The following is a 115,343-nucleotide window of genomic DNA, read 5'->3' on the forward strand; positions in this document are numbered from 1 at the left end:
CCGGCGGAACCTTTATACCCAGATTAACGATCTCATAACCATTGTTGGAGAGGATAATCTCCACAAGGTTCTTCCCGATATCATGCACATCGCCCTTGACGGTAGCAAGCATAATTCTCCCTTTAACCGAGGTCTCATCCTTCTTCATGAACTGTTCCAGATGGCTCACAGAAGCCTTCATCACCTCTGCGCTCTGCAGCACCTCTGCAACGATTAATTCGTTGTTATTGAACAGACGCCCGACCTCAGACATCCCCGCCATCAGCGGTCCGTTAATGATCTCCAGCGGAGCAGAGGTCTTCAGCGCTTCATCCAGATCCGGAATCAATCCTTCTTTGGTTCCTTCCACTACATAGGAAGCAAGGCGTTCCTCCAAGGAGAGATTGGAGATCTTCTCTTTCTTCTCGACCTTCTTGCCGCGGAAAGCCGCCACGAATGCAGACAAGGTATCGTCATTGGTGTTATAGATCAGTTGTTCAGCCAGCTTGCGCTCTTCCTCCGGAATCGACGCATAACGCTCCACCTTCTCCGTGTTCACAATCGCATAGTCCAGTCCCGCCTTGGTGCACTCATACAGGAACACGGAGTTCAGCACCTCGCGGCCGGCTTCCGGCAGACCGAAGGAGACATTGCTGATGCCGAGAATTGTATGAACAGCAGGCATCGCTTCCTTGATCAGACGGATGCCGTATATCGTCTCCTTCGCGGAGCCGATATACTGCTCATCCCCTGTCCCTACAGGGAATACCAGTGTGTCGAAGATCAGATCTTCCGGGGCCAGACCATATTTGTTCACCAGCAGATCATAAGAACGTCTGGCAACCTCCAGTTTGTCCTTGGCCAGTATGGCCTGACCCGTCTCGTCAATGGTACCTACTACAATTGCTGCGCCGTATTTATGAATCAATGGTGTGACAAGCTCGAATTTCTCTTCACCATCTTCAAGGTTAATGGAGTTAATAATCGCCTTACCCTGACAATATTGCAGTGCCAGATCAATGACCTTCGGGTCTGTAGTATCGATCATTAACGGTACTTTGACCTTCTTCACCACCAGCTCCAGAAAGCGCATAATATCTTCCGTCTCATCCCGGTCCGGGTCCTGTACACAGACATCAATGACTTGTGCGCCGCTCTTCACCTGGGCACGGGCAATCTCCGAAGCTTCCTCGTACTTCCCTTCAACAATCAGACGTTTGAACTTGCGGGAACCGAGGACATTGGTCCGCTCACCGACCATATAGGGACGGTTCTCACTCTCCACATACACAGGCTCGATTCCGGACAACGCCGGAGGATGCTGGCCTTCAAGCTTACGCGGCGGGTAGGCCGCCATAACTTCAGCCATTGCCCGGATATGATCCGGTGTCGTTCCGCAGCAGCCGCCGGCAATATTCAGCCAGCCCTTTTCGGCGAAGCCGCCCAGCTTACGGGCAAGCGAATCCGGTGATTCGTGATAATTCCCGTTCTCATCCGGAAGCCCGGCATTCGGGTAACAGCTGACAGCAGCAGAAGAGATCGCCGAGAGCGAACGGATATGGTCACGCATGAACTCCGGGCCGGTGGCACAGTTGAGTCCGATGGAGACCGGCTTCAGATGCTCCAGTGAAATATAGAAAGCTTCAATGTTCTGCCCGGCCAGCGTAGTCCCCATCGGTTCAATGGTTCCCGAGATCATCACCGGCAGCGTAATTCCGCTCTTCTCGAACGCATTACGGATACCAATACTGCCGGCCTTCACGTTCAGCGTATCCTGGGATGTCTCCAGCAGCAGCGCATCCACCTTGCCGTCGATCAGGGCAACCGCCTGCTCCTCATAACTATCAATCAGCTCCTGGAACGTTACCCCTCCGGTTACGGAGAGCGTCTTCGTTGTCGGTCCCATAGCTCCTACAACATAACGCGGACGATCCGGTGTATCATATTTATCTGCGGCACTCCTGGCCAGCCTGGCAGCTTCCAGGTTAATTTGGCGGGCAAGCTGCGGAATATCGTATTCGGCAAGCACCACCGAGGTCGCGCCGAAGGTATTGGTCTCGATCAGATCCGCTCCGGCTTCCAGGTATTTCTCATGAATATCCTGAATAACATCCGGCCGGGTCAGCACCAGCATTTCATTACAGCCATCCAGCTCATCTCCGCCGAAATCTTCGCCGGTCAGCGGTACCTGCTGAATCATTGTACCCATGGCTCCATCCAGAATCAGTATGCGTTGCTGCAAGCTCTCAGCAAGTGTGTATTTGGACACTTTCAATCCCCCCAGTAAAACATTAGAGTAAGTTTAGCAGAATAAAGGGATTTCGGAAAGCCTTCCTTTCCACTCTGCATTATTTGTATTACCGACTGCGATAATCCTATTACGGCTTCACCACAAGCTTTTTACTTGGCATAGAATGCTGTGTCCGGGCAGTCACATGAGAAGTAACCGTGAACTCGCCCGCCTGCTCAAACGTATTATCGCCAACATAAGCTCCGTCTCCATCACTTTTACCTTTAATTTCAACCTTCTTGCTCTTATCCGCTGCATCGGCGATTTCAAACATTACTTCTCTCGCGTCATCTACCGGTTCACCGTCCTGTGTAACTACAGCCTTGAAGCTAACCTCGCTGCCTGCGGTTACATCCTCCGGACTCCAGCTTAGCTCTACCTTAATCGGCGTCATTGAAGAATCGCCTGCAGCATACATCTGCATGTCCCCCTCTTTGTCCTCCGAGCATCCGGCAAGTGCCAGCCCCAACATTATGCACATAAGTCCTCTGCGTATCTTTGGCTTCATCATCTGAAGTCCTCCCAATGAAAGTCAGATAGGTTTTATCCCTATTATACACATTATATTGAATTTGTCGGGAAGAAGCTGCAGCAATCCCCCTGTAACATGAGAATAGTCATATACATGAAGAGTACTGATACCATCTATCACTTAATATATATACCAAAAAAGCCAATATCCTCTGACGGGATACCGGCTTCTTCTGATTTCATTATAGGGAGTGTACCAGCGGCAGCAGCTCCGATAGATGGCTAATCTGATAATCAGGAGTGATCTCCGGGTCAGAGGCCTTGGCATTGCGGTTGATCCAGACTGTCGTCAACCCTGCAGCTAGTCCTCCAAGAATATCCGTAGTGAGCTTATCTCCAACCATTACACCTTGTTCCGGAGCAATATCAAGCAATCCGAGCGCATGCTCGAAGATTCCCTTATCCGGTTTGCCTTTGCCGAAGCTACCCGAAATAACAATATGGTCAAAATACGGAACAAGCTCCGGTACACCGTCAAGCTTCTCCTGCTGAAGCGCCGGGCAGCCGTTCGTCAGAAGCAGCAGCTTCACCTTGCCGCGCAGCTCATTCAGTACCTGAAGTGTCTCCTCATATATATAAGGACGGCTACGGCGTTCCGCAGCGAATTTGTCGGCGAGTTGTGCAGCCAGCGCTTCATCCTCCACTCCTAGTGAAGCCAAGCCGCGCCGCCAGGATTCCGTACGGTAGACAGGGGCAAGCTGCTGCAGCTTACGGAATTCCGGCTGTTCCCCGGCTGTGAAGTTGGCCCAGAGTGCTTCATAAGGATTAATACCGATCAGCTTCGTGAACGGAAAAGTCTCATAGGATTCGTATAGCGCACGCGCTTCCCTGCGCACAGCAGCCTCCAGCTCCTGCGGATCAACGGAATCTCCAGCAGCCTCAGCGGCATAGCGGAATGCTTCTTCCACACTCCGGTCATCCCACAGCAGTGTATCGTCAAGGTCAAATAGTACGGCGGTAATCGGCATTTCGTTATTCCACTCCCTATATGCTGGTCTGTCTTACTATTCGTGTACTAACTCAATGTTGTTGTTCTTGGCGAATTGCTCCAGGCGTTCACCCATAGCAGCGGTGTCATAACGGTTAATCAACTTGGAGAAAATCCACTGTTTGCGTTTTCCCTTATACTTAATCGTAACCACACTGCGCGATAACGTGATCTTCTCAATGTCCGCTGCAGGCAAAAAGCGTTCACGGTTGTATTTAATCGTAGAGAGACGGGCACGTTCAACCTTAAGGAACGGACGACGGAAGAATAGCAGGGCGGCAAGCAGGAAGTACAGTACTACACCCAGCCAGTTGGCCAGAATACCGCTTCCTTTCGCTTCGTCAATCGACCCGACGACCCAGAACATAATGCCAAGCAGCATCAGTACAACGGGGAATACAATATTCCGCCCTTTGAAAATGTCGATGCTTTTGGCGGTAGCCTTAGAGCCTGTAGCATAAATCGAATCCTTGCCCTGCTTCTTTCTTTGCTGGTTAATTTGCTTGGTGTTGCGTTGAACCATTCTTTCCCAAGAACGGGCCATGTAAGTTCCCCCTAGTCATCCTGTATTATCTATGAAAAGGCAACAGACTAATGCTTAAGCCCGTTATTGCCTTCTTCATGCTCCGGATTATCCACGATTTCAATCGTATCCAGCTGGGCCCGAAAGTTGCTGCGGATGTTCCCCAGGTAAATCTCACGGAGTTTGGCCCGTTCAGCCACTTCCTCCTGATTCAGGCCGCCATTCTTATGTTTGCGTGCCAATTCATTGATGCGTGCGACCAATTCGTCAATATTCAATACGTTCCCCTCCCTTAACATTCATTTTAACTTTGCCATGAGAAAAAGAGCTTGTCAAGGTCTGCCCCCTGAAAGCTCTTTCGAGTCTGTCAACCGTATGCTGCGTTCTGTCAGTATACAGGTATAATCAGTATATCTCCGGCCTTGATCGCGCTGTTCTCCAGATGATTGGTCTTCATTATTCCTTCTATATATACGGCGGTCTTCATATCCTCCGGCTTATGACTAAGTGCAATGCTCCATAAGGTATCCCCTCGTTCAACGACGATCCGTTTGTCCTGCTTCATTAAAGAGACAGATCCCGCAAAGACATTCCCCACTACTGTGAATCCTGAAATCACAAGTAACAGCACCAGGGCAAGCTTGATGATGCTGACCTGACGGGATAGGGATGCGAACTTAGTCAGCCTTCCAAGGATCTGATCCTTGAGCTTGGTCACCTGAATATGAGTAGTTGGATTACCGGGAGTGGACACCTTGACATCCTCATTGTAGATACTATTGTATGTACTGTACTTTAACATTACTATCATCCTCCAAACACATGTTCTTGCTTTCGAAAATAATATAACACGAACATGTGTTTCAATCAATAGTTTTTTCAGAACATCCGTTCCCTTCATTCCCCATCTTTTTATTTCCTCATTTTAGAACTTATGTTTGTACGAACGGAAGTTCTATGTTATAATTTTCCCAAACATAGTATATGGGGTTGATACCGATGTCAAAGATTTCAAGTCGTCAGCTGGCGATCCTGGAATTTATACGTAACGAAGTCCGCAGCAAGGGTTATCCTCCGTCTGTCCGCGAGATTGGCGAAGCTGTCGGGCTGGCCTCCAGTTCCACAGTGCACGGTCACTTGGACCGGCTTGAGAAGAAAGGCCTGATCCGGCGCGATCCAACGAAACCGCGTGCGATTGAATTGCTTGGCCAGGAAGATTCAGAGAATGTACATCAATTTGTCCAGACGGTTACCCGCATCCCTATAGTGGGCAAGGTTACGGCCGGCGTTCCTATTACTGCTACAGAGAATATTGAGGATTACTTCCCGTTGCCTACTCATTACGTAGGGGATAACAAGGTGTTTATGCTGTCTGTTCTTGGTGACAGTATGGTGGATGCCGGGATTATGAATGGCGATTATGTCATCGTCCGCCAGCAGCAGACTGCCGACAACGGCGATATTGTTGTAGCGATGACCGAAGAAGATGAAGCAACCGTTAAGACCTTCTACAAGGAACGTGATCATATCAGGCTACAGCCGGAGAATCCGGCGTACGAGCCTCTCCGCCTCAACCGTGTTACGATTTTGGGTAGAGTCATTGGATTATTCCGTGATATCCACTAATCCCCTCCCCGCAATATGAACAGGCTGCTCCGCACCAAGCGGAAGCAGCCTGTTTTCTGTTCCATAAGGTATCCTGTGTAACATATCATTCACTTATATGGCAAAAAAGCCGATCGAGAACAAATGTTCGCATTCAGCTTTTTTGCCACTTTTTCTGGGAACCGCTGTACCTCTCCGCACATATCCTGATTACAAAGGAGTGCTGATCATTATGCCTAATTATCGGATCATCGTGGATCTCTCACAGCGAATGCTGTACCTGCTGGACAATAACGTTGTTACCAGAGGATTCCCAGTCGGTATTGGCAAGATGCTAACCGTCTCCCCCGTAGGCGAATACACCATTATCAACAAGCAGCCTAATCCGGGCGGACCCTTCGGTGCATTCTGGATGGGTCTGTCCAAGCCGCATTATGGCATTCACGGAACCAACAACCCTTCTTCCATCGGTCACATGGTCTCGCATGGCTGTATCCGTATGTATAATGCAGATGTTCTGGTTCCGGCCGCCCTCATCCCCATAGGCACCCGTGTCACTATCAGGGAGTAGACCGACGCTGCAAAAGACTGCTCCAGTATTGCATTCCGCTGGTTATGTTCTTCCCCAACCACAAGAACCCCTATGACGCTGTAAACGTCACAAGGGTTCTTGATCCTACGGATAACGGCTACAGCACACTTCGCAACAAGCGGATGGCAGCTGTATTCAGGCGAAGAGCTTCACGGATGGAGGCTCTGGCAGCCAAAAGCTCTCTTCTGGCACGCGAGCCTCTAGGCGTTCTGCGCAGATTCTCGTTGATTTCTTCCAGTCTCTCCAGCAGGACCGCTCTCTGGGTGAGCAGTACATTAATAGCTCTGCGGATTCTGTTTCGTTCTCTTTGGGTCATCATTACACCTCTTTTACCTTTGATAGTATAAGAGATGCAAAGATCTACTCCGAAGATTGTGTGATTCGGCATTAATCTTACAAACTGATGTTACTTGGGCAGCTACTCCATTTACTTCTTGTTCACCCGTACTCTGAACTCAAATTCGTCGCGTCTATAAGTCATTCCGGCCAGCAAAATGTAATCCGCTGTCCATTTCTGTACAGGTCCGGCATAATCGGCAATCACATGCGGTTTACCATCAACCAGCTGAACTACATAGACCTGTACCTGGGCCAGTGCGGCAGCGAATAGATCAGCATCACTGGTCAGAATTTTATAAGCCGTATTCAACTTCGTTCCTCCTCATTCCACACCCAAAATTGATAAGGATTCCTTCACAAATCAATTTAATTATACCGGGTTCTGGAACAATATGTATACCCAATTTACAGTTTGATAAAAATGATTTTGAACAATCCAAGATATTTGCGGTTTGCCGAACGATCCCCGATTAAGCTCTTTCCATTCTGAATATCCGGTATGCTGAACATAGAGAATAGGATGTAATTATCCCTCAGGGTAAAAGATTCGACCAGCGGCTGGGCCACTAATTCGGTAATCCCTCCAGCTAATTCTGTACCTAGGGTCTCCTTCAGATCCTTCACTGCATACTCACTGAATTCTTCCTTCCCCGGATTTAGCACTGCCATCACAACCAGGATCACGATAAGGACAATGGCCCATTTCCATCCTGTTCTCTTGCGGACTCTACGCTCAGGCTGTGGCATGTTAGCACGCGGATGCATTCTTATCCCCCTCATCTACACAATTTCGCGGATTATAAAAACTAACGGATTGACCATAAACCGGCAGACCCTAAGAACAAACTCATCCACCCCGCTGATCCCGACATCTATATTGCCCCAGTCCGCTCCTGCCGGTGCCGGAACATCCAGCCCGTACTGCTCCATGATTCTCTCCTTAGTCTCGTCGGCAGGTACGCCGCCCCTTCCTACCGCACCAGCCTGGGAACAGGCCAGCACCAGGACGAGCACAATTGTGATTATAGCCTTATATCTATTCTTCATCGCACGCTCCTATGATAAATGTTCTCGCAGATACCATAGTTCCCTCCCTCCTGACTCTCTATTATGGTTAAGTATATATGAGATGGAACAAGTTGTAAAAGGGGACCAGGATCAGCCGCCTTATGGAAGTTTTGCACCTTTTAAACAAAAGTCGTAACCTTTTAAAGGAGAATACACTATGTTACAAAAAATCAGAACTATCACTACATGGACTGTTATTTTTGTTTTTTTGTTATTCGTCACAGCCTGTGGTAAGGAAGATACAGTTTTTAAAGGGGTTATCCACACAGTAGATATAGAGCATAAAAGGATTTTAGTAATTTCTCAGTTGCATGAAGAAGATTTGGGTAAGGAGTACAAGGATGTTCTCGAATCTAATAAGTACTCTCAAGCCATTTGGGTAAATAAAATTGATCCTTCTAACTATAATAAAGGCGATGTGGTTGAAGTGTTCTATACCTCAAGCGATGATTCATTTCCAGCACAAGTTACCGCCAAAAAAATTGTGAAATCAACCCTGGAGCAATGAAGTAAACTACTTTCTGCCTCTCCCCCACGCTAACAATTGGGAGAGGTTTTTTGATGCTCCTTGAATAGTGTCTGTTCATACCTTAGTCCGTGTTATATTAATTAAGAGGTGAATTTTATGAACGGAAAGAAAGTTATCATTATTCTCCTTGCCATCTCATTACTGGGTGTAATCCTTTTCTTCGGAATAAGTTATATATTATTATGGTATATCTTTAATAATTAAGACCTGATACCACATACGGATGAAGTGCCCTTCTATTCAACAACTTCAGATCATGCTATAATCCCCAACAAGAGGTGATACCGCTGAAATTTATAATCGTTGTGTTAATAATCTTGTTTGTCTTTGGCTTTTTTAAAAAGAAGAAGTTATGACATAACCCCGTATTTCAATATATTTCTTAGGAGGACGGCCAGTAATGATTCAGTCCATTGTACATATTGCTTTGGTTGTAAAGGATTATGATGAGGCGATCGAATTCTATACGAAAAAATTGCATTTCACGTTAGTTGAAGATATTTATCAACCAGAGCAAGATAAACGATGGGTAGTAATTTCTCCTCCTGGCTCTATTGGTACGACAATTCTACTAGCCAGAGCCTCTAAGCCCGAACAAGAGCAGTTTGTTGGTAACCAGACTGGTGGCCGGGTATTTCTCTTTCTAAACACCGACGACTTTTGGAGAGATTATAATGAAATGGTCTCCAGGGGAATAGAATTTGTTAGAGATCCCCAAGAACAATCTTACGGAATAGTAGCTGTTTTCAAAGATTTATATGGTAATCAGTGGGATCTGCTGCAAATGAATGAAGATCATCCCATTTCTAAACGCATGAAGTGATCCACATGAGTGAGTCTCGAATTAATCTAACGGGTCATGTTTGTTCAATAAATGATTTCTTATACATTCAATGCTATGCTAATGGCTTATCAGCTTCTTTAAAGGAGAGCGTGCGGTTAACCCGCCCCTTTATTGAAGTGTAGTAATTACGTCCACTCCATATTGATTTGAGCAACATATTCTGTTGTATGTCAAATTATAAGGAGGCAGCTACTATGTCGTGCCCACATCATAAAAAAGTAATTGTCGTAAAACTGCGCCCGGGTCAAAAAGCGATTATCGTTTGTAAGCATAAAAAACGCCGGCGCCATTGTTAAGGTGAACTAAAAAGAACGCTCATATGAGCGTTCTTTTTTCATTTCCATTTCACTGATCAATATTTTCTTTCCGGCATTGGGCTGGTAACGAGTTATGGTTGGATGGTTAAGGGAGACGCCCGCCACCGCCCGCCACACAAAAAAACCCCCGGCGCTTAGAGCGCCAAGGGCTGCTGTATCCTAGTAAAGCGTCATGTACTGATCTCTTTCCCATTCGTGAACCTGGGTCCGGTAGATGTCCCATTCAATTTCCTTAAGCTCATAGAAGTGGGCCAGCGCATGTTCGCCGAGAGCTTCGGTGATGACATGGCTGCGGACCATTTCGTTCAGGGCTTCCTTCAGATCGGACGGCAGGCTTGGGATGCCTTCTTCAATCCGCTCTTCTTCGGACATCACATAGATGTTACGGTCGATTGGAGCCGGAAGATCCATCTTACGTTTGATTCCATCGAGACCTGCCTTCAGCATTACAGCCAGTGCAAGGTAAGGGTTAGCCGCCGGGTCCGGATTACGAACCTCAACGCGTGTGCTGAGCCCTCTCGAAGCCGGAATACGGATCATCGGGCTACGGTTACTTGCAGACCAGGCAACGTAGCAAGGTGCTTCATAACCAGGTACCAGACGTTTGTAAGAGTTAACGGTCGGGTTCGTAATTGCAGCAAAAGCACGTGCGTGCTTCAGAATCCCTGCCATGTAATAACGGGCTGTCTTGCTAAGACCGAGTGTGTCGCTCTCATCATAGAACATATTCTCGCTGCCATTGAACAGGGATTGGTGAGCGTGCATACCAGATCCGTTCATGCCGAACAGTGGCTTAGGCATAAAGGTTGCATGCAGGCCGTGATGACGGGCTATCGTCTTCACGACAAGCTTGAAGGTCTGAATCTGATCCGCTGCCTTGATGGCATCGGCGTATTTGAAGTCAATCTCATGCTGGCCGGAAGCCACTTCATGGTGGGAGGCTTCAACCTCAAAGCCCATTTCCTCCAGGGTCAATACGATTTCACGGCGGCAGTTCTCCCCAAGATCCATCGGTGCCAAGTCGAAATATCCGCCCTGGTCGTTCAGTTCTGTGGTCGGGTTGCCCTTCTCGTCGGTTCTGAACAGGAAGAATTCAGGCTCGGGTCCAACGTTCATAGCTGTGAAGCCCATTTCTTCCGCTTCCTGCAGACAACGCTTCAGGATACCGCGCGGGTCTCCGGCAAACGGTGTTCCGTCCGGCATGTACACATCACAAATCAAACGTGCTACACGGCTGTCCGTCACCCAAGGGAAGATTACCCAGGTGCTGAGGTCCGGGTACAGATACATGTCAGATTCTTCAATCCGCACATACCCTTCAATGGAAGAGCCATCGAACATCATTTTATTGTCGAGTGCCTTTTCAAGCTGGCTTACAGGAATTTCTACATTCTTGATCGTTCCTAACAGATCGGTAAATTGCAGGCGAATAAACCGGACGTTTTCGTCCTTGGCGATGCGCAGAATATCCTCTTTAGAAAAGCTCACTTTACCCTCTCCCTTTCAAAATCTCTATATTATTTATTAAAAAACCGGGATAGCTCACCTTGGATTAGAGACACTTGTCCCGGTCTTTTACCGGAAACCAGCTCCTGCTTAAGCAGACGGTGAAGCTGTGAATCAGACAACTCTCTACGTCTCACCTCTGTGTCAGGCGTAATAACCGTAGCTTCTTCAGATTCCTTCGAGACAGGATTCATCACCTGCTTGATGCCGGCAATATTAACACCCTTCTCAATCAACGCCTTGATCTCGAGCAGCCGTTCGACATCATTAAAGGAGAACAAACGCTGGTTGCCGGATGTACGCGCAGGTACGATCAGGCTATGCTGCTCATAATAACGAATTTGTCTGGCGGACAGATCCGTTAACTTCATTACGATTCCGATAGGGAATAATGCCATATTTCTGCGGATTTCATCACCCATGACTCATCCAACCTTCCAATGATCTTTTTCTCATCTCATTGTACATTTCCTTATATGGCGTGTCAATGGTATGTGAGTTTTTCTCACAAGATTTCTTGCGATCCTTGTGATACCCTTGTGAGATTAGCTGATCATTGTGGTGGATTTAGTAGATTTAGTTTCCCGAAGTATATCATATACACTAATCTTCAAGCAAAAATAACGTGGAACCCCGCCATCTTCCACATTCCTCCAGCCATTAATAGCTAGACAGTAGACCTCATGTCATGTCCGCTTCGATGACCCATTCGCCTTCTCCGGCCGGAGTCTCGAATCCATTCAAAAACCGGGTCAGGATCTCCCCGGTAATCGGAAATGCCGCATTGGCGTCCATCCGTACGTTCCTCAGAAGCAGCCTCTGCCGCAACTCATCAGGCTGCACCTTGAGATGAATCAAAGCCCACTCCCCGCCGTGCTGCCCGATCAGCTGCTTGTATTCATCCCGTCTCCGGCGCTGCCAAAAGCTGAAATCAACCACAACATGGCGTCCCGCCTGAATCAGCCGCACAAGCTCACCCCGCAGCTTCACCTCTGCCTGCTCCTTGAAGGATTCATAATCCGCTTCAGGATAATCCACACCAAACCTGCCATGGGTACTCCAGATTTCCTCATCAATGGACAGCCGGGCAAACCCCTCATGCTCAAGTTTGAGTGCAAAGGTAGTTTTGCCCGAGCCTGCCACACCGCACATCAATACGACAAGCGGAGCTTTATCTGTACCTGCCCGCTGCAAGCACTTTTCCACTGCTGCTGATTCACGCAATCGGCCCTGCCTCCTTGTAAGCTTACATCTCTCTTAAGGTTTCTTTGTGCCCAGCTATAACAAGTTGCGCTCCCTCATACTTTGCAGGGCCATCAACACTCCGTATTTCACATGGGAATAGGTTAATCCTCCCTGCATATACCCGATATACGGTGCCCGGATGGGCGCATCCGCTGACAGCTCCAGACTGCCGCCCTGAATGAACGTCCCCGCCGCCATGATAACAGGATGCTCATACCCGGGCATATCCCAAGGCTCCGGCACGACATGACTGTCTACCGCCGCTGCGCGCTGGATCCCCTGAACGAAGGCAATCAGATGCTCGGGTCCATCAAAAGCTACCGCCTGGATCAGATCCGTACGCGGTTCATCCCATGCCGGCTTGGTAGTGAAGCCGCAGCGCTGAAACACGGCAGAAGCAAATATACTGCCCTTTACAGCCTGTCCCACTGTATGCGGGGCCATGAACAGCCCCTGATACAAGCCGCGCGTTGTACCCAGCATGGCTCCGACTTCCCCGCCAATCCCCGGCGCAGTCAGGCGGTAAGCCGCCAGCTCCACCAGGTCTGCACGGCCGCAGATATAACCGCCTGTCTCGGCGATGCCCCCGCCGGGATTCTTGATCAGCGAACCGGCCACAAGATCAGCGCCGACCTGCGGCGGCTCCAGCGTCTCGGTGAACTCTCCGTAACAGTTATCCACGAATACGATGAGATCCGGCTTAATGGCTTTTACCCGGGCTGTCATCTCGCCAATCTCGGCGACAGTGAAGGACGAACGCCAGTCATAGCCGCGCGAACGCTGGATTCCGATCACCTTGGTCTTCTCATTAACCGCTAAAGTGACCGCGTCCCAGTCAATGGTGCCATCCTCTGTCAGCGCAGTCTCACGGTAGCCAATGCCGAAATCTGCCAGGGAGCCTGTCCCGTCGCCCGGCTTGCCGACTACTTTGTGCAGGGTATCGTAGGGGCGGCCTGTAATGTATAATAGCTCATCTCCGGGTCTTAGCACGCCGAAGAGTGCTGTTGAGATTGTATGAGTGCCCGAAGCGAAATGCGGCCGTACCAAGGCGGCTTCCGCACCAAATACCTCGGCATAGACCAGATCCAGCACTTCACGCCCCCGGTCATTATAGGCGTATCCGGTGGAGCCTGCGAAGTGGAAATCACTCACATGCTGACGCTGGAAGGCTTCGATTACCTTCCACTGATTATAATCCACAATTCGGTCCAATGCCTTAACAGCACCTTCGATTTCAAGCTCTGCAGCTTCCGCTGCCTGTAATAGATCCTCTGCAAATACTGCCATTTCCCGTTGATCTCTCCTAACATTGCTATATAATATTGACCCGATTCCGCGAGAAACCCCGCACAGCAAAGTGTGCCTGGATCTCGTCCGGGCACACTAATGTTTGTACGGGGATATGGAATCCTTATTGCGGCTCCACGAATTCGGCCAGCTTGTAGCTCCATTTATCATAGTCTTCCTTGTTCAGCCGGACGTTATAGAGCACATCATTCTCCTCGTAATTCTGCTCAAGGACCTCTCCTACCCGGTAGAGCAGAGATGACAGATCCCCGCGGTCTCCGGGAATGCGGAAGATAAGCGTATCCCCGGCCAGCTGGCCAGCGATCATCTCAGTAATCCTCAGAAGGTCGTCCTCATTAAAAGCACTGATCTTCAAGAAACCCTCGCCTGCGGGTAGCATCTCAAGCTGTTCCGGCTGGCACAGGTCGATTTTGTTGAACAATACGATCTGCGGCTTCCCGGCCGCCCCCAGATCCTGCAGAATCGACTGGACGACGTCCATCTGCTCCTCACGCATCGGAGAAGACGAATCAACTACATGCAGCACCAGATTGGCCTCATTCACTTCCTCCAGCGTAGCGCGGAAAGAGGCTACCAGATCATGCGGCAGATTCTGAATGAACCCGACGGTATCTGTTAGGACAACTTCCTTACCGCCTGGAAGCTGTAGCACCCGTGAGGTCGGGTCAAGGGTCGCAAACAACTGGTTCTCAATATACACGTCGGCATCTGTAAGCTGTTTGAGCAGCGTGGACTTGCCGGCATTGGTATAGCCCACCAGCGCCACCTGAACCGCGCCGCTCTTGCGGCGGCGTTCACGGTGCAGCTCACGTGTCTTCACAACCTCATCCAGCTGGCGCTTCAGCTCGGTAATCCGGTCGCGGATATGCCGGCGGTCGGTCTCCAGCTTGCTCTCCCCCGGACCTCTCGTACCGATCCCGCCGCCGAGCCGGGACAGATTCTTGCCGTGCCCCGACAGGCGCGGCAGAAGATAGGACAGCTGGGCCAGCTCCACCTGGATGATCCCTTCCCGGGTTTTCGCCCGTCCGGCAAAGATGTCCAGAATCAGCTGGGTGCGGTCAATAATCTTAAGATCCAGGGCTTCCTCCAGATTGCGTACCTGTGCCCCGGACAGCTCCTGGTCGAAGATAGCGGTATTCGCGCCAAGCCCGTCAGCAGCCATTCTCAGCTCCTCTACCTTGCCTTTACCGATAAACCATTTGGAATCCGGGGTTTCTTTATTCTGCCGGAGGACATCCAGCACCTCGACCCCGGCAGTCTCTGCCAATTGGACCAGCTCCTGAAGAGACAGCTCCGGATCTATCCCTGTGCGTTTGATTTTGTCTGTCACCAGGCTGACGAGGATTGCCCGGTCCTGTACATCGGTCTCTGTGTCATGTGTTGTCGTTGCCATTCATTCCATGCTCCTTATCTGTTCTTCATCTACAGCAGTCTAATTCTTAGAGCAGCCCTACCACCTGAAATCCTCCGTCCGCAGCGTCATCAGCTCCTGCTTGCCCGGACTTGTGCTCTCATACTGGTTCAGCAGCCTTACAGCCTGAGCCCGTACAGCCTTCTCAATACTGTTGCGTACATATCTTGCATTGCTGAATGCATGCAGGCTCTCTGTTTTTTCTATAAGCAAATGCTGCTTGAGTTTGAGTATGGCCTGCGGCATCAGAATATAATCACGCTCTTTGGACATCAGCTCGGCAATCTGCAGCAGCTGGTCGATGGTATAGTCGGGAAATTCGACCTGAATCGGAAACCGCGAAGGCAGTCCCGGATTGCTCATCAGAAAATAGTCGATCTCGCCGGAATACCCGGCCAGAATCAGCACAAACTGACTGCGGTGGTCCTCCATGGATTTGACCAGTGTGTCGATGGCCTCCTTGCCGAAATCCTTGTCTCCGCCCCGGGCCAGACTATAGGCTTCATCAATGAACAGAATGCCGCCGAGCGCTTTTTTGACCAGATCCCGCGTCTTCTGGGCTGTATGTCCGATGTACTCACCTACCAGATCAGCCCGCTCAACTTCAATTAAATGCCCCTTACTGAGGACACCCATCCGCTGGAACAGCTTCGCTATAATCCGTGCAACGGTTGTTTTGCCTGTGCCCGGATTCCCCTTGAACACCATATGATAGGCCTGGCTTCCGCTGGCAAGTCCGGCTTCACTGCGCATCTGGGCCACCTGCAACAGGGCATATATCTCGAATACCAGCTCTTTGATGTTATCCAGACCTACAAGTGCATCCAGCTCCCTGCTCAGCTCCTGGAACAGTCCGCTATGGCTGCCGGTTTTGGGAGGAACTGAGCCCCCCGTGCTATCAGCCGGCAGACTGGTCACCGGAGCCGGAGCCTGATTATTCAGCACAATGTTAATCTGCCTGGACGGTCTGCGTTCATCCCGTCCGCTGCTTGCCGCCGCTACATGTCCGTTCACCTAGTTCACCTCATTATACAGGTCTGACTTGCTCTAACCAGTCTATTCCAGTGGCTAAGGTGATATTAGCAGTTTCGGAAATTAGCAGATTTACAAAGACAGCTGCTGGAATTTCCATTTGGTATAAGCCAGGATCTCACGGGACTTGTATTTAAGCATCGACATGACCTTAGACTCCGTAACACCCAGCTGCGGGTTCTTATACCCAAGCTCACGCGCGGTCTCCAGAGCACGGCGTCCGTGGAAATCATGTGTAATAATTACTGTAGAGGACAGCCCTTTTTCCTGCAAAACCTTCTTACTGAACAGCAGGTTCTCGTAAGTACTGGTAGACTGGCTCTCCAGGTAGATCACCTTCTCCGGCACGCCATGGGCCACCAGATACCTCTTCATTCCTTCGGCTTCCGTATACTTATAATCCGGCTGATCCAGACCCCCGGAGACGACGAAGTGGCTGAATGATCCCGAGCGATACAGCTCAAGCCCGTAATCCAGCCGTTCCTTCAGCCCGGGACTGGGTTCATCCCCCCACATCGACATGCCCAGAATTACACCCGCATCCGCCTTCACCATAGGTGAGGTGGTTACGGCACTGTTAATTCTGTTGAACACCAGTCCGCACCAGAACAATCCGGCTATAACCAGGACCAGAAGCGTAACCAGCAACACCCGTTTCCGGCGGGGGTGATGGCGCTTCCGTGAGACTTTGCGGATAGGGGATGATCCCCGTTTATAGACATACCATTCCATGATTATTTCCTCCTGAATTCTCCGTGATGAAACAATTCGGCCCGATGCTTGAGTGAAAGGGAGAAATACGGAAAGGCATGAGCGTCTATAGCGCGCAGGATCGAATGGGCTGTCGACCAGGCTAAATTATAATCACTGTCTGTGATATCTTCCCGCTCCAGCGCCTCCTCCAGTTCATCCTCGTCCAGCAAAAACACTTCACCATTCCACAGCACCACAACGTCCAGGTACAAATCATCGAACCAGGGCACCCCCTGATCCGTTACTCCCTGGACCTTGCAGGTGTCAATATACCACTGCACGATATTTTGCCGTTCATCAAACATGGCCGTCACAATATAGTGGCCGTCCTTGGGAAAATACTGCAGCCATGAATATCCCTTGTCCGCTATGCGGTATGTATGCCTGCCATAACTCTTCCATAGCGGCTCTTTCAGCCCGTAAATGGTGTAGAGTGTGATATAACCGCTGAATTCCCGGGTTTCCACATAGCGGCAGGCAAAATGGCGGCGCGTAATTCTGCGCCAGTTGGCCCGGTCTCCGAATTTACGTTTCATATGAATAACCCTCTTCTGATAATGGTGCATACAGCTTAACACATTTCGCATAGACACTCAAAGCAAGCAAATAGAAAAACCCGGCAGCCGGGAATTCTGCCTGTTGCAGAGCTCCCGGAGCTGCCGGGGGAAAAGTTGCTTATTGTGAACATCCGCCTTACAGCACTTCTATTACGGTGTGCCGGTTCCTTCTACGAAGCCGTTGCCCGGATCACCGGCCGGATCTGTCCCGGCATCGGGGATAATTCCCGGATCGACAGTGTTGCTTGTAGCCTCCGGTGTCGGCAAAGGCTCCTCCGTGGCCACAGGAGGCGGAGTAATCTCAGGCGGCGATGTTGCTGCTCCGCTGCCGTTGTCTCCTCCTTCGCCATTCCCGTGATTGCCCGGGCCATTATTGCCAGGTCCAGGATCTAGCGGATTGCCGCCGTTCTCCCCGTTGCCTGGGTTACCTCCGTTGTCCGGGTTGTCCGGATTGTCGGGATTATCCGTAGGCATAGCCGGATCAAGGGTCGGTTCCGGCTCCGGTGTCTGCAGTTCGTCCTGCACAGATACTGTCACCGTCTCCGAAGGCTCACTCTCTACACTAAGCTCCTGATAATACGCAGTAACGTAATACTCATAGGACAGCCCCGGCATGGCGCTGATATCCCCAATATTCGTTGCCATAGTATTCATTAACAGAGTGAAGTCCGCTTCAGAGGTCTCCCGGCGGTAAATACGGTATTCCACCCCGCTAGTCGCCGACGCATTCCAGCTCATGTTGACTGTCATTGTGGCAGCATCGTATGCCGCCTGGAAGCCTGTCACCGCAGATACCGCTTCAGGTGTCGGCGTAGCCTCAACCTCAACCTGATCCGAACCCTTCGGTACAGGGAACTCCTTTGTAGGGACGCCTTCTAGCGCCTTCTCCATGACCTTGCCCCAGAATGCGGCAGCCAGCGGACTGCTGTTCTTCAGCAGACGGGTTTTGCTCGGTTTGTCATACCCCATCCATACGGCGGCCGTCCATTCCGGGGTGTAGCCGACGAACCAGACGTCACGGTTAGAACTAATGCCCTTATACCCGCTCTGGGTGGTTCCGGTCTTACCGGCTACCGGACGGTTGATTTTGGCTTTTTTACCCGTACCGTCCTGTACGACCTTCTGCATCATCTCCGTCATCTGATAAGCAGTGTCTTCACTCATCACACGGTCTGCCTTAGTGTTGGCCTTGTAGACGGTCTTCCCGTCGCTGTCAGCAATCGACTTCACGGAGTACGCCTTCCGCAGCTCTCCGCCATTGGCAAAAGCGCTGTAGGCCTGAGCCATCTCCATAGTATTCGTACCTTCACTCATCCCGCCGAGAGCGAGCGACAGGTTCTTGTCTTCATCCTTCAGATTAATGCCGAGCTTCTTGGCGAACTGGAAGCCGGTATTCACACCGATCTCATTCAGCAGCCATACCGCCGGAATATTCTCTGATTTGGTCAGCGCAACGCTCATGCTGATGGACTTCGAGTATCCGTGCAGGTTATTCGGACAATAATTGCCGAAGCACTGCTTCTCATTACTGAGCATGGAATCATTCGTGAATTTGCCGGATTCCAGGGCCGGTGCATAAGCAACCAGCGGTTTGAAGGCTGAACCCGGTGAGCGGCGGCTGCCGTCGATCCGGCTATAGCCTTTTTTCTCATAATTGCGTCCGCCCATCAGAGCGACTACGCTGCCGTTCTCCTGATTGATGATGGTCATCGAGCCTTGCACCAGCTCATCGTCCACACTTTTCTCAAAGTTATCACTGTCGGCAAAAGCATCCTCAATCGTCTCCTGGGCGTGCTTATCCATGGTGGTGTAGATTTTGTATCCGCCGATGTTCAGGTCATCTTCGGTCAGCCCGAATCTGTCCTCGGCTTCGCCAATCGCATAATCAATGAACGCCTGGTAACGCTGCTTGCCTTTCTCTGGTGGCGTATAGTTATAATCAACAGCCTTGGCCTCGTCCATCTGCTCCTTGGTAATCTTTTTCTGATCATACATAAGCTGAAGAACAACCCCACGGCGTTCTTTGGACAGCTCCGGATTACGCAGCGGATTATAACGGGAAGGCCCCTTAGGCATTGCAGCCAGCGTAGCCATTTCCCAGAGCTCTAGATCGTTCAGATTCTCCTTACCGAAGTATCGGATAGAAGCAGCCTTGATCCCGTAGATGGTCCCGCCGAACGGAATCCGGTTCAGGTACATGGTGATAATATCTTCTTTGGTTTCTGTTTTCTCCAGTGCGACGGCAATCGATACCTCTGTCGCTTTGCGGAAGAAGGTCTTATCCCGATTCAGGAAGATATTCTTGGCAAGCTGCTGGGTAATGGTGCTGCCGCCCTCAACCATACTGCGTGCCGCAATATCCTTGACTGCCGCGCGTCCGATGGACCAGAGATCCACACCGTTGTGATCGAAGAAACGTTTATCCTCGGTGGCTACGAAGGCGGTAATCAGCATCTTGGGAAGATCCTCATAATCTACCGGATCGCTTTTCTCCAGAGACAGCTCTCCGATCAGATTCGCATTCCGGTCAAAAATCTGCGTAGGCGGATACAAGGTTAGCTTATCCCTATTCGCATCCAGCAGCTTCTGGCCGTTCAGCATAATGAACAAATATCCGCCCAGCGCACAAAAAATAGCTAAGGCAATTGAAAAAAACAAACTCCACAGCACACGCTTTTTAGTTAAAAATTTCTTTTTCTTCTTCGGCTTTCCTTTGGAACTCGGCGGCTGGCTTCCTCTGTTTCTATTCCCGCCGTTCCTGGTTAGTTGGTCTCTGGACATATTGCCTCCTGACTCCCTTAACGGAAAAAACAAAAATGATGTTCACGAATGAAAAGAACAACCTTCACAGGTTGCTCTCTGCACTCTCTATTCAAACGATTTATAAACAAAAAGGTTTCGCTTCAAGGCTGTAAAATCTTAAACTTCGCTATTATTGTCCTGCATGAGCGATACGCTGCGCTGTGGTGTAAAGGTGGAAATCGCATGCTTGTACACCATCTGCTGGCGCCCGTCACTGTCGATGACAATGGTGAAGTTGTCGAAGGCTTTGATAATTCCCCGGATTTGAAAGCCGTTGGTCAAATATACTGTAGCAGGGATATTCTCTTTGCGCAGCTGGTTCAAGAACGTATCTTGAATGTTAATGGACTTGTTCATATGACGTACCCCCAATGGTTCAATTAGATTGTTCAGAAGTATATTCAAGACCTGTGAGAAACTTTCCTGCTATTATACCATTTATTTTTGAAAAATTCTCAGAAAAGTTTTGACTCTCCAGGGTGTCGACCCACTGAATCTCCTTCATGTGGCGAAACCATGACAACTGCCGCTTGGCGAACCGGCGGGTATCGCGCTTCAGCAGCACCACAGCTTCCTCCAGCGTCGTCTCGCCCTCCAGATAAGCGGCAATCTCTTTGTAGCCCAGGCCCTGCATAGATACAAGGCTCCTGCCGTAGCCATGTTCGAGCAGCCTCTGCACCTCGGCAACAAGCCCCTCCGCCAGCATCTGATCAATTCGGTCTTCAATACGTTTATATAGTATTTTCCGGTCCATTGTCAAACCGATGAGGCATAAATCGTACGGAGACTCTTTGTTCTGGGCGGCTAGCGAGGCCGACAGCGGAACGTTCGTCTGGTGCTGAATCTCCAGCGCACGGATGATCCGCCGGCGGTCATTGGGATGCAGCCGCTCTGCGCTGGCCGGATCTACCGCCGCCAGACGGGCGTGCAGAGCCTCAGCCCCGTGCTCTTCCGCGTAGGCTTCCTGCTCACTGCGGAAGGCCTCGTCGGCCACCGCTTCAGAGAAGCGGAAGCCGTAACACAGCGCTTCAATATAGAGGCCTGTTCCGCCTACGATAAAAGGCAGCTTGCCTCTGCTGCTGATCTCTTCGATCAGTCGGGCTCCCTGCTCCTGAAATTCAGCGGTGGAATACGCATCCTGCGGATCATGAATGTCAATCAGATGATGGGGAATACCCTTCATCTCGGCAGGGGTAATCTTCGCTGTTCCGATATCCATGCCACGGTAGACCTGCATCGAATCCCCGGAGATGATCTCTGCCCCGTGTGCCTCCGCCAGCTCCAGACTCAGCCGGGTCTTCCCGACTGCCGTCGGCCCCAGCAGCACAAGCACCTTACGTTTAGTCTCAGTTGTCAATGGTAATCACCCCGTACGATGTTTTGGCATTAGCCCTCAGCAGCTCCGTGAAGCCCAGCCGGGCGAATTCGCCGCTCAGCGCCTTCTCCTTCAGAAGCACCGTCTTACGCGCAACTCTCAGCGCCTCGGCTACGCTTGCAGCCGACAATGCAGCAGGATTGGCAAATTGCCGCAGCGGTGAGATCGCGGCCGAATCGGTCAGCGGCACCCGGAACATCGGATCGAAATAGATGATATCAATACTGTTGTCCGGCTGGGCCTTCAGATACTCCAGATGATCGCCGAGCTGCACATTGATGCGGCGCAGCGCTTCATTCACCTTAATCTGGCCGGAAACATACTGGCTCATCCCCTCCAGCAGCAGCGCATACAGCGGCAGCGAGCTCTCCAATGCCGTGACCTTGGAGTGTTCACCTCCGGTGACGGCAAACAGCAGCGAGTCCGCTCCGAGTCCCGCCGTACAGTCCAGCACACTGTCGCCGGGTACCATGCCTGCGGCATCAATCATGGGATCGGGCTCTCCCCGCAGCATCCGCTTGGCGCGGACGAAGCCCATGCTGGGATGGAACTCCATAGGCGGCATTCCCGGCGTGATCAGCCGGACGGCCTCCTGCAGAACAACCAGAATCTGCTCGTCCCCGTAGTGCTCCATAAGCCTCGGCATGGAGAATTTGTCCCGGGGAGCATAGGCACAGCCCGTGCGGTCCGCGAGCTTCCGGGCCCGTGTAACCACTTCCGGTATCGGGTCAAAGCCCGTAGTTATAATCATGTTACCTCCGTTCCGCACTCTTCAAATGTACAATATAGCCGTTACATAACGCGCTTAAACAGTTTTTCCAGATCATAGGCCGAGAAAGATACAACGATCGGGCGTCCATGCGGGCAGGTATAAGGCTGACGGCAGGCAGCGAGTCTTGTCAGCAGCGACTCCACTTCCAGCTCTGTAAGCTTCTGGTTAGCCTTAATTGAAGCCTTGCAGGAGCATAGAATGGAAGATTTCTCGCGCAGCTTAGCGAGGTCAATCGACCGTTCGCTCAGCACCCACTCCGCCATCTCCTCGATCACCGCCTTCTCATCGCCTTCCGGGAACCAGTACGGCAAGGAACGGACCAGGAAGGTCTGCCCGCCGAAGTGCTCAAGGATAACCCCGGCCTGCTCGAACCAGTGCAGCCGTTCGCTGAGCTGCCTGCTCTCCGAAGGTGTAAACTCCAGCGTGATCGGCAAAAGCAGCTCCTGCGAGGCATCCTCGGGCTTGCCGAACTTCTCGTAATAAAATTCATAATTCACCCGCTCATGAGCAGCATGCTGGTCAATCAGGTACAGGCCGCTGTCATTCTGGGCGATAATATACGTTCCGTGATGCTGGCCGATATAATTCAGCTCCGGGAACTGCGGAAGGCCGGAGCTGTCCGGGTCCACAGGAGCGTACAGCTCCCCGGCTGACGGCTGCTGCCCGCGCCCGGCCATCGCCGCCTGGGGGCGGTAGCTATTGTCACGCGGACCGGAGGACGGCTGTGCAGCACCACTCCGGTAAGGAGCAGGCGCCGGAGCCCCTCCGCTATAAGCCGCTGCCGTTTCCCTGGCCTGAAGCTGCTGCGGATTCCCGGATGCCGGGGCAGCATAGGGGCTGACGGCAGGTGAGGAGGCAGATCCCATTAGCGGACCTCCGCTGTCAGCGGATGGAGACCCGCTCCGTCCGCCGGAAGACAGCGGATGGCTGCCTCCTCCGTCAGGAATTCCCTGGACGGAACTATACTGGCCGGAAGCATTCTCTGTACCGGCTGCTCCGGCACCTTGTTGCACAGCCCCCGGGGCATTCCCTTTGGAGAAGGCGAATTGTTCCTGAATGAACGAGCTGCTGTTCTTCCCGCCGATGATCTCTTTTGTTGGACGCGGAATCAGGCTCTGCCCCATGAGCAGCGAGCGGAGCTGCTGTTCCACGAATCCGTACAGCTCAGGTTCTTTGCTGAAGCGGACCTCCAGCTTGGCCGGATGCACATTGACGTCAACAAGGGACGGGTGCATCTCCAGCTTCAGCACCAGCAGCGGATAACGGTTAATTGGCAATAGCGTATGGTAAGCGCGCATGATTGCAGCGTTCAGTCCATTGCTGCGGACGTACCGTCCGCCGACCAGCGTCGTAACTGCATTACGGTTCGAGCGTGTCCACTCCGGGCGGCTGATATAGCCGGAGATCCGGAAGTCCGGGTCTTCCGCCGATACCGGCAGCATGGCTTTGGCGGCAGAGGTGCCGTATACGGCGGCAATCACCTGCAGCAGGTCGCCGTTGCCCAGCGTATGCAGCAATTGGTTACTATTATGCTGCAAGGTGAAGGAGATATCAGGATGAGCCAGTGCCATCCGGTACATCGCATCCGAAATATGGCCCAGCTCAGTCTGGATACTCTTCATATACTTGAGCCGTGCCGGAGTATTGTAGAATAGCTCCCGTACGCTGAGATCACTGCCCTTGCCGCAAGCAGCATCTTCATTGCGGATCAATCTGCCGCCTTCTATGTCCAGCACCCGTCCCTTACCGTCATCTTCGCTTGCGGTCAGCAGCGTCAGCTTCGAGACCGCCGCGATACTTGCCAGCGCTTCCCCACGGAAGCCGAGGCTGGTGATCAGGAACAGATCACGGCCGCTCGCAATTTTGCTGGTGGCGTGGCGGTAGAAGGCAGTCTCGCAATCCTCCGGCTCAATCCCGGACCCATTATCCTTAACCCGGATGCTCTGCAGTCCGCCCTCTTCCACCGAGACTTCAATACGGGTGCTGCCAGCATCAATCGCATTCTCCACAAGCTCCTTCACTACGGAGGCCGGGCGCTCCACTACCTCCCCGGCAGCAATCTGGTTGGCAATATGCTCGTCCAGCACATGAATTTTAGCCATATTCGTTCACCTCGCATTGGTTTATTTTATAGACAGTGTTGAACATTAACGGACTGTAAAAGCCTTATTTGGATCAAAACAGCCCCTCACGGGGACCGAACGGACTAGAGTGCGCTTATTTCCTCTCCAGCAACTAACATGGGGTGAAATAACCTGACATAAGCGCCACTGTGTCCGCAAGCTTGCAAAAAGCATACTTCTATAAGGAATAAGGGCACCTCAGTCCGCACCGTGCTATACGTTAAACAGATTGCTGTCAGCAATTCCGCTGAATTACAGCTCCCGGGCCTTCATCTTCAAATCATTCAGCAGGCCCATCGCCTGCAGCGGGGTCATGTTCATCAGATCCGCACCCTGAACGGCCGAGATCAGCTCTTTCAGCAGCGGATTTTCTTTGACTGCCGGTGCTGCTGCTCCGCCTTTGCGGTTCTTACGCGGCTCTTCCCCGCCAAAAATAGACAGCTGCACAACCTCATTGTCCTCTTCTTCCACAGGAGTAGCAAGTGAAACGGCTGCTTCCCGCTGACCGGCAGCCACTTGAGCGGCTGCTTCAGATGTAGGTGCTGAATGGACTGGGGCAGCCTGTTGTTCCTGAATCCCCGGACCGCTCCGGTCTTTGTAGTCTGTACCATAATTCAGCGGAGCGCTGCCCGGCGGAGATGCCTGCTCGATGCTCTGGAGCAATCCGTAGGCACGGTCAATAATCCCCTCCGGCAGTCCCGCCAGCCGCGCGCAGTAGATCCCGTAGCTGCTGTCCGCCGCTCCCGGCACAAGCTTGCGCAGGAAGTTGACCTTGTCTCCGCTCTCCTGCACCGCCATCGAATAGTTCCGCAGACCGCTGAGGCTCTGCTCCAGATGGGCCAGCTCATGGAAATGCGTGGAGACCAGTGCTTTGCAGGCAATGGTGTCATGCACATATTCGATAACAGCCTGGGCAATTGCCATCCCCTCGCTGGTTGAGGTCCCCCGGCCCAGCTCATCTATGATGATCAGACTGCGGGCTGTGGCTTTTTCGGTCATGACCTGAATGTCGGCCATCTCCACCATGAAGGTGCTCTGGCCGCCGATCAGGTCATCCGCTGCACCGATCCGCGTGAAGATGCGGTCGATCAGTGCTACCTCGGCGCTGCCCGCAGGCACGAAGCAGCCGATCTGGGCCATGATGCAGATGAGCGCAACCTGGCGCATATACGTGCTTTTGCCGGCCATGTTCGGCCCTGTTATCAGGAGGATATTGCCCTGGTCCTTGCTGAGGGTGCTGCCGTTCGCAATAAAAGCCGAATCCTTCAGCACCGCCTCGACCACGGGATGGCGTCCCCCTTCGATCCGTAGATCATAGCTGTCGGACAGCTTCGGCTTCACGAACCGGTGCTCGGCACTGACCGCTGCGAGGCACTGATATACATCAATCTCGGCCACCTTCTCGGCAAGCGCCTGCAGGCGCGGAACCTGACTGCTGATCCGCTCGCGCAGTTCGGTGAACAGGCTGTATTCCAGATCTGTCATCTTATCCTGGGCTTCCAGGATCAGCGCTTCCTTCTCCTTCAGTTCCGGGGTCACATAACGCTCGGCATTCGCCAGCGTCTGCTTGCGCTCATAGCGGCCTTCCGGCAGCGAAGAGAGGTTGGAGCGGGTAATTTCTATATAGTAACCGAAAATTTTGTTATAGCCGATCTTGAGGGATTTGATCCCGGTCACCTGGCGTTCCTTCGCTTCAAGCTCTGCAATCCAGCGCTTGCCGCTGCTGCTGGCTTCCCGCAGCTCGTCCAGCCGTTCATGGTAACCCCCGCGGATGATTCCTCCGTCACGGACAGATACCGGTGCATCCTCAACAATCGCCCGTTCGATATCCTCTCGAAGCTCCGCGCATTCATCCATAGCTGCGCCAATCTCCCTTAGGGTAGCCGAGCCGGAGGTCAGGCACATCTCTTTGAGCGCCGGAATCTGTGCCAGAGACAGCTTCAAGGCATTCATATCCCGGCCGTTCGCGCTGCCGAAGGCAATACGCCCCACCAGCCGCTCCAGGTCGTAGATTTCCTTCAGCGCCCCGCGCAGATCCTCGCGGACAATGAACTGGTTATACAGATAGTCGACAGCTTCCAGACGGCGCTCAATCGGCGCGCGCTGCAGCAGCGGCTTATCAATCCGGCGGCGCAGCAGACGGCCCCCCATCGAGGTCTCGGTGCGGTCGAGCAGCCAGAGGAGCGAGCCTTTTTTGGAGCGTTCCCTCACCGTTTCAGTCAGCTCCAGATTACGCCGGGTGAACGGATCGAGAATCATAAAATTCCCGGGCTCGTAAGGTGAAATCTGGGTGAGCTGTCCAAGGGAACGGCGCTGGGTCTCGCTGAAATAAGAGATCAGCAGTGCCAGACACCGTCCGCGCTCCTTCTCCAGCCGGACCCAGGCCGCTTCGCCGAACTGGCGGCGGGCCAGCGTCTCTTCCTGCTTGTCCCACGGCGTATAGACCACAGGCTTAGCCAGCAGGGAAGCTTCACTGCGCAGCTGCTCAAGCAAGGCAGAATCGCCAATAATCTCCGCCGGCTCGTAGATTCCAATCTCGTCGCGCAGCCATTCGGTGCTGGAGAGAACCGATGTGACATACAGCTCACCTGTCGTCAAATCACAGGCAGCCAGTGCCATCATCCCGTCCTCCTCCGTGACGCAGACGAGGTAGTTGTTGCTTTTGTCGGTAATGATTTTGCCATCCATCACCGTGCCCGGTGTAACGACCCGGACGATATCGCGGCGGACCATCCCTTTGGTCACCGCAGGATCATCCAGCTGCTCGCAGATCGCAACCTTGTAGCCCTTCTCGATCAGTCGCTGTATGTACCCCTCGGCGGCATGATACGGCACCCCGCACATTGGAATCTTCTCACCAATTCCGCCGTCGCGGCCTGTTAATGTAATCTCAAGCTCTTTGGATGCAAGTAAGGCATCCTCGAAGAACATTTCATAGAAATCGCCCAGACGAAAGAAAAGGAAAGCGTCTTTAGCCCCTTCCTTTACTCTCAGATACTGCTGAATCATCGGCGTATAGTTTGCCATCGTCTACCTCCATGCCTACTTCATACTGTTCTCTATTATAGCAGAAACTCCGCGCTCAGGGTTACCCTCCGCCGGTCCACAGCTTCTGCCAAAATGAGATTACTTGAAAGAGGGATAGATTGGAGCAGGGGGAGCTTTCAATTTCTATTGCACTTTGTACATCAGTTGACCGGTAAATTCCTCGATTACTTGAATCTGCTGCACTCTGTACAACAGAATTCTGCGAAAGAGCCGTGAACCGGCAAAATTCCGGAAATCAGTTGTACGAAATGCAACAGAATATGCTTTTGGGCAGGAAGATGACCATTCTAATGTATGAATTACAATCACTCGACTACCAGTTGCTATTAATGGTGCAATTATAAATTTTAGGTAACCGTTGAAAAATACAGCCGCCTATTACAAGGGACGCGCACCTGAAGGCGCGGGTCCCCGTAACCGGCGGCTGTCTGTTGTAACCCTAGGCAGGCTACTGTATAGTATCCTGCCGGGAGTGAGGCGCCCTCGCAGCTGCACGGGCGCTGCTCTGCCATGAGCCGCGGATATCCCGCGTCTCATCCCAGCTCTGCTGCTCCGCTATGGAGCGCAGCATCGGCTCGATCCAGAGGGCGGCGGCTGCGTAGCCGCCCAGTGCGCGCAGCTGCGCCTCCAGGGGAGACCAGGCTGTGCGCAGAGGGGTTTTGTCGCCGCTGTAGAAGGCGGCATGCAGGGCCTCCCGGTCCAGCGGGCGCAGCGGTAAGTCTTCATAGTGGCTCACGATCAGGTGAGCCAGACTGACCGCGCCTTTGGCGATGACCGGGGAGACCAGGAAGCTCGGCAGGGTCCGGTATTCGAAGCCGCCATGCGGCTGCCGCCGGAAATCGCCGAGCACGCCATAGCGGGGACGCCGGGCCGCAGCCCGGACGTCCTCGAGCAGGAACAGGGGAAGCGCGAGATAGTTGTCGAGCGCGCGCAGGAGCGGCGCACACAGCGTGACGCCGCTGAAGTGCAGGTGGCCGCCGAGGGCCCAGCCCCGCAGCGGCATACCTCCCGCCCGCCAGCGGAGCGAGCGGTCGGTGATGAGCCGGTCCGCCTCGCGTGCGGCGGACATGAGCTGCGCCAGCAGCGCGCGCGGTTCCCCGCGCGGCTCAGGGCGCAGCTCCGCCACCGGGAACACGCCGTGCGTTCCCGGGGGTCCGGCGTCGCAGCCTGCGACGCCGTCCATGGGCAGGTACCGCGACGCCGGCACGACGCGGCCGTTAGATTCCCGGAGCAGCAGGAACTCCGGGTCCATGCCCATCAGCAGCCCGGGGCGGCCCGGCTGCTCAAGACCAAGCCTGAGGTCTAGCTCCGCTGAGGCTGACCGGTACGGTTCCGGCAGCGGTCTGCCGGGTGCAGCCATCACGGGCGTAATGGCTGTCACCACATACCGCCGCCCTCCCATGGCCCGCAGCTCCACCTCACCGCTGTCCAGTCCCAGAGTGTACAATGCCCGCACCGCTACGCTGCGGAGTACCCCTGCCGCCCCCCGCAGCTCCCCTCCCCCATAACCTAAACTGCTCTCCCCATACAAACCCTGCCCTGCTGCTTCCGACCCGCCATCCCCATACTCACCCAGCCTCGCTGCTCCCGACCCACCATACCCGTACTCACCCAGCCTCGCTGCTTCCGACCCACCATGCCCGTACTGACCCAGCCTCGCTGCTCCCGACCCACCATGCCCGTACTCACCCTGCCACGCTGCTCCCGACCCACTATCCCCATGCTCACCCCGCCCTGCTACTCCCGAACCATCATTCCCATACGCATCCCGCCCATCTGCTCCCGACCCACTATTCCCATGCTCACCCCGCCCTGCTACTCCCGACCCATCATTCCCATACGCATCCCGCTCATCTGCTCCCGACCCACCATCACTATACTCACCCTGCCCACCTGCACCTGACCTGCTAACCCTATACTCACCACGCCCCACAACTCCCGACCCAATATGCCCGTACTCACCCCGCCCTTCACCGCCTGCCCCAACATCCCTGCACTCCCCCTGCCCTGCGGCTCCCGGAGATACTCCGCTCATAGCTGCCCCAGCTCCGAGCGGCTGACATTCCAGCACAGCCAGATTGAAGATAACAACGCGGTAGTGCTGTCTGTAGCTTGTAGGGTCTTGTCCATGAGAATATGTATGACTACTATCTCTTGCATGCGTCCGCCCTGCACGCCTGCCGATCGAATCCGAATCTGCCTCAATCCCGCAGCGCCGGAGCCTGCACTCCATCTCCTCCGGTGTAAGCTGCCGGAATAAGTCCAGTCCTTCGTTCATCCCCATCCCTCCGCCACTTCTCCCTGAAGAATCATTTATAGCATGAAACCTATACATTCAAATAATTTAAAAAAAGAGGGCATTCGCCCTCTACGCCGCTGCCCTCTCTACATATAATGGAGCATAACCCACACAGTACCAGCAAGGCAGCGGCGTACTCTTTCCTACAATTCATCATCCAGAGCGTCAGGGTCCAGATCATCGTAATCAAAGCTCTCACCGTCGAAATCATAATCCTTGTCTTCCAGATCATCACTTTGGTCACTGACATACACGCGGACCTTGGTCTCAGCCACCAGTTCCGCCTCGAACTCGCGTTCCACCCGGAGAGTCACACTGCCTCCGCCCGGAGATACCCCGGCTTCCACACAATTGGGTTCCTGCGTTGCCTCCGCAGAGACCTGTGCCGTGGAAGCACGATGTCTCGGGTCCAGGTACGACAATGGAATAAGCTCCACATAGGAGACCGTTTCCTTGGCAACCTCGGTCTGCTTGTTTTTGTCGTACGAATACCAGATGTTCACATCATAGGTACCAATTACTTCGATTCCGTTCCCGGCGGCAACCGCTTCGTACTGGTGGTTGATAATCCATGCCCCCAGAATACTAGTCGGATGATGTGGCGGAGTCACGGTATGGGTTGCGGTAGAGAACTTACGACCTTTGCCGCAAATTGCCTTCGTAATGATCTCCCTTGTTTGACGTTTATGGCTTAATGACATCTTTGAACCTCCTCCATACAATCATTCACTATCAAGTGTATGCACGTTCTGGGCATTTGTTGATTGTTAGAGTAGAAATAAATTTGGGTAAGCCCTCGAAGGCCGTTAATTAAGCTCTCTGCTTCATTTTATTGCCGGATTTAGCCAGTTATGAGTCCTCTTGCCCGAAAAAAACAAAAGTAGCGAATTCCCCAAACCTAGGGAACCGCTACTTTTATTTGTGAGAAGACAAGGTGAAATGGCCTTGCCGCCCTGATAAATAGTTTTTAAATCATGTGCGATTTAGATATAGATAAGACGCACTTCAGACTTGTACCTGAAGCCTGGCCGTCACTGCGGTGAACATTTGGACTTTCGGCCGCTGTTGTCACCAGATTTCTTGATTTAAACCGCTCCTCGCGGATGAAATCCGGTGACAAAGGCGGTCGCTACCGCTCCTACAGTTCCAAATTTCCCCTCCGCTTCTTTTGCTTTTTGTTTATTTCTTTAGTGCTTCTTATATAGTCTATAACTCTCCAGTCCGGATAGTCCTTACACCTACTGCGACAGCACACGGACCACCCCAAGCTGCCGCTCACGGCTCAGGTCAATGAAATCCTCCCCGATATTCACCAGCGGACGCAGCGGGTCATGAGCCAGAATCATGATGATTTTGCCGATCCGCCCATCCGTAAGCAATACCTCGTTGCCGATCATGGATTGCATCAGCTTATTAATGAAGACACTGCAAATATACGGGTCTAGCTTGCTGTAGGCATTGTCGTCCATCTGCTTCAGCACCTCATATAACGGCGCCGCTGTGCGGTAGAAGCGGTCTGAGGTCATCGCATGGAAAATATCCGCAACCGCAACGATCTTGCTAAAGTCTGTAATCCGGTGTCCCAGCACGCCGAAGGGATATCCGCTGCCGTCCATCCGCTCGTGATGCTGCAGGGCAACCAGTGCCTGCATGTGTGTGGTGCCCACCGTATCACGGATCATCTCATAGCCATAGGTGGTATGCTTCTTCATCAGGGCATGCTCTTCCTCGTTCAGCGGACCCGGCTTGGTGAGGATCTCGGCGGGAATCATAATTTTGCCGATATCATGAAGCGTTGCGGCAATCGTCAGCATGCTTAGCTCCTCCGGCTTCAGCTTCAGCCATTTGCCGAGCAGCGTAGAGATGATGCCCACCGCAACATTATGCCTGTATGTATAATCATCCTTGGTCTGCAGCGCAGACAATATTCCGTAGAAATCATTCTTCTCGCTGACCTGCTGGATAAACGGTATGACTTCATTTCTTAGCTCCAGCATGGGCAGCCTTTTGGTCTTGGTGTAGCGCAGCTGTTCAAAAATATTCTCCATCGCCGCCGTACAGTCATCCACGGCCAGCTGATAGAACGCGGCGCTGTCCACCTGAAGCACATCCTGCGGCTCCAGAACGATTTTGTGCTGGCTGATCAGGCGGATATGCTCCCCGGTGAGCAGAGTCAATGCCGGCAGGACAAACACGCCGCTATGATTAAAAAGATTCGCTACAAGCTGTTTGCCGATATACTGTTCATTGCTGTTATTCATATTCCTCACCTGCCAGTGCAGGATGTCCACCGGGGTGAACCCTGCAGTAATTGGGAAGCTTCGCGGCCTCATCTATACCTTCTACAGATTCCTCTATTTGGACATCACTAAATAGTAAGCTCACAGTTTGTGCTTATCTTTCTTATCGTTATTTTACACCGGAATATGAATACCTGACGCTGAATTAACATGGTTTTTGCTCACGCCTTCCCCTTGGAGGGCTGCTTGTCCTTTACCGGCCGGTGGTCTACCGGACTTTTATACCGTTTGGCAATCTTAAGGTATAATGCAAGCTCACGGCACAGCTGCAGAATGGCGGAACGGATCTCGAATTCCTCACGGGAATCCGGCAGCTCCATCTCCTGGAACTCCTGCTGCAGCTCCTCCAGCAGCCGCTCGGTCCGCCCGGTATATTCTTCAGCCAGTACATCCCCGCTGAGCTGGTCGAACAGCTCCCCGACCATATCTCCATGCGGCAGCTGGCGGTACACCTGCGAGAGAAGCTGCATCATATTCTGGATCGACTCCAGCTGCTCCTTGCGCATATAGAAATACACGTTCCAGGCTTCATCCGGATGAATTACATGGTTCTCCATCTCTCTTGAAGCTGCGCTCAGCCCCTTCTCCACAGCTTCACCCGCTCCAATCAGTTCTTTCCCGTCCCAGAGATAAGCGGGATCACGCAGCGTTCTGGCGATCTGGCGGAAGATCACCGAGAAGTAGCCGTCCACCTCTTTGCGGATACCGGCAATCATCCCGCCGGTCTGCGGCATATAGATGAAGTTCACCAGTCCGGCCGAGCCGAGTCCAATAATCAGCAGCTCGACCTGCTGCAGCAGAATGTGGACCGTGATATCTGCTTGTCCAAACACACGGAACACAATAACAGAGCTTGTGACAATTCCTTCCTTGAAGCCGGATTTGACGATAAGCGGGAAGCCGAACAGTACGTACAGTCCGAGCACCCAATAATGAAAGCCAAGGGCGAAGAACAGAATACAACCCAAAAAGAGTCCCACCAATGAGGCGAAAAAGCGTGCCGTAATCGTGCGTAGACTCCTTTTGCGGGTCGTTTCAACCCCTAGAATAGCCAGCAGTCCCGCGCTTTGCGCATTCGGGATGCCAGCGGCGGCTGCCAGCAGAATAGACAGCAGAGTTGCAGCCGCCGTTTTGATAATACGAAATCCCATGTGAATACCTCTCCTACACCGTTAAGCTTCTTCATGCAATTAAAGATATAGTTATGGTACAAGATTTTGCCAAGAGACACAATATTACATGATTCTTACCGCCTCGACAGGAGCAGCTTCTCCACATACACCACCAGCTGATACATGGCTGTAGCCACCGCCGCAATGATGAGCAGGCTGGACATGACCAGGGTGAAGTTGAACACCTGAAAGCCGTAGATGATCAGATAACCAAGCCCGGACTTCGCCACCAGGAATTCACCGACAATGACCCCGACCCAGGACATACCGACATTCACCTTTAATGTAGAGACCACTGTAGGGAACGAAGCCGGAAGAATCACCTTATTGAACTCCTGGCTTTTGGAAGCCCCGAAGGACCGGACCACCTTGACCAGATTCGGGTCTACACTGCAAAAGCTGTTGTACACTACAAGCGTTGTAATAATCACCGTGATAGATAACGTGGTGACCACAATCGCGGTGAAGCCTGCGCCGAACATGACAATGAAGATCGGACCCAGCGCCACCTTCGGCATACTGTTGAATACCACCATATAAGGATCAAGGACGGCGGATAAAAAAGGTGACCACCAGATCACGACAGCAAGCAGCGTCCCGAGCAGGGTCCCCAGAATAAATCCCACCACTGTCTCACCAACGGTCATTCCCAGATGCGGCCACAGGCTGCCGCTGAGCATGTCGCTCCAGATTTGCCGGAAGACCTTCGTCGGATAACTGAACAGCAGCTCATCAATCCAGCGCAGCCGGGCCCCGGCCTCCCAGAGCGCAAAGAACAGCAGAAGCAGGCTGCTTCTGACCATAAGCACCTGACTCTTGCGGCGCCGCTTCTTCTTCCTGTAATCCGCATGTTTCTGTTCCAGCCACTGGGCACGGGAGGCCGCCTCTAGGGTCTGTGCTTCTGTACTCACGTTTCTTCCCTCCCTGCCAGCTCCATTTCCTTCCATATCTCGTGAAAAAGCTCTGCGAATCCCGGCAAATCCCGCGCATACAGCGGCGGGGTACTGCGTATCGCTTCGGGAATCTGAAAAACCTTGCGGATTCTGCCCGGATTCCGCTGGAGCAGAATGACCCGGCTGCTGACCGCGATCGCTTCAGACAGGTCATGGGTGACCAGAATAGCCGTGGTTCCCCGGCGCATCAGCGTCTCTGAGACCAGATCCTCCAGCTGCAGCTTAATCTGGTAGTCCAGCGCAGAGAAAGGTTCATCCAGCAGCAGCAGCCCGGGATCTGTGGCCAGTGTCCGCACGAGGGCGACACGCTGGCGCATCCCCCCGGAGAGCTGAGCCGGATATGCCCGCTCCTTGCCCTCCAGCCCCATATCGGCCAGCAGCTGCAGCGATTTGGCGCGTGAGCTTCCGGTGAGCCTGCCCGTCAGCTCCAGCCCGAGCAGTACGTTGTCCTGAATGGTCCTCCAGGGGAACAGATAGTCCTGCTGGAGCATGTAGCCCACCTCCGGTGAAGGTCCCGTGGTGGGGCGTCCGCTAAGCAGCACTTCGCCGCGCGAAGGCTGAAGCAGCCCGGCAATGATGGACAGGATCGTCGTTTTGCCGCAGCCGCTCGGTCCGACAAGGCTGACGAACTCGCCTTTTCCGACGCTGAGATTCAAATCCTCTATAGCAAGCGAAGCCTCGCGGTCTCCCAGATAGGCGTGCGTGACTTCCTTCAACTCCACTACTGGAAGCATACGTCCCTCACTCCTTAATGCTGCTCTCCGCTTGTTGCGCGAAGCTGTTATCAACGATCGTACCGGCCGGAATCCGTTCCTTCAGCTCCCCGGCATTGTCGATCACATCCAGCAGATTATTCCATTCCTTCTCCTCAATCACCGGGTTCACAGCATAGGTATCCTGTTCCTTATAGCGGCTGATGGCAGAGACTACAATAGTCCGGTCAATGTTGTCGAAGTAAGGCATAACCGCCTCAGCAATCTCCTCCGGACTATGAGCTTTCACCCATAGCTGGGCACGCTGGATGGCATTGGTGAACTTCTGCACTGTAGCCTGGTTCTTATGGATATAACTCTCCTTGGACATGAACACCGTATACGGCAGATAACCGCTCTCCACTCCGAAGGAGGCCACAACCTGGCCCCGTCCTTCACTCTCGAAGATAGAAGCCTGAGGTTCAAAGAGCTGCACGTAATCCCCGGTCCCTGAAGCAAAAGCGCCGGCAATATTGGCAAAGTCGATGTTCTGGATCAGCGTCAGATCTTTTCCGGCATCAATCCCCTTATTCAGCAGCGTGAATGCTCCGGCCATCTGCGGCATACCCCCTTGCCGTTGCCCGAGGAAGGTCGAGCCTTTAACTTTGTCCCATGTAAAATGACTGTCCGGCGTACGTGCAAACAAGAATGTTCCATCCCGCTGCGTTAGCTGGGCAAAATTGATAACAGGATCATCCGCCCCCTGCTGATACACATAAATGGACGTCTCCGAACCGACCAGCGCCACATCAATCGCTCCGGAGAGCAGCGCTGTCATGGTTTTGTCCCCGCCCGGTATCGTCTGCAGCTCCACATCCAATCCTTCATCCTTGAAAAACCCTTGCGACAATGCCACATATTCAGGCGCATAGAACACGGAACGGGTAACTTCGCCGATCTTCACCTTGACTGCTCCGGAATTATTGCTGCAGCCCGCGAGTACAGAGCAGCACAAGAGCACCAGCAAGAACGGAAATGACAGCCTTTTGTAACCTTTCATCCTTTTCTCTCCTTTCTTTCCGGGTCTGTCGCCCTTGCTCTATGCATATGCGGCAGTCTTTAGAAAGGTTAAAGACATCAATCGGTTAGGAGTCAAACGATAGAACAGGTGGAGGACTTGCAGATATAGATGCGTGAAGCGTATGTACGGGGATCAAGGGGAGATGGGTCCGGTGCTATGCAGCAGCCATTCAGCAAAAGCATGACATAGCTCCGCACGGGTAAGCGGGAACGCGATAATGTAATCCTGTGCGGGCTTACAGCAGCTGCGCAGAAGCCAGGCACCCGAAGCAGCCTCCAGGAAATATGCCTCCTGCAGGCTCCAGGTTCCGCCGTCCTGTGAACATAACCGCAGCTCTCCGGACACTGTCCGGTGCTTCAACACTTTGGCTAATTCAGCAGAGCTGTCAGGATCACCCGTTTCCGCCCCCAGGGATTCAGCCAGCACACACAATGTCCAGCCTCCGGCTTGGTCATTTATCTCCTCATAACTTTCTTTGGACAGGAAGAGCGCAGGAGCAGACATAGTCCGGCTATGCGCATAGTCAAAACAATTAAAAAGATAATGACAGGCCCGCTTAATCGCCTCCGGCTCCTTCAATTCGTATCCGAAGGCGTCTTCTTCACGCAGGCCTGTTATAATGGTCTTATCCTTATGTACGTGCAGGCATACATCATGCGAATACCCGTCCTCATCGAACTTCAATCTGCAGATCCGCAGTGAGCCGGAGGCTGCATGCAGAAGATCCGTAATCACTTTCCGCTTGCTTTCACCCGGGAACAGAAACTGTGCCAAACAGATTACCTCTTGATTTTTCACACTCATAATCCCTTCCTTTTTACCATAACTCCGAGTTTTTTATGTAAATGAGTGGCTTTCACAAACCTGCAAATCTATAAAACTTGCAATCTTTATGTTATCATAAGCTAATTTTAAGGTAAAATTAAGAAACACAGGGTAAGATCAATACCATGAAATACTTTTAGCGAGGTGGTTTTCAAAATGAGAATGCTCATCACATTTCAAAACAAGCTTGTCCCTGTATATTTCACAACAGAAAACAAACAGCCGACCCAAAAAGTACTTCGACTGCTCAACAGTACACTTGAACTCAAAATTCAAAAGGGTAAAAACGCCCTGCAGACCTGTTTGAATTCTCTGATCAGTATCGAAATTAAAGGCTCAGAAGCTATATTGCACAGTTACAGTGAAAATGATTCATTGGCCTTATCCCTCTACTAAACAGAGGGATATTTTTTTGCCGCTACGCCAAAAAAGCACATGCCCGCGTCATGCAGGTATGTGCTTTGTCTATGTCAGTCAGCCGATCCGCAGATTACGGTTCTCTTCTTTCTCCGCCTTTTGAATACGCAATTTGAACAGCTTCACCAGGTTGAGGCGGGTATGCTCTTCGTGACAGTGGTCCAGCTTCTTCAGGATGAAACGGTCAATGGACATATCGATCGCTCCTTTGGAGTGGGGGCTTAATCCCGTAGTACGGAGAGGGAATCATTTCCTGTTCTCCTTCTATTACCTATTTAACCGGGTCTCAGATTCCCTAAACCTGTCCCGGAAACGGCCCGGGCCGGCTTGCGAAATTTGGCAACACTATATCTTGACGGTTCAACCGGCAAATGGATTTGTGCTATAGAAGATCTGGTATGGCTGCGAAGAATAGTCTCTTGATGCAGGCAGAATTATTTTTTTATCCGACGGATATTTACAAACTAAATATTTCGTGCTATATTATCCATAGTTAATATTAAATATATACCTGAGGAGAAATCATAATGTCGAATGTTCTGTTTATCAAAGCTAATAACCGCCCTGCCGATCAATCTGTAAGTGTTCAGCTGTATAACGAATTCCTGGCCAGCTACAAGGAATCCCACCCTCAAGACCAGATTACTGAACTGGATCTGTTCGCTGAACAGCTGCCATACTACGACAACACCCTGATCACAGGAGTATACAAGGCCGCTCAAGGCTACGAAGCTACTGCAGAAGAAGCAGCAGGCGCCGCTCTTGTGAAGAAATATCTCGACCAGTTCCTGGCTGCCGACAAAGTGGTCTTTGCCTTCCCGCTCTGGAACATGACGGTTCCGGCTGTACTGCACACTTATATCGACTACCTGAACCAGGCTGGCACTACCTTTAAGTATACCGCTGAAGGTCCGGTAGGACTGCTGACAGGCAAGAAGGCTGCCGTACTTAACGCCAGAGGCGGCGTGTACTCCGAAGGCCCGGCTGCAAGCGCAGAGATGGCTGTTAACTTCATCATGGGTAACCTGAACTTCTGGGGCTTCCAAGAAACTACACAGGTCATCATCGAAGGCCACAACCAGAACCCGCAGAAATCGGCAGAAATTATTGCATCCGGCCTGCAGCTGGCTAAGACTGCAGCCGTATCGTTCTAATAACGGCACGTTACTTGTTCATATATAACTTCCAGTAAGTCTCCTTAGGGGGACTTACTCGAACCAGCACGTAAAGGCCCCGCAGCTATATTATGCTGCGGGGCCTTTACATGGATATGGTGTCCTCTCTGACGTGACCGATGCAAATGCTGAAACAGTTGGATTTTCTCCACTTCCTGCCGCACAGAAGGCACCAGACCAAACAGCAGTTGGAAAAACAACACTTAATATCCCTTAAATCGTCTAAAAAAGATTTTCGCGGGTTAACAAGCGACGTTTTTCCAACTAATTCCCTCAAACGCTCCCGAATCACCAAATTAAGATACGTTTTTCCAACTACTATTCAGGATGTTATCCACACAACCAACCATCCAACCATCCACACATCCATCCATAATTCCAACCGCCCGGGATTTTATCCCACTCAATATTCGTCCATTACCCGCTGCCAGCTATTTCCTTTGGAGCGGGGCGGCTTACTTTTGGAGGCGGCTGCCACCGTCTTGCGTTTCTGCTTCACTTCCTTGCTGTTCTGGAACTGTAACTCCTTCTGCGTCTTGCGGTAATTCAGCAGCCGCTTCTCCTCCAGCGTACCGCTGGCGACAGCCGCAAGCACCGCGCAGCCTTCCTCCCGGGTATGGCTGCAATCACTGAAGCGGCAGTCCGCTGCAAGCTTGCTGATCTCCCCGAACGCCAGGTCCAGTCCGCCTTCATCCTCCCACAGCTGCAGCTCACGCATTCCCGGCGTATCGACGATAATGCCGCCGTCCGAGAGCACAAACAGCTCGCGGTGTGTGGTCGTATGACGTCCGCGGCTGTCTCCTTCCCGCACATCCTGGGTAAGCTGCAGGTTCCGGCCGCTAAGCCAGTTGACCATCGTGGATTTGCCGCAGCCGGATGAACCGGTCAGGGCTACCGTCTGCCCGCTTCCGAGATAGGGCTGCAGCGCCTCCCGCCCGTCGCCCAGCAAGGCGCTGACCACATGTACCGGAACGCCGGGAGCCGCTCTCTCCATCTCGGCCATTTTCTCTTCGGCATCGGTACACAGGTCCGCCTTCGTCAGCAGAATGACCGGATTCGCCCCGCTGTTCCAGGCCATAATCAGGTAACGCTCCATGCGCCGTACATTGAAATCATCATTCAGCGCACTGACCAGGAATAAGGTATCGACATTGGACGCTACGATTTGCTCCTCTTGGGTCTGACCTGCCACCTTGCGCGAGATCACGCTGCGGCGGGGCAAGACTCCATGAATGACGGCATGGGTCCCTTCGTCCTGCATGGCCAGGACCACCCAGTCCCCTACCGCCGGATAGTCACCGGAACCGGTAAGCGAATGCCGGAATTTCCCTGACAGCTCTCCCCAGATCTCCCCTCTGCCGGTGATTACCCGGTACCTGCTGCCGAAATCACTGGCGATTCTGCCCGGCTCCAGCTCCCTGTCGTCCTGCTTCAGCTTCTCTGTCCATTTGCTGTTCCATTCTTCATTCCAGCCATATTGTTCAATATTCATATCTTCCTCCTGAGTAGGTTATTGTGATGCACATCCATGTATCTCCGGGCGGTATCGCTCTTCATGGCACACCAAAAACCGCCGGAACCAAGGGTTCCGGCGGCAGCAGACTCTGAGGCGGACCGGCCTTTGCTGTACAGCAAAGAACCATCCGCTGGGCAGAGTCATTCCAGGTAGCTGAGTTAGCTTCCTCCGCCAAGAGAGAGCTAACTCAGGGACCTGTGCGTGATGCACATCTGCACACGCAAAAAAGCCGCCGGAACCGAATACGGTTCCCGGCGGCTCTAAAAAGCAACATAGAGCTTACCTGCTAAGCTGGGATATCTTACTCCACAGCCGCTGTTCCCGGAAGACACGTATCCACAACAGTCGCAACCAATCCTGCAATGCTTGTATAAACTGCCATTTGACATCGTCTCCTTCCGAACTAATATGCTGTTATAATATACGGCCCGGCTGCCGTTTGTCAACAGCGTGCCTTGAATTTTATAGAATCCCCCGAAGCTCATCCAGCTCCTGAATAATGGCAATAGGCTTCACGTTCAGTGATTCATCCCAGGGATGGTTACGCTTCAGCCAGATGGTATCCATCCCGCTCTCCGCCGCTCCCCGGATATCATTCACCGGATGATCCCCGATGAATAAGGTCTGTTCAGCGGTTGACCCCAGACGCTCCAGGGCTAACTGGTAGATCCTCGGGTCCGGCTTACTGATTCCGACTTCGCCCGAAATGACAATCGTGCGGAAATAGCCGCGCAGGCCGAGCAGATCGATTTTGCCATATTGAATGTCTGTGCTGCCGTTCGTTACAAGTCCCAGCGGATATCCCCGGTCACGGCAATACTCCAGGGTCTGCACGGCATGCTTCATCATCGCCCCATGGGCGAGATAGGTCTCGTCGTAATAGTCACGAATCTCTGCTGCGGTCAAGGCCTTCTCCCAGGGGAGAACCTCACTAAGCTCCGCGAAGAATCCATCCTTGTCACGGTACCCGTCAGCATCCCTGACGATCATATCTTCCACCACCCGCGCGGTCTGCTCCTCACTCAGATGTCCCAGGAAATCCGACACAAACTTCGTGCTGAAGCTGCGGAAGGTCTGGTCACGGTCCATCAGCGTGTTGTCCAGATCAAACAGCAATGCCTGTACTTCTCTCATTCGTATGCTCTCCTTATGTATCCAATTCTGCGGTGATAACATCAGATGCTTATTGTACTACGCTCCGGGGAGCAAAGAAAAGACCATTCCGCAGGGAAGAGTAACCTCTCCTTCCGTAGAATGGCCTTGCTTATCCGGTCAGGTACGCTTCGTTCTTCAGGATTCAAAATGCTCGGCGCGATGCGTCAGCATCATTTCCTCGTCCGTAATATAGAGCGGGAACGGCGGTGTTTCCTTCAGGTACCGTTCGGTGGACAGCAGCCGGTAATGAACCTCAGGCAGCCAGGCATCTTCGAGCAGCGGCAGCTTGCCGGTGTCACTGATATAATTATCTACGGCCGACTGAACCATATCAAGGTAGTAGGGCACCAGCTTGTCAGATTCTTCAAAAATCTCATAAGTCTCACTGGACATATAGAATTTCTGCTGCGGAACCCCGCCTAAATATCGTTTGAGCCGGTTCAGGTCAATACTTTTATCCTCCAGGATTAACGCCGTACGGTTAATGGGAGCGGGCATATCTTCTTCAAATTGCCTGACAGCCTGCTTGATCTGCGGCAACGTTACGGTGAGATGAACGGGCGGCAACTTTTTCTTGGCACGTTTGAATATCATACTGAATGTCTCCTTTCGAAGCATATGTCAGATAACGCTTACAATTCCATTTTATTCGTTATTCAAACAATTAATCAGCAGTTTCACAGTTGTCATAAAAAATCCCCATTTATTAGATCATTATTTGACATTTTCCCAGCGGGTCCATAGTTCCGGCGGATTCAGTTCATAGCGCTCGTTCTCCCGGTACATGAACTGATGCATAATGAACTCCCGGCGGATCGTAGCATAATCATCATGGAACGGCTTAATGAACTCGTTGATCTCCTTCTCCGAATACACTACACCGGGCTCCAGCTTCTCCACCATATATTGCAGCGCGATTAATTTCTTCTTGTATTGTGCGGGAATCTGCCGTAATCGTCCGTCTTTGGCAAAAAAATTACGGAGGACAGATTCCTTCAGGCTATGTTCAGGCGACTCTTCTTCCATCTCCTCCACCCCCTTGGCAAAAATAAATTTCAGCGAGGCCTCAGAGCCTGCTTGAATAAATTCGGGATTCAGCTTGAAATATACCGTGTTCTTGTCTCTGCGCTCCAGGATCAGCGCGGCTTCGCGCAGCTTGGCAGCATGATGGGTCACAGTGGGCTGTGAGAGATTCAGCTTCTCGGCCAGCGCATGTCCATGAATTTCGCCCCGGGACAGCAGCAGAAGGATCCGCATACGGGTCGGATCGGACAAGGCTTTGTGGTAGGCGACGATTTTGTCTAATTGCAAGCGGTAACACGCTCCTCAGAATATTCATTAACGCAGTCTATGGGAGAATACCAGATCCTGCTGAATTCAATAGTTTAGATATATATCTAATTATATACCCATAGGGATCATTGATCAATCACCAATTTGCGGAATCCGCCGGCCATGGCAAAAAACTAAAATATAAGGTACCATTTACTGAATAGAATACTCACTTGGGAGGACATAGCTATTATGAAAGACGTTATTATTATCGGCGCCGGTCCCTGCGGACTGTCGGCAGCCATCGAATGCCAGCGCCAAGGGCTGTCCAGCTTGATTATCGAAAAGAACTTCATCGTCCACTCCATTTATTTGTATCCGACCAACATGCAGTTCTTCAGCACCACCCCGCTGCTCGAGATCGGAGATGTGCCCTTCACCTCTCCGAATGACAAGCCCTACCGCCATGAAGCGCTTGTCTATTACCGCCGCGCCGCCGCGCAGCATCAGCTCAATATCGCCGCTTATGAAGAAGCGCTGTCCGTTCTGAAGCAGGAGGATGGCAGCTTCATCGTACATACGGTCAACAAACGCGGGGAGGAGCAGCAGCACAGGGCTGCAAACGTCGTGATCTCTACCGGTTACTTCGACCAGCCGAATATGATTGGAATTCCCGGTGAGGAATTGTCCAAGGTCACCCACTATTTTGGCGAAGCCCACCCTTATTCCGGTATGAAGGTTGCTGTCATCGGCGGCAGTAATTCAGCAGTGGATGCCGCTCTGGAGCTGCTGCGGGTAGGAGCCAAGGTGGATATGGTCTACCGGGGAAGCAGTATCTCGGAGAATATCAAGCCCTGGGTGCGTCCGATCTTCGAGAGTATGGTGCAAAAAGGGAATATTACGCTGCATCTGGAGTCACGGGTAACGGAGATCACTCCGGCCTCTGTTGTCGTTACGTCAAGCAGCGGGGGTACAAGCGTTCTCGACAACGACTTCGTCCTGGCCATGACCGGCTTCCGTCCCAGTAGAGCGCTGTTGTCCTCTGCAGGTGTGCGGATGGATGACTCCCTGGACAAACCGGCCTTCAACCCCGCAACGATGGAGAGCAATATTCCCGGCATCTATGTCGCCGGAGTCATCGCTTCCGGGCGGAACGCCAACGAGGTATTCATCGAGAGCGGACGGGGACACGGCAAGCTGATCGCCGATCATATTGTGAGTACAAGGCTTACTTAGAGAAGGAGTGTATCCAAGCTATGGATATAACCTCGTTATTACTGCTGGGTCTGGCAGCACTCGGGATTATCAGCAGCAATTCTCCGATTACCATCGCCATGGTTGTGCTGCTGCTGATTAGGGTCCTGGGGCTTCAGCAGGCTTTTCCCTGGCTGGAGAAATACGGCCTTACCGTCGGCATCATCGTCCTAACTGTCGGAGTGATGACGCCGCTCGCCAGCGGGAAAATCTCCCTCCAGACGATCGGACAATCGTTCCTGCACTGGAAATCGCTGGCCGCCATCGGTGTCGGCGTACTCGTCGCTTATCTGGGCGGACGCGGAGCGGCGCTCATGGGCAGCCAGCCGACCATTGTGGCCGGACTGCTCATTGGAACCGTGCTCGGCGTGGCCCTGTTCAAAGGCGTTCCGGTCGGACCGCTGATTGCCGCCGGAATCCTGTCGCTGCTGATCGGCCGGATGTAAGGGAGGGCCGGTCCCTCAGCAAGTAGAAACAGCTTCGTCGTCCTCTTAAAGGACGGCATTCATTCCAGAGAAAAATAGAGTAGCCCCAGAAGCCGTGAAATGGCTGCTTGGGGCTACCCTTTGTTTTGTTTTTCCCATACATAGGGCCCAATGACCTTAGCGCCTGCATGTTGTATTCGGTTTTCCGCATACATTCGCCCGATTACCTTCATACCAGCACATTGTGTTCGGTTTTCCACATACATTCGCCCGATTACCTTCGTATCAGCACATTGTGTTCGGTTTTCCGCATACATTCGCCCGATTACCTTCGTATCATCACATTGTGTTCGGTTTTCCGCATACATTCGCCCGATTACCTTCATACCAGCAGAATGTATTCGGTTTTCCGCATACATTTCGCCCAAGTACCTTCGTACCAGCCTCAGGCGAGTTTATCCACCTCCCCCGTTGATTTTTACCCGGACCGCCCCTTAAGCATCCAGCCGCTGCACGTTGAACAGCCGGGCATAACTTCCTTCCAGCCCCATCAGCTCCTCATGGGTTCCGCGTTCGCTGATCTCACCATTCTCCAGCACAACAATCTGATCGGCATGGGTAATTGTAGACAGCCGGTGAGCCACAATCAGGGTCGTACGCTCGGAAGAGAGCGCCTGCAGCGCCTGCTGGATCAAATGCTCGGATTCCAGATCCAGCGCCGAAGTCGCTTCATCCAGAATCAGCACCTTGGGGTCCTTAAGGAATACACGGGCAATCGCCACTCTCTGCTTCTGTCCTCCGGACAGCTTCACTCCGCGTTCCCCCACCTCGGTATCATAGCCTTCCGGCAGCTGCATGATGAAGTCATGGGCATTGGCGGAGATAGCAGCCTTGACGATATCCTCCTCTTTCGCTTCCGGGTTACCGAACAGAATATTGTCGCGCACGGAGCCGCTGAACAGGAAATTATCCTGGAGTACCATCCCCACCGTCCGCCGCAGGCTCTCCTGGGTCAGCCCGCGGATATCCTGACCGTCCATGCGCAGACTGCCTTCATTGATGTCATAGAAGCGCGGGATCAGGCTGATCAGCGAAGATTTGCCGCCTCCGCTCATCCCGACCAGAGCCACCGTCTGCCCGGGAGCAATACTGAGATTAATATCCCGCAGCACCCACTCGTTCTCATCATTATATTTGAACCATACCTTGCGGAATTCGATCTCTCCGGCAGCCTTCAGCAGCGGCTTGGCTCCTGGTGCATCGACAATATCATACGGTTCATTGAGCAGCTCCATGACACGTTCAAGCGATGCGGAGGCCTGGGTCAGAACAGTCGATGAATTGATCAGACGGCGCAGCGGCGCATACATCCGGTCCAGATACCCGAAGAAGGCCACGAAGGTACCGAGGGTCAGATTCCCCTGGATGACCTGATATCCCCCATATCCGATGACCAGCAACGGCGCAATATCGGTCAGGGTGTTGATAATGGCGAAGGTGAAGGCGTTCCAGCGCGTCTGCGCCAGCGCTTTTTCCAGGAACCTCCCGTTGATGTCCTCGAACTGCTGCTGGTCCACCCGTTCCATCGTGAAGCTGCGGATGACCGCAATCCCCTGAATCCGTTCATGCAGGTAGCCCTGAATCACCGCAAGTGCCTGAGACCGGTCTTTGGTCAGCACCTTGAGGCGTTTGTACAGCGTATTCACGGCAATGCCATAGAGCGGCAGAATCGCAATAGCCACCAGCGTCAGCACCGGATTCAGATAGAGCATGAAGCCAAGCGCGAACAGCAGGGTGAACATATCCAGCCAGACGTTCATCATTCCGACTTCAACCAGATTCTTCGACTGCTCCACATCGTTAATGAATCTGGATATGGCCTCGCCTACCTTCGTATTCTGGTAATAGCGCAGCGACAGCCGTTGCAGATGCCCGTAGAGCTTGTTGCGCATATCGAAGAGAACCTTGCTCGTAATGAGCTGGGCAAAATACTGGCGGTAATACTCGACCGGCCCGCGGATAATCACGAACAGAATCAGAGCGCCGCCGATCACCGTCATCAGCTTCGTTACCCGCTCCGCCATGGACAGCGCAGGATTGCCCAGCAGCTCATCCACCACATATTTCAGAATCATCGGCAGCGTCAGCGGGATGCTGAACTTAATCATTCCGATAATCAGCGTGAGCACAATCCATTTCATATAAGGCCGTACGAACGTATAATAGGATTTCCATTGTTTCACAGGATGTCAGGTCCTTTCCAATTCATTCTTCATCAGGGCACAGTTGACATTTGCGCTCTGCAGTGTTTTTATAAAATATAAGGATCTACTGGCTGAGCCTAAAGACTTCTCCTTCTATTTCCCGCTGAAACGGAACCCTTCCCTCTAAGGATGGCTCCTCCGTTTCCATTTGTATGATCTAGTCACGATTGCAGTACCGAAATTCAGGAGGATAATGATGCCCAGACAATTTGTGACGGAAGCCGTCATGATGGCGATTTACGGCCAGCTTCTCGTCCCGCGGAGCCCTGTAGAATATATAGTGCCTTATACGACAATTATGGAGCTCTACGAGCTGCGGGACAGTGATGAGCCGGTAATGAGCCAGGCGAACGATGACCAGCATGTAAGACTCAGAATCCGCGAGCTGATCAATTATTTCGAGGAGCCGCTGAATGCCAAGAAGATCAATCGCTGCCTGAATATTCCCTGGGCCAAAAGCTCCGGCATTCTCCTGGGCGGACACGCGCAGATTACCATCATCAACAGCATCGACAATGCCTCCTACGGGGAAGCGTTCGATCCGATTGAGACAGAGCTGCTGCTGGCCTCCCAGCGTGAGAAGGTGCCGATTCTGACCGACCAGTTCGAGCTGATCCAGCGCATTATCGAAGGCGGTGTGCCGGTTCAGGTGTATGACATTGATGATTTCGAATTCGCCATGGAGGAAGAGACCTTCCGCAGCTCCCACTAATGCCCCATATGGTTAATCAGGCAGCATCTTACCCCGGTGCCCTGTCTCCATGTAAAAGCCCTTGCCTCACGGCAAGGGCTTCAAGCGGCGAATCCCGGCAGTGCCGGGATCTGCCCTCCAGCTATGTCCCTTATGCCACCGGCACGGGCTCGTACTTATATTCAATATCATCCTCAGCTTCTACATAGACAATGGACAGGCTGTACCCCTCCATATACCACAAATCCTGCTCTTCCATGTAGAAAATCAGGCCGCCCTGTTCAAACTGAACGGCGGGTCGTCCCGGCTGTTCGGTTGCGATTCCCAGCGAGAAGCCGGGATGCAGTCCGCCGCCCGAGCTATACCGGGGGAACAAACGGATATGCGCTCCATCCTGGAGGCTCAGTTCCCGCTTGAACCAGGCGGCTGCTTCAGGGCTAATTAACATGTTCATCTCTCTCCACTCCTCCCGTATACTCCCATCATACTCAAAAAACTTCAATTCACCAAATCGCCTGCTTTTTTCGCAGATTGTTCAAAAATACATTTGACAATTCTTAAAGTGTGATGATAAACTCTGAACATAACGAAACGTCTTCAAGTTATTACCAAAACTAAGAAAGGGTGATCTCGGTGTTTAACATGGATATGGTATACCTCGCCACTATTGTTGGAAACAACACTCAACTGAATACCGAAGCAGCCCTGGCAGTGGAGAATTCCTGATCATCATGCGTGTTATGCGTGCCGTATGAGAACAGGCTAAACGTATCTCTTACATGTCTCTGTGCTGCCTATAAGCACCGTGGACATGATAGTCGTAATTACAGGCGTATCATCCGTTTTCGGATGGTACGCTTTTTTGCATGCTTGGAGAGAGCGATCCGCTGCCTTATAACCCAGAATGTTCCGTTAATCAAGCCGGCCAACCACTATTCTCAACACGAAAGGAAGGGATTTCCCTTGTTCTCTGTACTTCGCAACCTCGGCTGGTTCTTCCGCCGGGAAAAAAGGCGCTATGCTATCGGCCTTATTCTCCTTATTGTGGTAGGTGTGCTGGAACTGCTGCCTCCACGCCTCCTGGGCAACGCTATTGACGATATTGTCAGCGGTGCTATCACAGCAGGCTCACTAATGAAATATATCGGTATGATCGTACTTATGCTGCTGATTATTTATTGGATCACCTACATATGGATGCACAAGCTGTTTGGGGGATCGAATCTGGTGGAGCGTCTGCTGCGCTCGCGCTTCATGAATCATCTCATGACCATGACCCCCGCCTTCTTCGAGCGTAACCGTACCGGCGATCTGATGGCCCGCGCCACCAATGATATCCGCGCGGTATCCGCCACTGTGGGCTTCGGGATGCTTACCCTGGTCGACTCGACCGTGTATCTCACGGTTGTCCTGTTCGCCATGGGCTTCCTGGTCAGCTGGAAGCTGACGCTGGCCGCCGTCATCCCGCTTCCGCTGATTGCAATTGCCATGGTCTTCTACGGCAAAGCCATTCATGACCGGTACAGTCTGGCACAGGACGCCTTCGGCGACATGAACGACCAGGTGCTGGAATCGGTATCCGGTATCCGCGTGATCCGTGCCTATGTGCAGGAACGGCATGACGAGAAGCGCTTCTCTGACATTACTGAGGATGTGTACCGCAAGAATATGGCTGTAGCCCGGGTCGATGCTTTCTTCGAGCCGACCATCCGCTTCTGCGTGGGCCTCAGCTACATTATCGCATTGACTTACGGAATCTTCCTTGTATTCCGCAATCAAATCACTCTTGGGGATCTGGTCTCCTTCAATATGTATCTCGGGATGATCGTCTGGCCGATGTTCGCCATCGGTGAGCTGATTAATATTATGCAGCGCGGCGGTGCGTCGCTTGAGCGGATCGACGAGACGCTGCATGCGAAACCGGATGTTAAGGATGCCGCTCATCCGGTTGCCGTGGCGAATCCAACATCCATTGAACTGAAAGATGTAACCTTCCGTTACCCGACCTCTACCATCGACAATCTGAGCGGAGTCAGCTTATCCCTGTCCCAAGGCCAGACCCTTGGCGTGGTCGGACGGACCGGCAGCGGCAAATCGACGCTGCTGAAGCAACTACTTCATGAATATCCGGCTGGTACCGGCGAGATTCTGATCTCCGGTGTACCGATCAGCCAGATTGCCCTGGATCAGCTGCACAGCTGGATGGGCTATGTACCGCAGGAGCAGATTCTGTTCTCCAAATCGGTGCGTGAGAACATCCAGTTCGGCCATGCCGGCGCGAGCGATGAGCGTATCATGCAGGCAATTACCGCCGCAGCCTTCCAGGATGACCTCGTCACCTTGTCCGACGGGCTGGATACAATGGTTGGAGAACGCGGCGTATCCCTCTCCGGAGGTCAGAAGCAGCGGGTATCCATATCCAGAGCCTTCATCGCCAATCCCGATATTCTGATTCTCGATGATGCCCTGTCTGCCGTGGATGCGCGGACCGAAGCGAAGATCATCGAGAACATCCGCGAAGAGCGCAGCGGCAAAACCACGCTCATCTCCACCCACCGCCTCTCGGCGATCGAACATGCCGATCTGATCGTTGTGCTCGAAGGCGGGCATATTACAGAGCAGGGTACGCACCAGGAGCTGCTGGAACTGAACGGCTGGTACCGCGAGCAGTTCGACCGCCAGCAGGTGGAGAATAACCTGACGAATGAATAACCATACACAGGAGGTGTCACCGTTGACACAGAGTACAGGCAAACGTCTGCTGCAATATGCACTGACCGCCAAAAAGACCTTCATCGCAGCCCTTCTGCTCCTCACCATCGGGGTAGCGGCCGAGCTGGCAGGGCCTTTTATCGCCAAGAGCATGATCGACAATCACCTGCTGGCGATTGAGAAGCCTTATTTCCAGACCGCCTCCCCGGAGGAAGCTGCTGAATATAACAACACTTACTACAAACGCGGTGACCGCTTCGAACCTACGGAAGCCAAGGGCCATGAAGTCCGCCTGCTTCAGGCAGGCAGAAGCTTCTATTTCATCAACGAAGCTGTCCCGCAGGCCGAAGGTGAGCGGAGCTTCGCGGACGGGAAGCTCCAGATCAAATACGGGGATCAGACCACGGTCTATCCGGCCGTCAGACTGTCGGCCGATGATCTGTTCTCCTTTTATAAGCCCGAGCTGCCCGGAATCTATGAACTAGTGGCGCTATACGCCATGTTCCTGGTCATCTCCATCATTGCGGAATTCGGCAAAACCTACTGGCTGCAATCGTCCGCCAATCAGGTCATCCGTAAGCTGCGGACCGATGTATACGCCCATATCCAGCGCCTGCCGGTATATTTCTTCGATAATCTGCCCGCCGGCAAGGTAGTCTCCCGGGTAACCAACGATACGGAAGCGGTCAAGGACCTGTTCATTGCCGTGTTATCCAACTTCGCTACAGGGATTATCAATATCGCCGGTGTCTATGTGGCCCTGTTCCTGCTGGATGTGAAGCTGGGGCTGGTCAGCCTGTTCATCGTGCCGATTATTATTCTCTGGATTGTGCTCTACCGCAAGATAGCAACCAAATACAATACGATCATCCGTTCACGCCTAAGTGAAATTAACGCCATTATCAACGAATCCATTCAGGGCATGTCCATTATCCGGATTTTTCGCCGCCAGAAGCAGAGCAGCGCTGAATTCGAACAATTGAATGATGATTATCTGAAATATCAGAACAAAATGCTGAACCTGAATGCCTTCACCTCGCACAATCTGGTGAATTCCCTGCGCAGTCTATCCTTCGTGCTGGTGCTGTGGTATTTCGGCTTCGGCAGTCTGGATGGCTCCACCTTCGTATCGCTTGGCGTACTCTATGCCTTCGTCGATGTCCTGGGACGGATGTTCCAGCCCATCACAGGTATGGTCAACCAGCTTGCGAATCTCGACAGCTCGATGGTCTCCGCAGGCCGTGTGTTCACGCTTATGGATGAGCCGGGAGAGCCGGTCACCGATGGTTCGATGCCGCGTTACAAGGGAAATGTCGTATTCAAGGATGTCTCCTTTGCCTATAAAAAAGACTTCGTCCTGCGCGATATCTCCTTCGAGGCGCGTCCTGGCGAAACCGTCGCCCTTGTCGGTCATACCGGCTCAGGCAAAAGCTCCATCATTAATCTGCTGTTCCGGTTCTATGACCCGCAGCGCGGAAGCATCACGATTGACGGTCAGGAGGTCACAGATCTGCCGAAGCAGTGGCTGCGCAGTCATATGGGCATCGTACTGCAGGACCCTTACCTCTTCACCGGAACGATTGCCTCCAATGTCAGTCTGGGGGATGAACGGATCTCCCGTGAGCGCGTCGAACGTGCTCTGCGCGAGGTAGGAGCCGATAAATTACTGGCCCATCTGCCGCAAGGCTTCGATGAACCGGTCATTGAGAAGGGAAGCACCCTGTCCGCCGGGCAGCGGCAGCTGATCTCCTTCGCCAGAGCGTTGTCCTTCGATCCGGCCATCCTGATTCTGGATGAGGCCACATCCAATATTGACACCGAGACTGAGAGCGTGATCCAGCAGGCGCTGGAGGTGCTGAAAAAAGGCCGGACCACCTTCATCATTGCCCACCGCCTGTCGACGATCCGCAGTGCGGATCAGATTCTGGTGCTCCACCGGGGCCAGATTGTCGAACGCGGCAGTCATGATGAGCTGATGGCGCTGGGCGGCAGATACTTCCGCATGTACCAGCTTCAGCTCGGTGCCGGTGCCGGGAACGGCTCAACAGAGCCTGCCTCTGCTCCTGTATCCGCTGATGCTGCTGCCGGACTCCGGCCTTCGCTGGAGCAGATCTAACCTCCTGGCGGGCAGCCTCTGCCGCCGGTCACTTGTATGAACAACACCCCCTGATGCGATGTTGCGTCAGGGGGTGTTGTTCGCTTGATATCAGAACATTCGTTCTGTATAATAGGAACAATACATAATTATGGATGAGGTGACGGATATGATTACCTACAGTCTCAGCAAGCGGCAAGCCCGGCTGTTCCTCCTGCGCCATCAGCGCCTGGTAGCGGGTGGATTGCCGGAGGGCAAGAGTAGTATCTATGATTTCGTCCGTCATGTGGGCTGTATCCAGTATGATCCGCTCAGCATAGCCGGTCATAATCATGAGCTTGTCCTGCAGGCCAGAATTCCCGGCTTCACACCGGTGATGGCCTCTGAACTGCTCTATAAGGACAGACTGCTGATTGACGGCTGGGATAAGAACATGTCGATCTACTGTACAGAAGACTGGCCGTATTTCCATCGGCTCCGGGAAGCGGCAGCGCTCCGGCATCAGAACAATGAAGCTATGGCCGCTATGATTACTCATGTCCGCGAAGAGCTGGATGCACGCGGGCCGCTCTCCTCGCTGGATCTTGCGAGCAAAGAGAAGATCGACTGGTCCTGGGCTCCGGCAAGACTCTCCCGGGCTGCCATGGAGAGCATGTATTTCCGGGGAGAGTTATCCATCCATCACCGGGTGCATACCCGCCGGTATTACGACTACACGACCAAGCTGCTGCCCCCGGAACTGCTTCATACAGACGATCCCAACGTAACGACGGACCAGTATCATGACTGGTATGTACTTCGCCGGATTGGCAGCATCGGCCTGCAATGGAACCGGTCCGGGGACGGCTGGCTCGGCATTGCCGACCTGAAGAGCAAGGAGCGGACGGCTGCCGTGCAGCGCCTCCTGCTGAAGGATAAGCTCCGGGAGGTGCGGATTGAGGATATCAAGCTCCCGCTGTATATCCGCACAGCAGATGCTCCACAGCTTGAATCGTTATTATTGGAGGAAGACACTGCGGGTGCAGACGAATCCCCGTCCGGGCCACAGGCCCGTGATCCGCAAGCGGCTGCCTTCGCTGCGGCACTTGCCCCGCTCGATAATCTGCTGTGGGACAGAGAGCTGATCCGCCAGCTGTTCGGCTTTCATTACCGCTGGGAGGTCTATAAGCCGGTGCTGGAGCGGGAATATGGATATTATGTTCTTCCTCTCCTGTACGGCGACCGCTTCATCGGGCGGCTGGAACCGGTGATGAATAAGAAGACAGGAATCCTTACCATCGCCCGCTGGTGGTGGGAAGCCGGAGAAGCACTTGAGCACGGAATGCTTCCTGCGCTGACGCAAGCCTTCTCCTCCCTGCAACGTTCAACCGGAGCATCCGGTATCCGGTTCGCGCCGGATGTCGTCCACTCGTGCGGGCTTCAGGAGCTTGAGTCTGCGCTGTCCGCATCCCCGTGAATACACAGGCGTTAAGAGACTCCCTTCACCGCAAGGCATCTGCGGGAAGGGAGTCTCTTAAGGATCGGAAGCTATAGCTCTGATCTTTCACTAGATTTGCTCTTATTGCATTTGCTCTTCTTCAAGTCCCAGCTTGCTGTACATCTCCGTACAATAACCCTGCAGCTTGATCTCCAGTCTGCTCGCCTTGTTCTTGAAGCGTTTCAATTCACGGATCATATGGGCTCTTCCTGCCGGTGTGAAGGTCTCTTGTATCCGCTCCTTGAAATAATCATGGACAATATGATTGCGTTCTTTCCATACGGCCTGTAATTGACTGGTCTCTTCCTCAGAGAATGGGAAGTGATGCTGGATTTCTTTGATGAGTTGGCCGAGTGAATTGCTAAGCTTACGTTGGTATAGTTCCGCGATTTCGGCATCTGTTGGCATCTTGCCCTGCGACAGCTTCGTCAGCAGCAGCAGATTCGTCAATTGCTGTTCCAGCGCCTGGCAATAATAGACGGCCAGCCCGAAATAAGCAAAAAGCTCTTTGGATTGTTCACTCTCCGGTAGTTGTGTATCCTTCATCGTTCCTCCCGTTCTTGATCTGGTTATTTGTGCTGTATAGATTGAATCTCATGTGGTCCGGTTATAATCCATGCGGCCCGAACGATAAATATAGAATCCGGCCAGCAATAATATGTATACCAACGCGTGGGCATAGGTGCGAAGCACGGACAACACCGGCAGCGCATCTGCATTCATCATCGCGTCCATTACCGGGAATACCGGCGGCAGGAGCACACCTACAATGGGTCCGGGCACCAGCTCAGCCACTTTGCTGGCGCTAATGGACAGAACGATGAGGATGAGCATCATTCCCGCGGCGTAGCTGGCTTTGGGTACCCACGAGGACTGCAGATAGAGGGAGAGCGTGATTCCTAACCATCCAAGCAGAGCATGTCCGGCAAAAGCAAGCACGATCCGGCCAAGCCCGGCCGGTTCATTGAAGCTTCCGTTCATATTCGGATACATAACAATGACGAGATCCAGCAGCAGGGTTAGCAGGGCCAGTGTAAGAATAGCGCCGATGCTGTAACGGCGGGCACTCCGGAGCTGGACAATAACCACCTGCTTCTGCACGGCATGCTCATGGTTCAGGAAGCTTAACCCGAGCCAGGCACAGGCCACGAATAGAAATACTGCTGTGGCCGAGTAGCTGTTCATGACAGGATTCGGCTTATAGGAATACAGGATTAATACTGCAATCACAATACCGGCAACCGGACCGAAGAACCGCTGCGAGACACTGTAACTGCGCAAAAAATAGCCGATTAGACCTCTCACCCGCGTCCACTCCCGATCTGATCCTTGGGGTCCATCCACTCGGTCAGGTCACCCAATCCTCCAAGAGGCTTCACCGAAACTATGGAACCGCCTGCGGCAAGAATCTGCTGGAGGCAGGTATCTGACATCTTCTGATCTACAGTCAATCCTGTACAGGAAATTCCTGATAAATCCGGCGCTGGCTGCATCGTGCGTACTCCCGGCACAGCCTTCACTGCCTGCTGCGCCACTGGGTGCAACTCTGTGTAGACAATGTATACTGCAGGCGCACTCCGCAGATTCTCGGCTCCATGAATCGTCCGCAGCATCTGCCCTTCCTGCAGAACATATAAGTCATCCGCCATGGCCTCAATGATCTGCGGCTCGTGTACAGAGAAGACGAGTGCGGTCCCCTCTCTCTTCAGCTCCTGGAGCAAATCTAGAAGCGTATGCTGTGCCGGCAGGTCCAGTCCGGACATCGGCTCATCCAGCAGCAGCAGCTGCGGCCGGATCAGCAGACTCTGGATCAGATTAACCTTCTGCAGCATTCCCTTGGAGAAGCCAGCCAGCTTCCGGCTGCGGAACGAATCCAGGCCGAAGGTTGCCAGCAGTTCGCTTACCCGGGACCTTCCAGCCGCCTCGCAGAGTCCAGCTATACGGCCCATACCGCGCAGGTAGTCTTCTGCCGTTAGTTTCAAAGCAGGAAATGCTTCAGGGGCATAACCCGTGGTCAGCCCTGGACGGCCAGTTGTAAGTACACCAGAGGACAACCTCACCAGCCCGGCGAGTATGGAGAGCAGCGTACTCTTGCCCGAGCCATTCCGGCCGATCAGAGCCGTAGCCGTACCGGGGCGGACCCTCATAGATATGTCATTCACAACCGGACGGCCTCTATATAACTTGGTCCCCCGGGTAAGTGTAATTAGCGGTGATCCATTCGTGACTTCCAGGCCTCCTTCAACTGGCGCAAGGCCATGGCCACATGGAATAGCAGCCAGAATATTCTTCTAAAACTACATTCGCCGGAAGACCCCTGTTCTCCTTTTAAATTTCACAGAATCATACCATTCACACGCCATTCACACGCCTATGCAAAAAACCAGAGCCATGCAGAAATGAATCCGCAGCCGCCCTGGTTCTTGTTAAGTATCAGATTCCGTATATGGAAGTCCTAAAGGGAGATGTCAGGCGTATACTTCAACAGCTTCACTGACCAGTCTGCAGGCCATGGCTGCATTTCGGCAGGCATTGATACATTCCTGGCAATGGTTATGCTGATGTCTGCTGCTTGTATCCGCACAGCGGTCACAGATATCTGCGCAAAGCTTGAGGATTTCTGCCACGAACGGGCTTCTGCGTGTCATTGCCTGGATGGCGTAGGAACAGATGTCTGCGCATTCACGGTCCAGCTGGATGCTCTCCCGCAGATCAGCCAGATCATATTCTTTCAGGCTTGAGACATAGCTATAGTTACAGGCATCCATACATTTCATACAAGCATCAATGCATTCCTGATATTGAATTCGGGTCATAGCCTTACAACCTCCTGCAATTATTATAGGGTATGCCAATGTATTAACCTGCAAGAATAAGAACGAACCATGATTTGCGAAGAGCCGCAGCGTTCAGCTACAGGCTTCTTTTGACCGCAGCCGGTCTTGTTAACAGGCGTTTCTCCAGCCGTAGAAGCCCCGTGCGGAGCTCACCGGACGAGAAATGCTCTCCGATAAATACAGCAACATCAGGCACCTCACCCTGAGGCGTGATTTTCATGAAATCCGCTTCCCTGTAAGCATACTGGAACAAAAAACGGCTAGAGGTATCATTGAAGGTGACGATCCCCTTGGCCCGGTACACATCCCGCGGCAGCTCCTTCACAAACCGTTCAAATTCCTCACTGTTCACGGGATTCTTGAAATAATGCGTATAAGCCATCACATGATCATGTGAAGAGTGCAGCGGCCGCTCAGAACCATCGTCCACCGCCTCATCCGCAGGCCGGTCTTCCATGATAACGCCGCCTACACTGCCCAGCAGAAGCTCAGGCTCCAGCTCACAGCGTACCGCAGGCAGAATCTCCGCATAAGCATTCCACTTGCGCAGCACCTCCGAGATCTCGGCAATCTCCTCCGCCTCAATCCGGTCCGTCTTGTTCAGGATCAGGACAGATGCGCAGCGGATCTGCTCCTGCATCAGGCGGTAGGTAGCCCCTTGCTGGGAGCGGTACAGCTCCAGAAGATGGGCAGCATCAACGACGGTAATCAGGCCCTTCAGCTCCACTTGCTGATACAGCGAAGTCTCCGTAACCGCATCAACAATCTCGAGCGGATTGGCGGCGCCAGTGGCCTCGATGATGACCACATCCGGCGATTCTTTTTTGACCAGTGTGGTCAGCTCGGTGCTTAGATCCCCGCGGCTCGTACAGCAGATACAACCGCCCAGCATCTCTGCCATCGGTACAGACTGCTCTACGAGCAGGCCATCCAGATTCACCTCGCCCAGCTCATTCATGATCACCGCCGGCCGGAGGCCCTGAAGGGTCCAATGATCCAGCAGACGCTGCAGTAGTGTGGTCTTGCCGCTGCCGAGAAAACCCGACAATATATATACTGGTAATGACTGTTCCAATTTCTCTCTCTCCCTGCCTCAATCGGTTATGGTAGCGAGTGTACTACAATGATCGCCTCTGTGCAAGGCGGCCCTGCCTGAGAAGCATGTTGCGGAGTGGGCCCGGAACTTGTCATTGCCGGTTCCATCCCCTATCATGGGGGTTATAAGCTGTTCACCCTATTCAGAAGGAGCTGGTTCGTATATCTTCCGTTGAAGAACACCGGAGCGAAGCCCCGGACTCAGTAGCTTGTTACATCATTACGGTCTCGGACACACGGACTTTGGAGACGGATACCGGAGGACCGCTGATCCGGAGTCTGCTGGAAGGTGCAGGGTATACCGTGATCGGCCATACCATCGTCAAGGATGATTATGAGGATATCCGTGAGCTGGTCTACAAAAACTCCGTCCATTCCGGCATAGAGGCCGTACTTCTGACCGGAGGGACAGGCATATCGCCCCGCGACACTACCTATGAGGCGGTAGCCTCCCTGCTGGACAAGTCGCTGCCGGGCTTCGGGGAGATCTTCCGGCTGCTCAGCTTCACCGAGGATATCGGCTCTGCCGCCATGCTCAGCCGGGCGATTGCCGGGACGATCGGCAGCACCGCCGTCTTCTCCATGCCCGGCTCGACAGGGGCGATCAAGCTGGCTATGGAACGGCTGATTCTGCCCGAGCTGCGCCATGTCATGCGGGAGATCTACAAGAGGTCCTGAAGGACCGTTATAGCCGGATACCTATTTATTCAAGAATATAGACGAATGAACAAGCAGGCTCCTGTATCCTGCGTATACTGGCATAAGTCCAATACGAAGGAGCTGAGTGTCATGAGAAACTGTCCGAAATGTCCTGTTGAAACGGTTACAGATCCTACACAGGTTGTCTATGAAGATTACTATCATCCCCAGGTGGTCCAGGTAGTCCACCATGTCGAGGTCGTCAGACGCCACCACTGTGTTCCGGTCCCTCACCATATCTACACTTGTTCCGTCCGGGATGAAATGTGCGGTCCTACCGCAATGGTGCGCAGCAGAAGAAGATAATCTGCCTCTGTCCCTTAGGATAGATAACTGAAAAAGGCAAAACCACCGCTGCGCGTTTCATACAGGCGCGGACGGTGGTTTTGCCTTTTTTGAGCATATAATATTCTTCTACCGCACAGGCGGGTCTGTATGGACATCTATATCAGGTGCGGAAGCCGCCCAGCGGGTGAAGGTGACCTGAAAGCCTGCCCGCGTCGGAGCGCACAGGAACGGCCCGGCCTGGCTGCCGGTCTCATAGGGAAACCGGGCGACCCGGATCGTCCGCCATGGATGATTCCCGGTTCTCGCCCTGAGGATCACCGCGTCCTTCATCCGCGAAGCCCGCAGGGTGATCTCCTCCCCCGCCCATTCGGGGACAGGAGACAGCGACCAGTCAGAGTAACCGTCAGTGACCACTGCACCCACATGCGGGACACCGTCATTCAGCTCGATCCCGGCTTTGATCCACTGGTCCTCGCTGTGCCACAGCATAATACCTGCCTGGTCATAGAGTTCCGTGAACCCGTCCAGCGTGAAGCTGACCTCCATCGCCTCCTCTCTCTCCCAGGGAGCAAGCAGCGCATGACCGTTGTCATGCTGGAAGCCGTACATCGTCTTTTGCCAATAATCACTGCCCTCCACGGCTTCCGCCACCAGCTGATCCGCCAGGGCCACACTGGATACCGGCTCATGACTCCATACTCCATTCTGCCACTCGATGAATCTCATTACAGGCTCACCTCTTCTTGTCGTTTGTTCATCATACGGTTGATCTGCTCTGAACTCAGCATCATAAGTATAATATACCCAATCATTACCGGCGGAAGAATCATGAAGGTGCTGCGTGCCGCCGCCCAGCCAAGCAGCGGAGGCAGAAACGCACCGCCGGTATACGCCAGAGCCATCTGATAACCCATAATTCTCTGAGAATTCTCCTGCCCGAACCGGGCCGGGGTCTCATGAAGCATACAGGGGAAGATCGGTGCCGAGCCCAGTCCTATCAGAATAAAAGCAACCAGCGAAAAGACAGCCGGAAGCGGCAAAGCCAGCAGCAGCGCACCCGCCATGGAAATCACCAGCCCGCCGCGGATCAGGGTACGGTTGCTGAATCTGAAGGTGATGAAGCCGGTGATCAGCCGCCCGGCCGTGATTCCGCCGTAATAGAGCGAGACCCATCCGGCCGCCGTTGCCGGCGCTATCCCCTTGACATTAACCAGATAACTGCTGCCCCACAGCCCCACTGTTGCTTCTACTCCGCAATAGAACAGGAAGGTAATCATCGCCAGCTTCACGCCCTTGATCCGCAGCACATTCCCCGCAGCAGGGACGGCACCCGGCCCTGAGTCAACCTCGGCCAGCGTTTCCGCAGCTTGGGTGCTGCTGCTCTTACCTGCCTTTTTCCACAGCGGCAGACTGAAGAACAGCAGCACCACAAGCGCAAACTGAATCATACTTACGGCAAAATATCCCGTTCTCCAGGATTCCCCGTTCGCAATGTAACGCGACATCAGGATCGGCCCGAGCATCGCCCCGATTCCCCAGAAGCAGTGCAGCCAGCTCATATGATGCGCCTTGTAATGGGTAGCCACATAGTTGTTCAGCCCTGTATCAATAGAACCGGCCCCAAGCCCCAGCGGCAGGGCAAGCACAGCCACCCAGAGGACCGAAGAGGAATAAGAGAAGCCGAGCAGGGCCAGGGCGGTTACTGCCACACTGATAAAAGTAACCATTCCCGTGCCAAGCCGCTTCAGCACCATGCCGCTCGCCAAGCTTGATATAATGGTCCCCGCGACCACAATCATCGACAGGAGTCCGGCTGTCTCCACCGGCGCCCCGAAATCAAGTCTGATAATCGGCCAGGCTGCGCCCAGCATTGAATCCGGCAGCCCCAAGCTGATGAAGGCCAAATAAATGATAATTAAAAATACCGTTGCCATGTTTCCCCCGCCTAACCTTCAATTTTCGTTAAAAACAGTCTTTGCTCCAATGTCCCCAGCGTCTGAACAATCATGCCCTGAATATAGTCAGCGGCGAAATCATTGGACCTTCTTACCTGTGGAATGGCAGGGGCAGGCAGCAAGCTCTTGCAGTTGCCCTCCACCGCCTCAAGAAGTTCTTCGTGCAGGAAGCTGCCGTACAGCACCACAATATCCGGATTCAGAACACTGCTGACAGCCACGGCCAGCTTGGCAATTGCATCGGCAAGCTGGCCGAAGGATGCCATAAGTCCGCTGTCTCCCCAAGGAAGACCGAGCGGAATGTTGGCCACCTCTCCGGCGAAGCCGCGTTTTCCCTTGTACAGCTTGCCGCCGATGAATATCCCGGCCCCCGGCGGATAGCGGTCCGGGAAATACAGATAAATAACCGAAGCTGCCTCCTCCTTCATCCGGCGGCAATAACCGATAACGGCTGCGTTAACGTCATTCTCTATGATTACAGGTTTGCCGTAACGCTGCCGGAAATGCTCGGCCACCGCTACTCCGCGCAGCGCTTCGTAATCGGATACCGCCAGGATGCCGTCCACTTCCGAGCCGGGCAGCCCCAGTCCGATGGCCTGTATGGAGGAGTACAGCTCCAGCGAGCGGTCGATAACCGCTTCAAAGACCGCCAGGTCCACCCCTGAGACCTCTATGCTGTCCTCCAGCAGCTTGCGGCCGGTAAGCGTGACGACCGTTCTGTGAATAGCAATCACACCCTGCTCTTCATGGGTGAACAAGATCAGCGCCAGCGCGTATTCGTCATTGTATATGTACTGCTGGGCCGGTCTCCCGCCGCTTGAAGCCATGAGTTCTCCCGGCAGCACCTCATTCTGCGCCTCCAGAATCTGCAGTACGGTTCCAACCGTAACGACACTAAGACCGCAGCTATCGGCAATCTGCCGTTTGGTCGCTTGCCCGTGTTCCTTCAGCACCTGCCGCACCAGATTGCTATTTACCTCGCGCATCACCACTGCATTGCCGCCAATTTTCTTCATCTGCTTTCCACCTCGTTATTATAATACTTTATAAAAGTGTTTTAATAAATAGTTATTTTTGAGGTACCATTATTGACCGGCAGATCTCCACAACAGCAAATAGCCCGGCAGAGAATCTCTGCCGGGCGGATAGATACGATTGCTTATTATAGTGATGCTCCGGTTAAGCCTTATAGACCCGGATGCTCGTGTTTCGCTTTGAGACGGCTCCAGCGGCGCTGTACTTCACCCTCGAAGCTGCGCAGGGCCGGTTCGTTCTCCGGCTTCAGCAGGTGACGGGTTTTGCCCATCGTCTTCAGCCAGGCGGATACTTCAACGCGCTTATCCTTGTCTTCCGGATTGTACGTAATGTTGGTTATGCCCTGCTCCACTTCATAGAGCGGGAAAAAGCAGGATTCAACGGCCAGGGATACGATATCCGTCCCGTCCTTGTCCTCGCTCATCCAGTTGAGCGGACAGGCAATCAGAATCTTGCCGTACACCAGGCCCTCATTCTGTGCATACCACTGGGCTTTGGCGGCCTTCTTCAGCATATCCTGCGGATAAGCTTCACAGCCTGTGAAGACATAAGGGATATTGGTAGCCGCCATAATCTGCGCGGTATCCTTATGCTGGGTCAGCTTTCCCTGCTGGGTTTTGCCGATGCTTGAGGTTGAAGTACGGTGTCCCAGCGGAGTGGAGTACGACTGCTGTGCCCCCGTATTCATGTAGCCCTCGTTATCGTACTCCACGATGATCATCTTGTGCCCGCGCAGCGCTGCTCCGATGGCTGGTCCCATACCAATGTCCATACCGCCGTCGCCGGTCACCATCACGAAGGTGAAGTCCTCCTTCAGGCCCAGACCGTCAAGCTCGCCGCGGCGTTTGCGTTCCCAGAACATCTCAACCACACCGGACAGGGTGGCTGCACCGTTCTGGAAGAGGTTGTGGATGAACGTCGATTTATGGGAGGAATACGGATAGCCGGTAGTGGTAACCATGGCGCAGCCTGTGTGGTAGAGTGCGACGATATCCCCCTCAATGCCTTTGAAGAACAGCTCCAGGCCGGAGAAAATCCCGCAGCCCGGACATGCGCCGTGTCCAGGGGACAGACGTCTTGGCTTCTTCATCAGGGAGCGCACCGGCGGAACCCGTACACTCAGCTTCCCGGTCTCTTCATTCTTGCTCACGGTGATCAGGCCGGTCTTCAGCAGATCGAAATTCATCGGCTTCAGCAGACGCTTAGGCGCGTTCTCCGGCGCTCCCGGATTATGACCATAGTAGTCAAACGGAATCTCTACCCGGTCCGCTACGACTGCATCCATAGCCAGCTGGAAGAAGTGGTGCCCGTCTTCTGCATAGAAGTCTTTACCGCCCAGTCCATAGATCCGGCTAATGACCTTAGTGGTTGTGTTGCCGTAAGTGAACAGTGCGGCCTTAATCTCGTTAACCATGTTGCCGCCGTGTCCGCCGACGGAATCCGCACGGTCACCTACAGTGATCGCTTTGACATGCTTCAGCGCTTCGGCAATCTGCTTCTGCGGGAACGGGCGGATCATGTTCGGGGAGATTGCGCCCGCCTTGATTCCCTGCTCGCGGAGCTGGTCGACCACATCCTTGATAATCTCCGAAGCGGAGTTCATCAGGAAGACGGCTACATCGGCATCCTCCATCCGGTACTGCTCGATCATCTCATAGCGGCGTCCGGTCAATACCGCGAATTCCTCGGCAATCTCTTCAAAGACTTCACCGGCATTGTACATGGCAACAGACTGCTGGTAGCGGTTGTTGATGTAATCCGGTTCGTTCATGTAAGGTCCCACAGTTACCGGATTGTTACGGTCCAGGGTATCTGTGAAGCCTGCAGGCGGTTGTTCGCCAACGAACTTGTGAACATCCTCGCGGTGGGCAAAAGCCTGCACACGGCGCTTCTGGTGCGAAGTAAAATAACCGTCAGAAGCAACCATCACCGGCAGGCGGACCTTGGCATGCTCCGCCAGCTTCAGCGCCATCAGGTTCATATCATAGACCGACTGCGGATCACGGCACATCAGGATCGGCCAGCCGGTATTCAGAGCGAAATACAGGTCCGAATGGTCACCGTGAATGTTGAGCGGTCCCGAAATCGAACGGCAGACCAGGTTCATGACCATAGGCATCCGCGTACCTGCTTGTACAGGCAGCTGCTCCAGCATGAACATATAACCCTGGGCGCTGGTTGCATTGAACACCCGGCCGCCCGCTGTGGACGCGCCGTAGCATATCCCTGCGGAGCTGTGCTCGCCGTCGGAAGGCACCAGCATAATATCGTGCTGGCCGCTGGCTTTCATCGTATCGAGGAACTGGGCAACCTCTGTCGATGGGGAGATCGGGAAATATCCCATGACATGATAGTTAATCTGATGGGCAGCATAGGCAGCCATTTCATTGCCGGACTCATACAGGAATTTCTGCTCTACCTTGGCGGAGCCTACTTCTTTTTCATAATCAATAGCCACAATTCATTCCACCTCTCTTCCGGATATTAGACTGGAGTTACCAGATCGAACTGATGCTTCACGCTATGACTGTCTGCGAAGCCTTCCTTCTCTCTCATGCTGGATAATGCCGAGGTCGGGCAGGCACCGATACATTTCAGACAGCCTTTGCAGTACTGGTAGTCAATACCAAGCAGGAACATCTGCGGACGGCCCTTGCGGTCCGGACGCTCTTCCCACACGAAGCACTGGTCAGGACATACCGTGTCACACTGCGCACAGTTGATACAGGTCTCTATCTCGAAGACCGGAAGCATACCGGAACGGGAGATGCTGAGATTCTTCAGGAAGCTGCCGCCCGGATTGGTGATCGTTCCGCCCATCGGCTGAGTCTCATACCCCAGCGCCGAGATATCGGAACGCACATATAGCGGCATACTGTCACCGGCAGCCAGCTCGAACTGCATGAATTTCACTTCATTGTAGCCACGTTCAAAGGTCGTAATGGCTGACTGAACGGCCTGCGGATATTTTTTGCCGAGGGACTTCTCAATAACGCCCTTCATAATATCCGTATCCAGGAACGGGCAGAGCCGGAACAGCGCGCCGAGCATCGCCATGTTGACCCGGTTCTTTTCTTGGAGCGCAATGCTGGTAGCATCAATTACTGCGATCGTACCGGCCTTCACCTTCAGCAGCTCTCTGAGTTCTTCCGGCGTCTTGGCCGAGTTCACAAGAACGGTGCTGTGTTCATGAATTCCGCTGGTTACATTTACGGTCTTGGCAAGTGCTTCATGAAATACGCCTACTACATGCGGACGCTCTACCGGGGAGGTATCACGGATATGGGTGTTCATATCGCAAAAACGGATATGTGCCTTAACCGCAGACCCCTTCTTCTCCGAACCATACGATGAGAAGCTGACGCCATTCAGTCCTGCGCCGACTACTCCCGCTTCCGCCAGCATTTTGCCTGCGAGATTCGCTCCCAGGCCTCCAATGGATTCAAGACGAATCTCAAAGAATCCGAGCTCATTTACTATTGGCAATTGTACCACCGACATAACCCCTTTCTTTGGGTCAAAAAGAATAACATCCTTTTGACTTTTTCAACGATTGTAACTTGATTGTGCAAGCTGCGAAGTGACATATCTTGCATTCTCCATACTTGATGTGAAATGAATGTCATCCTTAATTTAGCAATAAAATTAAAAATTAAGATGTTAAAAAGATCACAGAAATAATGATATATATCACAGGTACATGCTGCCAAAAGAAAGAAACTCCTGTCCGTAAAGGAAGGAGTCTCGTCTTCAGCTTATATAACGCTTAGTAGGCCCACCAGTTGCCTGACATCACAATCATCGAGAACAGCTTGAGACTGTCTTCATAATAATCCTCTGCTGCGCTACCCGCGGTATGGTTCCAAAGGGAGTTCAGCCAGTTCTGGTTCGCAGATGAGGTCATAGCACTGACACCAAAGGGAGCATAGAATGCGCCGCTGTTATAGCTGCCAAAAGTGGTTCCGTTCAGCTTATAGCCGTCTTTGATATTACCGGGCGTATTGCTTGTCTTGGTCTTGATCCAGTTGTTCAGCTGAGTAAGCTGGGACAAGGCGCGATTATCCCCTGTAAGCAAGTAGTCGGTGGTAATCCGCCATGGGATACGGCAGGAATTATAGTTATAATCCCCGTCGTTATCAGACTCCAGGAAGTTCGGCGCAGCAGGTTTGTACGTATTATTGGAATAGACAACGAAGTCAGGGAGCAGACCGGTAGTGGAGCTATAGCCGGTATAGAGGCTGTTGATTAAGGTGTAAGTCTTGTTCGTTACATTCTGCCAGCGGGCATCCCCTGTAGCGGCCTGGAAAGCCTTGAAATGGTTCACCATGAAATCGGAAGGCCGGGTGGCAGTATTATAGGAGCCGCTGCTCGCCCAGTCCCCAAGCCGGATCGTCCACTGGGTCTGATTGATATCATTATTCATAATGGCGTTGATGATATTGGTGGCGGCCTGCTGATAATTAACGGTTCCGCTGCTTCCCCATTGTCTGTGGGCGAGCAGCAGGGAGTAGGCAATATCCATGTCACCGTCTGTGGCCGAATTCTCGCCTTCGACATTCTGGAAGCTGCTGTTCTGTTTCCAGGACATCAGGTACGGATTAATGGAGCTGGGGTGCGCCTTGTAATAATTATAGAGTCCATTATAATAGGTTTGCGCATTCGGTTCATAACCGGCCATTAAGACGGTGAACAGCATCCCGTAACCCTGCGCTTCAGATACCGTCTCCCCGGCTGAATTATATTTAACATAATATTTGCCGGTTCCGGCCGGTTTGAGGTAGGTCCCCTTCCAGGCATCCCATTTGGTCTTCACAGCATTATCCAGTACGGTTTGTGTTACATGATTCGGCTTGATGGTTCCGCTTGTATAGGTCGTATGCTGCGGGAACGGCTTGTTCACGGCGGCGAATGCAGACCCGGCGGGCAGGATGAAGACAGCCAAACATAGAAGCATCAGACTTGTCCAGTGCAGCTTGCGCTTACCTTGCTTGTTCATAACCCATTCACTCCTCGTTGGTTGGTGGATCAGGCAGAGAATTGCAAGATTCGAACTCTTTCTTCCATATTTGTAAATATGAACACATTTAATATATTATTCCAGCGGCTTTCTGTCAATGAGCAGATGGTCCCGTCGTATGCTGCTGAATCCTCTCCCTATCATGCCAGTTGCAGCGGGCCTGACTAATCTACTATGTTTAACATAATATCTGCTATACATGAGGAGGAACCGTAATTGGGTGAATGCGCAGAAGATTTCCCGGGCGCCGCATCAGCAAGTGGAATAATGTAGCTTATTTCGCCGATTTTCGAAGGATGTTCCGCAACAAGTGGATAAACAGCATCTGCTATTATACTTATCGGCTAGTTTGAATAAAATGTGTCTTTTTAAGTGCTGTTAATCCACCTGCTGCCGCATAACGATTCATCCGCACATCAGCAAGTGGATTAAATCCACCTACACTCTCCCGCACCACAGGAGGGCTTATCCACCAGTAGTAACGGCTACGCCATCCTTAGAAGGACAGCGTAGCCGTTTCAGCGCGGAAAGTAATAGAAGGAACTTTTGAACTTTTATAGCTTTGAAGCCTATAAATCCAATAAAAGCCCTCTCAGGCCGCGGAATTCCCACGGTCTGAGAGGGCTGCTAGATACATCAATGTTGCTCTATTCCATATCCGTAATCATATGCTCCGCAATCAGCTGCTGCTTGCGTGTCCATAAAGGTTCACTCAGGTTCACGCGGAAGACTTCCGGGTTGAGCTTACGCAGGTATTCCGGCCAGAACAGGTCAAGCTGCTCCTGATGGTAACGGCGGATCTCCGCCAGATCCGGCAGGGTATAGACCTGGAAGCCGTTCACCACAATCGGCTCCAGCATCCGCAGGGCCTCGTAGCGCTCCACATGCTTCTTCATATATGGATGCAGCGGATTGAACAGCTTCAGCCGGACACCATTGCGCGGTGCCTCCTCCCCGGCGAAGCTGATATAATCGGCCAACGCTTTTCCTTTCTGCCCGATAATACGGTAGACTTCCTTTTTACCGGGAGTGGATACCTTCTCGGGATTGGAAGAGATTTTGATGGTGGGAATCATCTCACCGTTTGGAGCTTCAATCTCGACCAGCTTATAGACACCGCCCAGAGAAGGCTGATCCGCCGCGGTGATGAGCTGGGTTCCGACCCCCCATGTGTCAATCGCTGCCCCCTGTGCCTTGAGGTCCATAATGGTGTTCTCATCCAGGTCATTGGAAGCCACGATCTTCACATATTGCAGCCCGGCTTCATCCAGCATCTGACGGGCCTGGCGGGACAGATAAGCCAAGTCCCCGCTGTCCAGCCGGATGCCGTTCATCCGCTTGCCCTGCGCCTCCAGCTTCTTCGCCGTATTAATCGCATTCGGCACTCCGCTGCGCAGGGTATCGAAGGTATCCACCAGCAATGTAACATTGTCGGGCATGACTCTGGCATAGGCGTCGAAGGCTTCCTGCTCGCTCGGGAAGCTCTGTACCCAGGAATGGGCATGGGTGCCCTTCGTAGGGATGCCGAATTTTTTGCCGGCCAGCATATTGGAGGTCGCATGGAAGCCGCCCACATAAGCAGCACGGGCTCCCCATACGGCGGCATCTGCTTCCTGCGCACGCCGCGTTCCGAACTCAAGCAGCGTGTCATTCGGGGCTACCTGCTTGATCCGGGAGGCCTTGGTAGCGATCAGCGTCTGATAGTTCATGAAGTTCAGAATCGCGGTCTCTACCAGCTGTGCTTCCATAATCGTACCTTCCACACGGATCAGCGGTTCATCCGGGAAGACAAGTGCACCTTCCTTCATGGAATGAAGGCTGCCCTGGAAATGGAACTGCAGCAGCTCCTCCAGGAAGGCCGGTGCATAGTCCTCTTCCTGCTCCGACAAGTAACGGATATCCTCTTCCGTGAACCGCAGCTCGGCAATGTACTGGGCAATCCGCTCCAGACCGGCAAATACAGCGAACCCGTTGCCGAACGGCAGCCTGCGGAAGTAGGCTTCGAACACCGCTTTGCGCTTGTGTGTACCATTCACCCAGTGGGCGTACATCATATTAATCTGATATTTATCTGTATGTAGCGCAAGTTCTCTCCTCAAGTCTTCATCTCCTAGTAGTTACACTGGTTTGTATTAAACTCAGCCCTTGCTATATTGTTCCACGAATCTCTATTCCGCCTTGACGACCTTCGCCCCGAGACTGCCGGTGAAGTGTCCCAGCGCCCACACATGGCCGCCCGGATTGAAGCTGGCTACTGCATCCTCATGCACCGTTATGGCAAAGCCGTTGTTGTAGGCATCCACTGCGGTATGAAGCACACAGATATCTGTACATACCCCGATCAGGTGAAGCTCGGTAATGCCCCGTTCACGCAGCTTGAGCGCAAGATCTGTACCGCAGAAGGCGCTGTACCGCGTTTTGTCCATCCAGGTGATCGCTTCGCGGTTCTCCTCGTATACAGCCTTCAGGGTGCCGTACAGCTCACGCCCCCGGCTTCCCCGCATATTATGGGGCGGAAACAGCTTGCTCTCCGGATGGTGCGGATCATTGGCTTCGTGCAAGTCTACCGCCATCACGACATAATCCCCGCTCTGCACGAATTGCTCCGTAAGCTCGCTTACTCTGGGCGCAATATCAATGCCGGGCTGGCCTACAGGCAGATTCCCGTCAATAAAATCATTGGTGAAATCAATAACAATCAGTGCTCTCATGGGCAGGGTAACCTCCTAAAAGTGAAGTAGGCTTAAGCTTCGGGAAGCTTAAGTATAGATGGATAATAACGGCTCATGATCTGTAAACATATAGAGCTGTGCCGGACGCTGGGAATATTGATTCGAGCTGAGCGGATTGCCTTCTTCATCGCTCACTTCTTTTAATATACCCTGACGGCTGCGTGTTGACGTAATTTTGCGGATAAAATTCGGTTCCTTGAATTCAGGCACGACCGTCTGGATGACCTGATACAGCTCACTCAGCGTGAAATGACGGGGCAGAAACTGCCGGGCAATCGTAGTCTGTAGCATCTGCTGCTGAATCCGCAGGTAAGCGTCGGTAATAATATCATGGTGGTCGAACGCCAGCTCCAGCTCCTCCAGCGCTTCCTGCAGGGTGAACAGGCCTACCTCACCTGCATCATCCGAGGCCTGCCGCTGCTCCAGCATCCACTCCTCTACCAGGGCGAAAAAAGCATGGCTGATGATCCAGCCGCGCGGATCACGGCCCGGCTGGCTATAGACGCCAAGATATTCCAAATGTCCGCCGTCTACGCCTGTTTCTTCCTTGAGCTCGCGTGTAGCCGCATCGTAAATCGACTCATCCTCCTGGCAGAAGCCGCCCGGCAGGGCCCACATGCCCGCACACGGCCATTTTTTGCGCCGGACCAGCATCACCTTCAGCTCCCGCAGGGGAAGGGTCTTCGTAACGGTCTTCCGTTCGCGTTTGGTCAGCGTAAACATGACAATATCCGCCGGAACGCCATCCGGAGTGCGATATTTTTTGGCGTTATAGGTTGGTTCCGCGTTCTCACTCACTATATATCATCCTTTGCCGCAGCTATTGTTGTTGTTCGTATCTTTTAATGTACCAAACCTGTCTGCCCGAAATCAACCGCGAGCCGGCCGCAGATATGTAAAAAGGGACGGATTCACATCCGCCCCGGAGATATTTCTTAATCACCGCAAGTGGATGGCGGCGCTTCGGTGCCTGCTTCCACATTGATTTTATCGGAGACGGTATCCCTAATGACGGAAATGACCATCTGCAGCAGATAATTGATATCGCTCTGGCTCTGCTGGAACTCGTTCACTACCGGGATACTGTCAATCTCATCCTGCAGCACTTCGATTTCACGTTCTATCTTCTCGACCATCGCCTGATTCTTGAAGCTCTCGAAGGCCACAATCTCCTTCTGCTTCTTCTTAATGGTTGCAATGAGTCCCTGCACACGCTCGTGATTCAGAATCTTCTGCTCGGCCTGCTGGAAATGACGGACCTCCTCACTGGTGGAGATGAGTGCAGCCAGATCCTTGGCTTTGCCCATAATATCTTCACGTACGATCAGATCGCGGGTATGGTGGGTCTGCATGCCATATTCATTCAAACGTGCTTCTTCCTGGCTCATTCTTCTCGCCCCATTTCTCTATAATTAGAGGACCGCTGCGGCTTCCGCCTGATAGTCCCCTTTGATGTACCATGTCTTCGCATCTGTGATTCTCACCTGCACCAGCGTACCGATAAGAGAGGACGGGCCTTCAAAATGCACCAGCTTACTGTCACGGGTACGTCCGGCCAGCATCCGGGCATTATTCTTGCTCTCGCCTTCTACCAGAACCTCGACCCGCTTGCCCAGCATCCGCTCATTCCCCAGCCGGCTCTGCGCTTTGATCAGATCGTTGAGGCGCTGCAGACGCCCGCTCTTGACTTCTGATGGAACATTATCCTCCATGGCAGCAGCAGGTGTACCTTCGCGCGGAGAATAAATGAAGGTATACGCCATATCATACCCTACTTCGCGCACCAGGGACAGTGTCTCCTCGAACTGCTCCTCCGTTTCTCCGGGGAAGCCGACAATAATATCCGTCGTCAGCACCGCGTCCGGCACGCCTGCCTTGATCTTGCGGACCAGCTCCAGGTACCCTTCACGGGTATACTTGCGGCTCATCCGCTTCAGCACCGCGGTACTTCCCGACTGCACCGGCAGATGGATATGCTCCACCAGATTGCCGCCTTTACCCAGCACATGAATCAATTTATCATCAAAATCACGCGGATGCGAGGTCATGAACCGGATACGCGGAAGGTCGATCCGCCGCATGTCGTCCATCAGGTCGCCGAAGGTATAGTCGATGTCTGTGAAATCCTTCCCGTAGGCGTTAACATTCTGCCCCAGCAGCGTCACTTCCTTGAAGCCCTGACGGGCCAGCTCCCGCACCTCGGCAATGACATCCTCCGGACGTCTGCTGCGCTCTTTGCCCCGCGTGAACGGCACAATGCAGTAGGTACAGAACTTGTCACAGCCGTACATGATGTTCACCCAGGCGCGCAGCCCTTCCCGCTTCTTCGGCAGGTTCTCGATGATGTCGCCTTCCTTGGACCAGACCTCGATCACCAGCTCCCGGCTGAACACCGCTTCCTTAATCAGCTCCGGCAGCCGGTGAATATTGTGCGTACCAAAGATCAGATCCACGAAGCTGTGCCGCGCCATAATCCGGTTGACCACGCCCTCCTCCTGGGACATGCAGCCGCAGATCCCGAGCAGCAGGCCCGGCTTCTCCAGCTTCAGGGTCTTGAGATGGCCCAGCTCCCCGAACACCTTATCTTCCGCATTCTCGCGGATCGCACAGGTATTCAGCAGAATGATATCCGCATCTCTGCGGTCTTCCGCCGCCCGGTAGCCCAATTGCTCCAGCATCCCCTTCATCGTCTCGGTATCGTGTTCATTCATCTGGCAGCCGTAGGTGGTAATGTGATAGGTTTTGCCGCGTCCGAAATCCTCCATCTCCGGGGGAATCTCGAAATGATAGTGGACCTCAATCTCTTCCTTGCCCCGGCGCTTGCCTTCTTTATAATCGGGCTGGCTGTTGATCTGCACGTTTCTGCCTTTGATCCGGTAGGTGGTCTTGCCCTCGGATTCGCTGATGATTCTGGCATCGCTATAATCGAAATATTTAGAGTAGTCCTTGCTCCCCTGAGCGGAGTTCATGTCCGTGGAACCGTTATTCCCCTTCGCCATGCTGCATCACGTCCTCTGTGGATTTGCTTCAATTCATAGGCTTCACTAATGTAAAATTATATCATAGCGCTCCCAAGTTAATCCATTCTCAGATACAGGATCTCCGCAAAAGAAAAGCCTTCCCGCAATCAGCAGAAAGACAGGGCACGCAGGAACGGCTAGGGCGTTCATAAGAGGGGGCGATCTGTTTCAAGGGCATCCGGCCTACGGCCTACGCGGCGCTACCAATCCAAATGTGTTCGGTTTTCCGATTACATTTGGCTTACGTGGCGTACCCAATCCAATTGTGTTCGGTTTTCCGATTACATTTGGCTTAAGCGGCGCACCCAGTCCAATTGTGTTCGGTTTTCCGATTACATTCGGCCTACGCGGTGCGTCCAGTCCAATTGTGTTTGGTTTTTCGATTACATTCGGCCTACGCGGTGCGTCCAGTCCAATTGTGTTTGGTTTTTCGATTACATTCGGCCTACGCGGTGCGTCCAGTCCAATTGTGTTTGGTTTTTTTAGGGTTCCGGACTTATTCAGTTCAGTCAGCTTACCGCAAGGAGTCCTAATCCCCGAGCCTGTAGATCAGAATCGAGGCATTAGAGTTGATCTGCGTTCCTCCGGCCAAGGTCTGTAAAGTAACTGCAGCGGCACTGGAATGGTTCCTTAGAGTGATTACATCGCCAGGGATTGCAGAGATAATCACCATCCCGGGATTAGGCTGTGTTCCCGCTCCTGAACCGTAGACACTGCCTCCCACAGGAGCGCCATTTAGATACAAGGTGAACTGATTCGGCTCCAATGCAGTGACAATGAAGATGACCGCATAATCACCTGCATTCTCAACATTAATCTCGGCTGTACTGGGAGTGTGGCTGAATCCTACAAGACTCTCATTGCTGTCAAAAGTAACATCTGCTTCAGTAGCCACAGTCTGGGCCCCCGTATTGAAAATATAAGCATAAGACGATGCCAGTACGCCCGTGGCACCTGTAACACCAGCCAAGCCAGTCTCACCCGTAGCCCCTGTAACTCCCGTAGCTCCCGTAGCTCCCGTAGCTCCTGTCATACCGATAGCTCCTGTGATTCCAGTTACTCCCGTGGCTCCGGTGACTCCCGTCACACCCGCTAGGCCCGTAGCTCCTGTAACTCCCATAATTCCCGTAACCCCTGTAACTCCCGTTGCCCCTGTAGCTCCCGTAACTCCCGTAGCACCCGTTGCCCCGGTGGCTCCGGTGACTCCGGTTCCCGCTTCTCCCAGCAATTCCTGCGAGACCAGACGGTGTGCGGTCACCAATTGTCCGCTTGAATTTTGGCCCCATACGGAGACCTGTGCTTCGGAGACTGCTGTTCCTGTCGTGTTGAACACGAATTCAAAGGCATCCAGGTCCGCGAAATAGATTTTGGTGACTACCTGGGAGGGAGCCACACTGATCTCCTCCTGCACATATAAGGTGCGGGAGCCGTTCAGGCTATAGCCCAAGATAAGAACATCGAAGAATCCGGTTAGATTACGGCCGTCTATTTTGAGTGTGACCCTTTGAGTCGGGCGGGTACCCGTATTGCCTGCAATATTGTTCTCAATCGGTCCTGTCGATAAAATTGCCATTGCCAGCTCTCCTCTCAACCTAAATTCAGCGTCATTAATAGCAATATTCGAGAGATAATAGAAAAGTGTTGGCACATCGGCATGATTAAGATTCACACGCAAAAAACACCCCATGCGAGCAGCCATAGCGGATAAACTTGAAGTCTATCAGAATGGCATTGCATAGGGTGTTCTCTGTCAAACTACATCTGTTAATACAAAGTCTTGGTCGCCTCGGAGGTGAACGGAATAATCTCGTCCGTCTTGCCTGCCTGTACTTTGGCAGGCCAAGCCGGATCGCTGATCAAGGCTCTGCCTACCGCCACCAGATCGAATTCTTCCTTATCCAGCCGCAGCAGCAGCCGCTCAAGGTTGTCATCCTCATTCTTCTCCGTAACCGCACTGGTGAAGGCGCTGTCCAGGCCGACAGAACCTACTGTAATCGTCGGTTTGCCTGTAATCTTCTTGGTCCAGCCCGCCAGGTTAAGCTCAGAGCCTGCGAATTCGGGCTCCCAGAAGCGCCGGGTGGAGCAGTGAAAGATATCCACCCCCGCATTGCTGAGCGGTGCCAGGAAGCGGGCGAGGTCTTCGGGCGTCTCTGCCAGCTTGGCGTCATAGGCTCCGGCCTTCCACTGTGAGAAGCGGAGGACAATCGGGAAATCCGGTCCTACCGCGCGGCGGCAGGCATCAATTACTTCCACTGCGAACGTGGTCCGCGCTTCAAGATCCCCGCCGTATTCATCGGTCCGGCGGTTGGTCTTCTCCCAGAAGAACTGGTCGATCAGGTAACCGTGGGCACCATGGAGCTCAATGCCGTCGAAGCCGATGGCTTTGGCATCCTTGGCCGCCTGGGCAAAGGCACTGACAATCCCCTGAATCTCGCTCTTGGTCATCGGCTCGGTGATCTGCTCCCCGGCCAGGTTAAGGCCGGACGGGCCGATAGGCAGCGCCGAAGCGTTGGGCAGGTCACCAATGCTGCGGGCCATACCCACATGCCATAGCTGAGGAATAATCTTGCCTCCGGCTGCGTGCACCTCCCGCACGACCTGCGCCCATCCCTCCAGGGAGGCTTCGCCGTGAATATTCGGGATATCCTGATGGCTGACCGCTGCCGGATGATTGATGGCTGTGCCTTCGGTAACGATCAAGCCTACTCCGCCTTCCGCCCGGCGGCGGTAATACGCCGCCACCTCAGGTCCGGCTACCCCTCCAGGTGACTGCGCACGTGTCATGGGTGCCATGACTACCCGGTTGCTCAGCGACAGGCCTCCGCCTTCAAACGGTTCAAACAATGGATCAACGTTCATAATTTGCCTCCGTTTCATAATATGATTACTTTAAGTAAGCATATTATGACGCTTCTCAGCAGCAAAAGCAAATCCGCAGATTATATTCTATCTAATCTACAAATCCAGAACACCGGCTTTGGGCGTAACATGGAAGGCTGCAGCCAGATCAGCCAACTGCTGATCGGTAATCTTCTGTCTGATCTCTCTTCCGCCAATCAGATTATAGACAATCGCGGCCTTCTCAATCGTTTCGACCAGGCCGAATGTAGCGTCCATAGTCGCGCCGGTCACAAAGATTCCGTGCTGCGGCCAGATGACGACGCGATAGTCTTTCATTTTGTCAGCCGTAGCCCGGCCGATGGCACTGCTGCCCGGAACCATCCAGGGAATGACGCTGACGCCATCCGGGAAGACAACCAGACATTCTGTGCACATTTCCCACAGGGTCTTGGTGAATTTCAGCTCATGCAGATCATGGGTAAAGGTCATGGCAATCACATTCGTTGCATGGGTATGCAGCACGATACGGTGCGCAGGATCAACCTTCAGCCGTTCAATATGGCTCATGAAGTGGGAGGCCAGCTCACTTGTCGGAACCGCGCCGTCACGCAGACCCCACAGTACCTCCACGCTCCCGCCGCTGTCACTGACACGAAGCACTCCAAGATTAGCCTCGGGGTCCTTGATCACATTGCGGAAGTATTTGCCGGAGCCGGTTACGATGAAGTATCTGCCTGCCAGCTCGCTTACAGGGAAGGTAAGGCTGATCGTACGCAGCGGCTCACGGATATGGATATACCTGGCGACCTCTTCTTCATCCAGCAGATAACTGACATTGCCCCCGTTCAGCTCATCCCAGCCCAGGGACCACATGTGATGGGTGATTTCGGACATTTCCTGGATAAAAGGCGCCATAACGCCGGAATGATACCCTTTGGTTTCTATTACGGAAGTACTCATATATTCTCTCTCCTTCTATCATGCACCTTCAGCGTGAGGGTACTTGTTATGTCAGCGGCCTGACCTTATCTACCGGCCAATACGTCCTGCTCATAGCTTTTCACTTCAGCCAGCCATTGCTCGCGGACCGGGGTACCCTGCGAAGCGCAGTAGTAATCCCAGACTGCACCGAACGGATAAGACTTGAATTCTTCCACCAGGGCCAGCCTTGAAGTGTAGTCTCCGGCCCGTTCGATAGTCCGAAGCTCCTCTACCGGCTCCAGCATGGCTCGGAGCAAGGCCTTGATCGTATTGCGCGTGCCGATCACCCAGGCCGCGAGATGATTGATGCTGCCGTCGAAGAAGTCGAGGCCGATGTTCGTGCGCGGCAGCAAATCACCGCGCACCAGTTCACGGGCAATTTCCAGCAGCTCGTCATCCATCGTCACCACGTGGTCACTGTCCCAGCGGACTGGTCTGCTGACATGCAGCAGCAGTTGCTCGCTGAACATCAGGATCGAGCTGAGCTTGTTAGAGATCACTTCCGTCGGATGGAAATGTCCGGCATCCAGACAGATCGCTTTGCCGCGGGTAAGACCGTACCCCATATAGAATTCATGGGACCCGACAACATAACTCTCGGAGCCGATACCGAACAGCTTGCTCTCCACGGCATCAATATTGTACTGCGGATCAATCTCCTCGCTGAAGATTTCATCCAGCGATTCCTTCAGACGTACACGCGGTGCCAGTCGGTCCACCGGCGTATCTTTATAGCCGTCCGGCACCCAGAAGTTCGTTACACAGGGCTGCCCCAGCTCACGGCCGAAATGCTCGGCGATTCTGCGGGAAGCCTTGCAATGCTTAATCCAGAAGCTGCGGATCTCCTCGTCGGCATGGCTGAGGGTGAAGCCGTCTGCCGCCTTCGGATGGGAGAAGCAGGTCGGATTGAAATCAAGTCCCAGGCCCTGCTCCTTGGCCCAGGTTACCCAATTGGCGAAATGGCGCGGCTCCAGCTCATCCAGGTCCACCTGCTCGTCGGTGTCGGCATAGATCGCATGAAGATTGACCTTGTGCTTGCCGGGAATCAGGGAGAGGGCCTTCTCCAGATCCTGGCGCAGCTCATCCGGTGTACCGGCCCGCCCGGGGTAGCTGCCGGTTACGGCAATGCCGCCGCTGAGCTCTTTATCCTTGAACAGGAACCCCTGCACATCGTCGCCCTGCCAGCAATGGAGTGAGATTTTGATCCGGGCCAGCCTCTCCAGTACTTCGTCTGTATCAATTCCATGGGCTGCATATAATTTCTTCGCTTCGTTGTAACTAATGGTGATGCTCTGATCCATGCTGTTGCCTCCTAAACGTATTGTGAGCGTCCGCTCCGCTTGGTGGTCTGGTGGACCACAAGCTTCTTATGTTCCTGAATGGAGCTGCTCCCAGCGGGCCAGTAGCTGATCCAGCTCAGGAAGCGGCTGCGGCAGGTAGGACTTGATAGGAAAGGAATGGCTGATCATCCTCCGGGCTTCATGAATATCCGCTATACGGCCCGCCTCTATCATCTGTACAGCCAAGTTCCCGAGAGCCGTTGATTCCGTCGGGCCCGCCAGGACTTCCCTGCCGGTGACATCGGCAGTAATCTGGCACAGCAGCTCATTATTGGCGCCTCCGCCGACAATCTGCAGTACTTCGATGCTCTTACCCGTGAGGTCTTCCAGCTCTGCCAGATAGCTGCGGTAGGATAGCGCCAGACTGTCCAAGATACAGCGGGCGAGTTCGCCCGGTGTCCCCGGAACAGGCTGACCGCTCTCCTGGCAGGCCCGGCGGATCTCTTCAATCATATGATCCGGGTTCAGAAACCGCGGATCATTGCACGGAATCAGACTGCGGAAGCCTTCACTCTCTCCTGCAAGGGCAGCAAGTTCGGCGAAGCTGTATCTTCCCCCGTCCAATCTCCGTACTTCCTGAATCAGCCAGAGACCCATGATATTCTTCAGGAAGCGGTAGGTGTCGTAAGCCCCCCACTCATTGGTATAATTGGCGGCCATGGCTCTGCTGTCATTCATCGGGTGATCCAGCTCTACCCCCAGCAGTGACCAGGTGCCGCTGCTGAGGTATGCCGAGGATCGCCCCTTCTGTGCAGGTACACCCAGCACAGCCGAAGCCGTATCATGGGTGGCGGCACAGATCAGACGGCAATCAGGCAGATCATACTGCTCGGCCAAATTCGCCGAGAGGAAGCCGAGATCTTCTCCCGGCTCGGTCAGCGGGGCGAACTGTTCTCTGCGGAGCTGCAGGAAGGATAGAAGTTCAGGGTCGAAATCACGTGAGGCCAGATTCAGAAGCTGCATCGTGGAAGCATTGGTGACCTCATTAATCTTACGTCCGCTAAGCCGGTAGTAGAGATAATCCGGCACCATCAGAATCTGGTCAGCCGCTGCCAGCTCTTCGCCGTTATGCGCATAGAGCTGATACAGCGTATTGAAGGGGAGCTGCTGAATCCCGGTCTTGGCATACACCTGCTCCGGTGAGAGCTGCTTCGCGACCTCTTCCATTACCCCGTCTGTCCTGCGGTCACGGTAGGCATACACTTCCCTGATCCGCTTCCCTTCCGCATCCAGCAGCACATAATCTACCGCCCAGGTATCAATGCCGAGTGTGCATTCCTTAACGCCTGCGAGCTTTGCCCGGTGAAGACCGTCAATAATTTCATGAAACAAATAATCAATATCCCAGAAGCAATTGCCGTCCTGCTCTGTGAAGCCGTTGCTGAAGCGGTGAAGCTCCTCCAGCTTGAGACTCCCGTCCACGATGGTTCCGAGTACAAGCCGTCCGCTGGAGGCGCCGATATCGACGGCAATATGGTTGGTCATAGGGAACCTCCTTCTTTCTTCAGCTTCAGCTCTTACTAACCTCTTCATCGTATTCCCGTTAATCTTTGTTGTCAACATATTAATCATCAAATATGTTGTTTTCATTTGTTTATTGTTTGTTTTACGAAGAATAAGCTACCTTATATGTGGTTTTCAGGGACGATTTCTGTTAATTTTGTTGTACAACACAGAAATTACGGTCTATATTTAGATTATCAACTCCAGAAAGGTGATACCTATGCTCGCTGCCGAAAGACGCAAAAAAATAATAGACCTTGTCCATCAGGACAAACGGGTGCTTGTATCCGATCTGAGCCGGATGTTTGAAGTAACGGAGGAAACCATACGCAGAGATCTGGAGAAGCTGGAGAAGGATGGCATTGTAAGCCGGACCTACGGCGGAGCCATGCTGAACAGGCATACCAATGAGGATCTGCCGTTTCTGACCCGGGGTGCGCTCAATACGGATATCAAACGCAATATAGCGATCAAAGCGCTGAATCTGATTAATGACGGGGATACGCTGATGGTGGACCCCAGCTCGACTTCTTTTGAATTCCTGAAGCTGCTGGGCAATAAAAGCAATCTGACGATCATCACGAATTCGATCAACATTCTGCACGAGTTCGCCAGTTCAAGTCTGAGCATTATCTCTACGGGGGGATCGCTGCGCCACCGCTCCTTGTCCCTTGTGGGTCCTGTCGCCCATGAGACCATTCAGCGCTACAATGTGGACACCGCCGTGATCAGCTGCAAAGCTATTGACAGGGACCGCGGGGTTACCGATTCCAATGAACCGGAATGTGAGCTGAAGAAATACATGCTGCGCCAGGCCCAGAAGGTAGTGCTGCTGGCTGACCATACCAAGTTCGACCAGACCGCCTTTGCCAACCTGGCCGAGCTAAGCCGGATTGATGTGCTGATTACCGACCGCAGACCATCGGATGCCTGGCTGAAGCTTTTGTCGGAGAAGAATGTGGAAGTGCTGTATTGAAACTGATAAACTAGCAGGAAGTTATCTTCTATATAATCTACTATTCATAAGGGAGCGGAAGCAGACTATGGGCAAAAAGAAAAAAACATTACCCGCCAATTTTGGTGAGCTGGTTAAATCGAATGATATCGCTGCGCTGAAGGCTGTCTTTGACGACTGTGAATGGAATGCGACCTTGGGATACTACAAAGAACCCGCACTCAGCATCCGGCAGATTCCGGATGAGCTGGTCCGCTGGCTCGTGGAGCAGGGTGCCGACATTAACGCCAGGGATAAATATCAGCGCACCCCGCTGTATTCGCAGGCCGGAACCTGGTCCGGCAATATCCCTCTGTTCCTGGAGCTTGGTGCGGAGCTGGAAGCGGTAGATTATCAGAATCAGACCCCGCTGCACGCGGCGGTCAACTATTACCGCACACAGGCGGTACGGGATCTGGTGGCCCACGGCGCTAATGTCCATGCGGTGAATAAGTCGGGGAACACCCCGCTGTCTAAGGCCCTCTTGCAATGCCGGAATAGCGATATCGCCGACATGCTGGAAATCTCGCACATCCTGCTGGATGCCGGGGCGGTGATCACACCGGAGATGAAGGAATCTGTGAAGAATATCGGCAAGAGCTTTGAATTCGCCAGATCCAATTTCAATAAAGAGCGCTTAAGCGAAACCGCAGATGCCCTGGACTCACTGTACAAGCTATTCGATGTGGAGCCTGTAGCAGCGCGGGTGATGCATGACGGCGTTTCCAAGATCGAGGTAAACAGCACAAGATGGCAGGATCAGCACCAGGAGCTATGGGAATTACTAATCCCGGCGTCAGGACATGCGCTCACCGTACAGGGAGAGGTCATTCGCATCACCGGCCGGATCTCACATGAAATCATGAATAACGGCGGAGGCAACTGGGATGCCGATTTCCGTAAAATGCTGAAGGCGCTGCTCCTGCACTTCGCCTCGGGCACACCTCTGGACCCTACGCACCTGAAGGAAGCGGCGGATTTAGCCGGATACCTGCGCCATGGCAACGGCAATGATGAGCCGGCCAGATTATGCGAATTGGCCGTGAATTGGGTACTTGCCAATCCACAGCCCGTTTCGTTGCCGCAGCCGGATTACAAACGCTAAACGCTGAGACATCCAGCACTTGTACTGCTCCCTATGAAGAAGCGGCTCCCTTGGAGAGCATAATATTCAGAATCGCCTGGTCTGTGGCGGCAAGCCCCTCCTGGACCAGTGTCTCCATATTCTTGATCGTATCCTCCACCTTCTCAAAGATGACGCCGTCATTCAGACTCGGAGAGATATTGTTCATGGCAAGAGTAGCAGACTGAATGGCCGCATTCGTTGCCGTTGAGATTTTGAGCGCGCAGGTTGGCTTGGCACCATCGCAGATCATGCCGGAAGTAGAGGCAATCGTATTCTGGATGGAGTGCTTGATCTGCGCCAGCGTCCCGCCCATCAGATAGACAATGCCGCTGCCCGCCCCCACTCCACCGGCAATGCCTGAGCCGCAGAGCGGGGACAGACGGCCAATGTAATGCTTCACATGGATGGTAATCAGATTGCTGAGCGCCATCGCTCTGGCCAGAGTCTCCTCATCCTTGCCGAGGAGCTCGGCCAGGGCAATGACCGGCATGGTACAGGCAATCCCCTGATTGCCGCTGCCCGCCGTCGTCATTACCGGCATGGCACTGCCGTCCATCCGTGCATCGGATGCGGCTGCCGTTGCGGCAATGATCCGGTTCGCCACATCCGCGCCGAACAGATTGAGGGCGGATTGCTGGCTCATTTTCCGGCCCACCTGGAGACCATACTCCCCGCGCAGCCCTTCCTCCGAGATCGCCTTATTCATTCTCGCCCCTTCCAGCAGGAAACTGAGTTCAGCGAACGGTGTGGTCTGAATGAACTCATAGATCTCTTCCAGTGAAACCGAGTAGACCTCCGGGTCCAGGGTATGCGACTCCTCGCAATCCGCCTTGTCCCTCTTCGGCTCAAGCCGTTTGCCATCCTTGGCCAACAACACCACGTTCGTATGTTCTTTAGCCACGATGGCTGTTGCGGTATGATTCTTGCTGCGCACTCTCGCTTCTATATATAGCTTCTCTGGCGTATCCTTCAGCTCAACCTCCAGCAGCTTCCGCTCCAGGATATCCGTTGCCTTAGCCAGCTCCCCCGGAGTCAGCCCGGACAGAATCTCCAGCTTACGGTGCGACCGGAGCACCACCGCTCCCAAGGCAGCCGCAATCGGCAGCCCGGTCTGGCCTGTACCCGGAATCCCGACGCCCATAGCATTCTTAATGATATTTCCGCTGAGGAACAGCTCGATCCCTGTAATCTCTTCCTCAACCAGCTCAGCCGCCAAAGACACGGCGTAGGCCACCGCAATCGGCTCCGTGCAGCCCTCGGCCGGAACAATCTCCTTCTTCAATACTTCCAGTAGGTTAACCATATGCGAATCACCATTCCCTCTATCTATCTGTGTCTATATCTATATCTATTTCTATATATACTACATCAGATAGACAGTCCGGGGAATCCCCGTTATTACCCATTAGCCGGTTAGCTTCACCAGCCGCTTCAGTCCTTCCGTACAAGCCCAGCCTCCGGCACCTGCCAGGATGGAATTATGAAAAAGATTCAAAGCCAGCTTATACGTCATACTGCCGATAATGATTTCAACCACAATAAACCGTAAAATATCTCGCTTCGTGATCAGATAGACTCTGAATTCCTGATTCTGGGACACCGGTCCTCTCCCCCGTCCATTTCCTGTTTCTGTACTTATATGCTCCGTGCGGGTTGTCTGATTCTGCCCTGCGAGACCGAAGCTTATCAGCACAAGTGGAAACAAAATAAACAGGCTGTCCCAAGAGTCATGAAGTGACTACTTGGAACAGCCTGTACACAACGAGATAAGTTGAGTTAACACCGTATTACCTACACTTAATCTACACTGATTGCATTTTATGCAATAGATTTCGCATTAATTTGCCCTAAAACTCTTTCTATTGTATTTGATACATTTGATTTCTGGGTATAAGCGTAAAAAGACCACTTTCACAAAAATCTAATGTACAAAGTGCAACAGACGCTTTATCGATAGATCTTAAAGAGATCTATTGTAGAAAGTGCAATAGATACAGATACAAAACATGACAAAAATTAGAAACCAGCCAATACAAAGGACAAAAGCAGAGACGAGGGCTGTCTTATAGAAAAACTACTTTCGGGACAGCCTGCTGTGCCGTGTCTTACTTCGTCTCCACCGCATGACCGCCGAATTCGTTGCGCAGCGCAGCGACCACTTTACCGGTGAAGGTATCGGTCTCCAGGGACCGGTAACGCATGAGCAGGGCCATAGCGATGACCGGAGTCGCCGCCTGCAGGTCAAATGCAGTCTCCAGCGTCCATCTTCCCTCCCCGGAGGAATGCATGATGCCCTTGATCTCCTCCAGCTTGGCGTCCTTGGAGAAGGCGCGTTCGATCAGCTCCATCAGCCAGGAGCGGACCACCGAGCCGTTATTCCAGACGTGGGCCACCTGCTCGAAGTCGAAGTCATACCCGCTTTTCTCCAGCACCTCGAAGCCCTCGCCAATGGCGGCCATCATCCCGTATTCAATGCCGTTGTGTACCATCTTGAGGAAATGTCCGCTCCCGGATTTGCCGGCATACAGGTACCCGTTCTCCACTGCAGTGTCACGGAACAGCGGCTCAACCACCGCCCATGCCTCCTCATCTCCGCCAACCATATAACAAGCACCGTTCCGCGCGCCTTCCATTCCGCCGGACGTTCCGGCATCCAGGAAATGAATCCCGTGGGCGCCAAGCTCGTCATGACGGCGGATGGACTCTTTATAATGAGAGTTCCCGGCTTCGATAATGATATCTCCCTTGGATAATAGGGGCGTCAGTTCAGCAATCACTGAATCCACAAATGTATGGGGGACCATGATCCAGAGTACACGCGGGGAATCCAGCTTGCCCGTCAGCTCCTTCAGGCTTGCCGCACCAGACGCCCCGCGTTCTGCCAGCTCCTGCACGGCAGCGGCATTCACATCATACGCTACTACTTCGTGAGCATGCTCCAATAGATTCTGGCCGAGATTGAAGCCCATTTTGCCCAGACCGATTAACCCGACTTTCATAATGAATCCCTCCGATCCTTTTTTGCTTTTCGTTATATTCTTATTACTTACGCGCCGGGCCGGATTACCTCCGGCTCTGTCCCGGCCGTCCGGTGGTCGCGGGCAGGCTCTCCGCTCTGCGGCTCATCCAGCCACCAGTGATACTCACCAAGCAGCTCCTCGGCAGCTTCCGGACCATTCGATCCGGAGGGGTAGAGATGCAGCGGCAGGCTGCCATCTGCGGTTGCGTCGATGATAGGCTGAACCCACTGCCAGGACAACTCTACCTCCTCCCAATGGGCGAAGAAGGTCGCATCGCCAAGCATAGCATCGTAGATCAGATTCTCATAAGCTTCCGGCAGATCGGGATTACCGGATTCGTGTCTGATGCTGACCGGCTCAAGCTGACCGTGCTGACGCGGGTTCTTGGTGTTCAGCGTCAGGGATATGCCCTCATTCGGGCCGATATCAATCACCAGCAGGTTGGGGTCAAGCTCCAGCTTGTTCCGGTTCTTGTTATGCAAATCATTAAACGGCTCTTTGAATTCTATAACAATCCGGGTGGATTTCTCCTTCATGCGTTTGCCGGTACGGATATAGAAGGGTACATCCTTCCACAGCGGATCTTCAATCCACAGCCGCGCAGCGATGTAGGTCTCATTCTGGGAAGAGGCTTCGATCCCGGGCTCGGCTGTATAGGCAGGCACCTGCTGTCCGCGGATCTCCCCTGCTGCATACTGGCCGCGCACAACATGCTGCGTTACTTCTTCGGCAAGCAGCGGACGTACAGAGCGGATCACATGCCGTTTCTTGCTGCGCACATCCTCCGGTGTACTGCCCTTCGGCAGCTGCATCGCCATCATCATAAGCAGCTGCAGCATATGGTTCTGGAACATATCGCGCAGCGCACCCGCCTTGTCATAATACCCCGCCCGTTCCTCCACCCCTACCGTTTCACTCGCAGTAATCTGGACATTGGCGATATAACGGTTCTGCCACAACGCCCGCAGCACAGGATTGGAGTACTTCAGCACCTCCAGATTCTGTACCATCGGCTTGCCGAGGAAGTGATCAATACGGAAGATTTCCTCCTCTGCAAAAGCCGCATTCAAGCTGTCATTCAGCACCCGGGCAGAATGCAAGTCCCGTCCGAACGGCTTCTCGATGATCAGGCGTTTCCAGCCCTCGGTATCACCGAGGCCGCTGGCATTGATGTTTACAGCAATCTCCCCGAAGAATTCAGGACCGACAGATAAATAGAACATCCGGTTCTGCGGAAGTCCCAGCTCTTCCTCCCGGCGCTGTACATGTCCCAGCAGCTTCTCATAATCCTCCGGACGTCCAACATCCAGCACGCTATATTCAAAAGCCCGCAGGAAATGCTGCAGCTCCGCTGTATCCTCAACCGGACGGCGCGAGAAGGTGCGCAGGGAATCCAGCACCTGCATCTGGAAAGCCCCGTTCGAGACTTCCCTTCTGCCCAGGCCAATGACGGAGAGAGGACCGGAAAGCTTGCCATCGGTGTACAGGTTATATAAAGCGGGATAAATTTTCCGTTTGGCTAAATCCCCGGTTGCGCCAAAAAGTATAAAGGTTGATGATTCCACTTTCATTCCTCCCGTTCTTATTATTTTATTATATAGTTACTTATTATTACTCAGGAACTTTATAACACATCATACGACTATAAAATCAATTCGTCAATCTCAATTCGACATTTACGATAATTACCCAAACATGCCAAACAGCAGGCCTTCCATTAGAAGACCTGCTATGATGCTCCGAACCCATGATCAGAACCATGAAGATACCAGATCATTGATCGGCTTGAAGATGAATATAATCAGCAGCAGCGGGCTGGGAACCTGAATTTTGAGCAGCGTGCATATCGTGGCAGCCATTCCAACGATCCACAGCAGCCCCCAGACCACACGGTCACGCCGCTTCTGCCTGCCCTTCAGGGAGGACAGATCTATGGCTGCACAGCCTGCGGCAATCAGAGCAAACATCAGCACCAGCAGCATACAGCCTCACTCCTTAATCTCGTCAAGAAATGAATTATCAATCGTACCGATCCGGTTGATCGTTACACTAGCCTCGTAATGGATAGGGAGTGTTCTGAGATAGTCTTCTCCCTTCTGTTCCTTCAGCCTCTCCCATGCCTTGGGGCTCTTGCGGTATATGGACTGGCCGAAGCCGAAGATATCCACATTGAACTGCTTGCTGATTCCCTCTACAGCATCTTTCATCCGCTTTACAGTCCGGGCCTCCGTCTTCTCTTCCAGTGATCTGATCTTGGCCTCCGTATCCAGCTTATCCGCGCCTTCAACTTCCTCTACATTGGATAACGTTTCCACACTCAAAAAAATATGCGGCTCGCCGTCTATGAATTTCACCTTCCGGCTGGTAGCAGAGGTAAGCGCCTCTATAATAATCAGGCTTCCGGTTTCGTCTTTGAAATGCCCTGTATTCTTGGTGACATTATCAGTCACATAATTGAAGCCAACCGTTAAGTTATCATCTATCCAGCCCACCAGCTTATCCTTTCGGAATACGGCCACACTCTCATAGTGAAGTTTCGTTCTGGGGTCCGTCTGTTCCACATTGCTTTTCTCACTGCCTGCTTCGGGATCACCCTCCACCTCCACTCCGGTTAATACCGGACTCTCCCCTTGGAGGAGCAGGTCCTCGATGAATTGATCCAATGTAACCGCGACGGTCTTGGATGAAATCCTGTAGGACTTGTCAAGGGAGCTGAATAATTTAGTGGCCGGCAGCCGGTCCAGCGGGGTCAGCACCTTCAGCACATTCTCGGCAGTTGTCTTCCGTGCAACCATCACATAGAAGTCCATGCGCGGCTCCCGGCTTCTTTTGATCACATCCAGCGTCTCGCCCACCCCTTCCCGTGCCAGCTCTTCCCCGATCACCAGCACCCGGATATGGCCCAGATAGGGAGAACGGGAGCTGATCAGATTGAACTTGCGGAGGGATTCATAGACCGTGGGCACTGTAAAATTATACACAACCACGGGAACCCCGCTTCCCCCGGTTCCTCCCGCATTCTGTGAAGAGATCGAGGAGGGGATGACCACCTGCATCGTTACGTTGTAGCCGTTCTCCGCTTTATCGAGGCCAAGCGCCAGCACAAAGGCCAGTTCATTCAGCTCCTTCCTCTCCCAGCACCCGCTAAGCAGCAGCGAAACCAGCAGGAGGGGAAGGCAAACAGCAACGGCTCTCTTTATTCGGCTTGTCATATCAGGAACCTCCGCGTTTAGATCTGTTCTGGCGGTGCAGATTCTGTGTTCTATTCTCTTGCGGTCTTGTTCTGAGGAACGGCCAGGGGAACCTGAAGATAGAATCCTTAAGGTCTGCCGGCCGGAAGGGCCCCAGCGGGCTCATATAAGGAACGCCGAAGGAGCGCAGGCTGACGAGATGCAGCACCACTAAGAATACTCCGCACAATATTCCGTACAGCCCCATGAACCCGGCCAGCGCAATCAGGAAAAACCGGATTATTCGTGCGGCGATAGACATCCCGGCTTCAGGAATCACAAAGCTTGAGATCGCTGTAATGGATACAATGATAACCATAGCCGAGGAGATGAACCCTGCCGCAACCGCTGCCTGCCCAATGACCAGCGTTCCGACGATGGATACAGCCTGACCCACATTCTTAGGAATCCGTACGCCTGCTTCCCGCAGAATCTCATAGGTCAATTCCATCATCAACGCTTCCACAAAAGTCGGAAACGGCACCGTCTCCCGCTGGGCCGCCAGACTGATCACCAGATTGGTGGGGATCATCTCCTGATGATAGGTTGTGATAGCCACATAGAACGCAGGGGCAAACAAGGTGATAAAAAAAGCCAGAAACCGGATGAACCGCAGCAGGGTAGAGATATCCGCCCGCTGGTAATAATCCTCCGCCGACTGAAAGAAGGAGACAAATACAGTTGGGGCCAGCAGCACAAAGGGGGTGCCATCGACTAAGATAGCCACCTTCCCTTCCAAAATGCCCGCCGCGATGGTATCCGGCCGGTCACTGTTATAGATCGTGGGAAAGGGTGTCGCCACCTTATCCTGAATAAATTCCTCGATATAGCCGCTCTCCAGAATACTGTCCGTATCAATGCTGTTCAGGCGCCGCTTCACTTCCTGCACCAGCTCTTTATTCGCAATGTGGCTGAGATACATAATCGAGACACTGGTCTGGGTGACGCGGCCGATCTGCATCGTTTCCAGCCACAATTGACTGTCTTTGATTTTGCGCCGGATTAACGCAGTGTTGGTCCGCAGATTCTCGCTGAACCCCTCCATCGGTCCGCGAACCACCGACTGCGAGCTGGGCTCGCTTACCCCGCGGTCCTCCCAGCCGGGAAGACCGATCCGCAGCGCTGAGTCCGTCCCTTCCACCATCAGCATCACGTTGCCGGATAACAGGTCGTGTACGAACTCGGCGTAATCCTGAACCACGGTAAGATCGCCGGCCATTAGCACACGGGTGGTTAAGATTTCTATCTTCTTGTCCGGGTCCTGTTCGTCCAGGAGAGCCGTGGTCCGTCCCTCCTGAAGCGAATACAGAATCGAATTATGCAGCAGCTGATTATCTATCAGGCCATCAATATAAAAAATTGCCAGCTCCGTATGCTCTCCCAGCTTCAGCTGTTTTCTCACCAGGTCAGTACTCTCGCCCAGCAGCTTGTACAGCTGTTCATGATTGACCTCCAGCCGGCTGGATAACTTCCCCTCCACCGTACTCTTCATCCGGGCCACCTCTCCTTCCCGTGAACATTCTATTCCGGTTAGTTTGGTAGCATTGCTTGATAATTATTCCTCAAATTCAGACCCGTACTGGATTCACATAATTATGGAAGGGGATGCCATACTAAGAGGAGTTTCGGTTTCATAGGTCCTGGAGGTCACATGTAAAGGGGGGATAGAGATGAGTATTGAAAAAGAGAGGATCAGCACAGCACAGTTGGTAATCCTCGGTCTTTTCACTTTTATCGGGGACATGGCCCTGGTCTATCCTGCAGCCATGACTTCCGAAGCCCATCAGGATGCCTGGATCGCCGCCTTGTTCAGTATTCCGCCGGGGATTGCACTAGTCTTCCTGTTTGTTGTAGTTGCAAATATCAGTCCGGACCAGAATATTATTGAGATCAGCCGGCTGGTGCTGGGGAAATGGCTAGGCAGCGCGGTAGGCGGGTACTATCTGTTCTTCTTCATCATCGCGGCCTCTACGTATGTCCGGGAGATTGAGGATTTCATGAGCACCCAGATCTACGAGGGAACTCCCGGCGGAGTGATCCGGTTCATGAGCATTGTTCTGCTGGTGTATGGCCTGCGTCTGGGGCTTGAGACGGTCGGCCGGGCAGCGCAAGTGTTCTTTCCGCTGTTTGCCTTATTCCTGGTGGCCCTGATGGTGCTCTTATTTCCGCAGGTCCGGCTGGACCGTGTCTATCCCATGATGACTACACCCCTGCCGGATATGCTGCATACGATCATGATCGGCGTATTTTATCCCTTCGGAGAGATCTGTGTATTCTTCATGGTCTATCCTTACACCCGCAAGAACAGTAAGATTAACCGTGATATCTTCATTGCGCTCTGCTTCGGTGCAGCAGGTCTGAACCTGATCCTCTTTCTCTCGCTGACCGTTCTCGGCGTCTATTTCTCCGAGCATAATTTCTATGCCGCCTATATCCTGGCCCAAAAAATCAATATCGCCAACTTTCTGCAGCGGCTCGAAGCGCTTATGGCTACGGCCTGGATTATCACGACCTATTTCAAAACAGCACTCTACTTCTATGCCTTCGTACTCGGAACCGCGCAAATCTTCAACCTGAAAAGCCACCGCCCTCTAATCTTCCCTGTCGCGTTCCTGATCTACGGACTGTCTCAGCTCATCTCCAAGGACATCATCTTCTACGTCAAAGAAATCCCCCCGTTCTGGGTGGACTGGAATCTAACTCTGTCGCTCGGACTTCCCCTGCTTATTCTCATAGTATACAAAGTGAGGCAGCGCGCCGCTGCCTCCTAAGCTGTAGAGCTACACGCCGTGCCCGCCTGATAAGTCCACGCCTGTATATTCGAAATAGTCAAAATACGCCGCCTTCGCCTGCTGGTCCAGGTCCTGTGCGCAGATCCCGGCATAAGATCCGGTGAAGCCCAGCTTGCCGCCATGCTCATCCGAGAGGGTGCCGAAATCAAGCGGCGTGCACATCGCTGTCCAGACCTCCCCGTCCCGCGAAGCGTAGAACCTAATCTCTCTGCCGTTAATCTCTGCCTTCAAATAGTAACGCTCCCAGTCCTTCACCGATATCTGCATGGAGGAAATTTCCCCATATTTGCCGGCCTGACACATTACGACTCCTAGAGCCACCCCTCTGAGCTCATCCGCTGTTACGCGCAGATAATAGTAATCCTTGTCATCATAGTAGAGCACCAGTCCGGCCATCTGCATGAAGCTGTCCGGCTTGAATTCCAGGCAGGTAGTCACGGTGCAGGAGAAATGCTGAATCGGCCTCCCGATCAGACTCTGGTCAAACAGCGATGCCAGGGATTCCCGGCCGCGGAGCCGTAAGAAGCCGGGACGCTCCTGCAGGCTCACCCATGATTCATCGAACGGTACGCGCAGACTCTGGTAAGGATAACCCAGCACACTGCCGTCAAAATCATCCCGCTCCGGCAAGGCATCGAACGGGTGCGGGGAAAGCTCCGGCGCTTCGCTCCGCAGGGCCGGCAGCTTCCCGCCGTGCGCCAGGCGCAGCCAGCCGTCCTCCGTCCATACGCAGCGCTGGATAGCCGTCTCCCGGCCCAGCGGATTGAGCTTGCCCGTTCCCGGGATCGGGCGGGTACACAGATGAGCCATGTACCATTCCCCGGACTGTGTCTCCACCAGTGAGCCGTGCCCTGCCTGCTGGAAGGCATAGGTCAGATCATGAGCCGTCGTCATAATAGGGTAATCCGGATCGGTCTCATAAGGTCCCGTCAGGCTGTGGCTGCGGGCCATCGTGACCATATGATTCACTCCGGTACCCCCTTCGGCAACCAGCAGATAGTAATAATCCCCGCGCTTGTACAATTGCGGTCCTTCCGTTACTCCTGCAGGAGTCCCCTGGTATATTTCATGAATAGGCCCGGTCAGCCTGCCGTTCTCAAGGTCATACTCCTGCATGACGATGCCGGAGAAATTGCTGTGATTCTGCCGGAAGTCCCAGCGCATATTCAGCAGCCATTTGCGTCCGTCGCTGTCATGAAACAGGAACGGATCGAACCCGCTGCCGTTCAGCCTTACCGGCGGGCTCCAGGGTCCTTCAAGACTGGCAGCAGTAATCAGATAGTTATGCAGATCCTTATAGACACTTGAGCGGGACTTCACATCCGTATACAGCAGGTAATACAAGCCGTTGTCATAGGATAGTGCCGGCGCCCAGATGGAGCCGGAGCTTCCGTTGCCGCGCAGGTCGGCCTGTGAGGTCTCGGTCAGCACACGGGTAAGCGTATGCCAGTGTACCAGATCACGGGAATGATGAATCTCCACACCGGGGAACCATTCGAAGGTGGAGGTTGCGATATAATAATCATCCCCTACCCTGAGGAAAGACGGATCGGGATGAAAGCCGGTCAGCACCGGATTAACAATGATTGGAGCCATAAATGTTACCCCCTGATTAATGTAAGTTACAGAATGAATTGTATCTCTTGGATTCTATTGAAGAATCCCCGTTTTTATTGTAGCCGCTGAGAGAGCAGAAAGTTATAATGGGTTATAATAAAATGTTTGTATTTTGTCTTGTTGGAGGCATTAGAGAGTGTTATGAAACAGCTATTCGAACCTGTTCTGTTTGCGAACCGGCAGTCTCTCATCTGGGACTACCGCATCTATACGGATGACCATTACAAAGGATATTACCACTGGCATCAGTGCTGTGAAATCATGCTCGTACACGGCGGGCAGGGCAACATTGTTGTGAATCAGCAGATGTATGATATCCGGCCGGGCATGCTTTTCTTTTTCCAGCCGTATCAGCTGCACCGGATCTATTCAGAAGTGTCACCCGCCCGCCCATTCGTACGCACGATCTTCTATCTCGATCCCCATATTGCCGAGAATCTGCTTCAGGGCTTCAGCAAGCGTAAGGCATTATTCTCTGCTCTCTGGCAGGGGGACAACCCGTATTGCGGCTTTGATCTCGGGGACCGCTTCGAGACTATGGAATGGGTCTACGAGAACTACAACCAGTGCCGGAACCAATCCTTAGAGGAGGATGCTGAGGATATCACGATGCTGCTCCTGCAGCTGCTCAGCTGCCTGGGAACAGGCGGGCAGTCTCTGATCCATACCGGAGAACGGCGGAATCTCCGGTATTCGGAGCAGATCATGAACTGGATAGAGGCGCATTATCAGGAAGAGGTGAATCTGGATCAGCTTGCGGAGGAGACTCATCTCTCGAAATCCTATGTCTCGCGGATCTTTCATCAGGAAACGGGCGGCCGTCTGGTCGACTATCTCACCGCCCGGCGGCTCAAGCAGGCCTGCCGGCTGCTCGGAACTACCGATATGCCTGTGGAGCAGATCGGCATCGCCGTCGGCTTCCCGAACGCCTCCTATTTCAATCAGCTGTTCAAGCGGGTCCTCGGGACCACTCCGCTGAAGTACCGGAAAGGGAACATGTAGTCATATGACAATATAACAATATTTCTTCATATCAAAGTGCAACTTTCTATAAGCATAGGACGCTATACTGAGGCCATATTCTAATTAATGGAGGCATCAGTGATGAGCACAGCATATTGGCAGGAAGTGTTGAACCGGCTGGATACGAAGGTTACGCGGATGATCGAGCAGATCGGGGGGAAATGTCCGCATTTTGCCGGAGAAGATGGTAAGTTCGATGATATCGCCTCCGACTGGTGGACAACCGGCTTCTGGCCGGGGATGCTCTGGATTATGCATGATATGACCGGTAAGGACCACTATAAGGATGCGGCCTGGCCCTGGGATGAGACGCTGGAACAATGGTTCGTTAAGCCGACCGTGGAGCTGCATCATGATGTTGGTTTCCAGTTCCTGGCCACAGCCGTAATCAAGAACGTTCTGACCGGGGATGAGGATGGCCTGCGCCGGGGCCTAGAGGCCGCGAACTTCCTGGCCGCACGCTACAATCCGGTTGGCAGGTTCATCCGCGCCTGGAATGAGGACAAACACGGCTGGGTGATTATCGACTGCATGCTGAACATCTCCCTGCTGTTCTGGGCAAGCAAGGTGACTGGCGATCCGCGTTATAGACATATTGCGGTCAGCCATGCGGAGACTGCGATGCAGTATGGGGTGCGTGAAGACGGATCGACCAAGCATATCCTCTCCTTCGATGCCGAGACTGGCGCATATATCGAGAACTTCGGCGGTCAGGGCTATTCCGCTGAATCCTGCTGGAGCCGGGGGGCTGCCTGGGGACTGTACGGCTTCATTAACACTTACCGTCACACCGGGGATGAACGTTTCCTGAATACTTCGAAGCGGATTGCCCATTACTTCATCTCTGCTCTTCCGGAGGATCATGTGCCTTACTGGGACTTCCGGCTGGCAGACGACAAGCGGATGTTCAAAGACAGCTCCGCTGCAGCAATCGCGGCATCCGGCTTACTGGAGCTGGCTGACATCGTGCCGCTTGGCGAGAAAAGCCTCTACGCAAATGCCGCAGAGCGGATTCTGCGTTCACTGACCGAGAACTATGCCACCTGGGACCAGCCGGAGCATGAAGCGATTCTGCTCCATGGTGCAGGCAGCGGCGACTCCTTCGTTGATGTATCGCTGATCTACGGTGACTATTACTATGTCGAGGCTGTCGCCAAGCTGAACGGCTGGAAGCATCGTATTTTCTAGTCTGGGTGGCATAACATAAACAGCGGGTCTTCGTATTCTTCGGGACTCGCGCATCATACAAACAGCGAATCCCCCATGGGAGATTCGCTGTTTGTTTTTTAAAGTTATGCTTCATGAAAGCTCACCCTATAATCCTGCGTATCCACATCTGCGCTTCAAAATCCTGTAAAGAATGCAACACTTATAATGTTAACACATTCCCTCACTTATGCAGCGTTCGAATGCTTATCCCTAATTACGCAGCGTTCGATTCTTCCCTTCGCTTATACGGCCTACGAATCCTTACCCCCGCTGCTCCTCCAGCCACAAGACCGCCGTCACTCCGCGCGGATAATATTTGCTGCCGGTAATCTCACCCGAGACAATCTGGTCGCTCCAGCTCCAGACCGAGAGCTGCGGATGCGTAAGCCAGCTTACATGTGCCGAATCGGCTGCATGGCCTTTATCCCCCCACTCCAGACCCAGAATTTGTCTGGCGATGAACTGGCACAGATAGATCTTGCTCAGCCAGCTGTTGTTGCTGGTGGAGGAGATTTTCCAGCCGCCGTCTTCGAACAGGCACACCCCTTCCACAAGCACGGCCTGCAGATGCGTGTCTAGCGCCGCAATGTATTCGCCGAACCGCCCGCCGCGCTCCAGAGCTTCCTTGCAGCCGGTGAAGTAAGGGAACACGAGGCCTTCAATCGCCGGAATAATCTTCGAGTCATTGCCTTCTCCGATTACAGCCGGGATATAGCCGCCCTCGGTAACACTGCCCACAATGGTTGCTGCGCAGAGCTCTGCCTGTCTGCCGGCAGTCTGTGACAGCTCCGTATTGCCGTTATCGCGGAAGATCTTCTCCATCGCCAAATACGCTGCCCAGCATTTACCCGCCAGGTAGATATTGTTACGTGCCTGGCCCAGTGACACATCCAGACTGTCGTACGTAGTAATCTCCGCACCGCCCATTGTCCGCGAGCTGTCGAGAGCCATCACACCGTTACGTTTCGCCGGGTCCGGATGATCCCGGTTCAGCATACTCTGCAGGCAGCTCTCCAGTACTGTAAGGTTGCGTTCCATCCAGCTGAGATCACCCGTATGCTCCAGATAGACCGCCGCAGTAAGAATCCAGTTCACCAGCTGCTCATGGGTCATATGCGAGAAGCAGCCGTCAATGCCGTACAGCTCATAGGAGGAGTACCCTGGACGTGAGACAGCATTAGCCACCCCCATATCATGAGTGAAGCTGAGCCCGCCCGGATATTCGGTGGTATCTCCCGGGAAACGGACCGTATCCACATAGCTGTACCGGTCCACGAACATATCCAGCTCATTGCGAACGGTCCAAGGATTCATCTTCAGCTCATAGAATAGCTGGTCCACCGTAAGATCGAAGGTGTTCATCATCCGGTATTCGCCTTCGTTCACGACCCAGAACGGCCGGGCTTTGTAATCCAGCAGCTCGGTTGAGCCATAATAACTGCGGATGGCATGAGCCAGCATGAAGGTCTGATCTTCGCTGAGCCCTGTTCCTTCCAGCATGGAGTTAGCCTGTATTGCCTGCTGCTTCAGCTGATCGAAACGGGACAGCGCATATTCCGCTACCGCCTCTACATTGCTGTAATAACGGTTATAGTAATAACTGGCATCCATCCCCGAGGTCACATAGCCGGACCGGTGGAAGCAGACTGCGAAGCGGTAGACCTTCCGTTCACCCGCAGGCACATCCATGATAAGTGCACCCACTTGACCCAGCCCGAAGGTCCAGTTCTCCTCCAGCTCCGCAGTCAGTATATCCTCCATGGTGAAGTGCATGGCGGATTTCACGCTTCCCTGTTCAGCGGCGATCGCCAGGAACCGGCCTTGGCCGACACCGGTCAGCTCTGCCTGGCTGCTCTCGAAGCGTCTCAAAGCGTTATACGGATCGTTCCCCTGGAAGCCGAAGAAGGCGCGGCGGACCGAATCGCCTGAAGTATTATCGACTTCAAGCTCGACCAGTACCGCAGGCAGCAGCACTTCCTTGAGCTCCGCTTCTGTTGCCGTCTCCGGGTCGGGAACCGGCCGGACCGGGGAGAGAATGCGGAAGGTCAGATCCCCCGCCTGCCAGCTGTCCGTACCCAGCCGGAAATCACGGGTGATCTCTTCGTCCGCATAATGATACAGAACCTGCGGCTTATCCGGGTTCGGATCAGGATTCTCGATGTCATAGCGCTTACTCTCATCGTCACTGCCCTGCTCATGGAAAGGCAAGGTATCGAAGCCGCGGCCATCCTTGCGTTCCAGGCCAATATATACATTCTGTCTCGGCGGCTTACCCGCTTCCAGGTCAAAACCGCCGGACGATCCCTTAAACCCCAGAGTAAAGCTGGAAAAAGAACCAATCGGTGAATGATGGGCATTAAAAAACTGATTTGTCGGCATAACGTAAATGCACTCCCTCCAGGCTGTGTCCCGGCAGTTCCGGGATCATAGCTCTATGTTAGCTCCGGCCCGGCTTATGCAACAGGCGTAAAGCCGCCAATTATTTGGACAAATCAATCGGACGCGGCGGCCTATGTTATAATAGAGCCAACTTTTAGTGAAAAAGAGGCCTGAGTATGAACGCATTAGATCCCGGAACACAGCATTCCATGGACGGCCGTATGTCCCCGGATATACAGGCCGCCTTCCATATATTCGCTGCCCACTGGCGCAAGGTGAACAAGGAGTGGCAATATCCGGCGCACACCCATCCGATGTTCGAGATCAATATCGTCCTGCAGGGTTCGCAGCAAATGACCGTAGGCGGGCAGTCTTACATCCAGCACAGCGGCGACATTCTGTTCATCCGCCCAAGTGTCCTGCATTCCAGCCTGGGTACGGTTTCAGAGGATGAAATGACCTATTATTGCCTGCATTTCGACATTGATGATCTGGTCCTGCGCCGCTCCCTGATGACAATGGACACCGTCAGCCTAAGCGGCGATACTCCGGAGCTGCAGGCGATCCGTTCTTCGCTCGATGCAATTATCAGCTCGACGATCCTCCCGGATGCCAGCGATACGCAGCGGAGCCGGCTGGTGACGCTCAATGCTTCGCTGCAGCTGTTCACCGCACTCAGCAGCTGGGTGCTGGCTACATTGCCCTCTCCTGCCCGGAGCACCCTGCCGGGTGTTACGGAGAAAACCTTGGCCCTGGCGAATGCCATTGAAGGGCTGCTGCAGGAATCCGTATTCACCGCTGCGGCAACCGGCAGCCGGGCCGGAAGCATCGAAGACATCGCCGCAAAGCTCGGCTACAGTCCGAGTCACTGTAACCGCGCCTTCCGGCAAATCTACGGACTGCCGCCGAGGCAGTATCTCTCTGACCTGATTATCCGCCACGCTAAGCTGCTACTGCTGGATAACAGCCTGTCAGTGGAGAGTATCGCCTACAGGCTCGGCTACCGTGATGTCTCCCATTTCAGCAAGCAGTTCAAGCGCTGGACCGGCCTGCCTCCCATGGGCTACCGCCAGCTTACGGAGGAACCGGGGAAGACAGACGGCAATCGTATCAGCGAGAAATAAAAACTCCGCAAACCATTATATAATGGCCCGCGGAGTTTTTATTGCCCCCAGATGACACACCCCCCTTATCCCTTGGTGGCCCCTGACGCAATTCCCTTAACGAAATACTTCTGCAGGAAGATAAATACGATCAGCACAGGCACCACCGACATGGCGGTCCCGGCAAAAATCATATCCCAGCGCGAGGAGAATTCCCCGATATACCGGTAGATTTCTACAACCATCGTCTTGGCCTGGCCGGAAGGCAGCACCAGCATCGGCATCAGGAAGTCATTCCAGATCCCCAGACCGTTCAGTACCACCATACTTGCCGTAACCGGTCCGAGCAGCGGGAATACGATTCTCCAGAAAATCCCGTAGCGGGAGCACCCGTCAATCTCTGCCGCTTCTTCAATTTCCCGTGGAATCCCTTTGACGAAGCTGGTATAGAGCAGGCATCCGAAGCCTACGGCACCGGCGACATAGATCATGATCGGTCCCGCCAGACTGCCGTACAGGCCGAGTATTCTCAGCTCTTTGAACAGCGGAATCATATACGCCTGGAACGGAATCATCATGCCGGCCAGGAAATAGATGAAGACCAGCCGCGTCCAGCGGGCATTTCTGCGCTCAATCGCATAACCTGCCATCGGAATAATCAGCACCTGGGCGACAATCGCCACAACGGTCAGAATCAGGCTGTTGAGGATCGCGCGCGGAAACTCCGTCTCCGTGAGCAGATACTTGAAGCTGTCTAAATACAGTGTCTTCGGAAGAGCAACCGCATCGCGCATAATCTCGGCATTGCTTTTGAACGCGGACATCAGATTAAAGAAAATCGGGAAGAAAAAAACAACCGCTACCAGGAGCGTAATGACAAACAGGACAATTTCAGTGATTCTCCGCTTGGTCTGCATCGTCATCTTAGAGCTGCACCTCCCGTTTCTGCAGGAATTTAACCTGGATGACCGTTATGATCAGAATAATCAGGAACAGGACCATGGCCAGCGCCGTGCCGAACCCTTGTCTGAGCTCCCCGAAGCCTACTTTGTAGATAATATAAGTTAATGTCTCCGTCTCAAAGCCCGGGCCGCCGTCGGTCATTACGGCAATCTGGTCAAATATCTTCAGCGCACTGATCATAGAGAGCACCATGCACACCGTCATCGAACCCGCAAGCAGCGGGAACGTAATATGCCGGAATTGCTGCCAGCCCCCTGCGCCGTCAATGCTGGCCGCTTCATTAAGCTCCTGCGGAATGCCCTGCAGTCCGGCCAGATAGATGATCATATAATAACCCGCGCCTTTCCAGACCGTTGACAGAATAATCGACAGCATAGCGTATTTCGGATTGCCCAGCCAGTCCACGATATAGTCGCCTAAACCGACGGAGGTCAGGATCTGGTTAAACACGCCGAAGTTGTAATTCAGAATCATTGCCCAGACAAAGCCCATGACAATCCCGCTGAGCAGGGTCGGGAAATAGAAGATACTTCTGAATAAATTGCGGAACCAGCGTACCTTATCGACCATTAAGGCCATCGCGATTGCGGCAATGTTCTCAAGCAGTACTAGCGTAATTGTCATAACCAAAGTGTTCTTCAGGGCGTTCTGCACCCGCGGACTCTGGAAGATCTCGACGAAATTGGCGAATCCGATATACCGGATATCGCTGCTGATCCCGTCCCATGAGGTGAAGCTTAAGTAGACGCTGCCTGCTGTAGGGACAATGACAAACAGTGTGTATAACAGGAATGACGGCAGGATGAACAACAACGCATAGGACTGCCATTTTTTCTTTTTCTTGCCTGGCTTCTCTGCGGCTATCAATGACTTGTCTGTATTCACGACGGATGTAGCCATGATTCCTCTCCCCTCCCTGTGACGCGCTTGTCTAGATAAGGGAACCGCCTGCCGGAGCAGAGATTCCCTTCCTGCGCTTTGTATTTACAGTGAATTGGCTTTGACCTGATTGTCATATTCGGCATCGGCCTTCTTCATATATTCGGTTACGTCGGCATCGTTCACCACCATATCCTGAAGCAGCTTATAGTACCAGTTGCGGAATTGCGGAGGAATCAGATTATCGCCCCACCAGTTGTTGATGGCCAGAGACTTGGTGACACCTGTATCGGCAATAAGATCCAGTGCAACCTGCATTTGCTCGCTCGTCTCATAGGTAACTTTCTCTTTGGTGGAAGGAATGGCATTGATCGAAGCCAGATAGACCGAGTATTGCTCCGGTGCAAAGAAGAAGCGGATGAAGTCCTTGATCGCTGCCGTCTTATCGGCATCCTTAGCGGCATCCGCAGATAACGACCAGCCGGCCGGTGACGGCAGACCGATGACATTCACTTTACCTTCGCGGTCCGGGATCGCGTAGAAGCCAAATTCGAAGCCCGGATCAGCTTCAGCAATCTGGGTAAACATCCAGGTGCCGGAATACAGCTGTGCGGCTTTGCCGGATACCAGAATCGATGCGGTCTGATTATCTGCGGTGCTCAGCCAGCCTTTGTCCACATAGTTCTTGAACAGCTCTTTGAAATCTGTCATGCCCTGAACTACATCAGGATCTGCGAAGCTGACGGTCTTGGCCGTACGCTTGGAGTTCCAGTCCGGGTCTTTGCTGTAGACATCGTCAATCAGGAATTTATTGACCCAGAAGCCCATATGGAAGATATCCTTACCGCCTACTACCAGCGGGGAGATACCTGTAGCTTTCAATTTTTCCTGGATGGCAATGAACTCGTCATAGGTTTTGGGTAGCTCGGTGATCCCGGCGTCAGCATAAGCTTTTTTGCTGTAAATGATCCCTTGCGGTGCGTTGACCTGCATGGGAGCGTTCCATACTTTGCCGTCCACCTGCGGTGGCGATTCGAACAGATCCAGCAGATCGGCCGGAAGCTCGACAATTTTGCCGGCATCTGCGAATACCTGGGTGTCGCGCATTTCCACCAGATCCGGGAATTCTCCAACCGCATCCTTCGTCTTCAGCCAGTCCAGATAAGCCGCCGATGAGGTCTCGCTCAAGTCTTTAATGGTGACGTTAGGATTCGCTTCCATGAATTTCTTAACGGTATCGGCAATGGCTTTCTTGGTCGCCGGGTCACCTGACGCATAGCCGATAGTGAAGCTGACGTCCTTCTTCGCAGCATCAGTAGCTGGGGCATTCCCTGCCGGAGCTTCAGTCGCGGCTGTATTGCCGCCGCTGGCCGTGTTATTGTTATTTCCGCCGCATGCGGTGAGTACAGTGGTTGCTGCGAGCAGCATGACGGATAATTTCGTAATGGTGTTCTTCATATCCTGAGTAACCTCCCCTTGGGTATACAGCCCGGAAACTGCCGGCCCGATGTGCGCATCATCGCCCGTAAGCGTTTCCTTATGCTCCAAGAATAGCATTCCGCCCTCCGGGTTAGAATGAACTAATTTAAGAGGGATGTGCGGTAAATTTAAGAAGATGCACGTAATCCCCCGCCAAGGAGCACGTTTGCTTCGACGCTGACTCAAAAAAAACGAAGGTCCCGGAGACCTCCGTTCTTGCGCAGCTATCGTGTAATGTCACCGCCAGTATTCCTGTACCTGCCTGTCGTATTCAGTATCGGCCCGCTTCATATATTCCAGTACATCCCCGTCCTTAACCACCATTTCCTGCAGCAGCTTATAGAACCAGTTACGGAACTGCGGCGGAATCAGGTTCTCGCCCCACCAGTTGTTGATCATCAGGGATTTGGTAACGGCCGGATCGGCCATCAGATCGAGCACCACCTGCATCTGTTCACCGGCTTCCCGCCTGAATTCCTGCCTGGTCGAAGGAACCGAATCGATCCGGCTCAGGAATGCGCCATAAGGCTCCGGTGAGAAAAAGAACCGGATGAAGTCTTCGATCGCCTGCTTTTTGAGCGGCTCCTTGGCCGCCTGGGCAGACAGCGACCAGCCGGAGGGAGACTGCAGGCCGACCACATTCAGCTTCCCTTGACGGTCCGGCACAGCATAGAAGCCGAATTCGAAGCCCGGATCGGCTTCCTGGATCTGAGAGAACATCCAGGAGCCGGAGAACAGCTGGGCTGCCTTGCCGGACACCAGAAGGGACGCCGTCTGGTTATCCCCTGTGCCCAGCCAGCCTGTATCCACATCATTCCTGAACAGCTGTTTGAAATCAGTCATGGCCTGGACTACATTGTCATCAGTGAAGCTAACCTCACCGGCCGTCCGCTTCGCGTTCCAGCCGGGATCAGCGGCATACACCTCATCAATCAGAAATTTATTAACCCAGAACCCCATATGAAAAATATCCTTCCCGCCTACAACGAGCGGGGTGATCCCGCTTGCCCGCAGTCTGTCCTGGATCTCCAGAAACTCCTCGTAGGTTGCCGGAAGCGTCTTAATGCCTGCCTCGGCATAAGCCTTCTTACTATAAATAATACCCTGCGGGGCAGAGACAAACAGCGGGGCATTCCATACCTTGCCGCCGATCCGCGGCGGCTGATCGAACAATTCCGCCAGCTCATCGGGGAGCGGAACGATTCTTTCCGCATCGGCGAAGGCCTCGGTATCCCTCATCTCTACCAGATCGGGGAACTCGCCCACGGCATCCTTAACCTTCAGCCAATCCAAATAAGCTGAGGAGCTTGTCTCACTGACATCCTGGACGATTATATCCGGATTGGCCTGCATGAAGGCCTTAATAGTATCCTCGATAGCCTGCTTTGTCGCCGGATCACCGGAGGCATACCCTATAGTAAAGCTTATTTTACCGCTCCCGGATGCTGTATCCGGGCGGCTCGCCTGATCCGCAGCATGGCTCTCTCCGATTTCCGTTGATCCGGCTTTACCTCCACAGCCGGACAGGATCAGCGCGGCGGCAAGCGGCACTAATGTTATTGTGATACCTGATCTTCTCCGCATTTGTACCCCCTGTGATCTTCTCATTCTTCGATAACCGGGAATGTCAGCGTAATGGAGGTCCCGATATGCTCTCTGCTGTTCACAGACAGGCCATACCCCTCCCCGAAGCTGGAGCGGATGCGCTCATGCACATTTTTCATGCCGACATTCTTGCTTGGTGCCTCCGGGTCTTCCAGAATCTTGTTCATGCGGGACAACGTCTCCCTGCTCATCCCCACTCCATCGTCATATATCGTAATCGCCAGCACCTGCTCTCTCCGTTCGACTGTAATGCCGACGGTTCCCTTTCCCTGCCCCCGCAGCCCATGCTGAACCGCATTCTCCACCATCGGCTGTAGAGACAGCTTCAGGATGGGCCAGTCCAGATTAACATCTTGGGCAATATCCAGATCCAGCTCGAAGCGGTTCTCATACCGCACAGAAATGATATAGAAGTAATTCTGCAGATGGGCGAGCTCGCTGGCAAGGCTTACACGGTCTTCCCCGTAATCAATAACATACTTCAGCTCATTGGATAACGCCAGAATCATATCCGCCACCTCGCCTGCTTCCTTATCCACCGCGTTCATCCGGATTACCTCAAGGGTGTTGTACAGGTAGTGGGGACGGATCTGGCTCTTCAGTGCGTTCAGCTCGGTCTGCTTCTGCTTGATCTGGGCCACGTAGGCCTCATCAATGTAGATCTGCAGCCGTTCTACCATCCGGTTGAACCCGTGGGCCAGCCTGCCCATCTCATCATTGCTGTTCACCGAGAGCTGGATATCCAGCTTGCCCGACTCCACCACGGCCATCTGCCGGATCAGCTCCCGGATGGGAGCGGCGAGACGTCTGGAGAACCAGGCCCCCATTACAATCATCACAAAGGCACAGATGCCGATAGCGATATATACCGTTGCCCGCGCCGACAGCAGCTGTTCGAACAGGTTGCCGCGGTGGATTTTGGCGATAACCTGGCCATTCAAAAAAGGGATCGGCTCACTGAGCACAATCTTCTCATGGTTCGTTGGATCAGCAGCTCCAGCCCCCGCCGCCCCGGCAGGCTGGTTGCTGAAATACGTCCGTCCCTCTCCGTCGAGCAGGTACAGCTCATCCTTCTCCCCGAGACTCAGCTCGCGGAAGAACTGCTGGAATAACGAGGTGTCGATATCGAGGAACAGCGTTCCGACTACCTTGGGCTCTTTGGTCACACGCCCGGAGGTATCAATCAGGCTGCGCCCGATCGTGAACACCCGGCGGTCCGAGCCATAGAAATAACTGTCCTGATGGGAAGGGAAGATAGCCACCTTCGCAGGATCACCCGCCATGGCGGACAGCCACTCCGCACTCGGAACCGTCTCCATATTCAGCGACCGGTTGCCGCGCTCCTGAACATACGTCTTACCGTCAGACTGGCGGATAAACTGGACACTGGAAATATAAGAATCACTGAACAGAACGGTCTTCAGGAAGGATTCTATCGGAATGGTGTTGATTCTCTCCAGCTCATTCACATTCTGTGTCTGATTCTGCGAATAGCTCTCAATGAACCCTTCATAACGGCCGGTATACATTAATTTGGATACTTCATTATACTGATTGAATGCCGAATTCAGATTATAGCTCATATAGAGTACCATTTGCTGCAGATTGCTGGTGGTATACCGCTCCACATAACCGGAGAAGGTCTGTACGGAGAAGAAGCTCAGCGCAAAGAGCGGAATCAGCCCGACCAGCAGGAAGGATGCAGAAAACTTTACGAAAATACTCTTCGGTCCCCGTCCCCAGACCGGTACGGGCCATCGTCTTTTCACTCTATGATCCCCTCCCATCCGCTTAGTTCCTGACCGATTGCTTGTATTCCTGCGGCAGCTTGCCGAATTGCTTCTTGAACATATCGCTGAAATGCCGTGCATTGTTGTAGCCGACCCGGTCGGCAATCTCGTAGACCATCAGATCACTCTGCAGCAGCAGCCGCTGCGCATGACCCATCCGCACTTCAGTAACATAATTCTTGAAGTTCTGGCCGGTATGCTTCTTGAAGAAGCTGCTGAAATAATAGGGATTCATATACACCATGGCGGCTATGGACTCCAGCGTAATATTCTCGGCATAATGCTCCTCCACATAGGTTTTTACCTGCGCAAGCTGCGGCATCTCCTTGCCGGAGATCCGGCAGCCCAGCTGCTCGGACATTTTGGACAGAACCGCTTCGAATTCCTGCTGCAGTACGCCGAAGGTCGGGGCATCCGCCAGCTTTTCCAATAGCGGCTTCTCTCCCTGATTCAACAGCCCCGCATCCGCACCGAAGTCAGCCATATCCTGTTCGAGCTGGATCACGGCATTGTACACATAGGACACCGCCTGGTTCCGGCTATCTCCAGAGAGCAGACGCACGGTCTCCATCAGCTCACCGGTTAACACCATTAGCCGCTCCTTGTCGAGTGATTTGAGCGCTTCCGGTAGATTGCTCTGAATGGCAGCAAGTGCAGATACAGGTACAGCAGCCTCCATTGGTTCGGCGGGATAGGGAATCACCCGGTTCAATCCGGCAAAATATCTGAATCTTAGCGCTTTCAATGCAGACTGGTAGGAATCCGCCGCCTCTTCAATACCGCTGACCGGGCGGCCGATGCCTATTGAGACCTGCAGCTTCAGAAAGCTGTTGATTTTGTGATGCAGATCCTCCATTACTTGCTGCGGTTCATTCAGATGCTCATGCTGGAGCAGCACCCCGAAACGTTCTCCTTTGCGGAACACATACCCGTTGCCCCTGCTGTCCACCGTCTCCTTGATGATGTTCAGCAAAGCGAACTCCACCAGCTTGCGTTCCCGTTCCTCCCAGCGTGAAGGCTGGCCGCCGTATTCATCCGTCTCGATGACACATACGCTGGCATAGCGGGTAATCGCCGTGTTGCCCATCCGGGCAAGCGTAGCTGCCGCAGCCTTATTGCCGTCGGTCAGCTGCTCCAGCTGCTCCTCCACCGTAACAGACAGGTTCTTCCGCTCATAGGATTTGAGCATTTCCTTGTTGCGCTCTTCCTCGGATTCCTGGCGGATCACCGTAGCTGCTCGTATCACTACCTGCTCCAGCTGTCCTGTATTCACCGGCTTGACCAGATAATCCAGCGCCCCATATTGTACCGCTTGCCGGGCATAACTGAATTCCTGATAGGCGCTGATAAAGACCACCTTGATCGGACGCCCGGAATGATGAATTTCACGGATAATATCAATACCGGAATACCCCGGCATGCTGATGTCACTGATAATCAGATCGGGATGGCAGCTCTCGATCATCGCCTTCAGCTCTATCCCGTCACATGCTTCCCCTACTATATTAAGCCCGAGGCTCTCCCAGGCTATGAGCTTCTTCAGCCCGCGCAGAATAACCGGCTCGTCATCCGCAAGCAGCACCCGTATCGTTCTGTTCATTGCTGCACCTCCGCATGGTTGTCATATATATTATTACAGGATAGCAGCTGTTTCAGTCTGTAATTCATCGCTCGAGAGATTCATCCAATTATACTGTATCATGATACCCCCGGCAGCCGGATGAAGATTTTTAAGAGGAAAGCGCAGTTTTTTAAGACAATTATGAAGCTGGGAACTCCCGCCGGACTCGTGGTACAATATCTGATATTATCCTCGGAAAAGTTGGTGAACGCTTGATCTATCTCATTAAATTCGTATACAGCTTCGTTCTGCCTCCCGGAATCTTCGTCCTGCTGCTGCTGGGAATGGTGGTCTGGCTGTGGAGAAGCAGCCGCCGTCCCGCGCTCGTGCTGCTGGGGGTTACTCTCCTGCTCTACCTGTCGATGACCTCTCTGGTCAGCGACACTCTGATCGGCAGCCTGGAGCGCAAGTACGCACAGCCCACCGCTGTGGAGGGGGATGTTATTGTCATCCTGGGCGGCGGGGCCACCTCCGGCACCCCGGATCTGGACGGACAAGGCAATATGTCCGGCCCGGCAGCGAACCGGCTGATCGCTGCCGCCCGGCTGTACCGGCAGACGGGGCTGCCGGTTATTTTCTCCGGCGGACAGGTATTCGCCGACAGCGGGAACGAAGCGGATATCGCCCGGCGGCAGCTCATTGGCCTTGGCATCCCGGCGGAAGATATTCTGCCGGAGAACCGCTCGCTCAACACGGAGCAGAATGCGGTCAACACCGCTAAGCTCATGCAGGAGCATGGCTTCAGCCGTCCGGTGCTGGTCACCTCCGGCTTCCATATGCCGCGCAGCATGGTGCAGTTCAAGAACGCCGGGCTAACCCCGCAGCCTTTCCCCGTGGATTACCAGGCCAGCCGCCCCATGTCCATCTACTTCAACAAGTTCACTCCGTCCGCCGGGGCCGTCTCCACTACCGGGCTGGCGCTGAAGGAGTATCTGGGGTTAATAGCCGCGAAGCTGCTGCCATAGCAGATTAGCGGCAAATTTGCCAGTAGATCGTCAGATTTAAAAATAGTAAAACCACGTTGGGCTATAACTTACTTAGGGTTAGCCGTGAACCGGTGATAGGAGTTGCGATAGCCTTAATTGCAGTTTGTACAACTAAACCATCTGATGTAGAAGCAATTACCCGTTTAGTTGTATATCGTACACTTAAAGAGCTAGGTGCGCCTGATTCTGGCCTCTTTGGGCAGATTTAGTTGTACAGACTACAGTTATACTAGAAAAGTCTGCCTCTTGGCGGTTTTTAAGTGTACGTTCTACAACTATCCCAGTATCTTCACATGGAACTGAATACATCAATGGCTACATTGGATCATGAGTTCAGTACTATAACTCTTAAGAAAGTGAGGGACCCCTAACTGTGAAACCAGAAGATGAAGAAATCCTAACCGGCGGGAATGTGAATAGTATTATCCGCAAGGCAGACACCGTGCGCCGCCCTACAGGGTACTGGAGTTCTGCAATTCATGAATTGCTGCAACATTTGGAGCAACGGAATTTCGGGGGAGCGCCGCGGTTTCTCGGAATTGATGACTCCGGGCGCGAGATACTGACCTATATCGGCGGAGAGGTTCCGGGCAACGATTATCCTGAACTTCAGCCCTATATGTGGTCCGATGAGACATTGTCAGGTGTAGCACGTTTGTTACGCCGCTATCATGATGCCACTGAGGGATTTATGCCAAGTACACATGCAAAGTGGCAGCTCACCTATACCGGTACCGGAGCATATGAAGTCATCTGTCATAATGACGCTGCCTTGTACAATGTGGTTTTTCTGAATAACGCTCCAGTGGCGCTGATTGATTTCGATATGGCCGGACCCGGACCGCGAATGTGGGACATTGCCTACTCCCTATACACTTCAGTTCCACTCGCCAGCTTCGCACCTGATTATGCTTCAGGGTCTACGGCCCCCTACCGGTCAGAATGCCATGCGGCAGACCGCCGCCGGAGGATTCATTTGTTTTTTGAAGCTTAAGGTATGCCTGCTCCGGGCGATCTGCACAGCTGGGTAACCGAGCGTTTGACAGCCATGTGCGATACGCTGAAGAAGGGTGCCAAGGACGGCAACCCTGCTTTTATAACAATGGTTAACGAAGGCCACCTGGCACACTATGAGCGTGAACTCCAATTTATAGCTGCCCACCACGGAGAATTTATGTAACCTTACCCTATCATAACGACAAAAAGCCGGAACCCTTCACACCAGGTCCCGGCTTTTTGCTCGATTACTGCTCTTTGATCAGATCCGTAAACACAGCAGACACCACGCCTGCCAGCAGCTTAGGCTCAAGCTCCATTTGTACGCCGATCCGGCCTGCGCTGACAGCAATGGTCTGTAATTCCTCCGCGCTGCTGTGAATGAATGTAGGATACAGCTTCTTCATGCCAACGGGCGAACAGCCCCCGCGCACATAACCTGTCCACTTCAGCAGCTCCTTCAGCGGGAGCATCTCGATCTTCTTCGCTCCGGCGGCTTTGGCCGCCTTCTTCAGATCAAGCTCTTCCGCCACCGGAATGACAAAGACATAGGGCTGCGGCCCGCTATGCGAGACCAGCGTCTTAAAAACAACCTCAGCCGGAAGGCCGACTCTCTCAGCAACAGCACTTCCGTGAATCTGACCGTCCTCATGATCATAGGTATGAATGACATATCCGGCCTTAAGGGCATCAAGCATGCGCATGGCATTGGTCTTGTTCACTTGCATATCCTGCTACCTCCAAGCAAATCTCCGGCGCACCGAAGCTCTTCACTCCCCGGCATGACCTGCCGTCAGCGGCTAGTCGCGGGGATAATTCACCTGCATAATATCCATGAATGGAACCTTCACAATCTCTTCGTTCGTTTTGAGGTGTACCTTGCCGGTCCGTGAGTCCATCTCTACAATCACTCCGCGCACCTCTTCTTCCTTCCCCCAGACCGTCAGCAGAATCTCGGAATCCTCCTGTTTCGCCTCAACCAGCTGATTGCCCAGCTCTTCAAGCACGAATTCGTCGCGGGTTGGACGTTTTGCCACTTTTGCCTTCGCCACACTTTGCCTCCAGTAAGCCATTACAAATTTATGATACTTCCGGGTGTAAATGCTCCCGTATATTATACCATTAGTTGTTCAAAAGCGCTGCCCCCGCTATGCCGGGATGGGTCATTTCATACGGGTCCAGGATCAGATTCAGCTCTTCCTCGCTGAGGACATTGTACTTCAGGCACAACGCCCGCACGGATTCACCGGTCAGAATCGCTTCTCTGGCAATCCGCGACACCACCTCATATCCCAGATGCGGGTTCACGGCGGTAATAATGCCGACACTCTGCTCCACCTCACGCTGCAGCTTCTCCTGATTGGCCACGATGCCGGCCAGACAATAATCCGTGAAGACCTTGAAGGAATTATTCATGATGCTGATCGACTGGATCAGGTTGAACACCAGCACCGGCTCCATTACATTCAGCTCCAATTGACCGGCCTGGGAAGCCAGGCAGATCGTATGGTCATTGCCGATGACCTGAAAAGCGACCTGATTGATCACCTCAGCCATAACCGGATTCACCTTGCCGGGCATGATGGAAGAACCGGGCTGGCGGGCCGGAAGCGTAATCTCATTGAAGCCGGAGCGCGGGCCGGAGGCCATCAGCCGCAGATCGTTGGCGATTTTGGACATATTCATCATGCAGACCTTCAGCGCTGCCGACACCTCGGTGTAGGCATCCGTATTCTGCGTTGCGTCCACCAGATGCTCAGCACTCACCAGCGGCAGTCCGCTAATCTCGGCAAGCACCTCCACCACCCGCTCGATATAACGCGGATCCGCATTCAGTCCGGTACCGACCGCTGTCGCCCCCATGTTCACCTGATAGAGATGATACCGGGTATGCTCGATCCGCTGAATATCACGCTCCAGCACGCGGCTGTACGCCTCGAATTCCTGACCCAGACGGATCGGCACCGCATCCTGAAGATGGGTCCGGCCCATTTTGATCACAGGATCAAATTCAGCGGCTTTCTGCAAAAACATACCGTGCATATTCCGCATAGTCACCAGCAGCTTCTCCAGCAGAGAGAGCGTGGCGATATGGATCGCCGTCGGAAAAGCATCGTTCGTCGACTGCGCCATATTGACATGCGTGTTCGGACTGAGCTGCAGATAATCACCTTTGTCGCGGCCCAGCAGCTCCAGCGCGCGGTTCGCAATCACTTCGTTGGCATTCATATTCAGCGAAGTGCCTGCGCCGCCTTGAATCGGGTCCACGATGAACTGGTCATTCCACTGTCCGGCAATCACCTCATCCGCCGCCGTCACAATTACGTCACCCAGACCTTTGTAGAGCCGTCCGATTTCCATATTGGCGAGCGCTGCCGATTTTTTGACGATGCCCATGGCCTTGATCAGCTCATCATGCACCCGGTAGCCGGTAATCGGGAAATTCTCTACCGCGCGAAGCGTTTGTATCCCGTAGTAGGCGTGTTTCTCCACCTGTTTGCTGCCCAAAAAATCCTTCTCCAGACGATATTCCATCTCCGTCATTACTGCTCCCCCCATGTCTTTAGCAGATTGCCTGCTGCATAGTAGTCCTTCTATTCTTACCTCGCAGCCATAAAGATATGAACTTTGTCGCTGCACAATGCGCCGTAAGGCTCCAGCCTCTCTGGATAGCGCAAAGAACCCGGCAGCATCACTTAACCCCCGGGCTCTTTACATTGTAGCTTAAATTTGAGATTGTTCCAATCAGATGTTGAATGTATAATGCCCGAACGATACCATTGTGCCATTTATCAGTGCCTGAGCCGGCGTACTTCCATCGGTGCTGAGCTGTAAAAGCGTACTGCCGGTCCATGAGGTATACTCCGCAGACAGCACCTCTCCCGCTGCAAAAACAGGTACCCGATGGACCGCAGCCGCAGCAAATTCCTCTAATCCGCTTATTCCCAGCCCGGCGGCCTGGTCCAGACTGAGCGCCTCAACAACGACTCCGCCAGGCATATCTGCGCTGGTCACTTCCAGGTAAGTCTGCCGTTCCAGCAGCTTATATTCATGCGATAAATAGACGGCAAAATATACATTACCTGCATAACCGAACAACGCCCGGGGTTGTCTGATCCATTCGCCTAAGGGCAGCACGCCTACAACCGCTGTATCCTCTCCCCCGGGAACCGGGAACAGGGACAGGATGGTGTTCTTATGATACAGCACCTCCATATACGGGCTCTGGTGCCGGGGATCTCCAGGCTGATATCCTTGCCCCGGATGGAAGAAGTATAGCCGGTTCACGCCTTCCGCTGCGCCGACCGGGAGCGAGAATGCCCAGCGCAGCTGCTCATTGTCAAATTCCTCTACCCGCTCCCACATTCCGCCTGCCGCATAATCCCGGGTGATATAAGCATAGGAATGGAGCTGTGGCTGCACTTCCTGATTTCCGGCAACCACTTTTTCGGTTTGCTTGAACACCTCTACGGCGCTCTTGCGGTTCAGCGCGGCAGACAAGGCCTGCTCCGGTGCCTCGTAGAAGAGGAAACCGGCATATTCGGTACGCGGCATCTCGCCGCCCGGCAGCTCGAAATCCCCGAACTGTACATAATCATGCAGCACGTTGCCATCTGCCGGAACATCATGCGGCCACCCCCGGGAATGGGCACCTGCCCAGGCGCCCTTCAGGTACCACTGGCTCCGTTCGGTCCAGAGGAAGTCCAGCATTTCCCCAAGTGTTGCCTTCAGGCTGCTGTCCTCTTCAAGCTCCCAGGCGCAGGTGAACGCCTGCACCCAGTGCCAGAACCACGGCAGGCTGCCGTATTCCGGCATTCCCTTCGCACGGATATGCGCCAGTGTTATCTCCAGGCTGTGCCGTCCGTCTTCCCGCAGCTCATGATCCTCAAACAGCTTGCCGAAGATCAGCTTGGCTGCCGTATATTTCGCTTCATGATGGCCGAAGGTCAGCACCGGCTTGCGGAAGAATCCGCTGCGGTAGATATGCCCGATGGCCGTATGGAACGCCACACGCAGTCCTGCACTGAACTGTGCGGAATATTGCTTGCAGAACCAGACCATCAGACTGCCCATGATCTCAACCGGCAGCTCATGCAGTGCAGCTTCCCGGGGAACCGGGCTTAGACCCAGCGGCCAGTGTCCATACAGCTTCGTCCCCGGCTGGCGGTTCTGCAGCTGAACCGTCTCCAGCAGTACAGCCTCCGCCTTGCGCTTGGCGTCCTCCCGGCCGAACGGCAGCTCCATAGTATGATCCGCCGCAGCGGCAAATAAATAAGAAGCATAATAGAAGTTGTTCCGCACATCATCCTGGAACCAGAGTCCGCTATCCAGCAGCGGACGGCGCTGCGCCTCCACAGCGATTGAATACACAATCTGCCGCTGGCGTATTGTAGAAGAAGTCTCATTCTGAAGCCTGTCTGCCATGTCTCTCACCCTCCGTAGTGATATATCTATATGCTGAATCCCCAGCACATCCCTTGCTTTCCAGCTCTATTCTGCACGCTTTCTGTTCATATGGCAATCTCTCTGGCCTATAAATAAACTAAAATAAACGTACTAAAAAAGATTATCCCTTGCTAAATGAACGTAAATGGATTAAATTGTACCTATACGAACGAAAATATGTTTTCTAAGGAGACTGAATATTCGATGGAAAGACGTTTTGCATCACATCCGAATGAAGTTAAGCAGTTTGACACTGAGCGCCTGCGCAAGGAGTTCCACATTCCGGTTATTTTTGCTCCAGATGAGCTGAAGCTTGTGCTCACCCATGAAGACCGCATGATCGTCGGCGGTGCGAATCCGGTGAACGGGGATGTGGTCCTGACTACAGACCTCAAAGAGCTTGGAGTAACTTATTTCCTGGAACGCCGCGAGCTGGGTATCATCAATGTCGGCGGCAAGGGTTCGGTTGTTGTTGACGGGACTGAATATGAAGTTGATTTCAAGGAATGCCTGTATGTGGGCCAAGGTGCACAGGATGTTATTTTCAAAAGCGCGGACAGCGCCAAACCGGCGAAGTTCTACCTGAATTCCGCTCCGGCGCATCAATCCTACCCGACTACGAAGACCACGCTGGCTGAATCCGAATCCGGTGCCATGGGCGGCCTTGAGAATTCCAATGAGCGTACGATTCACCGCTTCATCCACACGAACGGAGTGCAGAGCGCGCAGCTAGTGATGGGAATGACCCAGCTTAAGCCGGGCAGCATGTGGAATACGATGCCATCCCATACTCACCCGCGCCGGATGGAAGCCTACTTCTATTTCGATCTGCCGGATGACTCGATTGTGTTCCATCTGATGGGCGAACCTACAGAAACCCGCCACATCGTTATGCATAATGAACAGGCAGTGATCTCCCCAAGCTGGTCTATTCACAGTGGTGTGGGCACTCATAACTATACTTTCATCTGGAGCATGGCCGGTGATAATAAGCGTTACGATGATATGGACCCCGTAGGTATGAAGGAATTACAATAGTATCAAATCAACTACGGAAAGATGAGGCAGGCGGATGAACCCGATACGGCGGCACGAGATGATTATGGAAGTTATGCTGAACCAGAAGGATGTAACAGTGAACGAACTGAGCGACAAGCTCCAGGTCACCGGCAAAACGATCCGCGAGGACTTAAGCAAGCTGGAGGAGCAAGGGCTGATCATGCGTGTACACGGCGGTGCTGTGCTGGCACAGAGCGATCAGTTCGGAATTCTGCCAATGCGTAACCCGCTGGATAAATATTCCGAGGAGAAAACGGAGATTGCACTCCGCGCGCTGGCACATATCGCTCCGGATGACATCATTGCACTGGACGGCGGCAGCACCACGCTTGAGATTGCCCGGCGGCTGGACAATATGCCCCTTACGGTGATTACCAATGATGTATATATCATCAGCGAGCTGGTTCCCAAAGACAACATACGTCTGGTCGTTCCCGGCGGTTACCGTGTCCGCAATATGCTGGCCGGTCCCGAAGCTGTCTCCTATGTGCAGAAGCTTAATATTCAAAAAGCTTTTCTCTCGGCCACAGCCGTTCATATCGAGCATGGACTCTCCATCTATACCGGAGATTTAATTGATTTCAAACAGGCGCTGGTATCCACCGCCCGTCAGGTGTTCGCCGCCTGCGATCATCACAAATTCGGACAGACTGCACTCCGTACCTTCGCTTCCCTGCAGGAAGTGGACGTGCTGCTGACGGACAGCGGGCTTGCCCGGGAGACCGCAGAGCTGTTCCGCCAGGCCGGCGTCACCATCGAGTGCGGCTAATTACAAAGCAGCTCAAAGGAGAGAATAATTATATGTCATCTTTATTCAGCTTGGCAGGTAAAACAGCAATCGTAACAGGTGCGGCCCAGGGTCTTGGACAAGGCATTGCCATCGCCTTTGCAGAGGCTGGCGCTGATGTCGTTTGCGTCTCGCTTAATGCAAGTGATGAGACCGTAGCAGCCGCTGAAGCTTTTGGCGTCAAAGCGCTTAGCATCGCCACTGACCTGAGCGAACATTCCGGGCTTCAGGCCATGTTCGATGAAGCCGTTGCCTTCACTGGCAAAGTAGATATTCTGGTGAACTGCGCGGGCATGATCCGCCGGACTCCAGCCAAGGACCACAGCGAAAAAGACTGGTTCGACGTCATCAATCTCAACCAGAATACCGTATTCCTGCTGTCCCAGATCGCAGGCCGCCACTTCCTCGCAAGAGGCAACGGCAAAATCATCAACATCTGCTCCATGCTCTCTTACCAGGGCGGCATCAACGTACCAGGCTACACTGCAAGTAAACATGCCGTAGCCGGTCTGACCAAAGCCTTCGCGAATGAATGGGCAGGTTCCGGCCTGAACATCAATGCTATTGCCCCGGGATACATGGCTACGGAGAATACCGCGCCGATCCGTGCCGATCAGAGCCGTTCCGACTCCATCCTTGACCGTATACCAGCCGGACGCTGGGGAACTGCCGAAGATGTGAAGGGCCCTGCTGTGTTCCTGGCCTCTGCTGCTTCCGACTATCTGAACGGCCATATTCTGAACGTGGACGGCGGCTGGTTGGCCAGATAACCAATAATTCGGCTTGTTCCACCTAAAGTGGTAGTAAGCGCCATATATATAAACCGGGCGCATACAGATATAAGTTCACATCCTTAGGTGCGGCTGTTCAGAGCAGCCGCCAGACACAGCAACCCCCGGATGCTTCGGCATCCGGGGGTTGCTGTATGCTCAGGCCTGACCGTCACTGAACACGATGAATTCATTGGGATTCGAACGGATGTACCCGGCTATGATCTGAAGACTATGCGTAGTAAGCTCCTTATACTGTGAATAGAGCCTGTTAACCGCCTCAAGCAGCTCTGCATCCTTTTCCAAATCTGTTATCGCTGCCTCGCCCCAGTCCGCGCCTGTCCGCTGATTCCTCGCCTCAAAGAGCTCTTTCGACTCCTCAAGCAGATTAACCAGCTTATCATCTCCAAAAAACTGTAGTCCCTCCAGCACACTGCTCCAATACCCCGGCTGATCCAGCAGATAGCAGATCCAGGCGTAGTATTCTTCTGCCGACTTGGAACTGTGGCCATATAGAATCCGGAACATGCAGAGAGCCCTTTGCCCTCTCCCCAGCTGTGCGATGGCTTCATTCTTCACCGCCGGTGATTTCGCGCGGATCTTCATGAACGTTGGTTCCATGCAGGCCCAGCCCAGCCTTTCATCAACTAGCGAATTGAATATTTCACGTTCCATTGTTACAGGTATCATTAATTCCTCTCCTTGTCCGACAACCGGAGTCGGCTGATTCTCGCTCAACCTCCCCGTACTCCCATACGGTGAACCGGCTGATCCTCAGCGCATTTTCTAGCAGCTCAAAAGCCGTAAAGGCCGG

107 protein-coding genes (1 of these 107 running past the window's edge) are annotated in these 115,343 nt (G+C 53.2%); 27 read left to right on the top strand and 80 right to left on the bottom strand.

Features of this window, described 5'->3' with window-relative positions; genetic code table 11:
- From metH to KDC22_RS18575, 6 genes are all read right to left on the bottom strand, one after another.
- Positions 1-2,188: the 5' portion of a methionine synthase gene (metH, locus tag KDC22_RS18550; RefSeq protein WP_425517064.1), read on the bottom strand. 1,190 nt of this gene lie to the left of the window's left edge; the window shows 2,188 of its 3,378 coding nt (coding positions 1-2,188); its start codon is at positions 2,186-2,188; its stop codon lies beyond the left edge, outside the window.
- Between the two features lie 169 nt (positions 2,189-2,357).
- Positions 2,358-2,780, bottom strand: a complete 423-nt coding sequence (locus tag KDC22_RS18555; protein WP_173139555.1) for a FixH family protein — start codon at positions 2,778-2,780, stop codon at positions 2,358-2,360.
- 202 nt (positions 2,781-2,982) lie between these two features.
- Complete coding sequence (locus KDC22_RS18560) at positions 2,983-3,768, bottom strand: HAD family hydrolase (RefSeq protein WP_173139557.1); 786 nt, start codon at positions 3,766-3,768, stop codon at positions 2,983-2,985.
- Positions 3,769-3,804: 36 nt separating this feature from the next.
- A complete protein-coding gene (locus KDC22_RS18565) occupies positions 3,805-4,332 on the bottom strand; it encodes a hypothetical protein (RefSeq protein WP_211719964.1) in 528 nt (175 codons plus the stop codon).
- A gap of 47 nt (positions 4,333-4,379) precedes the next feature.
- Positions 4,380-4,589: a DUF896 domain-containing protein gene (locus KDC22_RS18570; protein ID WP_173139561.1), complete on the bottom strand. Its 210-nt coding sequence runs from the start codon at positions 4,587-4,589 to the stop codon at positions 4,380-4,382.
- Positions 4,590-4,699: 110 nt separating this feature from the next.
- A complete protein-coding gene (locus tag KDC22_RS18575) occupies positions 4,700-5,113 on the bottom strand; it encodes a LysM peptidoglycan-binding domain-containing protein (RefSeq protein ID WP_211719965.1) in 414 nt (137 codons plus the stop codon).
- Between the two features lie 197 nt (positions 5,114-5,310).
- Here KDC22_RS18575 and lexA point away from each other — a divergent pair, with 197 nt between their 5' ends.
- Both lexA and KDC22_RS18585 read left to right on the top strand, forming a co-directional pair.
- The gene (gene lexA / locus KDC22_RS18580; protein WP_173139565.1) at positions 5,311-5,937 is read left to right on the top strand and encodes a transcriptional repressor LexA; all 627 of its coding nucleotides are present in this window, start codon (positions 5,311-5,313) and stop codon (positions 5,935-5,937) included.
- A 211-nt stretch (positions 5,938-6,148) separates the two neighbouring features.
- The gene (locus tag KDC22_RS18585; protein ID WP_211719966.1) at positions 6,149-6,487 is read left to right on the top strand and encodes a L,D-transpeptidase; all 339 of its coding nucleotides are present in this window, start codon (positions 6,149-6,151) and stop codon (positions 6,485-6,487) included.
- Between the two features lie 118 nt (positions 6,488-6,605).
- Here the strand turns inward: KDC22_RS18585 and KDC22_RS18590 are convergent, their stop codons facing one another.
- The 4 genes from KDC22_RS18590 to KDC22_RS18605 form a co-directional block, all read right to left on the bottom strand.
- The gene (locus KDC22_RS18590; protein ID WP_211719967.1) at positions 6,606-6,827 is read right to left on the bottom strand and encodes a hypothetical protein; all 222 of its coding nucleotides are present in this window, start codon (positions 6,825-6,827) and stop codon (positions 6,606-6,608) included.
- A gap of 108 nt (positions 6,828-6,935) precedes the next feature.
- On the bottom strand, positions 6,936-7,157 hold the full coding sequence (locus KDC22_RS18595) for a hypothetical protein (protein ID WP_173139571.1): 222 nt from the start codon (positions 7,155-7,157) through the stop codon (positions 6,936-6,938).
- Between the two features lie 95 nt (positions 7,158-7,252).
- Complete coding sequence (locus KDC22_RS18600) at positions 7,253-7,594, bottom strand: hypothetical protein (protein WP_173139573.1); 342 nt, start codon at positions 7,592-7,594, stop codon at positions 7,253-7,255.
- Between the two features lie 33 nt (positions 7,595-7,627).
- Complete coding sequence (locus KDC22_RS18605; RefSeq protein ID WP_211719968.1) at positions 7,628-7,894, bottom strand: hypothetical protein; 267 nt, start codon at positions 7,892-7,894, stop codon at positions 7,628-7,630.
- Positions 7,895-8,072: 178 nt separating this feature from the next.
- Here KDC22_RS18605 and KDC22_RS18610 point away from each other — a divergent pair, with 178 nt between their 5' ends.
- Positions 8,073-8,423, top strand: a complete 351-nt coding sequence (locus KDC22_RS18610) for a DUF3221 domain-containing protein (protein WP_211719969.1) — start codon at positions 8,073-8,075, stop codon at positions 8,421-8,423.
- Between the two features lie 421 nt (positions 8,424-8,844).
- Positions 8,845-9,267: a VOC family protein gene (locus KDC22_RS18615; RefSeq protein ID WP_173139579.1), complete on the top strand. Its 423-nt coding sequence runs from the start codon at positions 8,845-8,847 to the stop codon at positions 9,265-9,267.
- 497 nt (positions 9,268-9,764) lie between these two features.
- Here KDC22_RS18615 and glnA read toward each other — a convergent pair whose 3' ends face one another.
- The 9 genes from glnA to KDC22_RS18660 form a co-directional block, all read right to left on the bottom strand.
- Positions 9,765-11,093 carry a type I glutamate--ammonia ligase gene (gene glnA, locus KDC22_RS18620; RefSeq protein ID WP_173139581.1) on the bottom strand — a complete coding sequence of 443 codons (1,329 nt, stop codon included), beginning with the start codon at positions 11,091-11,093 and terminating at the stop codon, positions 9,765-9,767.
- A 29-nt stretch (positions 11,094-11,122) separates the two neighbouring features.
- The gene (locus KDC22_RS18625) at positions 11,123-11,533 is read right to left on the bottom strand and encodes a MerR family transcriptional regulator (protein ID WP_019910684.1); all 411 of its coding nucleotides are present in this window, start codon (positions 11,531-11,533) and stop codon (positions 11,123-11,125) included.
- A gap of 259 nt (positions 11,534-11,792) precedes the next feature.
- A complete protein-coding gene (locus tag KDC22_RS18630) occupies positions 11,793-12,335 on the bottom strand; it encodes a P-loop nucleotide/nucleoside kinase family protein (protein ID WP_246552746.1) in 543 nt (180 codons plus the stop codon).
- Positions 12,336-12,389: 54 nt separating this feature from the next.
- Complete coding sequence (locus KDC22_RS18635) at positions 12,390-13,643, bottom strand: methionine gamma-lyase family protein (RefSeq protein WP_211719970.1); 1,254 nt, start codon at positions 13,641-13,643, stop codon at positions 12,390-12,392.
- Between the two features lie 124 nt (positions 13,644-13,767).
- Positions 13,768-15,057 carry a GTPase HflX gene (hflX, locus tag KDC22_RS18640; RefSeq protein ID WP_211719971.1) on the bottom strand — a complete coding sequence of 430 codons (1,290 nt, stop codon included), beginning with the start codon at positions 15,055-15,057 and terminating at the stop codon, positions 13,768-13,770.
- Positions 15,058-15,114: 57 nt separating this feature from the next.
- On the bottom strand, positions 15,115-16,089 hold the full coding sequence (locus KDC22_RS18645) for an AAA family ATPase (protein ID WP_173139587.1): 975 nt from the start codon (positions 16,087-16,089) through the stop codon (positions 15,115-15,117).
- Positions 16,090-16,179: 90 nt separating this feature from the next.
- On the bottom strand, positions 16,180-16,839 hold the full coding sequence (locus tag KDC22_RS18650) for a YdcF family protein (RefSeq protein WP_173139589.1): 660 nt from the start codon (positions 16,837-16,839) through the stop codon (positions 16,180-16,182).
- 2 nt (positions 16,840-16,841) lie between these two features.
- Positions 16,842-17,396: a ribonuclease FAU-1 family protein gene (locus KDC22_RS18655; RefSeq protein ID WP_173139591.1), complete on the bottom strand. Its 555-nt coding sequence runs from the start codon at positions 17,394-17,396 to the stop codon at positions 16,842-16,844.
- A gap of 171 nt (positions 17,397-17,567) precedes the next feature.
- Positions 17,568-20,018, bottom strand: a complete 2,451-nt coding sequence (locus KDC22_RS18660) for a transglycosylase domain-containing protein (protein WP_343222049.1) — start codon at positions 20,016-20,018, stop codon at positions 17,568-17,570.
- Position 20,019: 1 nt separating this feature from the next.
- Between KDC22_RS18660 and KDC22_RS33870 the strand changes: the two genes are divergently transcribed.
- A complete protein-coding gene (locus KDC22_RS33870) occupies positions 20,020-20,250 on the top strand; it encodes a hypothetical protein (protein WP_343221771.1) in 231 nt (76 codons plus the stop codon).
- Positions 20,251-20,336: 86 nt separating this feature from the next.
- On the opposite strand, the gene hfq is transcribed toward KDC22_RS33870, so the two are convergent.
- The 13 genes from hfq to KDC22_RS18725 form a co-directional block, all read right to left on the bottom strand.
- Entirely contained in the window at positions 20,337-20,576 is a 240-nt protein-coding gene (gene hfq / locus KDC22_RS18665) for an RNA chaperone Hfq (RefSeq protein WP_173139595.1), read from the bottom strand.
- A 19-nt stretch (positions 20,577-20,595) separates the two neighbouring features.
- Positions 20,596-21,576 (bottom strand): tRNA (adenosine(37)-N6)-dimethylallyltransferase MiaA, encoded by a 981-nt coding sequence (gene miaA, locus KDC22_RS18670; protein WP_211719973.1) that lies wholly within the window; start codon positions 21,574-21,576, stop codon positions 20,596-20,598.
- Positions 21,566-22,345 (bottom strand): class I SAM-dependent methyltransferase, encoded by a 780-nt coding sequence (locus KDC22_RS18675; RefSeq protein ID WP_211719974.1) that lies wholly within the window; start codon positions 22,343-22,345, stop codon positions 21,566-21,568. Before KDC22_RS18675 ends, miaA begins: the two co-directional genes overlap by 11 nt.
- Positions 22,346-22,386: 41 nt before the next feature.
- Entirely contained in the window at positions 22,387-24,468 is a 2,082-nt protein-coding gene (gene mutL / locus KDC22_RS18680; RefSeq protein ID WP_211719975.1) for a DNA mismatch repair endonuclease MutL, read from the bottom strand.
- Between the two features lie 273 nt (positions 24,469-24,741).
- A complete protein-coding gene (mutS, locus tag KDC22_RS18685) occupies positions 24,742-27,516 on the bottom strand; it encodes a DNA mismatch repair protein MutS (RefSeq protein WP_211719976.1) in 2,775 nt (924 codons plus the stop codon).
- Between the two features lie 469 nt (positions 27,517-27,985).
- Positions 27,986-29,815 (bottom strand): putative amidoligase domain-containing protein, encoded by a 1,830-nt coding sequence (locus KDC22_RS18690; protein WP_211719977.1) that lies wholly within the window; start codon positions 29,813-29,815, stop codon positions 27,986-27,988.
- Positions 29,816-29,979: 164 nt separating this feature from the next.
- On the bottom strand, positions 29,980-30,537 hold the full coding sequence (locus tag KDC22_RS18695) for an outer spore coat protein CotE (RefSeq protein ID WP_039310097.1): 558 nt from the start codon (positions 30,535-30,537) through the stop codon (positions 29,980-29,982).
- Between the two features lie 537 nt (positions 30,538-31,074).
- Positions 31,075-32,097, bottom strand: a complete 1,023-nt coding sequence (locus KDC22_RS18700) for an HD-GYP domain-containing protein (RefSeq protein WP_173139608.1) — start codon at positions 32,095-32,097, stop codon at positions 31,075-31,077.
- A gap of 200 nt (positions 32,098-32,297) precedes the next feature.
- The gene (locus KDC22_RS18705; protein WP_173139610.1) at positions 32,298-33,287 is read right to left on the bottom strand and encodes an aromatic acid exporter family protein; all 990 of its coding nucleotides are present in this window, start codon (positions 33,285-33,287) and stop codon (positions 32,298-32,300) included.
- Positions 33,288-33,382: 95 nt separating this feature from the next.
- A complete protein-coding gene (locus KDC22_RS18710) occupies positions 33,383-34,219 on the bottom strand; it encodes an ABC transporter permease (protein ID WP_173139612.1) in 837 nt (278 codons plus the stop codon).
- The gene (locus KDC22_RS18715) at positions 34,216-34,995 is read right to left on the bottom strand and encodes an ABC transporter ATP-binding protein (RefSeq protein ID WP_211719978.1); all 780 of its coding nucleotides are present in this window, start codon (positions 34,993-34,995) and stop codon (positions 34,216-34,218) included. Before KDC22_RS18715 ends, KDC22_RS18710 begins: the two co-directional genes overlap by 4 nt.
- A gap of 7 nt (positions 34,996-35,002) precedes the next feature.
- Entirely contained in the window at positions 35,003-36,013 is a 1,011-nt protein-coding gene (locus KDC22_RS18720) for an ABC transporter substrate-binding protein (protein WP_211719979.1), read from the bottom strand.
- Positions 36,014-36,166: 153 nt separating this feature from the next.
- Positions 36,167-36,808 carry a hypothetical protein gene (locus tag KDC22_RS18725; RefSeq protein WP_211719980.1) on the bottom strand — a complete coding sequence of 214 codons (642 nt, stop codon included), beginning with the start codon at positions 36,806-36,808 and terminating at the stop codon, positions 36,167-36,169.
- Positions 36,809-37,015: 207 nt separating this feature from the next.
- On the opposite strand from KDC22_RS18725, the gene KDC22_RS18730 reads away from it, so the two are divergent.
- The gene (locus KDC22_RS18730; RefSeq protein WP_036699054.1) at positions 37,016-37,255 is read left to right on the top strand and encodes a hypothetical protein; all 240 of its coding nucleotides are present in this window, start codon (positions 37,016-37,018) and stop codon (positions 37,253-37,255) included.
- 78 nt (positions 37,256-37,333) lie between these two features.
- On the opposite strand, the gene KDC22_RS18735 is transcribed toward KDC22_RS18730, so the two are convergent.
- A complete protein-coding gene (locus tag KDC22_RS18735; protein ID WP_173139620.1) occupies positions 37,334-37,471 on the bottom strand; it encodes a hypothetical protein in 138 nt (45 codons plus the stop codon).
- A gap of 332 nt (positions 37,472-37,803) precedes the next feature.
- On the opposite strand from KDC22_RS18735, the gene KDC22_RS18740 reads away from it, so the two are divergent.
- Positions 37,804-38,430 carry an FMN-dependent NADH-azoreductase gene (locus KDC22_RS18740; RefSeq protein ID WP_173139621.1) on the top strand — a complete coding sequence of 209 codons (627 nt, stop codon included), beginning with the start codon at positions 37,804-37,806 and terminating at the stop codon, positions 38,428-38,430.
- Positions 38,431-38,854: 424 nt separating this feature from the next.
- Here the strand turns inward: KDC22_RS18740 and rsgA are convergent, their stop codons facing one another.
- From rsgA to KDC22_RS18760, 4 genes are all read right to left on the bottom strand, one after another.
- On the bottom strand, positions 38,855-39,943 hold the full coding sequence (rsgA, locus tag KDC22_RS18745) for a ribosome small subunit-dependent GTPase A (protein WP_211719981.1): 1,089 nt from the start codon (positions 39,941-39,943) through the stop codon (positions 38,855-38,857).
- 486 nt (positions 39,944-40,429) lie between these two features.
- Positions 40,430-41,101: an HAD family hydrolase gene (locus tag KDC22_RS18750; protein WP_211719982.1), complete on the bottom strand. Its 672-nt coding sequence runs from the start codon at positions 41,099-41,101 to the stop codon at positions 40,430-40,432.
- Positions 41,102-41,257: 156 nt separating this feature from the next.
- Positions 41,258-41,716 (bottom strand): DUF3939 domain-containing protein, encoded by a 459-nt coding sequence (locus KDC22_RS18755; protein ID WP_173133640.1) that lies wholly within the window; start codon positions 41,714-41,716, stop codon positions 41,258-41,260.
- 120 nt (positions 41,717-41,836) lie between these two features.
- Positions 41,837-42,433 (bottom strand): DUF2087 domain-containing protein, encoded by a 597-nt coding sequence (locus KDC22_RS18760; protein WP_211719983.1) that lies wholly within the window; start codon positions 42,431-42,433, stop codon positions 41,837-41,839.
- 213 nt (positions 42,434-42,646) lie between these two features.
- On the opposite strand from KDC22_RS18760, the gene KDC22_RS18765 reads away from it, so the two are divergent.
- Both KDC22_RS18765 and KDC22_RS18770 read left to right on the top strand, forming a co-directional pair.
- Positions 42,647-43,630 carry a YpdA family putative bacillithiol disulfide reductase gene (locus KDC22_RS18765; RefSeq protein WP_211719984.1) on the top strand — a complete coding sequence of 328 codons (984 nt, stop codon included), beginning with the start codon at positions 42,647-42,649 and terminating at the stop codon, positions 43,628-43,630.
- A 20-nt stretch (positions 43,631-43,650) separates the two neighbouring features.
- Positions 43,651-44,094, top strand: coding sequence for a DUF441 domain-containing protein (locus tag KDC22_RS18770; protein WP_173133631.1), 444 nt, complete (start codon positions 43,651-43,653; stop codon positions 44,092-44,094).
- A 473-nt stretch (positions 44,095-44,567) separates the two neighbouring features.
- Here KDC22_RS18770 and KDC22_RS18775 read toward each other — a convergent pair whose 3' ends face one another.
- Positions 44,568-46,316 carry an ABC transporter ATP-binding protein gene (locus tag KDC22_RS18775; RefSeq protein WP_281424893.1) on the bottom strand — a complete coding sequence of 583 codons (1,749 nt, stop codon included), beginning with the start codon at positions 46,314-46,316 and terminating at the stop codon, positions 44,568-44,570.
- A gap of 217 nt (positions 46,317-46,533) precedes the next feature.
- Between KDC22_RS18775 and KDC22_RS18780 the strand changes: the two genes are divergently transcribed.
- Positions 46,534-47,049, top strand: a complete 516-nt coding sequence (locus KDC22_RS18780) for an ADP-heptose synthase (protein WP_173133628.1) — start codon at positions 46,534-46,536, stop codon at positions 47,047-47,049.
- 130 nt (positions 47,050-47,179) lie between these two features.
- Here KDC22_RS18780 and KDC22_RS18785 read toward each other — a convergent pair whose 3' ends face one another.
- Positions 47,180-47,482, bottom strand: coding sequence for a HesB/YadR/YfhF family protein (locus KDC22_RS18785; RefSeq protein ID WP_173133625.1), 303 nt, complete (start codon positions 47,480-47,482; stop codon positions 47,180-47,182).
- A 509-nt stretch (positions 47,483-47,991) separates the two neighbouring features.
- On the opposite strand from KDC22_RS18785, the gene KDC22_RS18790 reads away from it, so the two are divergent.
- From KDC22_RS18790 to KDC22_RS18800, 3 genes are all read left to right on the top strand, one after another.
- Complete coding sequence (locus KDC22_RS18790) at positions 47,992-49,740, top strand: ABC transporter ATP-binding protein (protein ID WP_173133622.1); 1,749 nt, start codon at positions 47,992-47,994, stop codon at positions 49,738-49,740.
- Positions 49,741-49,762: 22 nt separating this feature from the next.
- On the top strand, positions 49,763-51,856 hold the full coding sequence (locus KDC22_RS18795; protein WP_281424894.1) for an ABC transporter ATP-binding protein: 2,094 nt from the start codon (positions 49,763-49,765) through the stop codon (positions 51,854-51,856).
- 130 nt (positions 51,857-51,986) lie between these two features.
- The gene (locus tag KDC22_RS18800; protein WP_246552747.1) at positions 51,987-53,291 is read left to right on the top strand and encodes a DNA glycosylase AlkZ-like family protein; all 1,305 of its coding nucleotides are present in this window, start codon (positions 51,987-51,989) and stop codon (positions 53,289-53,291) included.
- A gap of 102 nt (positions 53,292-53,393) precedes the next feature.
- Here KDC22_RS18800 and KDC22_RS18805 read toward each other — a convergent pair whose 3' ends face one another.
- The 5 genes from KDC22_RS18805 to KDC22_RS18825 all read right to left on the bottom strand — a co-directional run bounded on the left by KDC22_RS18805 (position 53,394) and on the right by KDC22_RS18825 (position 57,224).
- Complete coding sequence (locus KDC22_RS18805) at positions 53,394-53,858, bottom strand: hypothetical protein (RefSeq protein WP_173133616.1); 465 nt, start codon at positions 53,856-53,858, stop codon at positions 53,394-53,396.
- Between the two features lie 48 nt (positions 53,859-53,906).
- Positions 53,907-54,617 carry a hypothetical protein gene (locus KDC22_RS18810; protein WP_211719986.1) on the bottom strand — a complete coding sequence of 237 codons (711 nt, stop codon included), beginning with the start codon at positions 54,615-54,617 and terminating at the stop codon, positions 53,907-53,909.
- The gene (locus KDC22_RS18815) at positions 54,614-55,474 is read right to left on the bottom strand and encodes an ATP-binding cassette domain-containing protein (protein ID WP_173133610.1); all 861 of its coding nucleotides are present in this window, start codon (positions 55,472-55,474) and stop codon (positions 54,614-54,616) included. The genes KDC22_RS18810 and KDC22_RS18815 overlap by 4 nt, the downstream gene beginning before the upstream one ends.
- A 306-nt stretch (positions 55,475-55,780) precedes the next feature.
- On the bottom strand, positions 55,781-56,128 hold the full coding sequence (locus KDC22_RS18820; RefSeq protein WP_173133607.1) for a four-helix bundle copper-binding protein: 348 nt from the start codon (positions 56,126-56,128) through the stop codon (positions 55,781-55,783).
- Positions 56,129-56,225: 97 nt separating this feature from the next.
- Positions 56,226-57,224 (bottom strand): CobW family GTP-binding protein, encoded by a 999-nt coding sequence (locus KDC22_RS18825; RefSeq protein ID WP_211719987.1) that lies wholly within the window; start codon positions 57,222-57,224, stop codon positions 56,226-56,228.
- A 182-nt stretch (positions 57,225-57,406) separates the two neighbouring features.
- On the opposite strand from KDC22_RS18825, the gene KDC22_RS18830 reads away from it, so the two are divergent.
- Together KDC22_RS18830 and KDC22_RS18835 are read left to right on the top strand one after the other, a co-directional pair.
- Entirely contained in the window at positions 57,407-57,922 is a 516-nt protein-coding gene (locus KDC22_RS18830; RefSeq protein ID WP_211724105.1) for a MogA/MoaB family molybdenum cofactor biosynthesis protein, read from the top strand.
- 45 nt (positions 57,923-57,967) lie between these two features.
- Positions 57,968-58,249 carry a hypothetical protein gene (locus tag KDC22_RS18835; RefSeq protein ID WP_246552749.1) on the top strand — a complete coding sequence of 94 codons (282 nt, stop codon included), beginning with the start codon at positions 57,968-57,970 and terminating at the stop codon, positions 58,247-58,249.
- 108 nt (positions 58,250-58,357) lie between these two features.
- Here KDC22_RS18835 and KDC22_RS18840 read toward each other — a convergent pair whose 3' ends face one another.
- From KDC22_RS18840 to rhaB, 16 genes are all read right to left on the bottom strand, one after another.
- Complete coding sequence (locus KDC22_RS18840; RefSeq protein ID WP_211719988.1) at positions 58,358-58,957, bottom strand: DUF1349 domain-containing protein; 600 nt, start codon at positions 58,955-58,957, stop codon at positions 58,358-58,360.
- The gene (locus tag KDC22_RS18845) at positions 58,957-60,165 is read right to left on the bottom strand and encodes an MFS transporter (protein ID WP_211719989.1); all 1,209 of its coding nucleotides are present in this window, start codon (positions 60,163-60,165) and stop codon (positions 58,957-58,959) included. Before KDC22_RS18845 ends, KDC22_RS18840 begins: the two co-directional genes overlap by 1 nt.
- 11 nt (positions 60,166-60,176) lie before the next feature.
- Positions 60,177-61,202 (bottom strand): ROK family transcriptional regulator, encoded by a 1,026-nt coding sequence (locus tag KDC22_RS18850; RefSeq protein ID WP_211719990.1) that lies wholly within the window; start codon positions 61,200-61,202, stop codon positions 60,177-60,179.
- Between the two features lie 170 nt (positions 61,203-61,372).
- Positions 61,373-63,679, bottom strand: coding sequence for a thiamine pyrophosphate-dependent enzyme (locus KDC22_RS18855; RefSeq protein WP_211719991.1), 2,307 nt, complete (start codon positions 63,677-63,679; stop codon positions 61,373-61,375).
- 26 nt (positions 63,680-63,705) lie between these two features.
- Complete coding sequence (locus KDC22_RS18860; protein ID WP_211724106.1) at positions 63,706-64,716, bottom strand: 2-oxoacid:acceptor oxidoreductase family protein; 1,011 nt, start codon at positions 64,714-64,716, stop codon at positions 63,706-63,708.
- A 271-nt stretch (positions 64,717-64,987) separates the two neighbouring features.
- Positions 64,988-66,217 carry a family 8 glycosyl hydrolase gene (locus KDC22_RS18865; RefSeq protein WP_211719992.1) on the bottom strand — a complete coding sequence of 410 codons (1,230 nt, stop codon included), beginning with the start codon at positions 66,215-66,217 and terminating at the stop codon, positions 64,988-64,990.
- 668 nt (positions 66,218-66,885) lie between these two features.
- Positions 66,886-68,337, bottom strand: coding sequence for a nicotinate phosphoribosyltransferase (locus KDC22_RS18870; protein WP_173133580.1), 1,452 nt, complete (start codon positions 68,335-68,337; stop codon positions 66,886-66,888).
- 69 nt (positions 68,338-68,406) lie between these two features.
- Positions 68,407-68,949, bottom strand: coding sequence for a cysteine hydrolase family protein (locus KDC22_RS18875; protein WP_211719993.1), 543 nt, complete (start codon positions 68,947-68,949; stop codon positions 68,407-68,409).
- Between the two features lie 48 nt (positions 68,950-68,997).
- The gene (locus tag KDC22_RS18880) at positions 68,998-69,768 is read right to left on the bottom strand and encodes an NUDIX domain-containing protein (RefSeq protein ID WP_173133574.1); all 771 of its coding nucleotides are present in this window, start codon (positions 69,766-69,768) and stop codon (positions 68,998-69,000) included.
- A 137-nt stretch (positions 69,769-69,905) separates the two neighbouring features.
- Positions 69,906-70,358 (bottom strand): YlbF/YmcA family competence regulator, encoded by a 453-nt coding sequence (locus KDC22_RS18885; protein WP_173133571.1) that lies wholly within the window; start codon positions 70,356-70,358, stop codon positions 69,906-69,908.
- Between the two features lie 24 nt (positions 70,359-70,382).
- Entirely contained in the window at positions 70,383-71,969 is a 1,587-nt protein-coding gene (gene miaB / locus KDC22_RS18890; protein ID WP_211719994.1) for a tRNA (N6-isopentenyl adenosine(37)-C2)-methylthiotransferase MiaB, read from the bottom strand.
- Between the two features lie 550 nt (positions 71,970-72,519).
- Entirely contained in the window at positions 72,520-73,563 is a 1,044-nt protein-coding gene (locus KDC22_RS18895) for a BclA C-terminal domain-containing protein (protein ID WP_211719995.1), read from the bottom strand.
- A gap of 191 nt (positions 73,564-73,754) precedes the next feature.
- Complete coding sequence (locus tag KDC22_RS18900) at positions 73,755-74,849, bottom strand: NADH:flavin oxidoreductase (RefSeq protein ID WP_211719996.1); 1,095 nt, start codon at positions 74,847-74,849, stop codon at positions 73,755-73,757.
- Between the two features lie 96 nt (positions 74,850-74,945).
- Positions 74,946-75,791 carry a rhamnulose-1-phosphate aldolase gene (gene rhaD, locus KDC22_RS18905; RefSeq protein ID WP_211719997.1) on the bottom strand — a complete coding sequence of 282 codons (846 nt, stop codon included), beginning with the start codon at positions 75,789-75,791 and terminating at the stop codon, positions 74,946-74,948.
- Between the two features lie 65 nt (positions 75,792-75,856).
- Positions 75,857-77,113, bottom strand: a complete 1,257-nt coding sequence (rhaA, locus tag KDC22_RS18910; protein WP_211719998.1) for an L-rhamnose isomerase — start codon at positions 77,111-77,113, stop codon at positions 75,857-75,859.
- 66 nt (positions 77,114-77,179) lie between these two features.
- Positions 77,180-78,637, bottom strand: a complete 1,458-nt coding sequence (rhaB, locus tag KDC22_RS18915) for a rhamnulokinase (protein WP_211719999.1) — start codon at positions 78,635-78,637, stop codon at positions 77,180-77,182.
- A 238-nt stretch (positions 78,638-78,875) separates the two neighbouring features.
- Here rhaB and KDC22_RS18920 point away from each other — a divergent pair, with 238 nt between their 5' ends.
- On the top strand, positions 78,876-79,631 hold the full coding sequence (locus KDC22_RS18920; protein WP_173133720.1) for a DeoR/GlpR family DNA-binding transcription regulator: 756 nt from the start codon (positions 78,876-78,878) through the stop codon (positions 79,629-79,631).
- A 67-nt stretch (positions 79,632-79,698) separates the two neighbouring features.
- Complete coding sequence (locus KDC22_RS18925) at positions 79,699-80,754, top strand: ankyrin repeat domain-containing protein (protein ID WP_211720000.1); 1,056 nt, start codon at positions 79,699-79,701, stop codon at positions 80,752-80,754.
- Between the two features lie 31 nt (positions 80,755-80,785).
- Here the strand turns inward: KDC22_RS18925 and KDC22_RS18930 are convergent, their stop codons facing one another.
- From KDC22_RS18930 to KDC22_RS18960, 7 genes are all read right to left on the bottom strand, one after another.
- Positions 80,786-82,078, bottom strand: coding sequence for an L-cysteine desulfidase family protein (locus tag KDC22_RS18930; protein ID WP_173133548.1), 1,293 nt, complete (start codon positions 82,076-82,078; stop codon positions 80,786-80,788).
- Positions 82,079-82,180: 102 nt separating this feature from the next.
- Positions 82,181-82,375 carry a hypothetical protein gene (locus KDC22_RS18935; RefSeq protein WP_173133545.1) on the bottom strand — a complete coding sequence of 65 codons (195 nt, stop codon included), beginning with the start codon at positions 82,373-82,375 and terminating at the stop codon, positions 82,181-82,183.
- Positions 82,376-82,880: 505 nt separating this feature from the next.
- A complete protein-coding gene (gene gnd, locus KDC22_RS18940; protein WP_211720001.1) occupies positions 82,881-83,774 on the bottom strand; it encodes a phosphogluconate dehydrogenase (NAD(+)-dependent, decarboxylating) in 894 nt (297 codons plus the stop codon).
- Between the two features lie 47 nt (positions 83,775-83,821).
- Positions 83,822-85,360: a glucose-6-phosphate dehydrogenase gene (zwf, locus tag KDC22_RS18945; RefSeq protein ID WP_211720002.1), complete on the bottom strand. Its 1,539-nt coding sequence runs from the start codon at positions 85,358-85,360 to the stop codon at positions 83,822-83,824.
- 186 nt (positions 85,361-85,546) lie between these two features.
- Positions 85,547-85,777, bottom strand: coding sequence for a hypothetical protein (locus tag KDC22_RS18950; RefSeq protein WP_246552751.1), 231 nt, complete (start codon positions 85,775-85,777; stop codon positions 85,547-85,549).
- Between the two features lie 6 nt (positions 85,778-85,783).
- Positions 85,784-87,007 (bottom strand): Ger(x)C family spore germination protein, encoded by a 1,224-nt coding sequence (locus tag KDC22_RS18955; protein ID WP_211720003.1) that lies wholly within the window; start codon positions 87,005-87,007, stop codon positions 85,784-85,786.
- Position 87,008: 1 nt separating this feature from the next.
- A complete protein-coding gene (locus KDC22_RS18960; RefSeq protein WP_211720004.1) occupies positions 87,009-88,517 on the bottom strand; it encodes a spore germination protein in 1,509 nt (502 codons plus the stop codon).
- A gap of 178 nt (positions 88,518-88,695) precedes the next feature.
- Here KDC22_RS18960 and KDC22_RS18965 point away from each other — a divergent pair, with 178 nt between their 5' ends.
- The gene (locus KDC22_RS18965; protein ID WP_211720005.1) at positions 88,696-89,796 is read left to right on the top strand and encodes a GerAB/ArcD/ProY family transporter; all 1,101 of its coding nucleotides are present in this window, start codon (positions 88,696-88,698) and stop codon (positions 89,794-89,796) included.
- 9 nt (positions 89,797-89,805) lie between these two features.
- Here KDC22_RS18965 and KDC22_RS18970 read toward each other — a convergent pair whose 3' ends face one another.
- Positions 89,806-91,413 carry a glycoside hydrolase family 43 protein gene (locus KDC22_RS18970; RefSeq protein ID WP_211720006.1) on the bottom strand — a complete coding sequence of 536 codons (1,608 nt, stop codon included), beginning with the start codon at positions 91,411-91,413 and terminating at the stop codon, positions 89,806-89,808.
- 162 nt (positions 91,414-91,575) lie between these two features.
- Between KDC22_RS18970 and KDC22_RS18975 the strand changes: the two genes are divergently transcribed.
- Both KDC22_RS18975 and KDC22_RS18980 read left to right on the top strand, forming a co-directional pair.
- On the top strand, positions 91,576-92,436 hold the full coding sequence (locus KDC22_RS18975) for an AraC family transcriptional regulator (RefSeq protein WP_211720007.1): 861 nt from the start codon (positions 91,576-91,578) through the stop codon (positions 92,434-92,436).
- 102 nt (positions 92,437-92,538) lie between these two features.
- Positions 92,539-93,645, top strand: a complete 1,107-nt coding sequence (locus tag KDC22_RS18980; protein WP_173133519.1) for a glycoside hydrolase family 88 protein — start codon at positions 92,539-92,541, stop codon at positions 93,643-93,645.
- Between the two features lie 282 nt (positions 93,646-93,927).
- Here the strand turns inward: KDC22_RS18980 and KDC22_RS18985 are convergent, their stop codons facing one another.
- The gene (locus tag KDC22_RS18985) at positions 93,928-96,045 is read right to left on the bottom strand and encodes a glycoside hydrolase family 52 protein (RefSeq protein ID WP_211720008.1); all 2,118 of its coding nucleotides are present in this window, start codon (positions 96,043-96,045) and stop codon (positions 93,928-93,930) included.
- A gap of 176 nt (positions 96,046-96,221) precedes the next feature.
- On the opposite strand from KDC22_RS18985, the gene KDC22_RS18990 reads away from it, so the two are divergent.
- Entirely contained in the window at positions 96,222-97,169 is a 948-nt protein-coding gene (locus tag KDC22_RS18990; RefSeq protein ID WP_211720009.1) for an AraC family transcriptional regulator, read from the top strand.
- Between the two features lie 65 nt (positions 97,170-97,234).
- Here KDC22_RS18990 and KDC22_RS18995 read toward each other — a convergent pair whose 3' ends face one another.
- From KDC22_RS18995 to KDC22_RS19020, 6 genes are all read right to left on the bottom strand, one after another.
- The gene (locus KDC22_RS18995; RefSeq protein WP_425517065.1) at positions 97,235-98,065 is read right to left on the bottom strand and encodes a carbohydrate ABC transporter permease; all 831 of its coding nucleotides are present in this window, start codon (positions 98,063-98,065) and stop codon (positions 97,235-97,237) included.
- Positions 98,066-98,072: 7 nt separating this feature from the next.
- A complete protein-coding gene (locus KDC22_RS19000) occupies positions 98,073-99,011 on the bottom strand; it encodes a carbohydrate ABC transporter permease (protein ID WP_211720011.1) in 939 nt (312 codons plus the stop codon).
- A gap of 84 nt (positions 99,012-99,095) precedes the next feature.
- Positions 99,096-100,448: an ABC transporter substrate-binding protein gene (locus KDC22_RS19005; protein ID WP_173133715.1), complete on the bottom strand. Its 1,353-nt coding sequence runs from the start codon at positions 100,446-100,448 to the stop codon at positions 99,096-99,098.
- A 258-nt stretch (positions 100,449-100,706) separates the two neighbouring features.
- A complete protein-coding gene (locus tag KDC22_RS19010) occupies positions 100,707-102,053 on the bottom strand; it encodes an ABC transporter substrate-binding protein (protein ID WP_211720012.1) in 1,347 nt (448 codons plus the stop codon).
- Between the two features lie 20 nt (positions 102,054-102,073).
- On the bottom strand, positions 102,074-103,843 hold the full coding sequence (locus KDC22_RS19015) for a cache domain-containing sensor histidine kinase (RefSeq protein ID WP_173133501.1): 1,770 nt from the start codon (positions 103,841-103,843) through the stop codon (positions 102,074-102,076).
- Positions 103,844-103,865: 22 nt separating this feature from the next.
- A complete protein-coding gene (locus KDC22_RS19020) occupies positions 103,866-105,464 on the bottom strand; it encodes a response regulator (protein ID WP_211720014.1) in 1,599 nt (532 codons plus the stop codon).
- Between the two features lie 233 nt (positions 105,465-105,697).
- Here KDC22_RS19020 and KDC22_RS19025 point away from each other — a divergent pair, with 233 nt between their 5' ends.
- The 3 genes from KDC22_RS19025 to KDC22_RS33470 all read left to right on the top strand — a co-directional run bounded on the left by KDC22_RS19025 (position 105,698) and on the right by KDC22_RS33470 (position 107,651).
- Positions 105,698-106,450, top strand: coding sequence for a YdcF family protein (locus KDC22_RS19025; RefSeq protein ID WP_211720015.1), 753 nt, complete (start codon positions 105,698-105,700; stop codon positions 106,448-106,450).
- A gap of 394 nt (positions 106,451-106,844) precedes the next feature.
- Positions 106,845-107,465, top strand: a complete 621-nt coding sequence (locus KDC22_RS19030) for a phosphotransferase (protein ID WP_246552753.1) — start codon at positions 106,845-106,847, stop codon at positions 107,463-107,465.
- A 3-nt stretch (positions 107,466-107,468) separates the two neighbouring features.
- Entirely contained in the window at positions 107,469-107,651 is a 183-nt protein-coding gene (locus KDC22_RS33470) for a hypothetical protein (RefSeq protein WP_246552755.1), read from the top strand.
- 64 nt (positions 107,652-107,715) lie between these two features.
- Here the strand turns inward: KDC22_RS33470 and ybaK are convergent, their stop codons facing one another.
- From ybaK to KDC22_RS19050, 4 genes are all read right to left on the bottom strand, one after another.
- Entirely contained in the window at positions 107,716-108,195 is a 480-nt protein-coding gene (gene ybaK, locus KDC22_RS19035) for a Cys-tRNA(Pro) deacylase (RefSeq protein WP_173133488.1), read from the bottom strand.
- Between the two features lie 72 nt (positions 108,196-108,267).
- Positions 108,268-108,540 carry a YolD-like family protein gene (locus KDC22_RS19040; RefSeq protein WP_343221774.1) on the bottom strand — a complete coding sequence of 91 codons (273 nt, stop codon included), beginning with the start codon at positions 108,538-108,540 and terminating at the stop codon, positions 108,268-108,270.
- 49 nt (positions 108,541-108,589) lie between these two features.
- Entirely contained in the window at positions 108,590-110,011 is a 1,422-nt protein-coding gene (gene aspA / locus KDC22_RS19045; protein ID WP_211720017.1) for an aspartate ammonia-lyase, read from the bottom strand.
- A 201-nt stretch (positions 110,012-110,212) separates the two neighbouring features.
- Positions 110,213-111,892, bottom strand: coding sequence for a hypothetical protein (locus tag KDC22_RS19050; protein ID WP_211720018.1), 1,680 nt, complete (start codon positions 111,890-111,892; stop codon positions 110,213-110,215).
- A 225-nt stretch (positions 111,893-112,117) separates the two neighbouring features.
- Between KDC22_RS19050 and kduI the strand changes: the two genes are divergently transcribed.
- From kduI to kduD, 3 genes are read left to right on the top strand one after another with little or no spacing between them, the layout of a single operon-like run.
- Positions 112,118-112,951, top strand: coding sequence for a 5-dehydro-4-deoxy-D-glucuronate isomerase (kduI, locus tag KDC22_RS19055; protein ID WP_211720019.1), 834 nt, complete (start codon positions 112,118-112,120; stop codon positions 112,949-112,951).
- A 34-nt stretch (positions 112,952-112,985) separates the two neighbouring features.
- Positions 112,986-113,741, top strand: coding sequence for a DeoR/GlpR family DNA-binding transcription regulator (locus KDC22_RS19060; RefSeq protein WP_173133460.1), 756 nt, complete (start codon positions 112,986-112,988; stop codon positions 113,739-113,741).
- 32 nt (positions 113,742-113,773) lie between these two features.
- On the top strand, positions 113,774-114,529 hold the full coding sequence (gene kduD, locus KDC22_RS19065) for a 2-dehydro-3-deoxy-D-gluconate 5-dehydrogenase KduD (protein WP_173133457.1): 756 nt from the start codon (positions 113,774-113,776) through the stop codon (positions 114,527-114,529).
- 159 nt (positions 114,530-114,688) lie between these two features.
- Here the strand turns inward: kduD and KDC22_RS19070 are convergent, their stop codons facing one another.
- Positions 114,689-115,219: a DMP19 family protein gene (locus KDC22_RS19070; RefSeq protein WP_173133454.1), complete on the bottom strand. Its 531-nt coding sequence runs from the start codon at positions 115,217-115,219 to the stop codon at positions 114,689-114,691.
- Between the last annotated feature and the right edge of the window lie 124 nt (positions 115,220-115,343).

This window comes from Paenibacillus tritici, assembly GCF_018207515.1.
In the GTDB taxonomy this organism is placed as follows: Bacteria; Bacillota; Bacilli; order Paenibacillales; family Paenibacillaceae; genus Paenibacillus_AQ; species Paenibacillus_AQ tritici.

Bases quoted from the DNA above. Each gene is read 5' to 3' on its own strand.
- KDC22_RS18895 (WP_211719995.1), bottom strand. From the start codon at position 73,563: ATGGCAATTTTATCGACAGGACCGATTGAGAACAATATTGCAGGCAAT.
- KDC22_RS18980 (WP_173133519.1), top strand. From the start codon at position 92,539: ATGAGCACAGCATATTGGCAGGAAGTGTTGAACCGGCTGGATACGAAG.
- KDC22_RS18750 (WP_211719982.1), bottom strand. From the start codon at position 41,101: ATGAGAGAAGTACAGGCATTGCTGTTTGATCTGGACAACACGCTGATG.
- KDC22_RS18585 (WP_211719966.1), top strand. From the start codon at position 6,149: ATGCCTAATTATCGGATCATCGTGGATCTCTCACAGCGAATGCTGTAC.
- KDC22_RS19040 (WP_343221774.1), bottom strand. From the start codon at position 108,540: ATGGCTTACTGGAGGCAAAGTGTGGCGAAGGCAAAAGTGGCAAAACGT.
- KDC22_RS18800 (WP_246552747.1), top strand. From the start codon at position 51,987: ATGGATGAGGTGACGGATATGATTACCTACAGTCTCAGCAAGCGGCAA.
- mutL (WP_211719975.1), bottom strand. From the start codon at position 24,468: ATGGCTAAAATTCATGTGCTGGACGAGCATATTGCCAACCAGATTGCT.
- KDC22_RS18615 (WP_173139579.1), top strand. From the start codon at position 8,845: ATGATTCAGTCCATTGTACATATTGCTTTGGTTGTAAAGGATTATGAT.
- hflX (WP_211719971.1), bottom strand. From the start codon at position 15,057: ATGGCAACGACAACACATGACACAGAGACCGATGTACAGGACCGGGCA.
- hfq (WP_173139595.1), bottom strand. From the start codon at position 20,576: ATGAACAAGTCCATTAACATTCAAGATACGTTCTTGAACCAGCTGCGC.
- ybaK (WP_173133488.1), bottom strand. From the start codon at position 108,195: ATGCAAGTGAACAAGACCAATGCCATGCGCATGCTTGATGCCCTTAAG.
- KDC22_RS18995 (WP_425517065.1), bottom strand. From the start codon at position 98,065: ATGCAGACCAAGCGGAGAATCACTGAAATTGTCCTGTTTGTCATTACG.
- KDC22_RS18785 (WP_173133625.1), bottom strand. From the start codon at position 47,482: ATGAACATGTTAATTAGCCCTGAAGCAGCCGCCTGGTTCAAGCGGGAA.
- rhaA (WP_211719998.1), bottom strand. From the start codon at position 77,113: ATGGATCAGAGCATCACCATTAGTTACAACGAAGCGAAGAAATTATAT.
- KDC22_RS18675 (WP_211719974.1), bottom strand. From the start codon at position 22,345: ATGATTATAACTACGGGCTTTGACCCGATACCGGAAGTGGTTACACGG.
- KDC22_RS18925 (WP_211720000.1), top strand. From the start codon at position 79,699: ATGGGCAAAAAGAAAAAAACATTACCCGCCAATTTTGGTGAGCTGGTT.
- KDC22_RS18690 (WP_211719977.1), bottom strand. From the start codon at position 29,815: ATGAACGAAGGACTGGACTTATTCCGGCAGCTTACACCGGAGGAGATG.
- KDC22_RS18990 (WP_211720009.1), top strand. From the start codon at position 96,222: ATGAACGCATTAGATCCCGGAACACAGCATTCCATGGACGGCCGTATG.
- KDC22_RS18635 (WP_211719970.1), bottom strand. From the start codon at position 13,643: ATGGCAGTATTTGCAGAGGATCTATTACAGGCAGCGGAAGCTGCAGAG.
- aspA (WP_211720017.1), bottom strand. From the start codon at position 110,011: ATGACGGAGATGGAATATCGTCTGGAGAAGGATTTTTTGGGCAGCAAA.
- KDC22_RS18960 (WP_211720004.1), bottom strand. From the start codon at position 88,517: ATGAAGAGTACGGTGGAGGGGAAGTTATCCAGCCGGCTGGAGGTCAAT.
- KDC22_RS18865 (WP_211719992.1), bottom strand. From the start codon at position 66,217: ATGAACAAGCAAGGTAAGCGCAAGCTGCACTGGACAAGTCTGATGCTT.
- KDC22_RS18975 (WP_211720007.1), top strand. From the start codon at position 91,576: ATGAAACAGCTATTCGAACCTGTTCTGTTTGCGAACCGGCAGTCTCTC.
- KDC22_RS18555 (WP_173139555.1), bottom strand. From the start codon at position 2,780: ATGATGAAGCCAAAGATACGCAGAGGACTTATGTGCATAATGTTGGGG.
- KDC22_RS18735 (WP_173139620.1), bottom strand. From the start codon at position 37,471: ATGTCCATTGACCGTTTCATCCTGAAGAAGCTGGACCACTGTCACGAA.
- KDC22_RS18705 (WP_173139610.1), bottom strand. From the start codon at position 33,287: ATGGGATTTCGTATTATCAAAACGGCGGCTGCAACTCTGCTGTCTATT.
- KDC22_RS19070 (WP_173133454.1), bottom strand. From the start codon at position 115,219: ATGATACCTGTAACAATGGAACGTGAAATATTCAATTCGCTAGTTGAT.
- KDC22_RS18850 (WP_211719990.1), bottom strand. From the start codon at position 61,202: ATGAAGAAAATTGGCGGCAATGCAGTGGTGATGCGCGAGGTAAATAGC.
- KDC22_RS18845 (WP_211719989.1), bottom strand. From the start codon at position 60,165: ATGGCAACGGTATTTTTAATTATCATTTATTTGGCCTTCATCAGCTTG.
- gnd (WP_211720001.1), bottom strand. From the start codon at position 83,774: ATGAAAGTCGGGTTAATCGGTCTGGGCAAAATGGGCTTCAATCTCGGC.
- KDC22_RS18875 (WP_211719993.1), bottom strand. From the start codon at position 68,949: ATGAGAGCACTGATTGTTATTGATTTCACCAATGATTTTATTGACGGG.
- KDC22_RS18770 (WP_173133631.1), top strand. From the start codon at position 43,651: ATGGATATAACCTCGTTATTACTGCTGGGTCTGGCAGCACTCGGGATT.
- rhaB (WP_211719999.1), bottom strand. From the start codon at position 78,637: ATGACCAACCATATTGCCGTCGATATCGGCGCCTCCAGCGGACGGCTT.
- KDC22_RS18985 (WP_211720008.1), bottom strand. From the start codon at position 96,045: ATGCCGACAAATCAGTTTTTTAATGCCCATCATTCACCGATTGGTTCT.
- KDC22_RS18610 (WP_211719969.1), top strand. From the start codon at position 8,073: ATGTTACAAAAAATCAGAACTATCACTACATGGACTGTTATTTTTGTT.
- KDC22_RS18605 (WP_211719968.1), bottom strand. From the start codon at position 7,894: ATGAAGAATAGATATAAGGCTATAATCACAATTGTGCTCGTCCTGGTG.
- rsgA (WP_211719981.1), bottom strand. From the start codon at position 39,943: ATGAATATTGAACAATATGGCTGGAATGAAGAATGGAACAGCAAATGG.
- kduD (WP_173133457.1), top strand. From the start codon at position 113,774: ATGTCATCTTTATTCAGCTTGGCAGGTAAAACAGCAATCGTAACAGGT.
- KDC22_RS18805 (WP_173133616.1), bottom strand. From the start codon at position 53,858: ATGAAGGATACACAACTACCGGAGAGTGAACAATCCAAAGAGCTTTTT.
- KDC22_RS18700 (WP_173139608.1), bottom strand. From the start codon at position 32,097: ATGAATAACAGCAATGAACAGTATATCGGCAAACAGCTTGTAGCGAAT.
- KDC22_RS18590 (WP_211719967.1), bottom strand. From the start codon at position 6,827: ATGATGACCCAAAGAGAACGAAACAGAATCCGCAGAGCTATTAATGTA.
- KDC22_RS18695 (WP_039310097.1), bottom strand. From the start codon at position 30,537: ATGTCATTAAGCCATAAACGTCAAACAAGGGAGATCATTACGAAGGCA.
- KDC22_RS18955 (WP_211720003.1), bottom strand. From the start codon at position 87,007: ATGACAAGCCGAATAAAGAGAGCCGTTGCTGTTTGCCTTCCCCTCCTG.
- KDC22_RS18965 (WP_211720005.1), top strand. From the start codon at position 88,696: ATGAGTATTGAAAAAGAGAGGATCAGCACAGCACAGTTGGTAATCCTC.
- KDC22_RS18600 (WP_173139573.1), bottom strand. From the start codon at position 7,594: ATGCCACAGCCTGAGCGTAGAGTCCGCAAGAGAACAGGATGGAAATGG.
- KDC22_RS18835 (WP_246552749.1), top strand. From the start codon at position 57,968: ATGAACAAGCAGGCTCCTGTATCCTGCGTATACTGGCATAAGTCCAAT.
- lexA (WP_173139565.1), top strand. From the start codon at position 5,311: ATGTCAAAGATTTCAAGTCGTCAGCTGGCGATCCTGGAATTTATACGT.
- KDC22_RS19005 (WP_173133715.1), bottom strand. From the start codon at position 100,448: ATGAAGAACACCATTACGAAATTATCCGTCATGCTGCTCGCAGCAACC.
- rhaD (WP_211719997.1), bottom strand. From the start codon at position 75,791: ATGAGTACTTCCGTAATAGAAACCAAAGGGTATCATTCCGGCGTTATG.
- KDC22_RS18560 (WP_173139557.1), bottom strand. From the start codon at position 3,768: ATGCCGATTACCGCCGTACTATTTGACCTTGACGATACACTGCTGTGG.
- KDC22_RS33470 (WP_246552755.1), top strand. From the start codon at position 107,469: ATGCCTGCTCCGGGCGATCTGCACAGCTGGGTAACCGAGCGTTTGACA.
- KDC22_RS19000 (WP_211720011.1), bottom strand. From the start codon at position 99,011: ATGGCTACATCCGTCGTGAATACAGACAAGTCATTGATAGCCGCAGAG.
- KDC22_RS19060 (WP_173133460.1), top strand. From the start codon at position 112,986: ATGAACCCGATACGGCGGCACGAGATGATTATGGAAGTTATGCTGAAC.
- KDC22_RS19010 (WP_211720012.1), bottom strand. From the start codon at position 102,053: ATGCGGAGAAGATCAGGTATCACAATAACATTAGTGCCGCTTGCCGCC.
- KDC22_RS18885 (WP_173133571.1), bottom strand. From the start codon at position 70,358: ATGAGCCAGGAAGAAGCACGTTTGAATGAATATGGCATGCAGACCCAC.
- KDC22_RS18740 (WP_173139621.1), top strand. From the start codon at position 37,804: ATGTCGAATGTTCTGTTTATCAAAGCTAATAACCGCCCTGCCGATCAA.
- KDC22_RS19020 (WP_211720014.1), bottom strand. From the start codon at position 105,464: ATGAACAGAACGATACGGGTGCTGCTTGCGGATGACGAGCCGGTTATT.
- KDC22_RS18730 (WP_036699054.1), top strand. From the start codon at position 37,016: ATGAGAATGCTCATCACATTTCAAAACAAGCTTGTCCCTGTATATTTC.
- KDC22_RS18565 (WP_211719964.1), bottom strand. From the start codon at position 4,332: ATGGCCCGTTCTTGGGAAAGAATGGTTCAACGCAACACCAAGCAAATT.
- KDC22_RS18780 (WP_173133628.1), top strand. From the start codon at position 46,534: ATGCCCAGACAATTTGTGACGGAAGCCGTCATGATGGCGATTTACGGC.
- KDC22_RS18625 (WP_019910684.1), bottom strand. From the start codon at position 11,533: ATGGGTGATGAAATCCGCAGAAATATGGCATTATTCCCTATCGGAATC.
- kduI (WP_211720019.1), top strand. From the start codon at position 112,118: ATGGAAAGACGTTTTGCATCACATCCGAATGAAGTTAAGCAGTTTGAC.
- KDC22_RS18720 (WP_211719979.1), bottom strand. From the start codon at position 36,013: ATGAAAGGTTACAAAAGGCTGTCATTTCCGTTCTTGCTGGTGCTCTTG.
- KDC22_RS18575 (WP_211719965.1), bottom strand. From the start codon at position 5,113: ATGTTAAAGTACAGTACATACAATAGTATCTACAATGAGGATGTCAAG.
- KDC22_RS18660 (WP_343222049.1), bottom strand. From the start codon at position 20,018: ATGCTGAACGGCCAGAAGCTGCTGGATGCGAATAGGGATAAGCTAACC.
- KDC22_RS18920 (WP_173133720.1), top strand. From the start codon at position 78,876: ATGCTCGCTGCCGAAAGACGCAAAAAAATAATAGACCTTGTCCATCAG.
- KDC22_RS19050 (WP_211720018.1), bottom strand. From the start codon at position 111,892: ATGGCAGACAGGCTTCAGAATGAGACTTCTTCTACAATACGCCAGCGG.
- KDC22_RS18650 (WP_173139589.1), bottom strand. From the start codon at position 16,839: ATGGAATGGTATGTCTATAAACGGGGATCATCCCCTATCCGCAAAGTC.
- mutS (WP_211719976.1), bottom strand. From the start codon at position 27,516: ATGGCAAACTATACGCCGATGATTCAGCAGTATCTGAGAGTAAAGGAA.
- KDC22_RS18755 (WP_173133640.1), bottom strand. From the start codon at position 41,716: ATGATATTCAAACGTGCCAAGAAAAAGTTGCCGCCCGTTCATCTCACC.
- KDC22_RS33870 (WP_343221771.1), top strand. From the start codon at position 20,020: ATGAACAAATATCCGCCCAGCGCACAAAAAATAGCTAAGGCAATTGAA.
- KDC22_RS18840 (WP_211719988.1), bottom strand. From the start codon at position 58,957: ATGAGATTCATCGAGTGGCAGAATGGAGTATGGAGTCATGAGCCGGTA.
- KDC22_RS18950 (WP_246552751.1), bottom strand. From the start codon at position 85,777: ATGCTGCTGGTGCTGATGTTTGCTCTGATTGCCGCAGGCTGTGCAGCC.
- KDC22_RS18930 (WP_173133548.1), bottom strand. From the start codon at position 82,078: ATGGTTAACCTACTGGAAGTATTGAAGAAGGAGATTGTTCCGGCCGAG.
- KDC22_RS18655 (WP_173139591.1), bottom strand. From the start codon at position 17,396: ATGAAACGTAAATTCGGAGACCGGGCCAACTGGCGCAGAATTACGCGC.
- miaB (WP_211719994.1), bottom strand. From the start codon at position 71,969: ATGGCGAAGGGGAATAACGGTTCCACGGACATGAACTCCGCTCAGGGG.
- KDC22_RS18765 (WP_211719984.1), top strand. From the start codon at position 42,647: ATGAAAGACGTTATTATTATCGGCGCCGGTCCCTGCGGACTGTCGGCA.
- KDC22_RS18900 (WP_211719996.1), bottom strand. From the start codon at position 74,849: ATGAACGTTGATCCATTGTTTGAACCGTTTGAAGGCGGAGGCCTGTCG.
- KDC22_RS18970 (WP_211720006.1), bottom strand. From the start codon at position 91,413: ATGGCTCCAATCATTGTTAATCCGGTGCTGACCGGCTTTCATCCCGAT.
- KDC22_RS18715 (WP_211719978.1), bottom strand. From the start codon at position 34,995: ATGCTTCCAGTAGTGGAGTTGAAGGAAGTCACGCACGCCTATCTGGGA.
- KDC22_RS18820 (WP_173133607.1), bottom strand. From the start codon at position 56,128: ATGACCCGAATTCAATATCAGGAATGCATTGATGCTTGTATGAAATGT.